We start from the raw sequence: 115,343 nt of genomic DNA on the forward strand, positions 1-115,343 counted from the left end.
GCTCACGCAGCGGGCGTTGGCCCGGGTAGTAGAGGTCTACCCGGGTACCCGGCCAGGTACGCGCAATGTTGGCCGCGCTGCTGACGGCCGCGGCGCCACCGCCCACAACGGCCACCGTCTTCGCCCCGGCCAGGCGGCGGTGATCCGCGGCCAGCTCCTGGGCGATGTCGCCGGCGGACTGCAGTGTGGGCCGGCGCCAGAAACCGTTGCTGACCCCGGTGGCGATGATCAGCGCATCGTAGGGCTCGGTGCGAGTGGAACCCTCGGCGGTGGCGACAGTCAGCACTCTGGCGTCGAGATCGACGCCGGACACCGCACCGTGCACGGTGCGCACCGCATCCAGGCGAGGCAGTCGGTCGAACGGCAGCCAGTAGTCGCGCGCCCATTCGCGCGGGCGGGACAGCCGCAGCCCCAACTCTTGCCCACTGACCAGTGCGGGCTTCACCGATATTCCGACGACATCGGCATGTTTGGCCAGCCGGATCGCGGTGAGAATTCCGCTGTCACCCAGCCCTGCTATGACCACCCGTGGTCGCGTCATCGGCACGACTCAGCCCTGAGCGGCCTTCTTTCGTTCGATGTCGGCCAGGGCGGCGGCCAGCTCGGCCCGCTCGGCTGCCGAGGTCTCCCAGGCCAGCTTGCGGTTCTTCACGACCTTGGCCGGTGCCCCCACCGCGATCGAGTAATCGGGGATGACGCCCTTGACCACCGCGTGCGCGCCCAGGACGCAGCCGCGCCCGACACTGGTGTCACGCAGGATGGTCACCTTGGCCGCGATCCAGGTGTCCGGGCCGATCCGCACCGGGCTCTTGACGATCCCCTGGTCCTTGATCGGCACGTCGATGTTGTCCATCCGGTGGTCGAAGTCGCACACGTAGCACCAGTCGGCCATCAGCACCGAGTCCCCCAGCTCGATGTCGAGGTAGGTGTTGATGACGTTGTCGCGTCCCAGCACCACCTTGTCACCGAATCGCAGCGACCCTTCGTGTGCACGGATGGTGTTCTTGTCGCCGATGTGCACCCAACGGCCGATCTCCATGTAGGACATCTCCGGGGTGGACTGGATCTCCACGCCCTTGCCCAGAAACACCATGCCGCGAGTGATGATGTGCGGGTTGGCCAGTTTGAACTTCAGCAGCCGCCAGTAGCGCACCAGGTACCACGGTGTGTAAGCCCGATTGGCCAGCACCCAGCGCAACGAGGCCAGCGTGAGGAACTTGGCCTGGCGCGGGTCCCGCAACCGCGAACCCCGCCAGCGTTTGTGGATCGGAGCACCCCACATCGTCGTCATGGCCGGAAAGCCTACGCGAGCGCGTTCTCGCCACGCGCTACCCTCACCTGGACTCGTTCACACGCCCGGCCGAGGATTGGGGAGTGCCACTGTGTTGCGGCGACGTGGTGTCCTGGCCGGAATCGCAACGGTGACATTGGCGGCGGTGATCGGCGGCTGCGCCAACACCGATTCGTGGGTGGACGCGGCGCCCGCGCCCGGCTGGCCCGCACAGTACGGCGACGCCGCCAACAGCAGCCATACCGACACCGCCGGAGCCACCGACCTGCAGTTGGACTGGATCCGTTCGGTCAAGGGCGAACTGGGAGCGCAACCCGCCCTGGGCGTCCACGGGTGGATGATGCTCAACGCCCAGACCGAAGACGGTTGTTCGTTGATGCAATGGGAGAACGCCGACCGAGGCAGGCAACGTTGGTGCACCCGGCTGCATCAGGGCGGCGGGTTCTTTGGCCCGCTGATCGACGGCTTCGACAACGTCTATATCGGGCAGCCCGGCGCCATGCTGTCGTTTCCGCCCACCCAGTGGATCCGCTGGCGGGCCCCGGTGATCGGAATGCCCTCAACACCCCGGATCCTCGACGATGGCCTGCTGCTGGTCGTGACACACCTGGGCCAGGTGCTGGTGTTCGACGCGCATCGCGGCACCGTCGTGGGAACCCCGTTGGACCTGGTCGACGGGCTTGATCCGACAGATTTCCGGCGAGGGCTGTCCGACTGCGCCGAGGCCCGACCAGAGTGCCCCGTCGCGGCCGCTCCGGCCTTCTCCCCGCAGAGCGACATGGTGGTGGTCAGCCTGTGGCAGCCGGGCGCCAAGGAGTCGGAGCTGATGGGTCTGCGTTACCACCGTGGCGGCGTCCCGCTGCTCTCCCAGGTGTGGAGCAGCGATGCCGTAGCGGCCGGGGTGTTGGCCAGCCCGGTGCTGTCCGCCGACGGCTCGACGGTCTACGTCAATGGACGCGACCAACGTCTTTGGGCGATCAATAGCGCTGATGGCAAAGCGAAGTGGTCCGTGCCGCTGAAGTTCTTGGCACAGACACCTCCAGCGGTGACGCCCGGCGGGTTGATCGTCTCCGGCGGGGGCCCCGACACCGAACTGGTCGCCTTTGCCGATCGCGGTGACTACGCCGAGCAGGTGTGGCGTCGTGAGGACGCGGCGCCGCTGTCGTCATCGAGCCTCGCCGGCAAGGTGGGCTACACGGTGGTCGCGGGTACCAGTCTGGGGCCTGCGGGTTTGTCGCTGCTGGTGTTCGACCCGGCCGACGGACACACGTTCAACAGCTATCCGCTGCCCGAGGCCCGCGGGTTCCCGGTCGGGGTATCAGTGGGCCATGACCGCCGGGTGGCTGTCGCCACCAGCGCCGGCCAAGTCTTCAGCTTCGCCCCGGCCTAGGGTTCACAGGGCCAGCGGCGGGAGCGCCGTGCGCGGCACCTTCACCGAGGTTGCGCCCGAGCTCATCGGTAATAGTTCACCGGGTGCGAAGTAGAAGATCACCTCGTCGTTGGTGATCGCGAAGTTCTGATAGTGCGCCGGGTCCATCCCCGAACCCGACGAGATCAGAATCGCCGGCACTCCGGTCTGGCGTTCGAGGTCGCGCTGCACGACCGGGAAAATGGCCTCCAGCGGCTTGCTGTTGGGCGCGAACAGCGTCTCGAAGGTGATCGGCTTGCGAGTAGCCAGATCGTAGTTGAAGGACTGATACCAGGTAGACGGCTGCGGGCCACCAAGGTCCTGGAAGATCTTGAGCACGACGCTCTGGGTGCCTTTAGGCGCCTGCCCCGAACGGTGCTGCTCCGATGTGGCGTCCATTTCGTAGGGCATATCCCGCGAGCCGGGAGACTTGGCCACGGTCAAGAACCCGTCGCGGTTCTGCACCAGATACTCGGTCAGGGTCGCCTGGTCCGGGTAGTCCACCGGAAACCGCATGTCCAGGGTGTAGCTGGCGTTCGACGAGTGGACGTGACACTGACCGGAGTCCAGGGTGCCGCCCAGTTCGGCACAGGGCGAAATCGCACCCGCCGAGGGCATGCCGGCCGAACCCAGCCAGCTGCTGATTGCACCGCCCGCCACCAGAGCGGCCACCAGAATGCGCATTGTCGGTTTGTCTCGCTTTGTCTCGACTTGCCGCGGCAAGCAGGAATGGCACCAAGATGACAGCTTACCGGGCCGGTCAGCGCGACGGGCGACAGATGAATGCAATCGCCCTCGCCGCGGCCCCCGTCCCGATCCGGGTGATCACCACCGACAGCGCTGCCGCCCCCCGTAGCCGTAACCGGCGGCGCAACGCGTCAGGATCGGCCTGCACATCACGAACGCCCCGAACCAGGATTTCCAGGGTGCCGCAGTCGCGTGCGACCAGCACCTGACGAAGGCGCTTCTCGCTGTAGGGCAACATCTCAAGCACCTCGAATCCGCGCACTCCCTCGGGCAGGTCGTCGCCGGAGAGGTAGGCGATATCGGGGTCGAGCTGCCACAGTCCGTGCCGGGCACCGTAGTGACGGACCAGGCCGGCCCGCACCACGGCGCCGTCCGGATCGATGATCCAACGCCCCGCCGGGCGGACATCGCAATCGGGCGGATCGGCATCGGTGATCTGCTCATTGCGGTCCAAGATCGTTGCCCGACGGCGTACGCCGGGTTCGGTCAGGCCAGGCGACCACAGACAGGCCTCCCGTACCGATGCACGCCAGGAGGTGACTTCGATCTCGCCGTGGAAGCCGAGCAGCCCGACCTTCTCGAAATCTATTCCGGGAGCGACTTTGACGACCAGATCACGGTCCCGGTAAGCGTCGAGCAAGCCGTCCAGCGCGGGCTGATAGTCGGCCGGGTCGAAACGGCGCCGTCCCCCACCTCGCCGGCCCGGATCGGCCAGTACCACGGTGTCACGGCTCACCGGTGCCAGCGCGTCGGCCTGGACGACAGCGGCACCCTCGACATTGCGTCGCGCCATCGCCAGCCGCACCGGGTCCAGGTCGCTGCCCAGCACCCGGGCGTGCAGCTCGACCAACGCGGCCAGCTCGGTGCCGACCGAACAGGTCACGTCGTGCACCGCGGAGCCCGACGCCGCGTCGGCGATCCGGCGGGCCCGGTGGCGCGCCACCGATGCGGCACTGGCCTGCTGCAGCGCCTCGTCGGTGAACAGCCACTGCGCCGTGTCGGGAAACTCGGCGAGCTTGGCATCGGCACGGCGCCGCAGCAGGACCGTCTCGACCAACGCGGCAGTCCGGTCGCCGAATCGGACACGCAGTGCGGCGATATCGGCGATCCGGGTAGCGTCGGCGAACGCGAAGTCGGCGACCTCGGCCAGAGCGGCGGTGCCGGTCGCCGAACTCAGGTAGCCGACGTCTCCCAGGGTGAAGCGGAAACCACCGGTCAGGAGGGTTTGACCCCGGTGATCATCACGTTGTAGAACCAGCCCTTGGGCACAATGCGGCTCAGCACGTTGGCGTCCACCCAGCTCAGAGTGGTCCAGCTGCGGAAGGCGAATCGCGCCCACTTCCAGCCCAGCTTGCCCGGCGGCACGGTGGACTCGAAGGTGCGCACCGGCCAGCCCAACATGGCGGCGGTGAATTCCTCGCTTGCGGTACGCACCTCGACCGCCCCGGCGTTGGTCGCCATCTTCTCCAGGTCAGCCGGTTCGAAGGTGTGCAGGTCGACGATCCACTCCAGGGCAGCGGCCCGCGAGTTCTCGTCGAGCTCCTCCTGCGGCCGACGCCAGGAGCCCATACCGGGCAGCTTCATCGCGGCGACCGTGGTCTTCCAGGTCAGGTCGGCCAGCCGGCGGGCATAGAAATTGCCCACGGTGGTGGGCTCACCGGCGAAGATGAACCGCCCGCCGGGCTTGAGCACCCGGACCACCTCGCGCAGCGACAGTTCGACGTCGGGAATGTGGTGCAGCACCGCGTGCCCGACCACCAGATCGAAGGTGTTGTCCTCGTATGGGATGCCTTCGGCGTCGGCGACCCGGCCGTCGACGTCCAGGCCGAGGGCTTGACCGTTGCGGGTGGCGACCTTGACCATCCCGGGTGACAGGTCGGTGACCGAGCCGCGTCGGGCGACCCCGGACTGCATCAGATTGAGCAGGAAGAACCCGGTTCCGCAACCCAGCTCCAGCGCCCGGTCATAAGGCAGATTGTCGCGGTCGGCGGCGGGCACGATGACGTCGAAGCGGCCCCGGGCGTAGTCGATACAGCGCTCGTCGTAGGAGATCGACCACTTCTCGTCGTACTGCTCGGCCTCCCAGTCGTGGTAGAGCACCTGGGCAAGCTTGCTGTCGTGCCGCGCGGCCTCCACCTGTTCTGCGGTGGCGTGCGGGTTCGGCGTCGGGTCCGTACTGGTCATGGTAGGTCAGCCTAATAGGTGGTATCGGCACGGTGAAGCCGGGCGCAGCGGTACAGACGCCACGCCCGGCTTCCACCCGCAACTCAGATCGCCAGGGACGTCAACAGGTCGCCCAGCACATCTGTGGCCCCCGCGCTCCCGACGTCGGTCAGGGAGCCGACGATGGTGTCGAACACCGCCTGCGGGAACTCCACGAGCGCGGAGAACACATCACTGAAGCCGGTCTGCAGCGCGGCGAGGATTTCGGAGGGATCGCCGCCCAGGATGGCCTCCCAGACGTGCCAGCTCGCCATCTGCGGCACGGTGATCAGGTCACGGACGTCGACGAACAGCCCGGTGAGCAGCCCCGGGTTCTCCGCGACCTCGGTGCCGTTCCAGCTGACCAGCGTCCAGCCGTCGGTCGGGTTGCCCTCCACCACAACCTGGCCGGTGTTGGGCAGCCCGCGGTCGCCGGCCAGCGTCTCCAGGAACAAACCCCAGTCGGGGTTCCTGACGTTCATCATGGTCCACGCCATGATCGCCGCACCGTGGGAAAACGCCACGTCGGTCCCAGTGCTGTCGGGGTTTGCCTCACTGTTGTCGTAGATGGTCTGGATGGCGCCGCTGTAGTTGTCCTGGAATGCCATCCCGTTGGGGTTGACGCTCGAACCCAGCATGGGCACCCAGTACGCCCCGGTCATCCAGGCGATGGTCGGAAGGAGATAGAGCAGGCCCGGGATCGTGCCGCTCTGCCCTTCGAGCCATCCGGCGTTGATCTCACCGAGCCCGGACAGGATCTGGCTGGGGTCGAGCAGCGGGGTCGGGCCCCCCGGGATCTCGTTGTAGTCGCTGTCGCCCTGCAGCAAGTGGATCAGCGGCCACGCCGTCTGCTGGGCCCGCAGGAACTCCGATGCGTAGATGGCATTGATGTCGTTGTCGCCGCCGTTGTACAGCTGCTCACCGACGGTGATCGCCTGTTGCTCGCCGAGCTCGGTGAGCGGAGCACCCGGCGGCGTCGTCCCGAGATAGCTGGTGACGTTCTCCGTCGACTCCCCGTGCCGGATCAGGTCCAGCACGATGTCTGCTGCGGTCAGCTGAATCTCGAACGCACGGGCGGCGGGCCCATGGGTCTCGGGTAGGACCACGGCGACTGGGGAGAGTGCGACGGCACTGGCGCCGACGAGAGTCAATCCGGCGGTGATCCACGGGCGGGTGTGGTGCATGGCGTTCCCCTTCAGCAAGTAGGTTCCGTTACGCTCCGACGCGTAGCGCAATACTTAGCTGAAAGTAAACCGTTGTTTTTCCTATGTCAATGCTTAATTCGCAGGGCCCCGGGTACGTGCGGGGCCCCGCCCGGCGCGCTAGCCGATGAGCGCGCCGGTGATGGTGTCGAAGACAGCCTGCGGGAACGCGGTGATAGCCCCGAGCACCTGGTCGAAACCGGTCTGCAGTGCAGCGGCGATCTCGGCCTGGTCGCCACCCTGCAACGCCTCCAGGATGTGCCACGTCGCGATCTGCGGCGCAACGTTCAAGTCCCGCCAGTCAACGAACAGCCCGGTCAACAGGTCCGGGGTCGCCGACACTTCCTGGCCGCCCCAGCTGACCAGCGTCCACCCGTCGGTGGGGTTGCCCTCGATGACGACCTGACCGGTGTTGTCCAGCGGGGTGTGAGTGTCGAGCAGTTGACTCAAGACCAACCCGAAGTCGGGGTTCTGGACGTTCATCAACGTCCAGATCGAGATCGTCCCGGCGTGCGCGAACGCGGCATTGGTGAGCGAGCTCTCCGGGTCGGAGAGGGTGTTGTTGTAGATGGCGTCAATCGCCTCGGTGACGCGGTCGTTGAACGCCACCCCGTTCGGGTCGATCGTGGAGCCCAACATGGGCACCCAGTAGAAACCCAGCGCCCACAGGAAAGTCGGCAAAGCGTAGGCGATCTGGGTAAGCAGGTTGAGTTCCTGGCCCTCGAACCATCCGGCGTTGATCTCGTTGAGCCCGCCGAGGATCGTCAGCGGTGTGTCCGGCGCTTCTGCGGCGGTCAGCCACCCGTGGGCCGTGTCCTGGGCGCGGAGGAACTCAGAGGCGTAGATCCCCGCGTAGAAGTCGGGGGCGGCAAGGTGCTGCGGGTTGTCAGGGTCGGCGAGGAAGGCGGCCTGTTCCCAGCCCCGGTCGGTGAGGGGAGCGCCCGGCGGGATGGTGCCCAGGATCCCCTCGAAGTTGTCGACCGACTGGCCGTGGCGAATCATGTCGATGGTGATGTCCTGGGCGGCCAGCAGGATGCCGACCGACACCGCTGCAGCCTGCGGCACCACGACCGGAGAAGCCGCAATGGCACCCGCGCCCAGCAGCGCGACGGCGGCGGTGGTCAAGGGACGGAGGGCAACTGACTGCATGGTGTGTTCCTAACGCCGGCATCGTGGCGGCCTTCGCCGCTGATGACTGGACGTTAGCTGATAAAAACGTGAAAGGAAACCGATACTCCGCCAAGCCGGGTCGGCGTGGCGGCTACTGCGCCGGCGCCGGCGCCGAAGATTCGACGCCCGCGCCGAACAGTTCGCCGTAACGCCGTTGATCGGCAATGGCCCGCTCGGCCGGCGGGACTGTCTCGAGGGAATCGATCGAGGCCTTGACCGCGGCCAGCGCCGATGCCGGGGTGTCAACAAAGCGTCGCGCCCAGCTGACCGCGGCGTCGTAGACCCCGTCGGGGGCGACCATGTCGTCGATCAGGCCCAGAGCGAGTGCCTCTTCGGCATCGAAGAACCGGCCACTGTAGGCCAGCTCCTTGGCCCGGCTGGCGCCGATGGTCCGGGCCAGGCGCGCCAGCCCACTGCCGTCGGGAGCGAGGCCGGCCAGGATCTCGGTGGCACCGAACTTGACGTTGTCACCACTGACGCGCCAGTCCGCCGCCAGCGCCAGCGCCAGACCGCTGCCCAGCGCGTACCCGGTGAGAGCCGCCACCGTCGGCTTTCCGATCGCCGCGACAGCGGCGACGGCCTCGTGGCGCACCCGGGCGAACACCTGCGCCTCGGTGGCGATCAGAGTGCGCAGTTCAGGCACGTCGTCGCCGGCGCAGAAGATCTCATGCCCACCGTAGAGCACCACTGCGGCGACGTCGTCGCGCTCCGATACCTCGGCCGCCGCCGCGGTGATCTCCCGGTAGACCTGCCGGGTCATGGCATTGGTCGGCGGCCGAGAGACCAACAGCGTGGCGATCCGGGGCTCCTCGGCGGCGCTGCGCACCGATATGAATTCACTCATCAGGGCCAACGCTTCCCGCGAGCGGCGTTGTAGCGCTCGGAGTTGAAGAACTCGATCTCCCAGTTGTCGCCGCGGCGAGCCAGGTTCGGTTGCACCACCACGATCTGACGTTCCACCGCCATCACTGCCTCCACACTGCGGCCGATGAGCGAGTCGAGCTGCGTCCAGGTCGGCGGCAACAGGAAGCTCTTGCCGGCTGCGAAGTCCTCGATCGCAGCCTCGGGAGTCAGCCAACCGGCACGGTCGGACTCGGTGTTCTCGCCGTCTGCGCGTTGTCCGACCGGGAGCGCGCCCACAAAGAAGTAGGTGTCATAACGGCGGGTGCGCTCGGCTTCCGGGGTCACCCAGTTCGCCCAGGGCCGGAGCAGTTCGGCGTGCAGGATCAGGTTCTCGGCCCGCAGGAAATCGGCGAACGACAGCTCCCCGGCCGCCAGCGCGTGCCGCGAGTCGGCATACACCGCGGCATCCGAGACGACCCGGTCGGATTCATCGGCGGGGCCGGCGAACAGCACCCCGGATTCCTCGAAGGTCTCCCGCGCGGCCGCACAGACCAATGCTGCGGCGAGATCGACATCAACGCCGAAACGCTGCGCCCACCAGGCAGGTGTCGGGCCGTGCCAGGCGATATCGGTGCTGCGGTCACGGTCGTCCACCCCGCCACCGGGAAACACCATCACTCCCGCAGCGAACTCCATCGCGGCGTGGCGGCGCATCAAGAACACGTCGAGTCCGGCCCGCCCCGGGGCAGCAGCATCCGCACGCACCAACATGACGGTCGCGGCGGGCCGGGCCGGCAGTGGTGATTGCTGGGGGTCGTTCATCCGCGCCTCCGGTGAGCTGCTCGGGTACGGGTCCGTCGGGCGAAATAGCGGCCGTCGATGACGTCCACCGCGATCGACTGGCCGAAAGTGGCCGACAGGTTCTCGGCCGTGAGCACATCCTCAAGCAGGCCTGCGGCCACCGCCCGGCCCTCGGCCAGCAGCAGGCAGTGGCTGAAGCCGATCGGGATCTCCTCGACATGGTGGGTCACCAGCACGATCGCGGGTGCGTCGGGGTCGGCGGCCAGATCACCCAGCCGCGCCACGAGCTCTTCACGTCCGCCCAGGTCCAGGCCCGCCGCCGGTTCGTCGAGCAACAGCAGCTCGGGATCGGTCATCAGCGCCCGGGCGATCAGAACCCGCTTACGTTCGCCCTCGCTCAACGTGCCGTAGGTCCGGTCGGCCAGGTGTTCGGCGCCCAGGCTTTCCAACATATCGACTGCGCGATCATGGTCGACGGCGTCGTAGCGTTCCCGCCACCGTCCCAGCACTGCGTAGCCGGCAGAGATCACCAGGTCACTCACCGTCTCCCCGCCGGGAATCCGCTGCGCCAGGGACGACGAACTCAAGCCGACCCGCGCCCGCAGCTCGGTGGTGTCGACTCGGCCCAGCTGTTCACCCAACACGTAGGCCACGCCGGCAGTCGGGTGCTCGGTCGCGGCCGCGATCCGCAGCAATGAGGTCTTGCCCGCGCCGTTCGGCCCGATGATGACCCAACGTTCGTCGAGTTCGACGGACCAGTCCAGTGGCCCCACCAGAGTGCGCCCGTCGCGGCACAGGGAAACGCCCTCGAAGTGGATCAACAGATCCTGATCAGCCCCGGTTGCGGGAGCGAAACGTCCGGTATCGGGCACGGCCCTATCGTGCCGCATCGCGGCTGCGCGACGACCGACCGGGTGCTGGTAGCCGGGAAGTTCTCCGCGGTGATTTTCTCCCAGCTCATTCCCAATTGCGCTGTTGTAATGTCTGCCACGGTCGCCTCACACCATTCCTTTTGTCTTACCTCAGGGAGATTTGATGTCCCGGATGCTCAGCGCGTTCGCTATCGGTGTCGTCAGCTCCGGTCTGCTGGTCTGCCCCACCCCTGCCGATGCCGCAGTTCAGGCCCTCCAGCAGGTCCAGCTCACCGACGCCGCCGCGCCACTGGGCGGTGGGACTGCGCTGATCATGGGCGGCAGCGGCATGCCAACTCCGGGCCCCGGCTATGCGGATCTGGTCAACGAGCTCTATCTCGCACCGCTGGGTTTCACCGGCGCCACCCAGATCCTCACCACCCCCGAAACGCTGTATCCCTTTCTGGGCGCCTTCACCGGGACCTTCGACAGCTCGGTGGAGCAGGGCACCCAGATCCTGGAGGCCGCGATCCTCGACCAGATCGCCGGCGGTGGGGTCGACGCCGACAATCCCGTCGTCGTGTTCGGGTGGTCGCAGAGCGCGGTGCTGTCGTCGCTGATCATGCAACGACTCGCCGATGAGGACGTGCCCAGCGACTACGTGCGTTTCGTGTTGATCGGCAACGAGAGCCTGCCCAACGGCGGAATGCTGTCGCGCTTCGACCTTCCGACCGGCACGTACCCCGAATTGCCAAGCATCGGAATGACATTCAGCGGCGCAGCGCCGTCCGACCTGTACCCCACCACCGTCTACACCAACGAGTACGACGGCTTCGCCAACTTTCCGCAGTATCCGATCAACTTCTTGTCCACGATCAACGCGGTGATGGGCATCATCTTCGCGCACACGACCTACCTGGGGCTCAGCCCCGAGGACATCGCCAACGCGGTGCTGCTTCCCACGTCGAGCCCGGATCTGCTGACCGACTATTACATGATCCCCGCCAGCACGTTGCCGCTGCTGGCTCCGCTACAGCTGCTTCCCTACATCGGAAACCCGCTGGTCGATCTGCTGGATCCGGCACTGCGAGTGCTGGTGAATCTGGGATACGGCAACATCGAGCACGGCTGGAGCCCGGGATTCGCCGACACCCCCACCGGCATCGGAGTCCTGCCGGACCTCGATGTCCTCCAACAGGTTCCGGGAGCCCTCTTCGAGGCGGTGCAGAAGGGCATCACCGACTCCTTCACCACCCTGATGGATCCGGACAACTACGTGTATTCACTGCCGGAATGGGCCGAGCAGCTGATGAGCCTGGGAGGGGTCCTGGACGGCGGTGAGACGTCCGCCGGGGTCACGGTGCCCACCACTTGGGATGACCTCTTGGGAACGTTCCCGCCGCATACAGGTTATCCGCCGTTGGACATGCTCAGCGCCTTGCTCTTCACACTGCCCGAGTACAGCTACAACATCTTCATGTCCGAGATGGCCGACGGCGACCTCTTCGACGCCATCGGTATCCCGCTCGCCGCTACCGCTGGGCTCCTGCCGTTGGCCTTGATCGGGGCGTTGCTCTAGCGCGCTAGGCCCAAGGCGGCGACCCGCAGCGCCCGGCTCCGCCGCGCTCGCGATCGCCGCTAAACCGGCGGGATCTCGACCCGGCGCAGTACACCGTCGTGCGCGTCAGCGGCCTCGATCTCTGCACGGGTGACGCCGAGCAGGAACAACACCGTGTCCAGGTAGGGGTAACTCAGCGACGCATCAGCGACTTCGCGCAGCGCCGGCTTGGCATTGAACGCCACCCCCAGCCCGGCCGCGGACAGCATGTCGATGTCGTTGGCGCCGTCCCCGACTGCCACCGTCTGTTCCAGGGGCACGCCCGCCGCAGCGGCGAACTCCCGCAGCGACTCAGCCTTGCCGGCCCGGTCCACCACCGGACCGGTCACCCGGCCGGTAAGTCGGCCGTCGACGATCTCCAGCTCGTTGGCCGCCACGAAGTCCAGCTGCAGCTCCGCAGCCAGCGGCTCGATCACCTGCTTGAAGCCGCCGGACACCACCCCGCACTTGAAACCAAGCCGCCGGAGGGTGCGCACCGTAGTACGCGCCCCGGCAGTCAGCTCGATCTGCTCGGCCACCTCGTCGACGACACTGGCGGGCAGGCCGGCCAACGTCGCCACGCGGTGGTGCAGTGACTCGGCGAAGTCGAGTTCACCCCGCATAGCAGCCTCGGTGATCGCCGCGACCGCGTCCCCGGCGCCGGCCCGCTCAGCCAGCATCTCGATGACCTCACCCTGAATGAGCGTGGAGTCGACATCGAAAACAATCAGGCGCTTGGTCCGGCGCGACAGACTTGCGTCTTGGAAGGCCACGTCGACCTGCTGGTGCGCGGCGACGGTGCTCAGTGCCGACTGCAAGCGGCCCGCCGCGCCGTCCGGCACTGAGATCCGCAGTTCCAGGCCGGTCACCGGATAGTCGGAGACGCCGCGGATCATGTCGATGTTGGCGCCGATCTCAGCGATCTCGTGCGCCAGTGCTCCCAACGCCGTGGCCGCCACCGGCCGGCCCAGCACCACGATCCGATGGGTCGACGGTGCGGCGATGATCGGCGCGTCGTCACTGCGTTCGATCGTGACGTCCAACCCCACGCCGCGGATGGCGGCAGTGACTTCGTCACCCAGCGCAGGACCGTCAGCGACCTCCGCCGATACCGAGACCAGCACACCAAGGGTGAGCCGGCCGCGCACCACCACCTGTTCGACGTTGAGCAGCTCGACCTGATGACGCGAAAGCGCCTCGAACAGAGCCGAAGTGACGCCAGGCTGATCCACACCGGTGACGGTGATCAGCACCGGCACCTTGGTCGCGCTCACCCGCGGCGGGCGCCCGGTCCGACCGGACGCCGCCTCTCCCCCAACGGACTCATCAAGCGTGCGCGGATTCGTGCAGCTCTTCGTGATCGCGCCCGACGTGAGCCTCGGCGCGCAGCCGATCAACCATGTGCGGGTAGTGCAGCTCGAAAGCAGGACGCTCCGAACGGATCCGGGGCAGCTCGGTGAAGTTGTGCCGAGGCGGCGGGCAGCTGGTCGCCCACTCCAGCGAGTTGCCGTAGCCCCACGGGTCATCGACGGTGACCACTTCGCCATAGCGCCAGCTCTTGAAGACGTTCCAGGTGAAGACGATCATCGACGAACCCAGGATGAACGCTCCGACGGTGGACACGATGTTGAAGGCTGTGAAGCCGTCGGTGGGCAGGTAGTCGGCGTAACGACGCGGCATACCCATGTTGCCCAGCCAGTGCTGGATCAGGAAGGTGGTGTGGAACCCGATGAAGGTCAACCAGAAGTGGAACTTCCCGAGCCGCTCGTCAAGCAGCCGGCCGGTCATCTTGGGGAACCAGAAGTAGATGCCGGAGAAGGTCGCGAACACGATGGTGCCGAACAGCACGTAGTGGAAGTGCGCGATCAGGAAGTAGCTGTCGCTGACGTGGAAGTCCAGCGGCGGGCTGGCCAGCATCACGCCGGTCAGGCCACCGGCCAGGAAGGTGACGATGAAGCCCAGCGCGAAGAGCATCGGGGTTTCGAACGTCAGCTGGCCCCGCCACATGGTGCCGATCCAGTTGAAGAACTTCAGACCGGTCGGGATGGCGATCATCAGGGTCATCAGCGAGAAGAACGGCAGCAGCACCGCTCCGGTGGCGAACATGTGGTGCGCCCACACTGCGACAGACAGCGCAGCGATGCTCAGCGTCGCGTACACCAGGGTGACGTAGCCGAAGATCGGCTTGCGGGAGAAGACCGGGAAGACTTCGCTGACGATGCCGAAGAACGGCAGCGCGATGATGTACACCTCGGGGTGGCCGAAGAACCAGAACAGGTGCTGCCACAGCAGTACACCGCCGTTGGCGGAGTCATATACGTGCCCACCCAGGTGCCGGTCGACGGCGAGGCCGAACAGTGCCGCGGTCAGCAGCGGGAACACGATCAGGACCAGGATCGAGGTCACCAGGATGTTCCAGGTGAAGATCGGCAGCCGGAACATGGTCATGCCGGGCGCCCGCATGCAGACCACGGTGGTGATCATGTTCACCGCACCGAGGATGGTCCCCAGACCACCGACGGCCAGACCCACGATCCACAGGTCACCACCGGCACCGGGCGAGTGCACTGCGTCGCTCAGCGGGGTGTAGGCGGTCCAGCCGAAGTCAGCGGCACCACCGGGGGTGATGAAGCCGGCCAGGGCAATGGTCGCGCCGAACAGGAACAACCAGAACGAGAAGGCATTGAGGCGCGGGAAGGCCACGTCCGGGGCACCGATCTGCAACGGCAGGATCAGGTTCGCGAACCCGAACACGATCGGGGTGGCGTAGAACAGCAACATCACCGTGCCGTGCATGGTGAACAGCTGGTTGAACTGCTCGTTGGACAAGAACTGCAGGCCCGGCACCGCCAGCTCGGTACGCATCAGCAGCGCAAGCAGGCCGCCGATCAGGAAAAAGCCCATACAGGCGACGACATACATGATGCCGAGCAGCTTGTGATCGGTGGTGGTGATCACCTTGTAGATCAGGCTGCCCTTGGGACCCATTCGCTGAGGGAACGGCCGTCCGGGGTCGAGCTCGATGCGTGGGGGTGCTTCGGCGGTCAAGATTCCTCCAAACATGGGCAACCCGGGAAACTTGGTCGAATCCTAACCCCGCGCGTCGGCCCCTCGGTATAGGCCTCCTACAAACCGTCGTATTCGGCTTCTCGAGGGGCGTGGCGCACTGGGTGTTAACGTCACCGCGTGACCAGGGCGGACCGGCGGGCAATGTCAGCGGCGGCACTGGCCGTGATCTTGCTCACGGCCGCCGGTTGCGCGGGCGAAAAGCCGGAAACCTCCCCCACCTCGATGTCCACCACAACGACGATGGTTGCCGGAGCGGGTGTTCTGGGCAATGACCGGCGGCCAGACGAGGCGTGCGCGGCAGAGCCCGCGCACCCCGACCCCGGCCCCCCGATGCGCTGGGTCCACAACGCCGCGGACGTGGAGCCCTCCGGCGTCGAGGTCCCCGAGCAGCCCGAGCGAATCGTGGTGCTCGCCGGCGACCAGCTCGACACGCTGTGCGCACTGGGCCTGCAGTCCCGCGTGGTCGGCGCCGCGCTGCCTGACGGCGCGGAGAATCAGCCCTCGTATCTGGGGGCCGTACTGCACGGTGTTCCGGGAGTGGGCTCGCGCAGCAACCCCGACACCGACGCCATCGACGAGTTGCACCCGGACCTGATCCTGGGCGCCCAGGGACTGACTCCGGGGTACGCGGAGCTGGCGTCGATCGCTCCCACCGTATTCACCGGCGCGCCAGGCGCGGCCTGGGAGGACAACGTGCGCGATGTCGGCGCCGCGACGGCGCGCACCGGCGCCGCCGACCAGGTGCTGGAGAGCTTCAGCGCGGATGCGGCCGAAACCCGTGAGGTCAGCGACGCAACCCACTTCCAGGTGTCGGTCGTCGTGCTCACCGATACCAGCCTGCGGGTGTACGGGGCTTCCGGCTTCGCCGCCAGCGTGCTCAAGGCGGTCGGCGTGGACCGGCCACCGTTGCAGCGGTTCACCGATCAGCCCTTCATCGAGATCGGCGCGAGCGAGGCCGATCTGGCTGGCCGCGCGGACTTCTCGGCGGCCGACGGCGACATCGTCTATGTGTCCTTTGCCTCACCGGCAGCCAAGGCCCGCGCGGCGACGGTGTTCGACAGTGTCGCCTGGCGGCGACTGGCGGCCAATCGCGACAGCCGGGTCTTCGTGGTCAACAACGAGATCTGGCAGGCCGGGCAGGGCCCGATCGCCGCGCGCGGAGTGGTCGAAGACCTGCGCTGGGTGAACGCGCCGATCAACTAGACAGGGCCCTTATCGCGGCCCCGGTCGGTGTCATCGGTGAGCAGGCTCACCGCGTCATGGCAAAGAACTTTGCTAAACTATCTTTTTTGATTCCCGCACAGATCCGAAGAGGGCTATTCGACGATGAGCACCGTTTCCGCCTATGCCGCGACCGCGGCCGACGCACCGCTGAGCAAGACCACCATCACCCGTCGGGACCCCGGTCCGCATGATGTCGCTTTCGACATCGCGTTCGCCGGTATCTGTCATTCCGACATCCACACCGTCAAGGGTGAGTGGGGCCGTCCGCGTTATCCGGTGGTGCCCGGCCACGAGATCGCCGGCGTGGTGACCGCGGTTGGATCCGAAGTGACCAGGTTCAAAGTCGGCGACCACGTCGGTGTCGGCTGCTTCGTCGACTCCTGCCGCACGTGTGCCAGTTGCCAAGCCGGGCTGGAGCAGTACTGCACCGGCAGCGGAATGGTCGGCACCTACAACGCCGTGGGACGCGACGGCCAGCCGACCTATGGCGGCTACAGCGGCGCGATCGTCGTCGATGAGAGCTACGTGCTGCGCATCCCGGACGCCATCCCCCTCGACGCCGCCGCGCCGCTGCTGTGCGCCGGCATCACGCTGTATTCGCCGCTGCGGCACTGGAACGCCGGCCCCGGCAAGCGAATCGCGGTGATCGGACTGGGCGGATTGGGCCACATGGGCGTCAAGCTCGGCGTCGCAATGGGCGCCGAGGTCACGGTGCTGTCGCAGTCGCTGAAGAAGATGGAAGACGGCTTGCGCCTCGGCGCACAGCACTACTACGCCACCTCAGACCGCGACACCTTCAAGAAGCTGCGGATGAACTTCGACGTCATCCTGAACACCGTCTCGGCCAACCTGGACCTGGGCGCTTACCTGAATCTGCTGACGGTCGACGGCACCCTGGTGGAGCTGGGCATGCCCGAGCACGACATGGCGGTGCCGCCGTTCCCACTGGCGGGCATGCGGCGCAGCCTCTCGGGATCGATGATCGGCGGCATCGCCGAGACACAGGAGATGTTGGACTTCTGCGCCGAGCACGATGTGCGGCCCGAGATCGAGGTCATCGCACCGGACTACATCAACACCGCCTACGAACGGGTCCTGGCCTCCGACGTGCGCTACCGCTTCGTCATCGACACCGAGTCGTTGCGGAGCGCTTAACACCGGGCGCCCACCGAACGTGCACTCAGACCGAAAAATTCGTGAAATACCCGGTCTCAGTGCACGTTCGGCGAACCTGGGCCGCGGTGTTCAGACGTAGCGGTTGCGCCCCGCCAGTGCGCCCGCCAGGGTCTGCACCAGGTAGACGGCCAACATCATGAGCCACGGCACGGTCCACCCGCCGCTCACATGGTGCAGCAGGCCGAACAGGAACGGACCGATTCCGGCGAGCAGGTAGCCGAAGCCCTGCGCCATGCCCGACAAGCTCGCGGTGTCCGCAGCGTCGCGGGCTCGCAGGGCAATCACGGTGAGCGCCAACGAGAAAACGCTCATCCCCAGACCCACCAGCACACTCCACAGCAGGGGCGCGGCCGCCGGCGCGATCAGCAGACCGAGCATTCCGGCAATGCCGAGGACACCCAGCCCCACAATCCAGCCGCTTTGGCTTTCGCGGCGCGCGGCCAGCGGCGACACGATCAGACTGATCGGCACCGCGATCAGCGAGATCAGCCCCAACAGCAGGCCGGCGTGCGTTTCGCTGGTTCCATTGTCGATGAGCACCTCGGGCAGCCAGCCCATCACCACGTAGGCGAGAAACGACTGCGTGCCAAAGAACAGGGTGACCGTCCAGGCCAGTTTGCTGCGCAGCAGCGACCTGCCCTTGACCATCGCCGACGGGCTGGCCCCATCGGCCCGCTCGAAGCCACGCGCACCGACCACCCACGCCGCCAGAGCCAGCAATGCCAGCGCACTCCACGCCCCCAGGGCGGATCGCCAGCCGCCCAGGGCGCCGTCGAGCATGGGGGTGACTGCGGAGCCCAGCGCCCCTCCCCCTTGCAGCGCCGCGGTGTAGATCCCGGTCATCAATCCGACCTGCGCCGGAAAAGACCCTCTGATGATCACCGGGATCAGCACGTTGATCAGCGCGATTCCGGCCGTCGCCACCAGGGTTCCGCCGAGTACCACCACAGGCCCGTCGCATACCCGGATGAGCAGTCCCGCGATGAGCGTGAGCAGCGCCGCCGAGACCGTGCGACCCAATCCGATCCGACGGGACAACCAGGGCGCGGCCAGGCCGGCTCCGGCGAAACACAGCCCCGGCAACGTGGTCAGAACACCGGCCCAGGTGTCCGAGGTGCCCAATGCTGCCCGGATCTCCGGGAGAAGCGGCCCGACGCTGGTGATGGCGGGCCGCAGATTCAGTGCGGTCAACACCACCGCGACGGTCAGCAGTGCGCCTCCGGCCACCTTGGTCGCGGGCCGGAATTCAGCGGCGCCCTCGAGCTCCAGTTCGAGGCCATGCTCGTAATCGCCGCGCGTTTCGGTGCGGGGTGTGCGGGTCACCTAACGTAGGATCGCATACATCCGATGATTGGATGAAGGGAGCATGCTGTGCCGTTGGTCACCACCCGACGCGCCGGTCTGGTAGATCAGGTGATCGATCAGCTGCGCGCCTCGGTCACCGGTGGCGAATGGCCGGTCGACTCACGTATCCCGCCTGAACCCGAGCTCGCCGAGGCGCTCGGCGTCGGCCGCAATACCGTCCGTGAGGCGGTGCGCGCGCTAGCCCACAGCGGCATCTTGGAGGTTCGCCAGGGCGACGGAACCTACGTACGCACAACCAGCGAGGTCTCCGGTGCCGTACGCCGACTGTGCGGCCCCGAGCTGCGCGACGTACTGCAGGTGCGACGCTGCTTGGAGGTGGAGGGGGCGCGCTTGGCCGCAGCCGCCCGGACCGAGGAGGATCTGCTCGAGCTGCGCTCGCTGTTGGACCGCCGCGACGGCTATCAGCAGCAGGGCCGGCATGAGGACTTCGTCCGCGCCGACACCGACTTTCATCTGGCGGTAGTCCGTTGCTCGCACAATCCGGTGTTGACCGAGCTGTACTGCGGGCTCACCGAAGTACTGATGGCCAGTGTCGCCACCACCAGCACAAAACCGGTGGAGGCCGACCAGATCCGGCATCGGGGTCTAGTCGAGGCGATCGCCGCGGCGGACGTCGAGGGGGCCGGGCGCGAGGCGGGTGGATTCCTCGACGAACTGTTGGACCAGCTGCCGGCGCGTTGAGGCGCTTAGTTGCGCCGCAGTCCGAGCACGCGCAGCAGCTCCGGGCGCCGCAGGATGAGCCCGATCCAGGTCAGCACTCCGATACCCACCGCCATCGCGATCGGGACGACCGGCAGCTGGTCGGCATGCAGGTTGATCGTCACAGCCCCGCCAAGGTATGCGGTCAGACCCAGCGCCCCCAGCACCGCGGTGCGCGGGATCAGAAAGACAACCAGGCACACCAGCAGGACCCAGCCGATCACCGCGGTCTTGTCCGGGGAGAAACCGAGTCCTTCGACGGCTTCGCGGGCAAACGACGCGCCCAGAATCTTCGGGATGGCATCAAAGGCGAAAAAGAGCCCCAGCAGCCCCGTGATCACGGCCCCGGCGATCCACGCCCGGGAATGGCGCGACGCGGTCTGGTCGACGTTTGTACTCATCATGACCTCCCTGAACTCGACGGTGATGGTGCCGCGATAGGCCATCGCGGCGGACGAACCGAACTGACCGCCACAGTAGGCTTTTGCCCGCCGATCCAGGAGGAATAGCCCGCCGTGATCGTCGCCGACCACCCTTTCGGCGCAGCAGCAGCGGAATATCGTGACTTGCCAACAGATTGCGGTCGTCCGCGGCAGTCGCCACAGTTATCGCGCAGCAACCGCACTCCCGGAGTTGCGCCAGCGCAGAGCCTCCAAGGCCACCGCGACGTGCACGATGGCGACTTCGAGTGGTTGTGGCAACAGCTCATCTGCGCGAGCGAGTCTGCGGTCCACAGTGTTTCGATGTGTGAATAGACGTTCGGCCGTTCGTGCGGCATTGCACTTCTCCTGAATGAAGGTGAGGACCGTCCGCTGCAACTCTGGGTCTGCTGACTCGAAATCGCCCAGTGTGCGTTTGATGAATCGGTCGACCTGATCAGGATCGGCGGTAATCAGCGAGATGAGCTGGGCATCGGTGAAACTGGCTATCCGCTGGGTTGATCCGAGCCGCGTCATTACCCGCTGAGTCGTGATGGCGTCGAGATGGGTGCGCCGGAAGCCGGCGATTCCCGCGGCAGTCGAACCGATCGCGATACGAACACCGGGCAGTTGACTCATCGCTGCGGTCACCCCGAGCAGGTCTACGTCGTCGTCTCCTTGCAACCACACCCATCGGGTATCAGCGCTGGCCAATACCGACAACGACCGACGCTCATGCCAGGCGTGTATCAACAATTCCCTAGCCCGATCGAGATCGGAGAGCTCGATGTTCGACTCGTCGCCCCAGATCACCGCTGCAGTGTGGTTTTGCTCAAGGTTGTAGCCGAGCCGCTTGCCGGCGAGCTGGGAAGTGATGGGCGCGCCGTCGAGGATCAGTGCGACTGTCTCCCGACGCTCGGCGTGCGTTCCGCGAGTGAGTTCGTCGCGTTCGATCTGCATCTGGCGATGGACCTCGGAAATCGTCGCGCTCAAGAACGCATTGATCGAGCGTTCGGACACGTCAAACAGTTCCCGTATTTCCTCAGGGTCGGACGTCAAGCGAAAAACGATGCGCATCCACAACCGCACCGCGACCCGCTCCGCCATCCGGTAGGTCTCCACAACCGCCACGTTGTCCAAGCCCTGACGAACCAGATAACGGGCGAGCGCGAGTGTCTCCGCGCCGAGATTGGCCTGCACCGGCTCGCCGGGGTGGCTGATATTGGCCGCCGCCCAGTGCAGCTGGTTAGACCGGTTGCTTCTAGCAATCACCTCTGCTGCAAGCGGATCCCCGGCCATTGCCTGCATGTAGTCCGGCGACAGCGTCATCATGTTCACGTCGTCAACCCACTTCTGCTGGGTCTCGACCGCCAGCTTTGCGGCCTCCCGCATCAGCTCGCGCACCCGTGCCGATGGCGGTCCCTGGCTCACCGAGACAGCCTATCGAATCAGGTGAATTATTCACCAGCTTGACCTGCTGCTGGGTGCATTTAGCACCTTGCTGGTCCAGCTTATGGCCGACATACTTCAACCACCAGAAGGCTTCCTTGGTTGACATTTACTCGGCTGACTACAGTTACTCAGGAGACACACATGTCGCACGTTCGACTCACGCAGCGCACACCTGGCGCCCTGGCCGGTGACCGGGAGGCCCTGGGCAAAAGCGGTGAACCGTGCTCGCCTGCGGCGCTCGATCAGAGCGCCGCTGCGGCCCTGGGATCTAGCCGACCTCGGCGCCGCGGACACCGGTTTGCTCGAGCGGTCGGCGTAGCGACAACCGCGACGGTTGGCGCGTTGGCGACGACAGCGGTGGTCCCCCAGGCTGCGGCCGGTCCGGCCCTGGCTACTCCCGTGCGACTGCTGTCGGATTCGCTGCAGAGCGCGGTCAACGAAATACTGAACGCACAGCAGCAAGTCGCGACCAGTGTCGGCGCGCTGCCATGGGTGACTCCCTATGACGTAGCGCATCAACTGGGGCCATATACGCAAATGGTGGCCAACACCATGCTCGCCAGCATCCTGAACATGGAAAACGCGAGCCGCGGCTTCGACTCGAATGGCCAGATAGCTCCGACCCCGTGGGGTGCCCCCGCCGCCGACCCGCTGCAGATGCAGAACTTCGCGAGTGCCGACAACATCTACTTCGGGCTTGCCACCGGAGATAAGACCTGGATCGTCACCGTCTACCCCGGCCAAGGCACCCAGGACATGCTTTTCTCGCCGATGGTCGGCGACGGGGTCACGACCAGTTACCTCACGGCCAGAACCGATGATTTCGCCGGATTCACACCCAATGCCGATGGCAGCTACACCATCATTCTTAGTCCCACGGAGCACGCCGGGAACTGGGTCGATACCCAAGGCTCCGTGTCAACGCTGATCCGTGACACCGTTGGCGACTGGGGGTTGATGCACAACACCATGCGCGTCCAGGAAGTCGGTGCTTCCGGATACACCATGCCGGTGTTGTCGACTGACAACATCACGTCGATTCTGCAGACCATTGGCGCCAACTACGTTTACCAGAACGCGACACCCACCTACATTGGGCTGGCGAATGCGATGGCGCAGATCCCGTTCAACACCGTGACAACGCCTGCGCCGTCTCAGCCGGGAGTCATTGGGCCGGCGGTCGTCGGCCAGATCAACAGCATGGGCCGCTTCCAGCTTGAACCCGATCAGGCCCTCATCCTCAAAGTGCCCGACGTTGCCGGTCGCTACAGCAGCGCCGAGATCGGCTCCGCACTGAATAACGTCGGCTCGCAGCCAGGATGGGCGACCAGCGTCGCCCAGATCAACGACGCCCAGGCGTTCCGCAGTTCCGATGGTTTCACCTACTACGTGATCAGCGCGAAAGACCCTGGTGTCGCGAACTGGCTTGACACCAATGGAGCTTCCAACGGGGACATTGCCTTGCGATGGCAGGGCGCGGAGGTCAGCTCCATTGCCCGGCCGACGTTCGAAGTGGTGTCCCTCGACGACGTCAAGAACTACCTGCCGGATGACACTCCCACCGTCACCCTCGCCGAACGCGCTGTTGAAATCCAAAACCACCTGTTGGAATACGGCTACAAAATCAACCAGTACCACGACAGCGGTTGGGTGACACAGAACCTCGAGATCGATCAGATCAAAGCGGCGATCGGCACCGAGCAGTTCGATTTGATCTTCGGCACTCAACTAAACGTGCCCTCGGTACTGGATCGGATGCTGGACCCGACGCTGATGGCCGACCCGACCACCGTCTTTCGCAACCTGCTGACCACCAATCCCGCAGATACGCTGTCGGCACTCGTGCAGAACATGCCCACGCTGCTGCAGGACATCCAGATGCCCGCGGTTTTGGCAGCGCTGAGATTGGCCATGCTGGTGGGACAGGATTCAGGCTTTTCAGGCCTGACAACCGGACTGGGGACGTGGCTGGAGTCGACGTTTGCCGACCCGGCCACCAGCATCACCGCCGGTCTGTTGAACGCGCGCGACGACCTGAGTGTGGTGCTCATGAATGCGGACAAATATGACCCGCTGTCATTTGGTGACCTGTCGCTGGTATCGGATCGGCTGTCCGATCTGCACGAGTCTGTGTGGAACATGCTGGCCGCGGGATTAGCTCACTCCTTGGGCCTTGGCGATACCAGCGCAGTGTTCGATTTTGGCAGTGGCACCGCACTGGCCGGCCTGGATCTCTGGTGAGATCCGGCGTGCCGTGGCCGAAACCGGTCCTGACCGGGCGGTGACGACGAGTTTTGCCGCACGAATAGCCGGCATCGAGCCTGGCTCCGCAGATCGACTCGCACCCAACGGCCGGATCTTGCGAAGCGCCTAACCCGTTGCAGCGCTGGCCGGCTCGTGGGCGCGCAGAAACACCGCGGTGTAGACGAACAGGATCACCGCGGTGGCCACCATCAGCGCTTAGGGCCGTGGTGCTCACCTTCATCGCGGCGGTGTACTGCGTCGACAGCGGGCCGATAGGGTCCACGCCCAGAAGCAGATCACCGAGACCCAGGTGGCCAGCAGCAGATTGACGAGCTGCTGTGCCCTGGTTTCCTGTTTGGCAGTGCTCGTCACGGGATGATCCAACCACTGCAGAGCGGTCGTGGACCGGGAAACTCGAAACAGTGGCTTGGCCGCACAAAAGGGTAAGCCAATCTGCTTGATCAGCCAATGCGAACCCCCACGCAATATTCGCGGTGAAGTCATCACGGCGGGTCTCCAACCGTTAGCATTGTTCCGGTGCGGATGTTTGATACGAGTGGCCGACCCATCGTTTGGATTGTTTGGAGTGTTGGCATCGGCGTGGCGATCATCGCCATCGTGTCGATTGCTATCGCGGCAGAAAACGCGACTGCGACAGATAAAGACTCGTATAAGGCCGGATGGGAGACCGGTGCTAGTTGGGCTCGGAATACACTCATTGTCGCAGGTGCAGTAGGAATTCCGGATGCCGAAATTATTGGAACATGCCCCGGCCTCGCGCGTTACGCCGAGAATGCTCAGATGTATTACCACGCCAGCGGGAATATGGCTGGTGCAAAAATTCGTCACGCAGATTTTATTGCCGGCTGCGTCGCCGGCGCACGAAGGATCGTCGGCCGATGAGCGGGACCTCCACATCAGACCCAAAGATGGCCGGACACCTGAGCGCATGCGCTTCAGTTAATACAGCCGCGTCCGGCTAAGGGTACCTTGACCTATAGGCCGAGTAGATCGAACTATATTGCGGGCAATAATTGTCGATCGCATACCCGATGGCGGCCTGCATTTGCTTGTTGTTGAGTCGACCGTAGCGGTCACCGCCCTGTTGCGACAGCAGTATCGAATTTGCCGCCCAGATGCCGTGCGGTGTCGGTTCTCGTCCGACGTCGTTACAGATCCGCAGGTGGTATTTCTCGCCGAATTCCGAAGAATTGTCGGCGCGGCCGGGAGACGCAAGTGCCACGGCGGACCCCACCAGTGAGATTCCAACGAAAATTCCTGCCAACGCCGACTTCATACCATGTCCCGTCGTGTCGATTAGCGTCATAGTGCTTGCCACAAACACGGTGGCGGTTCTACTGTCCGGGTGGATAAAACCAGTTTGTCGGCCCACAGGATTCTCGGTAATCCACCGGGTGTCGGCCATAGCAATCACGTGCCTGGTGGGGCCACGGCTCACCATGGAACCCACCACCGAGACACTGCTCAAAGCCGTTCATGGTGCTCGGGTCGCAGGATGGAGCGGCCCCCGCATATGCGGATAAATCTGCTTCCATCCCTGCGAACAAGATCACTATTGCAGCCACCGCGAGAGCGCGAGACGTTCTCAACACGATGCTTGACTGCGCCGGCGCGACCGTCACCAGGCCCCACCCCCCTTCCCACCATTGCCTGGGCTGAGACCGTCGTGAGCGGTGCCGCTTTGGCCCGCACCGCCGGGAGTTGAGCCCGAAACGCCGCCATCGCCGCCGTTGCCGCCATCGCCGCCCACGACGACGCGGTTACCATCATCATCCGCGGCGCCCGACCCGCCGTCGCCACCGTTACCGCCCACACCACCCGTGCCGGTTGTGCTGGCGCCCCCAGCGCCGCCGTCACCACCATCGCTGAAATTGGGGACAAACTGGGTCATGTCGGGGCCGCTGTAGGGAATAGCCGCGCCCAGGCTGGCGCCGCCCGTACCTCCGTTGCCTCCATTGCCACCGTTGCCGGCGTAGCTACTCCCGCCTGTGCCCCCATCGCCAGCTGCACCCCCGATCACGGTGCCAGCCGCACCGTTCCCGCCATGACCACCGTTGCCGCCGTTGCCTTCCGACCCGCTAGCTCCACCGTTTCCGCCGTAGCCGCCGTCGCCACCGAAAGTGAATACGTGACGGCCCGCTGGGCCGGTGGCCGCGGCACCACCGTTACCGCCGTCGCCAGCGGGACCGGTTGCGCTGTCGCCGCCGTTGCCACCGATGCCGCCATCACCGCCGCGACCCAGGATCTGGCCCGGCGGACTCAGATATCCACCACTGACATCCCTGTAACCGGTCGCGGTTGCACCCGCACCGCCGTCTCCCCCACGACCGCCGGCCCCGGAGCTGCTGGCGCCGCCAGCGCCACCCGCACCGCCCGAACCGGCAACATAGGTGGCGCTACCTCCGGAACCTCCGGCGCCACCTGCTCCAGCGGTGCCGCTGTCGCTTTGGCCACCGACACCGCCTCGCCCACCGGCTCCGCCCATGGTCAGCACGGCGTCGGTGGAGGCACCGGCGCCGCCTACACCACCCGCGCCGCCGGTGCCACCGTTTCCCGTCTCTGAGGATCCACCGGAACCACCTGCGCCACCTACACCACCGGTACCAGCGTTGCCGGTGGCAGCACCCCCAGCGCCGCCATTGCCGCCAGCGCCTCCGGCTGCTTCGCCTTGAGCGTCGTAGCCTGCGCCACCATTGCCTCCTGCGCCGCCTTTACCCCAGACTCCACTCGACGCACCACCCGCACCGCCGTTGCCCGCGGCACCTCCCGCGACAGCGTCAGCGCCTTTGCCGCCGGCCCCGCCGGCAACGCCGTCGCTGATTGCCGCGCCACCAGCCCCACCATCACCGGCGGAACCGGCCTCACCGTCGTGTCCGAGTAAGCCGCCTTTACCCACGGTCGCGCCGGCGGCACCACCTTGACCACCTGCGCCGCCCTTGCTCGCACCGCCCAACGACCCGAGGCAAACTGGCACCGGAGAGCTATCACAGGAGTCTTCTATCCGAACGTGGTCACCGATCGTGGCCCCGCCTGCACCTCCCACACCTCCGGCTCCACCGCTGCCGCTGTCACCTCCGACGCCCGTGATCGACCGTGCATCACCACCCGCACCACCGATACCACCGGCACCACCAGTACCGCCGCTACCGCCGGCGCCACCGCTGTCCAACGGTTGTATCGGATCAAGCGGATCCACTGCGGCGGTCAAACCTTTAGCACCTGCACCGCCTGCACCACCAGCACCGCCTACGCCACCGGATCCACCGCTGCCCCCGTTGCCGGCCAGACTGCCCCCGGCGCCGCCATCACCCCCATGACCTCCAGTGCCACCAACCGAACCATCCGCACCGTCGAGACCCCAAACCTCACCCTCACCGGAGTCCGATGGAAAAGCGGGAACGTCGGCCGTCCCGGCCCGACCCCCTGCACCGGCCGCGCCGTTACCACCGGCTCCGCCGTCGCCGCCGTTGCCTACTGAACCGCCATCGCCGCCAGCTCCGCCATCACCGCCCGACGCTCCAGCGACGGTCGCATTGAACCCATCGCCGCCGCGTCCCCCGTTGCCACCGCCAGTAGCTGCCGCACCCGCCGCTCCAGCTACACGCCCGGTCCCGCCGGCGCCCGCGACGCCCGCGTCGCCACCGCGCCCACCAGCACCGCCATCGACGTGCGCGGCTTTGCCAGCAGCACCGGCACCTCCGGTGCCGCCGACGCCGGCGTCACCACCGGTGCCGCCAAGGCCCTTGAGCGCGCCGCCCGCGCCGCCTGCTCCACCGTTGCCGCCGGTGCCACCGGCCTGCCCAGCTTGCCCACCGCTGACGCCAGCGGCCCCAGCCGCGCCATTACCGCCAGCACCACCGTGGCCGCCGTTACCGACCGAACCGGCGTCGCCGCCTGCTCCACCATTGCCTCCGACCGCGCCGGCAACGGTGGCGTCGTAACCAGCCCCACCGTTGCCACCGTTGCCGCCTCTAATGTCGTACCCGGGAAAGGGGACACCGGGACCGCTGGCGCCGGACACGAGGACGTCGTCACCAGCCTTTCCCGCCGCGCCTCCGGCGCCGCCGGCCGCTCCGCCAGCCCCCTCGATGCCTGCGTCACCGCCGCGTCCACCGGTGCCACCGTCAATATGGGTGGCATCACCGGCACCGCCGTCACCACCATTACCCGCGAGCCCGGCGTCGCCGCCGTCGCCGCCGTCACCGGCGGCCGCCGTCAACCCGGCTGCACCGATCAGGCCGCTCGCCCCGCCGACTCCGGCTTTGCCGCCGATGCCACCGACACCACCGTTGCCGCCGTCACCGGCATTTCCACCGATGCCGCCGGCTACCGACGCGTCCTGGCCATCGCCACCCTTACCACCGGCACCTCCGGTGCCGCCGTGACCGCCGACGCCACCGTTGCCGCCCGAACCCACCAGCCAGGCACCGCGACCACCGGCTCCACCGGTACCACCGACACCGCCCGCTGTTCCGTCGCGGCCATCGACACCCGTGCCCCCGGACTCACCGGCGATACCTGAGCCGCCGAGGCCACCGGCGCCGCCCGCTCCGCCATTGCCGAAGAAGATGCCTAAACCGTCACCGCCGAGGCCACCAGTGCCGCCGGCGCCGCCATTGAGGTACCAAACGCCATCCCCGCCAGCGCCCCCGTTACCGCCGATGCCCATCAGCCAGCCGCCGGCACCGCCATCACCGCCGGAGTTGCCCTCAAAACTTGCGCCACCAGCTCCACCATTGCCAGTCATGCCCAGCGCTGAACCGCCCGCACCGCCGATCCCGTATTCACTGGTGCCCCCATCACCACCGTCGCCGAACCACAATCCGCCGTTGCCACCGGCTGCCTCGTCCAACGAACCACCACTGATTCCGTCAGCACCGTTTCCGATCAAGTCCTGACCAAACAGCAACTGCGGCAAGGGGTTGATCAGGTTGTCGTTGACCCACGCGCCGAAGTCGCTGGTAATCCAGCCCTGCTGCAACGCATGAACCGGCAGATATATCCACGAATTAACCAGATCCGCCAAGAAGTCCGGGTTCGTCGCATCGGCCATCGACTCCGCTGGCCCAAGGGCTTCCACGCCCGACAGATCAAACCAGTCGAAGTCCTCGGCCTGCGCAGCCGGCACCCCGGCTACCACCGCCACCGGGGCCACCCCGAATGCCAGGAACGCACCGACAGCACCCACGGCACCCGTTGCGCGTGAACCAGCTTTACCAGCCCTGCCAGAGTAAGCCTGCCCGTTACGACTAGTCATCGGAATGGCCTTTCCTCGAGAAACCTTGTCGGCAGCTGTGGCTACGCTCGGAATGTCACTAACAGCCCGGGAAATGTATCACTAGTAGGGCAGACAAGCGGGGGTCTCGTCCGGTTAGTGGTACAGGTGCCCACGCGCCCCGGACAGACCGACCCCGAGCGGGCTGCTGCATGGGCGCAGCGACGCATCGACGTCGGCTTCCGAATCCGCACGCTGCGAACCGAACTCGGGATCACCCAAGAGGCCCTGGCGCTGAAGTCGGGGGTTACCCGCAATGTCTTGATCGATGTAGAGCACGGCCGACGCAGCCTGCTCTACGAGCGGCTATTCGACCTGGCAGATGCGCTTGGCGTGCCCGTCACAGAACTCATGCAAAACCCGTAGGACCGGCTCACCGAGCCGGTCCTACAAGGCCATGCCGTAATCGCCGAACGACGCCGGCAGCAGCGAGGCAGTGCCTCCCTAACTCAGAACTCCCAGTCCTCGTCTTCGGTGACGACGGCCTTACCGATCACGTAGGAGGATCCCGAACCCGAGAAGAAGTCGTGGTTCTCGTCGGCGTTGGGCGACAGCGCCGACAGAATCGCCGGATTCACGTCGGTCTCCTCGCGCGGGAACAGCGCCTCGTAGCCGAGGTTCATCAACGCCTTGTTGGCGTTGTAACGCAGGAACTTCTTGACGTCCTCGGTCAGGCCGACGTCGTCGTAGAGGTCCTGGGTGTATTCGACCTCGTTCTCGTAGAGCTCATAGAGCAGGTCGTAGGTGTACTCCTTGAGCTCACCCTGCTTGGCCTCGTCCACGAGAGCCAGGCCCCGCTGATACTTGTAGCCGATGTAGTAGCCGTGCACCGCCTCGTCGCGAATGATCAACCGGATCATGTCGGCGGTGTTGGTCAGCTTGGCCCGGCTCGACCAGTACATCGGCAGGTAGAAGCCGGAGTAGAACAGGAAGCTCTCCAGCAGCGTGGAGGCCACCTTGCGCTTGAGCGGCTCGTCACCGCGGTAGTACTGCATGACGATCTCGGCCTTGCGCTGCAGGTTGGGGTTCTCCTCCGACCAGCGGAACGCGTCGTCGATCTCGCTGGTCGAACACAGCGTGGAGAAGATCTGGCTGTAGCTCTTGGCGTGCACCGACTCCATGAACGCGATGTTGGTGTAGACCGCCTGCTCGTGGGGCGTCAGGGAGTCGGGGATCAGACTGACCGCGCCGACCGTGCCCTGGATGGTGTCCAGCAGGGTCAGACCGGTGAAGACCCGCATGGTGAGCTGCTTCTCGTGGTCGGTCAGAGTCCCCCACGACGGCAGATCGTTGGAGACCGGAACCTTCTCGGGCAACCAGAAATTGCCGGTCAGGCGGTCCCAGACCTCGGCGTCCTTGTCGTCTTGTACCCGGTTCCAGTTGATCGCCGACGTCCGGTCGATCAGCTTCACATTTTCGGACACCAGAACCCCATTTCACCAGCCGAAATCTAGGCTTTCGACACTACCCCTGGGGTGCGACAACGGGCGGGAACACAACTTCTTGTGTTGTCGTGTCGCTTCTCCGATCAGCGAACGACAGCCCGTCACCCCCCAGACGCAGCTGAGATTACCGTCCACTTGGCCTGATATTCCGGCGGCATCGGCGATACGCTCACCCTGACCATCGACTGTCGAGGCGGTTCCCACGTTGACACCCCTACGTCGCATCCACACGGCGCTCGCCGCGGCCCTGCTGGCCGTCTCGACCCTGACCGGGGCCGCCAGCGTCGCGCCACCGGATCCCGTCAGCGTCTCGCCGATGACGGCGCCGCAACTGATCCACCTTGAGACGATCACGCTCGTCAACGCCGAGACCAGTGACGTCGCCACCCAGGTGTTCGGCGTGGCGGACTCCAACCTCTACACCCTGAACCAATCCGACCTCGTTGCCCAGCTCAGCGCGATCCGTGACCTCGGGGTCACCGACCTGCGCCTGGGCGTGCCCTGGATCTACATCCAGCCGACCGCCACCACCTACGACTGGGCCCAGATGGACAGCGTGATCAACACCGCGCATGGCATGGGGTTCTCCATTACCGCTGCGATCACGGGGAATCCGGTCTGGGGCGGCACACCGATCGCGGGGGCACCGGACCCGACCGCATATGCCGCGTTCGCCGCCGAGGTGGCCCAGCGCTATAGCGGCGAGATCTCGACCTACGAGATCTGGAACGAACCCAACGGGGTGATCTTCTACTCCCCGGTCAGCGCCGAGACGTACACCACCGTGCTGCAAGCCGCCTATACCGCGATCAAAGCGGTGGACCCCGACGTGACCGTGCTGGCGGGTGCGCTGGGCGCGACCACGACCATCGCCGGGCTCAGCGTGAGCCCACAAGAGTTCCTGGCGCAGATGTATGCCAGTGGGGCGCAAGGCTATTTCGACGCGGTGAGCTATCACCCCTATCACTACACGCTGCCGTTCTCCGCCGGCCTGGGCCTGACCAACTCGCCCTGGGAACAGGTCCAGGCGCTCAACGCCATCATGGCCGCCAACGGTGACGGCGATCTGAAGATCTGGGCTACCGAGTATGGCAACGCCACTACCCCGGTCTTCGGTGTGAGCGAGACCGTCCAGGCCAATTTCCTCGAGGATTTCCTCGTCGCCTGGTCCAAGCTCCCGTTCGCCGGACCAGCCTTTATCTACAGCGGCCAGGACGTCGCGACCGGAATGCTCAACCACGAGGCGAATTTCGGTCTGTTCACCGACGACGGCACACCAAAGTCAGCTGCCGAGGTGTTGGCCGCCCTGATCGCGGCCAGGGACAGCGGCGCCCTACCTGACTACAGCGCGCCGCTGCTGCCCGAGGCCGAAGTGGTTTACCTGCAGCTGGCCTCGATCGCCTCCGGCCTGATCAACCAGGCCCTGATCATCCCTAACGCGATCTTTGAGGCGTTCTACCACGTGTTGCCCGAGCCCTTGCAGCAGGTTTTCACCGCGGTGTCGGACTTCATCACTGCGGCCACGACCGACTTCCTGGAGGCCACCAAACCGCTGGCCCTGGATGCCATCACCGTTTTGCTGGATCTCGGGTTCTAAGAGCGGATCGCTGATCAGGCGACCGGTTGATGCCGGACCGCCTCGTGTATCGGCTGATCGGGGTCCATCACGATGCCGAGATTCTCGGCGGTACCGGCCACGACACTGATCATGATCGTCGTCAGGTAGTCCACGAACGTGTCGCGCGGCATGCGCCGCGGGCTGTCCAATTCCGGACCCAGCCACCAGTCGGTTGCCGAGGTCGCGCTGCCGAAGGCCGCGAAGGCGGCCAGCTCCAGCGCCCCGCGGTTGAGATCGAGGTCTTGCAGTTCGTGATTGATCATCTCGGCCATCGCCAGGGTGATGGTGCGGCCTTCGTTGAGTGCCCGCATCCTCGACTCGGACTGTGCGCGTGCCCGCCCCTGAATGAAGAACCGCAGCACATTGGGATGCTCGTCGACCAGCGTCACGTACTCTTCGACGCTGCGCCGAACGATGTCGCGCAGCGAGTTGGTGGCGACATCGATAGAGGCGAAGATCGCCGTCCAGAGATCGTCACGCAGCCGAGCCCCGACCGCCTCAAACAGGTCATCCTTGTCGGCGAAGTGCCGGTAGATCTTGGGCTTGGCGGTACCCGCTTCCTCGGCGATCTCGCGCACACTGACCTCGGGTCCGAGCCGGTCAATGGACCGGAAGGCGGCGTCGACGATCTCCCTGCGGACCTTCTTGCGGTGTTCGCGCCAACGCTCACTGCGCGCATCGACCTTCTGCCCCCCGTTTTCGGCCGGCTTGGGTCTCGTCGTTCCGCGCACGTCAAGCACCTTACAGCGTTGCCGCCGCTGACCTGGGCAGACCGGCCGTCGGCTACCATCGCCGCTGTGGTGCAGCGATTCGACCTTGCGGTAGTCGGCGGAGGTCCAGCGGGGTCAGCGGCCGCCTGGCAAGCCAGGCAGGCCGGCGCAAGTGTCGTGGTCGTGGACAAGGCAGAGTTCCCGCGGGACAAGCCCTGCGGGGACGGCCTGACCGCGCGCGCCGTGAGCTACCTGCAACGGATGGGACTCGCCGAGCAGGTTTCCCAGTTCCACCGAGTCAATCGGGTGAAGGTGTTCAGCCCGAGCGAGTGGGAGCTGTCGTTCCCCCGCCGGCCCGGAATGCCCGATCACGGTTATGTGGCGCGCCGCCCGGAGCTGGACACGTTGCTGCTCAAGCACGCCGAGGCGGCCGGCGCCGAGATCCGGCAGTCCGCCGAAGCCGCGGGCCCGTTGCTCGACGACACCGGCCGGGTGACCGGCGTGCTGCTCAAGGGTGGCGAGAAGGTGCTGGCCGACGCGGTGATCGCCGCCGACGGCGCCTACTCCCCGATCAAGCGGGCGCTCAAGCTCGACTCGGACTACAACGGCTACTCCGCGATCGCGATCCGCGCCGAGATGCCGGCCGTGCGGCCCGACGTGGATTCACTCGACATCTACCTGAAGCTGCTGTTTCAAGGCGACCAACTGCCCGGCTACGGCTGGGTGTTCCCGCTGGGCGACGGCCGGATAAACATCGGCTTGGGCTACGTCAACAGCTACAAGAACTGGCAGGCCATCAACGCCACGCATTTCCTGGGCGAGTTCCTCGAGACGTTGCCGCGGGAGTGGGAGCTGCCCTCGATCACCGAACTCAAGCAGTCCAAGACGGTGCGCGCCTGGCGCCTGCCGATGGGATTCACCGCGTGGCCGCCGTGGCGACCCGGGGTGCTGTTCACCGGCGACTCCTTAGGTGCGGGCAGGCCGACGTCGGGCGCGGGGATCTCCAAGGCTCTGGAATCCGGGCTGGCCGCCGGTGAGTGCGCCGTAGCGGCGCTGGCCAACGGCGGCCCGGATGACTTCACCAATTACGCCCAGCGCATGGAAGCGGCCTGGGGCCAGGAGTACCGGCGTGGCCGGTTCTTTCACAAGCTGGCCGGCAATCCGACAGTGGCCAAGACCGGCCTCAAACTGCTGGACAACGCCCGCTTTCGCAACATGCTGCTGACCCGGCTCTACAAAGGTCAGGAAGGCCCCGCGCACCGGTTCTGAGTCAACCGTCCCTGCGTAATCCCCGCTGCCCACTTGAGTGTGCGGTTCTCTTGGCGACGCGCCGACGCCGCCATGCACACCGCACAGTCGGCGCGGCCCGTCCAACGCGATACGTCCGGCCATAATTATTTGTTCGGCTAGCCGAACTCCCGTTACGGTGTGAGTGCACCTGCGTCCATCCGCACGAGGAGAACCGCGCCATGCCCGTATATCGACTTGCAGATCCCACCACCGAGTTCGGCTATCTGCACCCTGCGATCCGCGACGCTCACGCCCATGGCGCGACGCGTCCGGCGGGCTAGCCCGTGACCGCCGACCCGATCGAGGCGATCAACTGGAACGAGATAGCCGACCAGCGCGACCTCGACGTGTGGAACCGGCTGACCGCGAACTTCTGGCTCCCGGAGAAGGTTCCACTGTCCAACGACCTACCCAGTTGGCACACCCTGACCGACGAGCAGCAGACCCTGACCATTCGGGTCTTCACCGGCCTGACGCTGCTCGACACCATGCAGGGCACCGTCGGCTGTATCGAGATGCTCGCCGACTCCGCCACTCCGCACGAGGAGGCGGTCTACACCAACATGGCGTTCATGGAGTCGGTGCACGCCAAGAGCTACAGCTCGATCTTCTCCACCCTGTGCTCGACTCCCGAGATCACCGCGGCCTTTGCCTGGTCGCGGGAGAACACCTTCTTACAGCGCAAAGCCCACATCGTGCGCGACTTCTACCGGGGCGACGACCCGCTGAAGAAGAAGATCAGTTCGGTGATGCTGGAGTCGTTCATGTTCTACAGCGGCTTCTATCTGCCGCTGCATTGGGCATCGCGTTCGATCCTGACCAACACCGCCGACATCATCCGGCTGATCATCCGCGACGAGGCGGTGCACGGCTTCTACGTCGGCTACAAGTTCCAGCAGGGAATGCAGGCCGCTACCGCGCAGCGCCGCACCGAGCTGGCCGACTTCGCCTACTCGATGCTCACTGAGCTCTACGACAATGAAATTGACTATGCCCGAGACCTTTACGACCCGCTCGGAATGACCGAACCGGTCCTTCCCTACATGCGCTACAACGCCAACAAAGCCCTGGCCAACCTCGGCCTCGCGCCGTTGTTCCCGGCCGATGACACGCGGGTGCCCGCCGAGATCATGTCTGCCCTGGACCCCGGGGCCGCGGAGAACCACGACTTCTTCTCCGGTTCGGGCAGCTCCTATGTGATCGGTTCCCAGCAGCCCACCACCGACGACGATTGGGATTTCTGACTGCGGTCTGCCTCAGCGCCGCCCGCGCCCTGCTCCGCCCGGCTTGCGGGCCACCTTGCCTGCCGCGGCGCGGGCGGCTTGTTTGGCGAGGGTCTTCTCTCGCGCGCTGCGCTTGGGCGCCGGCTGCGTCTGGCCGCGTGACGACCCTGCCTTGCGGCCGCGCACAATGCCGACGAACTCTTCGACCAGCGGCGACTGGGTTCCCGCGGCGAAGGCCAGCGCCACCGGGCAGGGGGGCGCCGTGGTGATCGGGCGGTAGGTGAGGTCCTTGCGGTGGTGCAGCCGCGCCAGCGACTGCGGAACGATGAGTGCACCCATTCCGGCGGCGACGAGCTCTATTGCCTCCGCGGTGTTTTCGGGGCGGTATTCGACGCGGGCTCCGGGCGCGTCCCCCCAGGCGACAACGTCGTCGAGTGGGAGCAGGACCGGCTCTTCCTCGAGGTCGGCGATGGCGATCTCATCGACTGCGCTAAAGACGTGGTCCTTGGGTACCACGGCCACCGTCGTCTCCTCATACAGCGGAATCACCGACAGCCCGGATACGTCCGGCGGTGGCCGCAGCAACGCGACATCGACGGTGCCCGCCCGTACTGCGTCAGCCGCGTCTGCGGCGTCGACGGTGTGCAGCCCCAACGGCACGTCCGGATGCCGCTCCGCCCAGACCCGGGCCCACTTCGCCGGTGTCGCACCGGGGACATAGCCAAGGGTGAGGGAAGGCGGATTCACCGCATCAGGCTACCGATAGGCTGGTGCCATGAGCAGGCCGAACGCACAGTCCATGAAACCCGCGACGGCGGCCAAGAAACTGGACGTGTATCTGCCCGCGACTCCTCCGCAGTTCCAGGAGAACGCGATCACCCGAGCCGAGCTCGCCGCACTGCAGGAAGACCCGCCCCAGTGGCTTAAGGACCTGCGCAAGAACGGACCGCACCCCAAAAACCTGGTGGCGGCCAAGCTCGGTATCTCGATCTCCGGTCTTACTCGAGGCGACGTCGACAAGGCGATGACGACAGAGCAGATCGATCAGCTCTTGGCCGACAAGCCGGCGTGGCTGATCGCCGAACGCGAGAGCTACCAGGAAGTCCTGCGTGAGCAGCGGCGCATCAAAGCGCTGCATGCCGACCAGGCCCGCGAGAGCTGATTCGCGTACCAACCCGCAGCGGGCACTGGAAATCGGCTGTCTACGTTGCCAATTCGATGATCCAGAAGTCGGATTGACGATCAACGACCTTCCCGACACCGGGCGCACTGATCTTGTTTCGGGTAACGTCGGGACCGACCAGTTGCTTACCAGGAAGGGATGACATGCACGGCAAGCGCCGCGTCACACATCGTCTGACTCTGGTTGCCACGGTGGTCGCCGCCCTGGCGATCGCGCCCGCCGCGGTGACGCCGATCGCACATGCGGAGATCTGCCCCGGGATTCTGGGCCCCGTCTTCGTGCCCGGGCCCTGCGGCCCTGGCCTCTTGGGTGCGCTGGTGAATGACGCTGTCATCGGCGCCACCGCCGGCGCCGTCGGCGGCGCTATCGACGCGCCGCACGCCACGCGTGAGGACATCGCCGCGCAGCAGAGCGCCGGCCTGCCGCCCTGCTACACCCCCTCCGGTCAGCCGTTTTACACCGCTGCCGGCGAACCGTGCCCTGCGGGCATGGAACATCCGCCGGCCGCCAAACCGGCACCTGCGCCCTAGCCTGCACCGGCCGCGTTGGCCGGCCTGACGAAGAGCTGCCCGACTCAGGGCAGGTTGAGCTGCCAGGACACTCCGAACCGATCGTTGACCCAGGCGAATGCGGTGGAGAAACCGTATTCGCCGAGCGGCATCAAGGTGGCTCCGCCCTCCCCCAGAGCGGCCACCAGCCGCTCCAACTCCGCGCGGTCGGCGACGTCGATGAACAGTGAGCTCGACGGCGTGAAGTCAAAGCCGTGGTCGACTGCACTGTCGCTGACCAGCACACGCAGCCCGGCCAGGTCGAGCTCGGCCAGCATGATGCCGGACGCAGGTTCGGGGTGAGGGACCGACGAGACCACCGATGCGCCCGGGATCGCGGCCAGGTACAGCTCGATCGCGGCGGCAGCGGTGCCGCCTTGGAACATGAGGAATGGCCTGATGCGGGTCACACCGCTCACCTTATCCACACCGGCAAGGTGAGGCCCTCAACAAAGAAGCAGGCCAGGGGATTTCCCCTGGCCTGCAACTGTCTGGAAATGTCCTACAGCATGCAGGACACGCAGCCCTCGACCTCGGTGCCTTCCAGCGCCATCTGCCGCAGGCGGATGTAGTACAGCGTCTTGATGCCCTTGCGCCACGCGTAGATCTGCGCCCTGTTCACGTCGCGAGTGGTCGCGGTGTCCTTGAAGAACAGCGTCAGACTCAGCCCCTGATCCACATGCTGGGTGGCCGCGGCGTAGGTGTCGATGATCTTCTCGTAGCCGATCTCGTAGGCGTCCTGGTAGTACTCCAGGTTGTCGTTGTTCATGTAGGGCGCCGGGTAGTAGACGCGCCCGATCTTGCCTTCTTTGCGGATCTCGACCCGCGCCACGATCGGGTGGATCGACGACGTCGAGTGGTTGATGTAGGAGATCGATCCGGTGGGCGGCACGGCCTGCAGGTTCTGGTTGTAGATCCCGTGGGTCATCACCGACTCCTTGAGCCGGCGCCAGTCGTCCTGGCCCGGGATCCGGATGCCCGCGTCGGCGAAAAGCTCAGCCACCCGTGCGGTCTTGGGCTCCCACACCTGCTCGGTGTACTTGTCGAAGAACTCTCCGCTGGCGTACTTGGACTGCTCAAAGCCCGCGAACGACTTACCCCGCTCCAAGGCAAGACGGTTGGAGGCCCGCAGTGCGTGGTAGAGCACGGTGTAGAAGTAGATGTTGGTGAAGTCGATGCCCTCTTCGGAACCGTAGAAGACGCGCTCCCGGGCCAGGTAGCCGTGCAGATTCATCTGCCCCAGACCGATGGCGTGCGACTCGTTGTTGCCCTGTTCGATCGAGGGAACCGACCAGATGTGCGTCTGATCCGATACCGCGGTCAGCGCCCGGATGGCGACCTCAATGGTCTGACCGAAGTCGGGCGAATCCATCGCCTTGGCGATGTTGAGCGAGCCGAGGTTGCAGGAGATGTCCTTGCCCACCTTGGAATAGGACAGGTCGTCGTTGAACTCCGACGGGGTCGAAACCTGCAGGATCTCCGAGCACAGGTTGGAGTGGGTGATCTTGCCGGCAATCGGGTTGGCCCGGTTCACCGTGTCTTCGAACATGACGTACGGGTAGCCGGATTCGAACTGGAGCTCGGCCAGGGTCTGGAAGAACTCCCGCGCCTTGATCTTGGTCTTGCGGATCGCCGCGTTATCCACCATCTCGTAGTACTTCTCGCTGACGGAGATGTCGGCGAACGGAACCCCGTAGACCTTCTCGACGTCGTAAGGCGAGAACAGGTACATGTCCTCGTTCTTCTTGGCCAGTTCGAAGGTGATGTCGGGGATCACCACGCCCAGGCTCAGTGTCTTGATCCGGATCTTCTCGTCGGCGTTCTCCCGCTTGGTGTCCAAGAAGCGGTAGATGTCGGGGTGGTGCGCATGCAGGTACACCGCGCCGGCGCCCTGGCGTGCCCCCAGCTGGTTGGCGTAGGAGAACGAGTCCTCCAGCAGCTTCATGATCGGGATGACCCCGGAAGACTGGTTCTCGATGTTCTTGATCGGGGCGCCGTGCTCGCGAATGTTGGTCAGCAGCAACGCCACTCCCCCGCCGCGCTTGGAGAGCTGCAGGGCGGAGTTGATCGAGCGCCCGATGGACTCCATGTTGTCCTCGATACGCAACAGGAAGCAGCTGACGGCTTCGCCGCGTTGCTTCTTGCCGGAGTTCAGGAAGGTCGGGGTGGCTGGCTGGAACCGGCCGTCGATGATCTCGTCGACCAGCTGTTCGGCCAGCTTGGTGTCCCCGGCGGCCAGGGTCAGCGCAACCATGCAGACGCGGTCCTCGAACCGCTCCAGGTAGCGCTTACCGTCGAAGGTCTTGAGGGTGTAGGAGGTGTAGTACTTGAACGCCCCCAAGAAGGTCGGAAACCGAAACTTCTTGGCGTAGGCCCGATCCAGCAGCGACTTCACAAAGTTCCGCGAGTACTGGTCGAGGACTTCGCGCTCGTAGTACTCCTTTTGAATCAGGTAGTCGAGCTTCTCGTCCTGATTGTGGAAGAACACCGTGTTCTGGTTGACGTGCTCCAAGAAGTACTGACGGGCGGCCAGCACATCCATGTCGAACTGGATATTGCCGTCGGCGTCATACAGATTGAGCATCGCGTTAAGCGCGTGGAAGTCGAGTTCACCCACCGGCATACTGCGGGGGGTTGCGGTTACCTGCTCTGCAGTTGCAGCGGTAGGTGACATGCCTCGTCCTTCCAGAAATCGGATAATCCCGCGCGGACGGCTTGCACGTCCTCGTCGGTTCCCATTAATTCGAATCGATACAGGTAGGGCACCCCGCACTTGCGGGCCACCACATTGCCGGCGTAGCAAAACTCCGCGCCGAAGTTGGTGTTGCCGGCAGCGATCACGCCGCGCAACAGCCGCCGATTGTGTTCGTTGTTCAAAAAGGCGATGACCTGCTTGGGTACGTAGCCGCCTTCATGGACATCCGGCAGCTGACGTCCCCCGCCGTAGGTCGGCAATACGAGCACGTAGGGGTGATCGACCTCGATGCGCCCGTGCAACGGAATCCGGATGGCCGGCAGATCCAGCTTCTGCACGAAGCGGTGGGTGTTTTCTGACACCGAGGAGAAGTACACCAGGCTGCATCCAGAATCCGCAGACACGGCGACCCCCTTCAGCTCTCAGTCAGACTCCACCCGTACCCGACCCGTGCGCCCGGCTACGCGCTGAGCGCGACCTGCGCCAGTGCCTTGATGCGGTCCGGCCGGAAACCCGACCAGTGCTCGTTGCCGGCGACCACGACAGGCGCCTGCAGGTAACCCAGAGCCATCACGTAGTCGCGGGCTTCAGGGTCCAACGAGATGTCGACCTTCTCGTAAGCGATGCCCTCTTTGTCCAGCGCCTTGTAGGTGGCGTTGCACTGCACGCATGCGGGCTTGGTGTAGACAGTGATGCTCATGGCGGCAGGCTCCTCAGCGAATCGTCGACATCGAACGGATGACGGGTGGGGCACTACGTTCAGCGGGCCGCCAGAACTTCAGTCTTTCCAGCTCACGCGCCGTGGCAGAGCACCAAATAGGTGCCGGTTTGCCGCGGCCCGAACAACTGGAAGATCCCGGGCCTGTCGGTCCCCCGAACACTACACCTAGTGGTCATCCCTCGGAACCAATACTAGATGTTCTGAACGACATTGTTGAAATTCGCTGGTCGTAAGCCTGCGAACGCATCCGCATCGGCGTGTCGCATCTCACAATCCGGCAACTGACTCGTCATAACCGCAGGTCTACCACTCGACACCGACAAGTGGCCGCGGCAGTCGACCGCCGACGGCCGGTCAGCAAAGCTTTCCGGACCCCGGCTCAGTGCATCACGGCAGGTACCGACTCCGACCGATTCGCCTCATCGGCTGGAGCCGGACGCCTGTTGTTCCGCTGAAGGCGGCCGCCCACGATGCTCAGCAACACCGGGACCAGCGAGACTGCGATGACCGCCAGCAGAACCAGGTCGAGGTGAGCCCGGACGACTCCGATGCCACCCAGCAGATACCCCAGCAAAGGAACGCCTGCACCCCAGGCCATCGACCCGGCGATGCTGTAGGCGGTGAAGGTTCGGTGGCGCATTCCGGACGCCCCGGCCAGCACCGGTGTCAGGGTCCGAGCCACCGCCACAAATCGGGCTAGAAAGACCGTGGCCTTGCCGTGGGTGGCGAAGTAGCGCTGGGCCCGCTCGACCTGGTGGCGGCCGAGCCGTCGGGCCGCCCGCGTCTCCAGTACCGCCAGCCCCGCCGTGGCCCCGAGCAGATAGCCGCACTGGTCGCCGACGATCGCGGCGATCGGCACGGTCAACACCAGCAGCCACACCGGAACCGCCGGGTGAACTTGAGCGGCCAGCACACCCGCGGTGAACAGCAGCGAGTCGCCGGGCAGGAAGAAGCCCACCAGAAGCCCGGTCTCGACGAACACCACTGCCAGCACGCCCAACAGCCCGAACGTGGCGATCAAGGTGTCTGGATTAGTAGCAACTCCGGTCATGGCGCCAGCTTGTCCGCCAGGCGCTGTGGGACCGCTGAGAAGGCAGCTAGCCCGGTGGTCGAGCTCTGCTGTACTGGTGTAGTGCGGATACTGCTGGTCGAAGACGAGGCTCGGCTGGCGCAGACCGTACGTCGCGGACTGGTCGCCGAGGGCTTTGTCGTCGACGTCGAGCACGACGGCGCAGACGGGCTGGCCGCCGCCATCACCGGCGACTATGACGTAGTGGTGTTGGACATCATGTTGCCCAGCCTCAGCGGCTACCAGGTGGTCCGCGAGCTGCGGGCGCAGCAGGTGTGGACGCCGGTACTCATGCTGTCAGCCAAGGACGGCGAGTACGACATGGCCGATGCCTTCGACATCGGCGCCGACGACTACCTGACCAAGCCGTTCTCGTTCGTCGTCCTGGTGGCGCGACTGCGCGCGCTGCTGCGGCGCGGCGCCCCGGCGCGTCCGACCGTGCTCACTGTGGGCACCCTGTCGCTCGATCCGGCTCGCCGCCGGGTGACCCGCGGCGACACGGTGCTCGAGTTGACGCCGCGCGAGTTCGGGCTGCTGCAGTTCTTGATGCGGCACCCCGGTGATGTCGTCACCAAACCCGAGATCTTGCGGTCGGTGTGGGATTCGAACTACACCGGCGATGAGAACGTCGTCGAGGTCTACGTTGGGTATCTGCGCCGCAAGGTCGACGTGCCGTTCGGACTCGCCACTATCGAGACGGTGCGCGGCGCAGGCTACCGCCTGCGCTCCGACCTGGATTCTTGATCCGGGCGGCCTGACCGCGGCAGCGCAACGGTGAATACCGCCCCACCACCGGCGGCATCGTCCACGGTCACGGTTCCCCGGTGGGCGCGCACCACCTCCGCGACGATCGCCAGGCCGAGCCCGGTTCCGCCCGACGCCCGGGCACGGGCCGCGTCGAGCCTGACGAATCGCTCGAAGATCCGGCTCCGGTCACCCACCGGGATCCCAGGACCGTCGTCGGCGATCGTGATCACGACGCCGTCCGAGGCCGGACTACAGCTCAGCGTCACCGTGCTGCGGGCATACCGTGCCGCGTTGTCGACCAGGTTGCGAATCACCCGAGTCAGCGCAGCGCGATCGCCGGTGACTCGGCAGGCCGCGATATCGGTCACGACGCTGACCGACCCACCGCCGGCGAGTCGATTCGCCTCGGCCTCCAGCAGGTCGTCGACATCGACGTCCTCCCCGCGCAGTCCCAGCGCCCCTTCGTCGGAGCGAGCCAGCAGCAGCAGATCTTGGAGAAGTTGACTCATCCGCTGTGATTCCGGGAGCAGCGATTCGTCGATCAGGGCCCGGTCCATCAGTTCGGGCCGGGCACTGGCCAATTCCAGTGCGGTGGTGATCGTGGCCAGCGGGCTGCGCAGTTCGTGCGACACGTCGCTGACCAGACGCAGCTGAGCTGCCCTGCCGTGCTCCAGGCGAGACAGCATGGCGTTCATCGTCGTCGCGAGCTCGGCGATCTCGTCATGGGTTCGGGGAACGGGCACCCGCTCGGTCAGGTCAGCACTCGAGATCGACGCCACCCGGGTACGGATCGCCTCCACCGGCCGCAGTGCGGCACCGACCAGGCGAAACGTTGCCGCCGCCACCAACACGATCAGAATCGGCGCGCCGACGCCCAGCAGCACACCCACCACGGTCACGATCTCCTCGACCGGTTCGCGGTCCACCCCCACCAGAACGGTGACCGGACCTTCCTCGGCGCCGGCACCACGCGCCGATACCCAGTACTCCTCGCCGGTGGCGGATTCGACCCGGCCCACATACCGCGCTTGCCCGTCGGCAAGGGTTACCGCCGCCAGTGGCGATCGGGGCGCACCGTTGGAGGCGGCCCGGATCACGCCCGACGCCCCGACAACCTGCACCACGGCGATGTGCCCATCGGTGGCCAGTAACGCCGACTCCATGTCATCGAAATCGCCCGATCGCAGCTGGGCCGCGATGTGTTCGGCACGAAGTCCCGCCGCGGTCTCGGCGGTCGATTCCAGCGACCGGTACAACACCAACAGGAGCAGCCCGCCCGCGATCGCAAGGCAGAGCGTCATCACCACCGCGGCGGCCAGCGCCGATCGAGTCCGAACACCGCTGTACAGCGAGCGAGCCCGCTTGATGACGGCCCGCGTCCGGTGCGTGTTGCCTCTCACCCGGCCTCCCGGTTCATCGCCTGTCGACACAGCATGCCCGCCATCGTGGCCCGCCGCCGCTGTGCTGGCACTGAGGCCGCAGACAGCGCACGACGCCCAGCACGTCGGAGGCACCCGCTAACCTGCCGGGCATGCTGTCGACTCTGGCGGTTCGCGGGTACCGCTCACTGCGCGACGTGGTGCTCCCACTGCGTCGACTCACCGTCGTCACGGGTGCCAATGGCACCGGCAAGACCTCGCTGTACCGGTCGCTGCGCCTGCTCGCCGACTGCGGCCGCGGCGAGGTGATCGGATCACTGGCCCGCGAAGGTGGCCTGGAGTCGGTGCTGTGGGCCGGCCCCGAGCAGCTCGGCGAAGCGCGTCGCAGCGGCGCGGCCCAGGGCAGCGTGCGCACCCGAGTGGTCTCGCTGGAGATGGGTTTCGCCTCCGACGACTTCGGCTACCTGGTCGATTTGGGTCTGCCGCAGGATCCTGCGCAGTCGTCGGCGTTCGCCCACGATCCGGAGATCAAACGCGAGATCGTGTTCGCCGGCCCGGTACCGCGGCGCGGTGCCACCTTGGTGAGCCGCACCCGGGCTTTCGCGCAGTCCAGCACGGACTCCGGTGTCGAGGAACTGTCGCGGACACTGCCGACCTATCGCAGCGTGCTCGCCGAATTCGCCCACCCCGGCGCGCACCCAGAGCTCGCCGCGGTACGCGACCGGCTGCGGGACTGGCGCTTTTACGACGGCTTCCGAGTGGACGCCGGCGCACCGGTGCGACGGCCCCAGGTCGGCACTCGTACGCCGGTCCTGGCCGGTGATGGCGCCGACCTGGCCGCAACCGTGCAGACCATCATCGAGTCAGGTGACGAGGAGCTGGACCGTGCGATCGCAGGTGCGTTCGACGGGGCGACGCTGTCGATCAGCTCCCACGACGGCATGTTCGACCTGCAGCTGCGCCAGCGAGGCATGCTGCGGCCCTTGCGGGCCGCCGAACTGTCCGATGGCACCCTGCGCTTCCTGCAGTGGGCCGCCGCCCTGCTGAGCCCGCAGCCGCCGTCGCTGATGGTGCTCAACGAGCCGGAGACGTCGCTGCATCCCGACCTGGTGTCGCCCCTGGCCGGGCTCATCCGTGCCGCTGCCACCCGAACGCAGATCGTGGTGGTCACCCACGCGCGCACCATGCCGGAACTGCTCGCCGCCGTACCGATCGCCGAGGCCGACCGTCACGACACCGCAGAAATCGAGGTCTACAAAGACTTCGGCGAGACCCGGGTCGCCGGACTGGGCCTGCTGACCACCCCGCCCTGGGACTGGGGCAGGCGCTGAGCCGCAGGACGGTTCAGGAGCTGCGCAACGATTCCCGCGAAGGCCGCAAAGCGCGGCTGAACAGCACGTTGGCCTGACGCATCGCCACACTGTAGGGCAGCCATGCCAGCCGCTTGAACGCATACAGCGCCCTGATGTCGCCGGAGGTATAGACCAGGTAGCGGTTGCGCGCCACCCCCGCCAGGATCTTGTCCGCCGCCTTCTCCGACGACACCGCATGGCCGGCGAAACGCCCCACCCATTTCTCCACCTGCGGATCCTCGCGGTCCACGCCGGCGATCTCGACCGTGTGGACCAGCCCGGTCTTGACCGCGCCGGGTACCACCACCGAGACGCCGATGCGGTGGCGCGCCAGGTCGAACCTCAGCACCTCCGACACGCCACGCAGGCCGAACTTGCTGGCGGAATAGGCGGCGTGCCAGGGCAATGCGACGATCCCGGCCGCCGAGGAGACGTTGACCAGGTTTCCGCCGCGGCCGGCGGCCACCATCTGCGGCAGGAAGGACTCGATGACGTGGATGGGGCCCATCAGGTTGATGTCGACCATTTTTCGCCACTGCTCGTGACTCAACCGATCTACGGTGCCCCACGCCGACACCCCGGCAATGTTCATCACGACGTCCATCGGCTCATGCCGGGCATGAATGTCGGCGGCGAAGGCGGCGACGTCGTCGTAGTCGGCGATATCGACCACCCGGTGCTCGGGTACCAACGCGCCCAGAGCGCGTGCATCGGCGACGGTCTGCGCCAAACCCTCAGCATTGCGATCGGTCAGGTACAGCTCGGCGCCATGCTCAGCCAGGCGCAGCGCGGTGGCCCGCCCGATCCCGCTCGCCGCTCCGGTGATGAAACACCGCTTGCCCCGGTAGTACTGCGCTACGCGTGTCATGGATGCAGACGATACCGGCGGTACCGCGCACCGATCATTCAATCCCCCGCTGGGCCGCCCATGGCGCTAGCCCCTACGGCCGCCCCACAGCGCATTACGCCACAGCGCCTCGAGCACCCCCACGCCGCGGCCCACATCGCCGTCGGGGCCCACGAAGGCGCTGTCGCCGGACAGCATGTAGGCGGTGGTGGCCCCCAGGGTGCGCACCAGCGCCGGGAGGTCGTCGTTGATGGGATGCGCGGTACCCGCGGCGATCTCCTCTTTGACCACGGCGACGATCTGCTCGATCACCGCGTCGATCTGGGCGTCGAGCAACTCCCGGATCTCGGCATCGCTGTTGCGGGCAAGGTTGCAGGCCGACATCACCGGGTCGTTGTGGGCATAGACCGCGGCTGCACTGCCCACCATGCGTTGTGCGAACTCCGCAGGCGATTCGTCGGCACTCCGCGGCGCGAAGTAGTGCGTCAGTTCTTCGAGCTCATGCGTCGCCTCTGCCAGGATGTGCGCCAGCACGGCGTATTTGGAGTCGAAGTAGAAATAGAACCCGGACCGCGCCACGCCTGCCCGGTCGCTGATGGTGCTGACCGACAGTTCGGCGAAGGGCTTTTCCTGCAGCAGCTCGCGCACCGCCTGCACGATCGCCTGACGTTGCTTGTCGCCCCGTCGCATGGGCAGATCGTCGGGAGACCGCCCGGCCGCGCCGTTCTCGGTATTCACCTTTGCACCTTGCACCACGCCGAGCCGTATTCAAACTTGACAGGCGTCAAATTTGATCCAAGTATTAGTGCCCAAGTGACGGTTACCACAACCTGTCCGGGCCGCTAAGGAGCGTTCGTGACCACCATCAGCACCCCACGTTACCTGCTGGACCAGGCCAAACGTCGGTTCACTCCCACCATGAACACCATCCCGGGCATGGGTTTGATCGAAAAGCGGCTGATGAACGTCGACTGGCCGCAGCACACTCTGGCAGAGCCGCCCGCGGGCAGCGACCTCAAACCCATCATGGGCGACTCCGGCCTGCCGCTGCTGGGCCACATCGTCGAGATGTTCCGCCTGGGTCCGGATTTCCCGCTGCACCTGTACAACACCCGGGGACCGATCACCTTTGCCGACTCGCCGATCCTGCCGTCGATCGTCGCGCTCGGCCCCGAGGCCACCCAGACGATCTTCGTCAATAAGAACAAGGACTTCTCGCAGAAGGGCTGGCTCCCGGTGATCGGGCCGTTCTTCAACCGCGGCCTGATGATGCTGGAGTTCGACGAGCACATGGCCCACCGGCGCATCATGCAGTCCGCCTTCACCCGGCCCCGGCTGGCCAGCTACGTCGAGGACATCGACCGGGTGGCCACGGCGATCGTGGCCGACTGGCCCACCGACGACGGCCGATTCCTGGTGTACCCGGCTATGAAGGAGCTGACCCTCGACGTCGCCTCGGTGGTGTTCATGGGCCACGAGCCCGGCAGTGACCACCAGCTGGTCACCAAGGTCAACCGCGCCTTCGAGCAGACCACCCGTGCCGGCGGCGCCATCATCCGCACCGGCGTGCCGCCGTTCAAGTGGTGGCAGGGTCTGCAGGGCCGCAAACTGCTCGAGGACTACTTCACCGAGCGGGTCAAGGAGCGCCGCAAGGTCGAGGGAACCGACATGCTCACCGTGCTCTGTCACACCTCCGACGAGGACGGCAACAGCTTCTCCGACGCCGACATCGTCAACCACATGATCTTCTTGATGATGGCCGCCCACGACACCACCACCTCGACGGTGACCACGATGATCTACCACCTGGCCGCGCACCAGGATTGGCAGGATCGCGCCCGCGACGAGTCGCAACGTCTCGGCGACAGCCCCCTGGACATCGAGTCACTGGAAAAGCTGGAGACCCTCGACCTGGTCATGGACGAGTCGCTGCGGCTGGTGACCCCACTGCCGTTCAATATGCGGCAGGCGGTGCGCGACACCGACCTGTTGGGTCACTTCGTGCCGGCCGGCACCAACATCGTCACCTGGCCGGGAATGAACCATTGGCTTCCCGAGCTCTACACCAACCCGCGGCAGTTCGACCCGGAGCGATTCCTGGAGCCGCGGTCGGAGCACAAGCAGCACCGTTACGCGTGGGCGCCCTTCGGCGGCGGCGCGCACAAGTGCATCGGGATGGTGTTCGGCCGCCTCGAGATCAAGACGGTGCTACACCGGTTGCTGCGCCAGTACCGGATCGAGCTGGCGCACCCCGGCTACCAGCCGCGCTGGGACTACGGCGGCATGCCCATTCCGATGGATGGCATGCCGATCACCTTGCGCCGGCTCTGAAGTTCGCTCGCTGAGCAATCCACCGCTAGCGGGAAGTGCCCCGGGCAGCCGCGGAATCGCACAGATTGCCACTTCGGCGTGCGATTCCGCGTCTGCTCGCGCGGTGGCGAAGCCGTGCGCCACGCCGCCCTGGACCCAACCTTGACAGTCGTCAAGTTTGATCCAAGGATGGACGATCAAGTGACGGGCGCCACAGCCCGTCGGGCGCCGTCGAAGGAGCGTCGTGACGACGATCAACACGCCGCGGTACCTGATGGATCAGGCCAAGCGCCGGTTCACCCCGTCGTTCAACAACTTTCCGGGTTTGGGGGCTCTGGAAAAGCGATTGCTGAACAAGGAGTTCCCCGAGAAGAGACTCGCTGAGCCACCTCCGGGCAGCGGCCTCAAACCGGTACTCGGCGACGCCGGCCTACCGGTCCTGGGCCACATGATCGAGATGCTGCGCGGCGGCCCGGACTACCTGCTGCACCTGTATCAGACACAGGGGCCGCTGGTGTTCGGCGATTCGCCCGTCTTACCCGCCGTCGCAGCGCTGGGTCCCGATGCGACGCAGGTCATCTACTCCAATCGCAATAAGGACTACTCGCAGCAGGGCTGGGTCCCGGTGATCGGGCCGTTCTTCAACCGGGGTCTGATGCTGCTGGATTTCGAGGAACACATGTTCCATCGCCGGATCATGCAGGAGGCGTTCGTACGGCCCCGTCTTGTCGGCTACGTCGAGCAGATCGACCTGGTCGCCTCCCGGACGATCGCCGACGACTGGGTCACCGATGACCCGCGCTTCCTGCTCTACCCCGCGATGAAGGAACTCACCCTCGACATCGCGGCGCTGGTGTTCATGGGCCACGAACCCGGCACCGACCATGAGCTGGTGACCAAGGTCAATAAGGCGTTCACCACCACCACCCGGGCCGGCAACGCGGTGATCCGCACCAGCGTGCCGCCTTTCACCTGGTGGCGTGGCCTCAAGGCGCGTGAACTGCTGGAGGCCTACTTCACCGCCCGGGTCCGGGAGCACCGCGAGAGCCAGGGCAACGACCTCCTCACCGCGCTGTGCCACGCCGAGGACGAGGACGGCAACAGCTTCTCCGACACCGACATCGTCAACCACATGATCTTTCTGATGATGGCGGCCCACGACACGTCGACGTCGACGGCCACCTCCATGGCCTACAACCTCGCGGGCAATCCGGAGTGGCAGCAACGTTGCCGTGACGAATCGGATCGCCTGGGTGACGGGCCGCTCGACATCGAAGCCCTGGAGAAGCTGGAATCACTCGACCTGGTGATGGACGAGTCGATCCGCCTGGTGACACCGGTGCAGTGGGCGATGCGTCAGACTGTCCGCGACACCGAGCTACTGGGCCACTACATCCCGCAGGGCACCAATGTCATCGCCTACCCCGGGGTGAACCACCGTCTTCCCGAATTGTGGACGGATCCCATGAAATTCGACCCGGAACGGTTCACCGAACCGCGCAATGAGCACAAGCGGCATCGCTATGCGTTCAATCCGTTCGGCGGCGGCGCACATAAGTGCATCGGCATGACATTCGGACGCCTCGAGGTCAAGGCGATCCTGCACCGGCTGCTCCAGCGGTACCGGCTGGAGCTGCCGCGCCCGGGCTATCAGACACGCTGGGATTACGGGGGCATGCCCGTTCCGGCGGACGGCATGCCGATCGTCTTGCGCCGGATCTAGTTTCAGCCGCTGCTGTTCACGCGTCGAGCAGGCGCCGCCGACCCCGAAGTCAGTAGCCGGTTGACGCACGTGACAACCGCGTCCACGGTGGAGCTTGCCGCCTCGGCAGCAAAGCCCACCGCCCACGCCGTCTCACGGCCGTTGGAGCCGTGGATAAACGTAGCCGTCTCGGTGCCACAGTCGAGCTGATGGAATCCAAGTATTTCCAGCGTGATTCCCCGCTCGTAGAGCATCTCCGTGAGCGCGGCCAACGGGCCGTGCGCCGCCGCAGTACAGGTGCCAGCCCGGTCCCCGATGGCGATCGTCGCCTGGTAAGTCCGCCCCTGGAGCCCCAGCCGCGCCGCGGGTCGGTCGGCGTCCAGGCATCGCCACCGGCCCAGCCGCAGCGGCCCAGCGCAGCGCCCGTAGGTGGCCACGAACCCTTCTCGGGTGAGACGGGCGGCCGGGCCGCGCAGTTCACGCGGGAGTCGGGTGTCGAATTGGTCGGCGAAAGATGTCTTTGTTGTCATGGTGCGGTCTTTTCTGCTCGAGTCGAGCGACCGACGGGTAATAGCTTCCGACCCACAGCGGGGGGCCGGTCTGGATCAGACCCCGCTGTGGGTGCTGGCTACTACATCGAGATAACGCATGATGTCTCCGAGGCTAGTGGCGTGCCGGTGGGGCCGCAAGGCATTTATCAACCGGCATCGGTATCGATATCAATTCAAGATGCGGCGAGCAACATTGGTCGACACCAGGTCAAGCAGCTCGTCGCCGCGGCCGGCCAGGATGGTGCGGATCGCATAAAGCGAGAATCCCTTGGCCTGTTCGGCGGTGATCGCCGGTGGGATCGACAGTTCCTGACGGGCGGTGACGACATCGACGACGGCCGGGCCGTCGTAGGCGAACGCCTCCGCCAATGCCCCCTCCAGGTCGCCCGGCTGTTCCACCCGACATCCGAACATCCCCAGTGCCCTTGCCACGGCGCCGAAGTCCGGATTGTCCAGCTCAGTTCCGAAGTTGACGATCCCGGCCGCCTTCATCTCCAGTTCGACGAAGTTCAGCGATGAATTGTTGAACACAATGACCTTGACCGGCAGGCGATTCTGCGTCAGCGTGAGCAACTCTCCGAACAGCATCGCCAGCCCGCCGTCGCCGGCCAGCGCCACGACCTGCCTCCCCCGGTCGGCGGACTGTGCGCCGATCGCATGCGGCAGTGCGCAGGCCATGGTGCCGTGGTTGAACGATCCGATCAGCCGCCGATGGCCGTTCATCGTCAGGTAGCGCGCCGCCCAGACCACCGGAGAACCGACGTCGACGGTGAACACCGCGTCGCGTGCCGCTAATCGATCAACCACCGCAGCAACATATTCCGGACGGATCGGCGTGCGGTCGCGATCATTGGACGCCAGCGCGTCCAGGCGCTTGCGGCTCTTGCGGTAGTGCTTGAGCGACTTTTCCAGGTGGGTGCGGTCGTTCTTGAGCGCCAGCATCGGCTGCAGCTCGGCCACGGTGTCGGCCACCGTACCGAGCAGCCCGAGATCGATCGGGGTACGTCGCCCCAGGTTTCGCCCCCGGATGTCGACTTGGATGATCTGCGCGCGGTCGGGATAGAACTGTTGATAGGGAAAGTCGGTACCCAGCATCAGCAGCACGTCGGCTTCCCTGATCGCCTTGTAGCCGGAGGCGAAGCCGAGCAAGCCGGTCATGCCGACGTCAAAGGGATTGTCGTATTCGATGTATTCCTTGCCGCGCAGGGCGTGCACGATCGGTGCCGCCAAGGTGCGGGCCAATTCGACGACCTGGTCATGGGCACCGGCGGTGCCCGCACCGGCCAGAATCGTGACGTTGGCGGCAGCGTTGAGCATGGCCGCCGCCGCCCGCAGGCCGCGCTCGTCGGGGTGGCACACCGCCCCGGTGCGCAGCACCGGACGGGTTCCCCAGGCCGTCTCGTCCAAGCGGTGGCTGAAGATCTCTCCCGGCACCACCACCACGGCGACGCCGTTCTCCTCGACCGCGGCACGCATCGCCAACTCCAGGATGCGCGGCGCCTGCTCCGGTGTGCTGACCAATTCGCAGTAGACGCTGCATTCCCGAAACAGGTTCTGCGGGTGGGTTTCCTGGAAGTAGTCGGATCCGACCTCAGCCAGCGGAATGTGGGCGGCGATCGCCAGTACGGGAACCCGGCTGCGCTGCGCGTCGAACAGGCCGTTGATCAGGTGCAGGTTGCCGGGGCCGCAGCTGCCCGCACACACCGCCAGCCCACCCAGCAGCGCCGCCTCAGCGGCGGCCGCGAAGGCGGCCGTCTCCTCGTGCCGAACCTGCTCCCAACTGAAGTTCTCGGCCCGCCGAATCGCATCGGTGAACCCGTTGAGACTGTCACCGGGCAACCCGAAGACGCGGCGTACGCCGCTGCGTTGGAGGGCGGCAATGACGTGGTCGGCAACGGTTGCCATGTCGCGTCCTCCTCACCACGAGCGGAGAGTGTCACCCAGCGCTGCCGGGGGTGATACCCGCGGCACGCACCGATCGAAACGCTACTTGATCAGCGGGTCGCGGGGCATTCCCAGAATCCGCTCGGCGATCTGGTTGCGGGTCACCTCCGAGGTGCCGCCGGCGATCGCGATACCGCGCGCCCCCATCACCATCCGCCCCGCCATTGCTCCCGGCCCGTCATCCAGCGCGACGTCGGCACCCAGCAGGTCCGCCCCGATGGCCGCGCCGTCACCCATGTGCTCGGCGAGCTTGAGCTTGGTGACGTTGCCCTCCGGTCCGGGGCCGGCGCCGGCGATACTGCGCGCCACACGGCGAAGATTCAGCAGCCTCAACGCGTGCTCGTCTGCGACGAATCGCCCGACCCGCACCGCGGCGTCGGCCACCGACTGCCGATGCTGCTGAGCCAACGCGATCAGCTTCTGGTCCACGCCGGCGGTGTAGGAACCACCGCCGCCGATGCTGACCCGCTCATTGCCCAGGGTGGCCCGGGCCACCTTCCAGCCCTCATTGACCTCGCCGACGACGTCCTCATCGGGCACGAAGACATCGTTGAAGAACACTTCGTTGAACTCAGACCCGCCGGTGATCTGACGCAGCGGACGCACCTGCACGCCGGGCGCCTGCATGTCGATGATCACCATGGTGATACCGGCGTGCTTGGGGACGTCGAAGTCAGTACGTACCGTGGCCAGGCCGCGCCGGCACAGATGCGCACCGGAGGTCCAGACTTTCTGGCCGTTGATCTTCCAGCCACCCTCGACCCGAGTCGCCTTGGTCTTGACTGCCGCGGCATCCGAGCCGGCGTCGGGCTCGGAGAACAGCTGGCACCAGATCTCCTCCTGACGCAGCGCTTTCTCCACGAATCGCTGGATCTGCCAGTCGGTGCCCTGCTGGATCAGCGTCAGGATCACCCAGCCGGTGATCGAGTAGTCCGGCCGCTGGACTCCCGCGGCGGTGAACTCCTGCTCGATCACCAATTGCTCCACCGCGTCGGCGGCCCGGCCCCATGGCTTGGGCCAGTGCGGCATCACGTAGCCGGTCGTGATGAGCCTGTCCAACTGGTCCTCGGCGCTCAAGGCGGCGATCGCGCGCGCATCGGCCTGGATCTGGGTGCGCAACTCCTCGGCCTCGGGAGGCAGGTCCAAGCTGTTGGCCCGCGTGATGCCGGCCGCGGCGCTCTCGAATACGGCCAGCGCCGGTGCGTCGCCACCGAACAAGGCCTTGACCGTCAGGGCACGGCGTAGCTGCAAGTGGGCATCGTGTTCCCAGGTGTAGCCGATGCCTCCGTGCACCTGGATGTTGAGTTCGGCATTGCGCACGTAGGCCGGGAACGCCAGCGTGGCGGCAACCGCCGCGGCCAGCCGGAAGGCGTACTCGTCCTCGCCGTCGGCACGGGCGGCGTCCCACACCGCCGCTGTTGCCGACTCGGCGCCGACCAGCATGTTGGCGCAGTGGTGCTTGATGGCCTGGAACGTCGCGATCGTCCGACCGAACTGTTCGCGCACCTTGGCGTACGCGACGGCCGAATCAGTGCAGTCGGCGGCGCCGCCGACGGCTTCGGCGGCCAGCAGCACCCGGGCGCGTGCCAGAGCCGACTCGCGTGCCCCAGCCAGGACGTCGTCGGCGCTGACCCCGACACCGGTCAGCGTCACCCGGCCGGACCTGCGGGTCGGGTCCAGGTTGCCCGGGACGTCGATGTTGATCCCGGCGCGGTCCCGCTCGAGTACCAACACGTCCTCGCCCGCGGCCACCAGCAGCACGTCGGCCAGGCCCGCGCCCAGGACCACCCCGGCGTCACCGGAGGCCACGCCACCGTCGAGGACCACGTCGCCACCCAGCCCGATCCCCGCGGTGATGGAACCGTCGATCAGTCCGGGAAGCAGCCGACTCTGCTGCGCAGGCGTGCCGGCCGCGGCGATCACCGCCGAGGCGATGACGGTCGGCACGAAGGGTCCCGGAGCCACCGCCCGCCCCAGCTCCTCGATGACGACCACCAACTCGGGCAGCCCGAAGCCCGAGCCCCCGAACTCCTCGCCGATATGCAGGCCCAGCCAGCCCAGTGCGGCCAGTTCACCCCAAAACGGCGGCTGAGCCTCTTCGGCGGCGTCCAACAGCGCACGCGCTGCGGCGCGGGCCTTCTGCGCGGTCAAGAATCCGCGGGCCACCTCGGCCAGTTCGCGGTGGTCGTCGGTTACTGCGATGCCCATGGGGGATCTCCTGACTGTCGTTTACTTGGGGGCGAACCGCTGCCCGGCGTCGAGCCGCAGGCACTGCCCATTGAGCATCGGGTTGTCCACGACCGCGGCAACCAGTTTGGCGAATTCTTCGGGCCGGCCGAGGCGTTTGGGAAATGCCGCGTCTTTGGTCAGCGCGCTGGCGAACTCCTCCGGGATGCCCTTGGTCAGGCCGGTGGCGAACAGACTGGGCGCGATCGCCAGCACCCGGATGCCCACCGACCCGAGGTCACGGGCCATGGTCAGCGCCATCCCGGCGATTCCCGCTTTGGCGGCGGTGTAGGCCACCTGACCGATCTGGCCCTCGAAAGCGGCGATCGAGGAGGTATTGATGATCACGCCCCGCTCGTCATCCTCGGGTTCGTTGTGGCTCATGTGCGCCGCCGCGAGCCGGTTGATGTTGAAGGTCGCGATCAGATTCAGGTCGACCACCGCACGGAACGACTCCAGATCATGCGGGCCGGACTTGGACAGGGTGCGCTTGGCGATACCACCGCCCGCGGTGGTGACGATAACGTGCAGGCCCCCCAAGCCGGCGACCGCAGCAGCGAGGGTCTTCTCGGTGGCGTCGAAGTCGGTGATGTCCACCGGGTGAAACGCGCCGCCGACGCCCTCGGCGACCTGCTTGCCCTCCGAGCCCTGTCGGTCAAGCACGGCGACATCGGCCCCACCGGCGGCCAACAGCTCCGCGCTGGCGCGGCCCATTCCCGAGGCGCCGCCGACAACGACGACTTTCTTGCCGTTGATGTCCATGCCCGCCCCTGACGCCCGTTGCCCGAATTCTCCTAGTTGAGAATCTAGGACAAGTTATCGTTCCGCTCGGAAACCGCTGCCCCTCGGGCATCACAGAAGGCCCCAAGGAGGCAACCGTGGCCGCACCGACGGCGCCGCAGGTAGTGGAGCGACACGACGGTCCGGTGACGTACCTGCATACCGATCCCGACTTGCCCGCGGTCGCGGTGATCGACCGCTCGCCCATCTCGGCACGCCACAAGCTGGTTTTCGGCGCGTTGGGCGTCGTGGGTGCGGTGGCGTGGGCATCGATTGCGTTCGCCCGCGGCGAGACGGTCAATGCGGTGTGGTTTGTGGTCGCCGCCGCGTGCACCTACTTGATCGGATTCCGTTTCTACGCAAGGCTTATCGAACGCAAGATCGTGTGCCCCCGCGACGAGCACGCCACTCCTGCGGAGATCTTCGAGGACGGCACCGACTATCTGCCGACCGACCGGCGAGTGCTCTTCGGCCACCACTTCGCGGCGATCGCCGGGGCCGGACCGCTGGTGGGACCGGTGCTTGCCACGCAGATGGGCTATCTGCCGGGCATCATCTGGATCGTGATCGGCGCGGTGGTCGCCGGCTGCGTGCAGGACTATCTGGTGCTGTGGTGTTCGGTGCGGCGACGCGGCCGCTCCCTGGGGCAGATGGCTCGCGAGGAGCTCGGCACGGTGGGCGGCGCGGCAGCGATCGTCGGGGTGCTGGTGATCATGGTGATCCTGATCGCGGTGCTGGCGCTGATCGTGGTTCGGGCGCTGGCAGTCAGCCCCTGGGGGGTGTTCTCGATCGCGATGACCATCCCGATCGCCGTCTTCATGGGTGTTTACCTGCGGTTCCTGCGGCCGGGCCGCGTCTCCGAGGTATCGCTTATCGGGATCGTCGCGTTGCTGGGCGCTGTCGCATCGGGCAAGTGGGTCGCCGAAACATCCTGGGGTGCTGCGTGGTTCACGCTGTCCCCGGTGACGTTGTCCTGGTGCATCATCGGTTACGGCTTCGCCGCGTCGGTGCTGCCGGTGTGGTTGCTGCTGGCGCCGCGTGACTACCTGTCGACGTTCATGAAAGTCGGCACCATCATGCTGCTGGCCGTGGGCATCCTGATCGCGCGGCCCCTGATGGCAGCGCCGGCCGTCTCGGAGTTCGCCCGCACCGGTGAGGGGCCGGTCTTCGCCGGGTCACTGTTCCCGTTCCTGTTCATCACCATCGCGTGCGGTGCGCTGTCGGGCTTCCATTCGCTGATCGCTTCGGGCACCACCCCGAAACTGCTCGAAAAAGAGAGCCAGATGCGGCTGATCGGCTACGGCGGCATGCTCACCGAGTCGTTCGTGGCGGTGATGGCACTGATCACCGCGTCGATTCTGGACCAGCACCTGTACTTCACGCTCAATGCTCCGGTCGCATCAACCGGCGGAACCGCCTCCAGCGCCGCCGCCTACGTCAACGGACTGGGGCTGAGCGGCTCACCGGTGACCGGTGAGCAGATCAGCGAGGCCGCCACCGCTGTCGGCGAACAGTCGATCGTCTCGCGCACCGGTGGGGCGCCGACTCTGGCGTTGGGCATGGCCGACGTGCTGGGACAGGTGTTCGGCGGGCCGGGCCTCAAGGCCTTCTGGTACCACTTCGCGATCATGTTCGAAGCCCTGTTCATCCTGACCACTGTCGACGCAGGTACGCGAGTCGCCCGGTTCATGCTCTCGGATGCCTTGAGCAACCTGGGCGGACCGCTGCGGCGGTTGGCCAATCCGAGCTGGCGGATCGGCGCCTGGGCGTGCAGCATGGCCGTGGTGGCCGGTTGGGGGTCGATCCTGCTGATGGGGGTCACCGATCCGCTCGGCGGGATCAACACCCTCTTCCCGCTGTTCGGCATCGCCAATCAGCTGCTGGCGGCGATCGCGCTGACTGTGGTGACCGTGATCGTGATCAAGCGTGGCCGGGGCGGCGCCGGCCTGAAATGGGCGCTGATTCCTGGCATTCCGTTGCTGTGGGATCTGACGGTCACCATGACGGCGTCGTGGCAGAAGATCTTCTCCGGTGATCCACGGGTGGGTTACTGGACGCAACATTTCGCCTACCGGGCTGCTGAACGCGCCGGGGAGACGTCATTCGGCTCGGCCACCAACCCGGCTGCGCTGCACGATGTCGTCCGCAACACCTTCATTCAGGGCACTCTGTCGATCGTGTTCGTCGCTGTGGTGGCGGTGGTGGTCGTCGCCGGAATTCTGGTGTCGTTACGCGCAATACGGGGTGCACCCTCCATCTCCGAGCCGCCGCCGGTGCCATCGCGGCGCTTTGCGCCATCCGGGTTGATTCCCACGCCGGCCGAACGAAAGGTGCAGGCGCAATGGGACGCCCTGTCGACGGTCTAGTCCGGGGTTTCCGGCACGTCGGCTGGTATTGGGCCACCCTGCTGGGCGACAACCACTACCGCCGCTATCTGGAGTTCCGCCGCCGCGCCCACCCCGGCGAGCCGGTGCTGTCCGAGCGTGAGTATTGGCGGCGGCGGCACGGCGCCGACCCCGGGGCACGCTGCTGCTGACACCGTAGGCCGCGGCCCGTGTCCAAACCTTAATGAAGCCTTGACCTTCTCGTGGGCATGTGCGCGACGGTTCCGGGCACGAATCTCCCTACCATCAACGGCAATAACCCAAGTGAGAAGATCGGGAAGGTATGCCGACGATGTGGACTTCGGTGCGTTCTGCAATGGTGGTGATCGGGGTCGCGGTCACCACGCTCGTGACGCCGCCCGGAACGAGTTCGGCGGCGGCCAGCCAACCGCCGGGCGCCGGCATCGCCTCGATTCAGCCGGCGCCGGGCGCCGTGGTCGGCGTGGCGCATCCGGTGGTGGTGACGTTCTCCTCGCCGGTGTTGGACCGCAGCGCCGCCGAGCGCGCAATCGCGGTGCGGTCCACCCCGCCGATGACCGGCACCTTTGACTGGGTCGACGACACCGAAGTGCAGTGGGTTCCCGACCACTACTGGCCGTCGCACAGCACCGTGGCACTGTCGGTGGGCAAGCTGTCGGTCGACTTCAGCACGGGCCCCAAAGTGGTTGGTGTGGCCAGCATCTCGTCGCACACTTTCACTGTGACCGTCGACGGTGAGGAAGCCGGACCGCTGCCCACGCCGCACCACCGTCCGCACTGGGGCGAAGACGGCGTCATGCCCGCGACCATGGGCAAGGCCGAGTACGAGACTCCGACCGGCAACTACACCGTGCTAGGCAAGGACCGCAAGGTCCTCATGGACTCCAGCAGCGTCGGTATCCCGATCGACTCCCCCGACGGCTATCGGTTCGAGGTCGAGCAAGCGGTCCGGATCACTCGGCGCGGGCTCTACGTGCACTCCGCACCCTGGGCGCTGCACTCGTTGGGAATGGAGAACGTCAGCCACGGCTGCATCGGGCTGAGTCCCACTGACGCGGAGTGGTACTTCGACCGGGTCAACATCGGCGACCCGGTGATCATCAACGAGTGACGAGGAGCTTGGCGGTGAGCCGCCGCGACGTCGACTACGGCGTCGCGGCGCTGCCGAACTCCACCTGCATGGCATCGATCCCGTTGATCCAGGGCAGCACCGAACGCGATGCGCGGTCAAGCTGGTGGATGTCGGGAATGATGTCGGCCAGCGCACCGAAGATCAGGTTGATCTGCATACGGGCGAGGTTCGCGCCGATGCAGTAGTGCGCTCCCGGCGCCCCGAAACCCAAGTGCGGATTGGGGCTTCTCAAGATGTTGAACGTGAAGGGGTCTTCGAAAACCTCGTCGTCGTAGTTGGCCGAACCGTAGAACATTCCGACTCGTTGCCCCTTGCCGATCTGCACGCCGCCGAGCTCAACGTCGCGTAACGCAGTGCGCTGGAAGGAGATGATCGGGGTGGCCCAGCGCACTACCTCCTCGGCCATGGTCGTGGGACGTTCGGCGACGTACAACCGCCATTGGTCGGGATGGTCGAAGAACGCCAGCATTCCCTGTGAGGTGGCGTTGCGAGTGGTCTCGTTGCCGGCCACCATCAGCATCATCACGTAGTAGCCGAATTCCATTGCGGTGAGCTCTTCGCCGTCGATGGTCGCGGTCACCAGGGCAGTCGCGATGTCGTCACGCGGGTGAGCCTTGCGGTCCTCGGCCATCTGATAGGCGTAGCCGAGAAGTTCGGCCGCGGCCAGCGTTCCGTCGGCGCCGGCCTCCGCTTCGCCGTTGCCGCCGCCCACCAGGCGATTGCTCCAGTCGAAGACCTGTTGACGCTCGTCGGCGGGGACGCCGATCAGCTCGCAGATCGTCGCCAACGGCAGTTGCGACGCCACCTCGGTCACGAAGTCACCGCTGTTGTGTGCAGCGGCGTTGGTGACGATCTCTCGAGCTTGACGGTCGAGTGAATCCCGCATTCCGGCAACCACTCGCGGTGTGAATCCCCGGGAGACTATCCGCCGCAGTTTGGCGTGTTTAGGCCCGTCGAGAAACAGCATGATGTTGTCGCGGCTGGCGTCGTGCAGCTCTTGGTTCTCCGTCGTGTTGGTCCGAATCAGTGAGGTGTTCTCGTGCGAGGAGAACACCTCGTCCTGCAGCGACACCGCCCGTACATCGGCGTGCCTCGTCACCACCCAATAGCCCTCGTCGGGGTAACCGGAGGCACCGAAAGGCTGGGAATTCCACCAGATCGGCTCGGTCTTGCGCAACAGTGCGAACTCTTCATGCGGGATCCGCTCGCCGATCAGTGCGGGATCGGTGAAGTCGAATCCCTCCGGCAGTAGGTGCTGCGTCTCGGTCATCGTGCTCCCTCTCGCTCTACCAGTGGTTGCCACGCCAGACCAGCACCGGCGCTGTTGACGTAACCGCCCGACGGGGCGGCGAAGTGCGATCCGAGCAGCAGTGCCCGCTCGTCGGCGACCCGGCGCAACAGTGCATGCCGACTTGCGCGAGCGGCCGGCACGTCGGCGTCCGGCAGCGCACTGATCTCGGGCGCGCCGATTTGAAGCGGGTGATGCACCACGTCGCCGCTGATGTAGGCAACGGCACCGGCGGACTCGACGCGCACCGATACGTGGCCCGGTGTATGACCAGCGGTGGGGACCAGCTGGACGCTCTCGGTGACGTGGTGATCCGGTGCGACGAATCGGAGCCTGCCGTTGCGCGCCAACGGTTCAACGCATTCCGGTGCCGCTCGGTCCTCCCCCGTGATCTCCGACCAGTGCGCGTACTCAGCCGCGGTGACCAGATACTCGGCATGGGGAAACGTCGGCACCCAGTCGCCCGCGTGCTCAACGGTGTTGCGACCGGCGTGATCGCGATGCAGATGCGTGCATACCACCACGCTGACGTCCTCGGGCGTGAAGCCGGTGGCGGCCAACGAATCGTCGAAACGGTCCGGCATGTTCCGGGACCGCAGAAAGCTCTCGGCGAAGCAGGTGTCGACCAGCACGCGGACCGGCCGGGACTCGATCAGATAGGACTGGATCGCCATCAGGATGTTGCCTGATCGGTCGCAGTAGTCCGGCAGCTCTGCATAACACTGGGGCGCCCCGGCGAACAGCCGAGCCGGTGGGATCGGGATGACTGCTTGCAGGACGGCATGGATGTCAACGTCGCCGACGGTCCAGTGCTGCACCCCATGGTCCCCTTCTCGCAGGGCGATCGTATGCCACGAATCATCTGGAAGTGACTGATTCGCGTAACGGGTTCAGCGGCGATCGGTCTGGCAGACTCGACGCGTGGCAGCACCCACCGTCCGCTTTCGCCGGCTCGCCGAACAGGTCGCCGACGAGCTGCGCCGGCGCATTCTCGCCGGCGAGCTCCCCGATGAACACGTTCTCCCCAAGGAGGACGAACTCCTGGTCGAGTTCGCGATCAGCAAGCCGTCGTTGCGCGAGGCGATGCGGATACTCGAAGCCGAGGGACTGCTGACCGTTCGGCGTGGAAAACTCGGTGGAGCCGTGATCCATCGCCCCACTCCAGCAAACGTTGCCTACACCATGGGCCTGGTCCTGGGTTCCCAACGGGTCAGCCTCGCCGACGTCGGGACTGCATTGTTGCAGGTCGAGCCGGCGTGTGCCGCCCTGTGTGCGCAGCGGCCGGACCGCAAGAGCACGGTGGTGCCCATTCTGCGCCGCCTGCATGAGGAATCGGTGGCCGCGGTCGACGATCTGCAGAAGGTCACCTCGGCCAGCCGCCGCTATCATGAGGCACTCGTCACCCAGTGCGGCAACACGACCATGCTGGTCATGGCCGGCGCACTCGAGGCCCTGTGGTCGGCACACGAGCAAAGCTGGTCGAGCCGGGTGACCGACCATTCCGCGGTGCCCATCCCGGAACGGCGCGCCGTCTTGGAGGACCACCGTCAGGTCATCGACGCCATCGACGTCGGAGACGCCCAGCGGGCCCGTGACCTTGCCGCTGCGCACCTGGTGCACGCCCAGCACTACCCCGGCCGCGTGGGGATCGTGGACCCCGCCATGGTCCGGCCCCGGGGGCTGCCCCTCTCCGGCAGCAGCGAGCTGTAGCGACGGTGCGATCGGGCGTTGACGAGCAGTCTTATTTCCATATGATTTGTTCATGACGGAGTCGGTCGGCGTCGGGTGCGCCCGCGCCGGTGGCGCGGCGGTCTGGTCGCCGTCGGTGGTCCCGCCGATCGGCGTCGAACTGAGCAACAGCCAGGCACTGGCCATCGCGTTTCGTCACCTCGCCGACATCGGGTTCGCCGAGAACATGGCCGGCCACATCACCTGGCAGTCCGACGGCCAGACCGAGATGCTGGTCAATCCCTGGGGCCTGTGGTGGGCAGAGCTGACCGCCTCGGACATCTGCACAGTCGACCAGGACGCTCGGGTGGTGGCGGGCCGCTGGGATGTGACCCCGGCGATTCACATCCACACCGAGCTGCACCGCGCCCGCCCCGACGCGCGGGTGGTGGTCCACAACCATCCCTACTACGTGAGCCTGCTTGCGTCCTTGCAGATGCTGCCCGAGCTGGTCCATCAGACCGGTTCACTGTTTCTCGACGATCTGTGCTTGGTCGACATCTACCAGGGCGAGGTGGATACCGCCTCGCGGGCAAGGGAATTGGTCGGGCATATCGGCGGTGCACAGGTGGCGATCCTGGCGTCGCACGGGGTGATCGCCACCGGGCGCACCCTCGCCGAGGCCGTCTACCGGTCGGCGACCATCGAGCGGGTGTGCAAACTCGCCTACCACGTCATGCTGACCGGCCGGACTCCCGAGCCCATGAAGCGTTCCGATATGGCCGGGATGCGGGCATCGTTGATCGAACGCGCCGCCGACGTCTACTGGGCGGGTGCGGCGCGCATGACCATCAAGGCCGACCGGCATGTGCTCGACTGACATTGAGGTGCACGGGTGAAATCGATCGACGAACTCAGCGCTGACCTAGGCTTCACCACCGCGAAGTCCGGCGCCGAGCGCACCGTGACCTTTCTGCCCGAACCCGCTCGCGCGCCTAGGCGTTACACCGTGATCTCGGTGGACGACCACATCGTCGAGCCCCCGGACACCTTCCTGGGCCGGGTGCCGCACCGGTTTGCCGACCGGGCGCCTCGAGTGATCGAGACCGGCAGCGGCGGTCAGACCTGGATATATGACGGCCAGTCCCTACCCAATGTCGGGTTCAACGCCGTGGTGGGCCGTCCGGTGGCCGAGTATGGGTTCGAGCCGACCCGATTCGACGAGATGCGCCGCGGCGCCTGGGATATCCACGCCCGTATCCACGACATGGACCTCAACGGTGTTTATGCGTCACTGAACTTCCCGTCGTTCCTCCCCGGCTTCGCCGGTCAGCGACTGCAACTGACGACCGGTGACCGCGAACTGGCGCTGGCCTCGGTACGGGCATGGAACGACTGGCACCACGAGGTCTGGGCCGGCTCCTATCCCGACCGAATCATCGCCTGTCAGCTGCCCTGGCTGCTGGATCCGGACCTGGGCGCGGCAATGATCTACGAGAATGCCGAACGAGGCTTTCGCGCAGTCACTTTCAGTGAGAATCCAGCCCAGCTGGGCCTGCCGTCCATCCACTCCGGGCATTGGGATCCGATGATCGCCGCCTGCGCAGACACGGGGACGGTGGTGAACCTGCACATCGGTTCGTCGGGTACCTCACCGTCGACTACCGATGACGCCCCGCCCGATGTCGCCGGCGTACTGTTCTTCTCCTACGCCATCTCTGCAGCGGTCGACTGGCTGTATTCCGGATTACCCAGCCGCTTCCCGGAGTTGAAGATCTGCCTCTCCGAAGGCGGGATCGGCTGGGTGGCGGGTCTGCTGGACCGGCTCGATCACATGTTGAGCTATCACGACATGTACGGCACCTGGCAGGCCCTGGGCGAGACGCTCACTCCGGCAGAGGTGTTGCAACGCAACTTCTGGTTCTGTGCGGTCGAGGACCAGTCGTCGTTCTGCCAGCACGAACGCATCGGCACCGACCACATCATGTTGGAAGCCGACTACCCGCACTGCGATTCGACGTGGCCCAACACCCAGCGGGTGATCCACGAAGAGATCGGCGACTTGCCCCCGGAGGTGATCCGGAAGTTGACTTGGGAGAACGCCTCTCGCCTGTATCACCATCCGGTTCCCGAAGCCGTCCAGCGTGACCCGGATGCGTTCTGAGGGTGGCCGCCGCCACGCCGCCGCTGCGCATCGCGGTGCTCGACGACTACCAGGGCCTCGCCGCGAAGGCGGACTGGTCACCCATCCCCCGGGCAATCGACTTACTCCCCATCCGGGAGCACCTCGACCCCGGTGACGCCCTCGTCGCCCGCCTGGCCGGCTGCGAGGTGGTGGTGGCGATGCGGGAACGCACGCCTATCGACGCCGAACTGCTGGCCCGACTGCCGGCGTTGAAGCTGCTGGTCACCACCGGCCCGTTCAACGCGGCCATCGACGTGGCCGCCGCCCACCGGCTCGGAATCACGGTGTGCGGAACGGGGGGCGCCATCACGCCGACCGTCGAACTGACCTGGGCGTTGATCCATGCCCTGCAACGTCATCTGATCGTCGAGGACGCCGCACTGCGCAGTGGCCGATGGCAGCAGACTGTCGGCTCAGACCTCGCCGGAGCGACACTGGGCCTCGTGGGGCTGGGCCGGATTGGCCAGCGGGTCGCCGCGGTGGGCCACGCCTACGGGATGCGGGTGACGGCCTGGAGCCCCCACCTCACCCCGGAGCGAGCCGCCCAGGCTCAGGCGGAGCTGCTCGACCGACGCGCCCTGTTCGAGACCGCTGACGTCGTCTCGATTCACCTCGTGCTGTCGGCGGCCACCAGGGGCCTGGTGGGCCGCGCGGAACTGCGCGCGATGAAGTCCAGCGCGATCCTGGTCAACACCTCCCGCGGCGGGCTGATCGATGAGGCCGAGCTGATCGATGCGCTGCGCACACGTCGCATCCGTGGCGCCGGGCTCGACGTCTACGACCAGGAGCCGCTACCGGCCGGTCACCCGCTGACCATGTTGGGCAATACCGTGCTGACCCCGCACCTGGGCTATGTCACCGAGAACTGCATGGACATCTTCTATCGCGACATCGTCGATGACATCGTCGGCTACTGCGCAGGTAATCCACCGCGGCTGGTGAAACCGTGAGTTCTCCGTCTGCGCGAATTCCTCTAACAGTTTCTAGTAACAGATCCATCGCGTAGTAATAACGTTTTCACAAACCATTTCTTCCGGACGAATTCGGCGCTGCCATAACATAGCGAAAAGGTCCGCGAACTGATGTTCGCGGACCTTTTCCGTGCGTGTTATTTAGTTCCGCCGGCCAAGCCGATCGGAGCACTGATGGCATCGGTCGCCAATCCGGCGATGGGGCTGGCCGCGGCGGCTCCAGCCGGCCCCGGCGCCACCAGCGGCACGGGCGGAGGCAGTCCGGGCACCACCGGGATCGGGGCGATCGGAATCGGGGGAACCGGCCCGGGAAGCCCCATGGGCACAGGTCCTGCGAGGGTGGTCACGTCTGCCGCGCACGGGACCGCGCCGGCCGCACCGACGACACCGGGCGCACCGGCCGGTGCCTCACCGGCCGTCTGAGCGATCACGCCGCCCGCACACACCGGTCCCCCAATGGGCAGTGGCGCGGTGGGGAAAGCCCCCGCCGGACCACCGACAATTAATGCGCCCGCATAAAAGCCGATACCGGCGAATATCGCTGTAACGAGTCTCCCGAGGCTCTTCACGTAAACTCCGATGATTAGTATCCTGCCCCCCCGGACACGCAATCTGATGACTGCAAAAAGAACCGTATCACAGGCTTGTAAGTAACCACGCCGGCCAATTGACTCGGTACAGTAACGATGCGGATCGAAGTTCGTGATCCTGCGTTCACCTGACGGACCAGCCAGAATGGCGCGCGACCAGCGCCGAGTGAACATCAATACTCATCAAAATGAGTGGAGCTAAGGGGACTCGAACCCCTGACCCCCACACTGCCAGTGTGGTGCGCTACCAGCTGCGCCATAGCCCCGCGTTGTCGTGCTCATCGAAGCTACACCACAGCCACACCAAGGTTCAAAACAGCTGCACAGTTGGCCTGATTTCAGGCCGGATGCTGGGTCTGATGCCGGCCGTAAGGGACGGCGTCCAGCAGCGTCACCGTCACACTGGCCCCGCTGGGCACTGGGTAGCTGCGCTGCTCCCCTGGGCGCGCCCCGGTGATCGCCATGCCCAGCGGCGACTGCGGCGAGTAGACCTCCAACCCGCTCTGATCGTCATCACGCACCCCGAGCAGAAAGGTCTCGGTGTCCCCGTCGCCGTAGCGGACGGTGAGCACCATGCCAGGCTCGGCGACCCCGTCGTCCGGGGGGTCTTGTCCCACCACCGCCACCGCCAGCAGGTCGTGGATCTGGTGGATCCGTGCCTGGCGGGCCTGCTGTTCGTCGACCTCTTCTCCCGCCGAAACATCCTGCGGTGCAGACAGTTCCGCTAGCTCCGCCAGCAGCTTCTCTTTGGCCTGAGCGGTCATCCACACACCGTGCGTATCAGTCATTGACAGTTCTCCTTTACAACAGCATTTGATTGCCGAACCCACCGACCCGACGGGTCAGCGCAGTGGATCGAGGTCACGCAGCGCAGCGGACTGTTTGCCGGTGGTGATCTGCTCGGCCAACAGGCGGCCCGTAACCGGACCGTGCGTCATTCCCCACATGCCGTGCCCACCGGCGACGTAGACGGTGCGCGGACACACTTCCCCCACCAGGGGGCGCCCGTCTGGGCTGACCGGGCGTGGACCTACCCACTCGTCGGTGCGCTCTTCCCAGCGCACACCGTCAAGCAGGGGCCGGGTCGCGGCAACGATCGCCTCGATGCGGGCCGGGTTGATCGGCCCGTCGGCATGACCGAACTCCATGGTGCCGGCGACCCGCAACCGGGCGTTCAACGGCGTGCAGGCCACCCGCGCATCGGGCAGGTAGATCGGCCCGGTCACCGGGCCGTCCACGGGTACCGAGAAGGAGTAGCCACGTCCAGCCCGCACCGGCACACGAACCCAGCGCGCCACCAGCCGTGACAGCCAGGCACCGCTGGCGATCACCGCCGCATCCGCCCTCAGCGTGGTGCCGTCGCGCCCGGTCACGGCCACGCGATCACCCGTCGGCCCCACGTCGGTGACGTCGACAATGTGCAGGGCCGCGCCGCGCTGCGCGACCGCGCGGCCGAGTGCGGTCACGAAACGGCCGGGATCGAGGAAGCGCTGGCCGTCGATCTGCACTCCGGCGGCCACCGCCGGGGACGCCAACGGCACCCGCTCGGCCAGGGCCGCGCCCGTGAGTTCGGTTCCGAACACCGGCTGGCCGGCCTCGGAGAACCGGCGCAACTCCTCGAGCAGTCGCTCGGCGTCGGCCGAGGTTCGAAAGATCGCGGTGATCGGGGCGTCGGTGATCGGGGCATCCACGCCGTTGGCGAGCAGGACGTCATAAGCCTCAAGGGATTCCGCGCTCAGCGGGGCGTTTGCCCGCACCGCACGCCGCCACACCGAGGGACGACTGTTGGCGGCGAAACGCGCCAGGAACGCCCACAGTGTCGGGCCGGAGGCCAGCGGCACCTGCAGCGGCGCGGTCGGGCTCAGCAGTGAGCGCAGGCCGAAGCGCAGGTTCGCGGCCTCGTTGAGCGGTATTGCCAGGGCCGGGGAGATCCAGCCGGCGTTGCCCCACGAGGAGCCCGCCGCGATCCCGACACGGTCGACCACGGTGACCTCGACACCGCGTTCCTGCAGAAACCAGGCAGTGGACAACCCGACGATGCCGGCGCCCACCACGATCACCGATCGTGGCGCGCCGTCGATCCGGTTGCTCGCACCCATCACTCCATGATGCGACCGTCATGGAGCGTCCGGTTTAACCGAATCTCACAACAGCGCTATCAGTGTTTGTCGAGTTCCGACATGTCGCCGGCTGCCAGTTCAATCATCGCCGCGAAGCGGGTTCGCGGATCCTCCAGACCCAGCGGCGTGACCTCCGCCATCTTGCGCAACCGGTAGCGGATCGTGTTCTCGTGCACGCCCAGCTGCTCGGCGGCCCGCGCGAGGTCGCCCTGCGCGTCCAGCCAGGCCCGCAGCGTGGCCACATACGGTGTGTTGTGTGCGACGTCGTGGCGACGCAGCTCGCCGACCGGTCCTCGGGTGGGCACCCGGCCGGCCCGGGCGGCGGTGTGCAGCCGGCGCAGCACGATCTCGCCCCAGGACTCGTCGTAGGCGGGCGGAATGCTGCCGGGTGGTTCGGCTTCGTGCAGGGCCAGGCACTCCTCGGCCTCGCGACGCGCCACGGCCAGCTCAGTGGCAGTGGCGGTCGCACTGATACCGGCCAGCACACTGGCATGCGGCGACAGCGCACCCACCAGACCCCGCAGCCACTGTCGTGCGGTTTCGGCGTCCTCGGCCGGCAGCAAGGTGTAGACGGTGTTGGCGGCCAGCGCACTTCGGCCTGGCCGCGACCAGCCGAAGCCGGTGGTGACCGCCTCAAAGGCCAACAGCAGCCCCGCGTGCGGCTGCGTGGCTATCCGGGTATGTACGGCTATCACCCGCAGCGGCGCCTGCGGCAGCCCCAGCCTGGCAACCAGGGCGACGGCGTCCGAAGCGTCAGTTTGATGATCTAAAAGTCTGGTGACCCAATCCGATTCGACTTGACGCTCCAAGTCCGCGCTGGCGCGTGACCGCAACACATGCAACGCCACTGTGCGAGCACCGTCTGCCAGGGCGGTCAGCCGCGCCCCGCTCAACGGGGCCGGGCAGGCCACCCATACCGCCCCCAACAGTTCCCGGCCGGCGCGCACCGCCACCACCATCCGGCCGGTCAACCCGTGCTCAGGATCGGCGGCAACGAACAGCGGCTCGTCGTGAAGATCCAGATGCGCGAGTACTCCGCGATTTTCGAACAACTCCCGAAGCGGCTCGGACTCCTGCCGATTCAAGATCGTCGCCGAGCGCGCCGGATCGGCGTTGCGCTGGCCGCGCGAGTAGGCCAACACCCGCCCCAGCTGATCCTCAATGGTGACTGCGCCGGCGACCGCTTCGGCCAGGCTGTCCGCCACGGCGAACAGATCCGTAGGTCCACGCCCCGATTCGGTTTCGCGACCTTCGAGCACCAGCCCGTAGACCACCGCAGCCAGCTCGCTCCAGGACACTGCGGCGTCCACCACCAGTACCGCCAGTGCCTCACCCTCGCCGACAAACGAGGCCTTGTCGTCGACGTCTCGCACCAGCACGGCGACAGCCTTGGCGGCCACCGCCCAGCGCACGGCCTCTTTTACTGAGCGCGCTCCGACCGCCAACAAAACGTCGCCGACGACGACACGCTCACCGGCAACCTCGTGCATCACGACACTGCTCAGGGGTGTCGTCCTCGGGATGGAACAGAACCTCAGGCGAACCCCGTAGCTCCCCACCACGTTGACCAGCCGGTCCAGTGTCACCATCAACCGAGCCTAGCCACGCCGTATCGGCGGTCCCGCCGATCGGGCTGCTCGTCCGGGTCTCCGGAGCCCACACCCAGGTCAGCGCCGCCACCAAGAGCACCGCGCCGCTGACCGCAAAACCCCACTCGAAGGACATCCGCTCAGCGATCAGTCCCACTGCCAGCGAACCCACGATCGACCCGAAGTCGGCCATCATCTGATACGTCGCCACCGCCGTACCGGCCCGGGCCTGATTCCCGACGAGGTCGGAGATCACCGCCTGCTGCGGCGATCCATAGATCCCCGAAGCCACCCCCGTCAGGTACGCCACCACCAGGAACACCGCCAACGATGCGCTCGCCCCGAGCAGGACCGTGGTGAGACCGGAAGCCCCAAGGCCCACGATCAGCAGCCCCTTGCGGCCGATCCGGTCGGAGAGCTGACCGCTGGGCAGCACCGCACAGACATTGCCGATCCCGACCATCGCCAGCGTCAGACCCGCGAAAGAGGGGCCACGGCCCAGGACCTCGGTGACGAACAACGGCAGCAACGCGACCCGCAGGCCGAACACCGACCATCCGGTGGCGAAGTTCGACAGCAGCGCCGAGCGGTAGGCACGGTGGCCCAGCGCTGCGCGCACCGACACCGTGGGCCCGGTGGATTCGGCCACCTCAGCCAGGTGCGAGTTGCGCAGGCTGATGAAGACGCCGGCCGCAGTCACCAACAGGACGGATCCGTAGAACAGGAAGGGCGCGTTCAAGCCGAAACCCGCCGTCAGGCTGCCCAGCACCGGACCGCCCACCGTGCCGAGCAGGAAAGCGGTGGCGAACAGGCCGGCCACTCGGCCGCGCGCGTCTTCGGGACTGATCCGGATCATCAGGCCTACTGCGGCGATGAAGAACATCGTGGACCCGACACCACCGAGCGCGCGAAAGAACAACAGCTGCCCGTAGGTCTGGACGAAGGCGCACGCGGTCGTGGACACCGAGACGATCAACAGACCGGCGACATAGACCCAGCGCTCCCCCAGCCGCTGAACCATCAGGCCACTGACCGGCGCGAAGATCAATCGCGTCAGCGCGAAGGCCGTGATCAGGAACGTGGTCGCAGAGATGCTCACCCCGAAATGGCGGGCGTAGACCGGCAGGACCGGCGAGACCAACCCGTACCCGAGCGCGATCAACACGTTCGCGATCAGCAGTACCCAGATCTCCCGCTGCAGCCGCGGTCGAGCGGCCGGGGAATCGGAGGTCACCCGATAACTTTAGACAGCCTCGCTAATCGCTGAATCGGGAGGCTTGCTCCGCACCCAATCACTGACGGGCCAGCAACTTGGCCAATACCGCTGCGTGACTGCCGTCCACCTCCCGGCTCGCCGTCACCAACGTCACGGTCTTCTTACCGCGGGCCAGCGCACGCAGGCCGGCGAACCCGGCGGCGGCGTTCACGGTCTGAAGTTCGTCCTCATAGCGGGTGACGAACTCGTCGAAACGCTCCGGCTGATGGTTGTACCAATGGCGCAGTTCGTTCGACGGCGCTGCGTCTTTGTACCAGTGCCCCACCCGGGGGTCGTCCTTGCGGAAGCCCCGCGGCCAGAGCCGATCGACGAGGATCCGTTCACCGTCCTCAGACCGGGGTTCGTCGTAGACACGGGCGATCCGGAAGGTGGTTGTGGGACTCATACCCCAGGTTATCGCCGGTCCCCGGCGCGTGTCAGCCGTCGTTCCCGCCTCCGGCAACAACCCCGAAGTTAGCTTAGGCAATGCTATCTTGAGGTTATTTATCAGTGCCGATCGTAGAAATTGGTGTCTGGCGTGAACGGTGGTTGGATCGCATCTCCTCCAGAGGTGCATTCAGCGCTGTTGAGCAGCGGTCCCGGTCCCGCTGCCCTGCTCGCCGCGGCGGGCGCCTGGTCAGCGCTGAGCTTCGAATACTCGGCTGCGGCCACCGAACTGTTCGCCGTGCTGAGCGACGTGCGGTCAGCGGCCTGGCGAGGACCCAGCGCGGACAGGTACGCCTCTGCGCACGCCTCCTACCTACAGTGGCTGACGCGCGCCAGCATCGACAGCGCCCGCGCCGGCGCCCAGCACGAGGTCGCCGCGGCCGCCTACAGCACCGCCGTGGCCGCCATGCCCCACCTGGCAGAACTGGCACTCAATCACACTGCCCACGCGGTGTTGACCGCCACGAATTTCTTTGGCATCAACACCATCCCGATCACCCTCAACGAGGCTGACTATGCCCGCATGTGGGTGCAGGCGGCCACCGTGATGGCGACCTACGAGGCGATCTCCGGTGCTGCCCTGGCCTCGCTACCCGACTCGGACCCGGCACCGCCGATCCTGGCCGCCGACACCGGAGCCGGTGGCGACGACGAGCCGACGGATCCGATCGAAGAGGCGAACCGCTGGTTCTGGTTCATCTTCTGGAACATCGTGTCCTGGTCAACGTTCCTGTTCATCGTGACGATCCCGGTTCGGATACCGATCGTGCTGCCGCTGCTGATCAACGCCATCAACGACTTCATCGCAAGGATGCAGCTGCCGGCGGAGCCCGTCATCGAGGAACCGGCGCCAGAACCCGCCCCCGTACCGCAGATGATCCTGGCCCGACCGGCCCACCAGCCGTTCGCCGTCGCCATGGGTGTCGGGGGCGGTATCACCGGTCCTGCGGGGACCTCCGCTGGCCCGGCCGGTGCCACGACCACCGGTCCGGCCATACCGGTGAGCGGCGCCGAAGCGTTCGCCTACCTGGTGACCGGGGGCCACGCCGAAGGCTTCGGGCCCACCCTGACCGGACGCGACCAGTCCAGGGCGCCAGCCGCCGGCGCCTCGGCCGCCGCCGCGGCGCGCTCACCGGCAGCGCGCGCGCCCCTGCGGGCCCGGCGACGGCGTCGGGCGCAGATGAGGGAGTACGCCGACGCCACCATGACGCTCAGTGCCGTGGCCACCGGATCCCCCGACCCGACGACGACACCCGCCCACTCGGAATCCGGCTCGGGCACGCTGGGATTCACCGGGACGGCGCAACGAAGCGACACCGGTGCAGCAGGCCTGGCCCGGGTGCACGGCACCGGCGCGGCGACGCCGCTCTTGCCCGAGACCTGGGATCGCAACCCCGACGAGGGCTCAGCGCCCTAGCCGTTGTACGGCCGCGAACCGAAGCGCCGCCGTCCGCGCGCCGCGAACGCCCGCATGGCCCCCAGCGCGATCCCCATGCGGCGTCTCGACGACGGGTACCACAGCAGTTCGGACTTCTGGGTGGGCAGCCGCGGGGAGGTAATAGCCTGCTGCCGGCAGTATTTGATGATTCCGGAGGCACCGCCGGCTCGGTAACCGACGCCTGACTCTTTCCAGCCACCCATCGGCAGCCCCGGGCAGAAGACATTGACCAGAGCATCGTTGACGTTCACCGCGCCGACTTCCAGCCTGCGTGCCAGCCGTTCGCCGCGACGCTTGTCGGCGGTCCATACCGTCGCCGACAATCCGTACGGCGAGTCGTTGGCCAGCCGGATGGCCTCGTTCTCGTCGGCGACCTTGATCACCGGCAGTGTCGGCCCGAACGTCTCTTCGGTCATGCACGTCATAGACGAATCGACATCGGTTATCACGGTCGGGGCGAAGTAGGTTCCCACCCCAGTCGCCGAGCCGCCGGTGACCACCCTGGCTCCCGCGGCCCTCGCCTCATCAACATGCCGCGCGACGATGTCGCGCTGCGCCTCGGTCGCCATGGCACCGGTGTCACCGTCTTGGCCCTGCTGCACCTCGCCGACTCGCGCCGCCAGCTTGGCGACGAACTGGTCGTAGACCGGCGCCTCGACATACACGCGCTCCACTGACACACAGACCTGGCCGGAGTTGAACAGCCCGCCCCAGGCAATGCCGTTGGCAGCGCGGTCAAGGTCGGCGTCGGCCAAGACGATCGCCGGGTCCTTTCCGCCGAGCTCCAGTCCGTAGGGAATCAGTCGCTGGGCACACGCCACGGCGACTTTGCGTCCGGTGGCGGTCGAACCGGTGAACTGCAGGAAGTCGGCGTGCTCGATCAGCGCCTGGCCGGTCTCGCCGTAGCCGGTGGTCAGGCCCAGCACGGGCGGGGCACCGATCTCAGTCCATCCACGCACAAACTCCACCGCCGACAGCGGGGTCACCTCCGAGGGTTTGAGCAAGACGGCAGCGCCGGCTGCCAACGCAGGCGGAACGTCGAGGCCGGGCATCGCGAAGGGGAAGTTCCACGGCGTGATGACGCCGACCAATGGATATGGCCGATAGGCGGTGGTGAATCGCTTCACCCGATAGAGCGGGCTGTGCGCCTTGGGATGACGGTCGGCCAGGAACTCCTTGGCATGGTTGGCCCAGTAGGCGATGGCGTCTGCCGTGGCGACGGCTTCGATGCTGGCGTCGCCGCGCGATTTGCCGGTCTCGGAGACCAATACCTCGGTGATGTGGTCGGCGTGGTCCAATATCCAGTCCTGCCACGCCAACAGCCACCGCTTACGCCCGTTGGGCCCAAGAGCCTCCCATTCCGGCTGCGCCGAAACCAGCTGGGCCGCTTTGGCTCCCACCGTGGCGGGGTCATCGATCGGCACGCTGCCCGACACCGCGCCAGTCGCGGGGTTGCACACGGTGATCGTCGACTCGGCCCTGGACTGCACTGCGGTCATGATGCGCTCCCGGTCTCGTGCCTGCGGGGTGGCGGACATCCCGGCACCGATGACCGCCACCGTGGCTTCATAGGGCGACGGTACGCCCGCAGGAGCGCGCGCTGAGCCGAATTCAGTGGGCCGGGATTGCTGAGGCCGACGGCGCAGGCTGCCGCATTGCCAGAAGGTCCAGTGCGATGTCGACGAGCAGGTCTTCTTGGCCTCCCACCAGGCCGCGGCAACCGGCCTCTTCCAGCAGCGATCGAGCATCGAGGCCGTAGCGGGCCGCTACCACTTCGGCGTGCCGCAGGAAGCTCGAGTACACCCCCGCGTACCCGAGCGTCAGCGTCTCGCGATCCACCCGAACGGGACGGTCCTGTAGGGGACGGATCATGTCGTCGGCGGCATCCTCGAGGGCATGCAGGTCACAGCCGTGGTTCCACCCCATGCGGCTCGCCGCGGCGACGAACACCTCCAGGGGCGCGTTGCCCGCGCCTGCCCCCATTCCGGCCAGGGACGCATCGACACGAACCGCACCGCTCTCGACCGCAACGACAGAGTTCGCCACGCCCAGGGACAGATTGTGATGGGCATGGATGCCGATCTCCGTTGCTGGATCGAGCACCTGCCGCAGTCCATCAACCCGTTCGGTGACGTCGCGCATCAGCATGGCCCCGCCGGAGTCGACGACGTAGACGCAGCGCGCACCGTAGCTCTCCATGAGCTTGGCCTGCGACGCCAGGACCTTCGGCTGCGCCATGTGGCTCATCATCAGGAATCCCACTGGGTCCATGCCGAGTTCTGCTGCGGCGCTGAGGTGTCCGGCGGAGATATCGGCCTCGGTGCAGTGGGTCGCGACCCGCACGACGGTGGCACCTGCCCGGTGGGCGTCTTTGAGGTCACGAACGGTCCCGATTCCCGGCAGCAGCAGGGTCGCGATGCGGGCCCGGGTGACGGCGGTGGCCGCGGCCTCGATCCACTCCAGGTCCGTGTGGGCACCGAAGCCGTAGTTGCACGTCGAGCCGGCCAGCCCGTCGCCATGAGCGACTTCGATGGAGTCCACCCCGGCCCGGTCGAGCGCGGTGGCGATCGCAGTGACCTGGCCGATCGTGTACTGGTGCCTGACCGCATGCATACCGTCACGCAGGGTGACATCGCTGATGTAGATCGACGTCATCGGGCGGCCTGCGCGCTGCGGTGCGCGTGCATGACGATCCGCTCGGCGCTGGCCTTCGCGGCGGAGGTCATGATGTCGAGGTTTCCGGCGTAGGCCGGGAGGTAGTGCGCCGCGCCGGCCACCTCGAGCAGGACCGTCACCCGGGTTCCGATGAACTCTCCGGCGCCGGGAATGAATACGGGGGCGTCGGCGGTGATGGGATCGAACTGCACCTGCTGCTTGAGCCGGTAGCCGGGCACGTACGCCTGCACGGCTTTCACCATGTTCAGGATCGAGGTCTCGATGGTGCCGTGGTCGACATCGCCCTTTACCAGGCAATACACCGTGTTTCGCATCATTGTCGGGGGATCGGCCGGGTTCAGGAGCAGGATCGCCCGGCTGCGCTGGGCGCCACCGACGGTCCGCAAGGCCGCGGCGGTCGTCTCGGTGAAGTCGTCGATGTTGGCACGGGTCGCGGGTCCGGCGGACTGTGCGGAGATGGCTGCGACGGTCTCTGCATAGAAGACGGCGCCGACCTGGCTGACCGCGGCGACGATCGGCACCGTGGCCTGTCCCCCGCAGGTCACCATGTTCAGATTCGGCGCATCGAGGTGCTCGGCCAGGTTGACGACAGGCACGCAGTACGGGCCGATCCCCGACGGGGTCAGGTCGACGACCCGGCGACCGGAGCCCCGCAGTGCGGCCCAGTGGTGCCGGTGGGCGGTGGCCGAGGTGGCGTCGAAGACGAGCCCGATGTCATCGAACTCCGGCATCGCCAGCAGTCCGTCGATGCCCTTGGCGGTGATCGGCACGCCGAGCAGAAGCGCCCGGGCGAGGCCGTCGGAGTCGGGGTCGATTCCGGCCAAGGCTCCCACGGTCAGGGGACCGTCGTCGCCGATGATCTTGAGCATCAAGTCGGTTCCGATGTTGCCGGATCCGATGATGGCCACCGGTGTCCGAGGTTGCCTGCCCATGGTTGTCCTTCAGACGAAGTGCAGCGACACCGAGCCGAGGCCGCTGATGGTGGCAGCCGCGTGATCGCCGGCGTCGACGAATGCGGCCGCGGTGAAGGATCCCGACATCACGAGCTGACCGGCTTGAATGTGGGCGCCGAACGGCGCCAGCGAGTTGGCCAGCCACGCCACGGCGGCCGCCGGGTCACCGAGTACGGCCGATCCCAGGCCGCTCTCCACTTCGTGACCGTTGAGCCACAACGACGCTCGTAGGCCGGACAGATCCAGGTTGTCGGTGAACTCGATCCAGTCACCGAGTACCACCGCGCCCGAACTGGCGTTGTCGGCAACGGTGTCACACAACGTCAACTGCCATTGCGCGATCCGGCTGTCGACGACTTCGAGGGCGACCGCCACCGCCTGGGTGGCCGCGCGGACCTGGTCGATGTCGACGTCTGGACCACGCAGTGGCTTCGCGAGAAGGAATGCGATCTCGGGTTCAACACGCGGTGAACAGAATCTCGCCCGGGCCGCGTCGGCGCCGTCGGAGAGCACCATGTCGTCGAGGATGCAGCCGAAGTCCGGCTCGTCGACACCGAGCAGCGTCTGCATCGGTGCAGAGGTCAAGCCGATCTTGTGGCCGACCAGGGTGCGCCCGCGGGCGAGTCTGCGGGCCGTGTTGGCCTGCTGGATCGCGTAGGCATCGGCGAGCCCGAGAGTCGGGAAGCGTTGGGTCAGCGGCGGTATCGGCGACGCGCCGTCCTCGGCCGAGGCCAGCAGATCAGCGCACTCGGCGATCATGGCGCGGGCGGTCGTCATCTCTGATCGTTGTCCTCGATCATGCGCAGCGCAGTGTCATAGAGCACCCTGCCGTGCAGGGCGAACAGGGAGATGAGGTCCACACTGTCCCCACCGATCTCCTTGGCGATGAACAACCCGTCGGCGCCGGCGATGGCATAGGCCGCCAGCTGATCCACCTGCGCCGCAGTCAGACCGAGATCCATCTCGGCGATGCTGGCGGTGAGGGCGTCGGCAGCCTGCTGGCGCACCTTGACGAACATCGCCCTGGCTCGTGGCTCGACGGGTCGGCGCTCGAGCGCCAGCATGAGCCCCAGGCGCAGGAAGTCCGGGGAATCCGAGAGTGCCTTAGCCGTGCCGATGGCCACCTCGACGAGCCGGTCGCGGGCGACGACATCGGGCGGGAGCTGCCAGACCTGGAGCCAGTTGGCGAAACTGCGTTCGATGACCGCGGCCATCAGGTCGTCCTTGTCCTTGAAGTGCCAGTAGATGGAACTGGCCGGCAGCCCGCACTTAGAGCTCACCGCGCCGATGCTGGTGCCCTCGTAGCCGCGTTCGGCGGCGATCTCCGTGGCGGCATCGAGAATCCGGGTGCGGGACAACTCCCCATCGGCTCGGCGCTGACGGCGCCGCGACTGTTCGCCTGCCATGACCCTTCCCATCCCTTGACGCTGTAGTGATCACTACAGTACCGTAGCGGTCACTACAGAACAAGTTCGCGGTCGACGAAGACCACCAGGATGCGAGAAACCATGAGCGATCAGGCGATTTATGACGTCGCGATAGTCGGCTACGGCCCAGTGGGCGCCACCGCTGCCAACTTCTTGGGCCAGGCCGGGCTGAGGGTCGTGGTGATCGAGCGAGATCCCGACGTCTATTTCCGCGCCCGGGCGATCTCCACCGACGAAGAGGTCCTGCGCATCTGGCAGCAGGTCGGCTTGGCCGACCGCCTCACCGCCGACATGCAACCTGGCGCCGGCGCCACCTTCGTCGACGCCCACGGCGTGCCGTTCGTCAAACTTCTTCCCACCGATCGCGGCAACGGCCACCCGCCCCAGCAGTTCATCTACCAACCGGCGGTCGACCACACGTTGCGAGACGGGGTGCAGCGATTCCCCAACGTGACCGTGCTGCTTGAGCACGAGTGCGGCCAAGTCCGCCAGCATCCCGCCCATGCCGAGCTCTCGCTCACCGATCTGCGTACCGGCATCCCGACAGCCATCCGAGCGTCATATGTGATCGCCTCCGACGGCGGTTCCAGTTCCATCCGGGGCCAACTGGGAATCGGCTTCGGCGGTCGTACCTTCTCCGAACGTTGGATCGTCATCGACACCAAGGTGATCCACGAATGGCCTGGGCACGACCGCCTGCGTTTCCACTGCAATCCGAAACGCCCCACCGTCGACTGCCCAACCCCGCTCGGCCATCACCGCTGGGAGTTTCCCGTGCGTGACGAGGAGGACGAGAAATCCTTCCTCAACGAGGACGCCATCTGGACGGTGCTGCACGCCCAAGGAATCACCAGGGGCGACGTCGAGATTCTTGGATTCGCCTGCTACAGCCATCATGTCCGCTTCGCCGACCAGTGGCGGGCGGGCCGAATCTTCCTCGCCGGCGACGCCGCACACGCCATGCCGCCCTGGATCGGTCAGGGCATGTGCGCCGGAGTCCGAGACGTCAGCAACCTGTGCTGGAAGCTGGCGGCGGTACTGAGCGGCTCACTACCGGAGTCGGTGCTCAACAGCTATCAGGCCGAACGTCTGCCGCACGTCAAGGAAGTCACCGGGCGGGCAGCCAAGACCGGGAAGTTGATCATCGAACGAAACCCTGTGCGCGCCACACTTCGCAACCACTTCTTCCGCACGCTGAGCAGGGTCCCCTACTTCACCACGTGGCTGCGTGATCACCGTTGGCTCCCCGACGCACGCTACCGCTCAGGCCTGTTGGCCAGCAACGGAAATCCCGCGGTCGGCTGGTTGATCCCCCAACCTTGGATGCTCGACGAACACGGGGCCCGGACCCGCCTGGATGACGCCATCGGGACAGGCTGGGCGGTGCTGCACACCGGCGAGGTGTCGCCGCAGGACTGGCGATCGGCCGGAGTACCCGTGATCCGCATCAGCCCGCCGGGCTCCGCTCCCGCCAACGGCTGCCTGGTGGATTGCGATGGCGCCCTGCACCGTTGGCTGACGGCCAAGAAGGCATCCGCGGTCGCGGTGCGCCCGGACAAGTTCATCTATGCCGCGACCGCATCCGGGCGGCCGTTGCCCGAGCCCCCGGCGGGGTTTCGCTCCCACCCCCTACCCGCGAAGGATCACGCATGAGCAGCACCATTCCCTCCGAAGGCGCCGCCTTGACCGCGGCCGCCCAGTCCAGCGTCCGAGTCGACACGGCAGAAATCTTCGTCACCGACACCGGCGGTGATCGACCCGCGGTCGTCATGCTTCACGGTGGCGGACCGGGCGCTAACGGGGTATCCAACTACTCCCGCAACATCGACGCACTCGCGCAACGCTTCCGGGTGATCATCCCCGACATGCCCGGTTACGGACGCTCCACCAAGCACGTCGATCACACCGACCCGTTCGGATTCCTCGCCGAAGCCATCCACGGACTGCTGGACGCGCTGGATCTGCGCACAGCGCATCTGGTCGGCAATTCCTACGGCGGCGCCGCGGCCCTGCGGCTGGCGTTGGACCATCCCAGCCGGGTCGGCAAGCTCGTCCTGATGGGACCGGGCGGAATCGGGACGACCCGCGGCCTGCCCACCAAGGGACTCAAGAGTCTGCTGGCCTACTACGGTGCCGGCGGACCCAGCAAGGACAAACTCGCCCACTTCATTCGGACCTATCTGGTCTACGACGGGACAACCGTGCCTGACGAGTTGATCGATCTGCGCTACCAGGCCTCGCTGGACCCGGAGGTGGTGGCCGACCCGCCCCTGAGGCGGCCCTCCAACCCACGCACGCTGTGGCGGATGGATCTGACCCGGGACCGGCGGCTCAGGCAGCTGCGCACACCGACGCTGATTCTGTGGGGCCGCGACGACAAGGTCAATCGCCCGTCGGGCGGTCCACTGCTGCTGAACCTGATGCCCAACGCCGAGTTGGTCATGACCTCCCACACCGGACACTGGATGCAATGGGAAAAAGCTGAACTGTTCAACGACCTGGTGTCGGAGTTCCTGTCGGCCACCTCAACCTGGGCACACCGATGACCGGCCGAGCCGACATCTTCGGAAAGGTCCACCTCGGATATCTCGTGGTTGAGACCGAGAAGTTCAGCGACTGGCGACGTTTCGGGGGCGAAGCGATCGGCATGCACGTCGATGACGCGCTACCGGATACCGTGCGATTCCGGCTGGACGACAACGCGTGCCGATTCCTGCTCCAACGCGGCCCGGCCGAAGACGCGACCGCGCTGGGGTGGCAGGTCGACGACCATGCCACCTTCGACATCATCGCGTCCCGGGTGAGGGACCACGGCGTTCCGTTGAGCGAGGGCTCCGCCGAGGAGGCCGCCCTGCGGGGCGTGGAACGGTTCGTCCGATTCCCGGGGCCGAACGGGCTCGTTCAGGAGATCTACGTCGTCGCGCAGCCGGCGGCCCAACCGCTACGCCTGGGGACACGCGGCGGCTTCGTCACCGGCACGGACGGGATGGGGCACGTAGCCATCGCGACCAAGAAGCCTCATCAGATGCGCGGCTACTACGACACCGTCTTCGATGCGCGGTTGACGGACTACATCGACGAGACCATCAACGGCTTGAAGTTCAAGATCCGCTTCCTGCGGGTCAACGAGCGTCATCACAGCGTGGCAATCGCCGCAGTCAATCGCCTGCCGCTCAATCCCATTCGCACCGCAATCCAGCACTGCAACGTCCAAGTCGCCGATCTCGACGACATGACCGCCGCCTACCAACGGGTCAAGCAGCTGGGCTTCGACATGGCGCTGTCGGTGGGACAACACACCAACGACAAGGAACTGTCGTTCTACGCCGTCACCCCGTCGGGATTCGAGTTCGAACTCGGCTGGAACCCGATCGTCGTCGACGAGTCCACTTGGGAACCGACCACCCATCAAGGCATCAGCATCTGGGGCCACACATCAGAGGGCCAGACCGTCATCGACATACTGGAGCGCTTCAAGACCGGTCTGCAATCCACCCTGCGCCGCGAAGAGACGGTGCCCGCGCTTGCCGGCGCCGGCATTGCCGACGGCTGAATCGGGTCCACGGTGCCCATGGCCAGCTCTGGTATCAGCACGCCAGGTATCCCCCGTCGACGGGCAGCACCGCGCCGGTGATGAACGATGCGTCGTCGGAGGCAAGGAACACGATGGCGCTGGCGACTTCGGCCGGTTCACCGATCCGGCCTTCAGGCAAGCAGGGCGCCATCAGCAGATGGGGCTGAGCCAGCGATCAACCAGACGAACAGGTGCTCGATCAATGACCCCGAGGCCACCCGAAGTTGATCGCCGGCTCAGGTCGAGAAGCACCCCCTGCGGCACGTCGCGAACGGAGCCTGCCAGGTCACAAGCTTTGGCCAGGCTTGCCCGGGTTACCCGACCCACCCGGCTCACCGCCTAGGTTGAAGCCGCCAGATCCGGGGAAGCCACCGGATCCGGGGGTCGCACCTTCCAGACCATTACCCCCGTCGCCGCCGTCGCCGCCTTGGCCGGGGTGGCCATCGTTTCTTGGGAAGCCACCCTGCCCGCCGCTACCGCCAGCACCGCCGCGGCCACCCTGATTTCCGGCACCGTGGCCTGGCCCTCCTACACCACCGGTCCCGCCGTCGCCTCCACTGCCAGCTCCTCGCCCACCGTTCGGATTGGCGACTATGGAGCCGTCACGATCGTCGCGGAAGAATATTTGGCCTCCATCGCCTCCGTCTCCGCCCTTCCCACCAGTTCCGCCGTTAGTGCCATTACCGGACTGGGAGGTGGTCCCGTTCCCACCGTTCCCGCCACGGCCACCATCGCCAGAACCTGTCGTACCGCTGCGGTCGGTACCGCCGATGCCGCCGTTGCCACCATTACCGCCGGGGCGGCTGCCATCACTTGGGGCGCTGCCTCCGTCCCCGCCATTACCGCCGCTGCCGCCATGCCCGAAGACCTGCGCGGGCAGCCTGCTGTTACCAGATAGATGAGTGCCCGGGCCGCCGCTGCCTAGCCCGCCGTCGCCGCCGTTGCCTCCGCTACCGCCCCGCATACCACTTCCAGGTGCTCCATCGCCACCATTGCCGCCAGCACCTCCGGCGCCACCGATAGTGCCGTTGCCTTCGCCGCCCAGACCGCCGTTACCACCGTTGCCGCCTTGCTGGCCGCTTGAGGCAGACGCGTTCCATCCATCACCGCCTCGACCACCGGCGCCACCGATTCCCTTGTAGAGACCTGCTGCGCCGCCGCCACCGACCGTGGGCCGCCCAGCGTCTCCGCCCTGACCACCGTTGCCGCCGTCCGGATGTTCGGCTGTGCCATCTGCGCCCACGCCCCCTTGACCGCCCGCACCGCTATCCCCGTTGTCTCCAGCCATGCCGTATTGACCGTAGGTGGCTGGGCTCAGGCCTAGAAGTCCAAACAGGCCGGAACTGCCACTGGAACCGCCCGCGCCCCCAGCGCCCCCAGCACCTCCGTCGCCGCCCGTTCCACCTCGGCCGCCGTTACCGTCACCGCCGTTGGCGAAACTTCCAGCTGCCCCCGCGACTCCCGTGCCCCCGCTACCAGCGTTGCCGCCTAGGCCGCCATTGCCACCCAGACCCGCATTGCCAAAGAAGATTCCACTTGCGCCGCCCGTGCCACCGTAGCCACCGTAGCCACCGTTGCCACCGCGTTGCCCGAGACCGCCGTCGGCACCGTTGCCTCCCGCTCCGCCGGAGCCTGCGGCGCCACCTTCGCCGAATAGGAAGCCACCTTGACCACCGCTACCTCCTACCCCGCCGTCTCCGCCGTTGAGGTGTAGTTCCGTGCCGTCGCCACCGTTCCCGCCATTGCCGCCGTTGCCGCCATTGCCAAAGAGGAAACCACCAGCGCCACCAGCCCCGCCCGCGCCGCCGCTGCCGCCGAATTGGCCGTCGCCACCGTTGGTGCCGTGGCCACCATTGCCAAAGAGGAACGCAGCGTTGCCGCCGACGCCAGGGGCGCCGTCGATCGGGCTTGAGCCCTCGGCGGCCGACATGATGGTCGGCGAATCGGAACCGGTCGCCGCAGCGGACCCAGCATTGCCGCCGTTGCCGAAAAGCCATCCGGCGTTGCCGCCGCTGCCGCTGTAGCCGTAGCCGTGCCCACCATCGCCGAAGAGCAGACCAGCGTTCCCGCCATCAGGGTTGGCCGCTGTTCCCTCAGCACCGTTGCCGATCAGGTACTGCCCAGACACCGAGTTGACGAAGCTAGCGAACTGCTGGCCATCTGAACCACTGATCCACGTGTTGATAGTGGTGTGAAGGGGGTCATAAAAATACTCGTTGAACAGTGCTGCGCCGAAGCTGGGGTCACCCAGATTCACAAGTAGGGCGTCCCAGTTGTCTTGCAGAATCAGGGTGTCCCATGCTGCGCCCAGAGCTTCTGAGTCGGCCCACGTCGAAGACTCGAACAGCGTGGCGACCGTATCGATGATCACGTCATCGACGTCGGCCTGCGCGGCGGGCGCGGTGATCACCGAGGCCACTCCGAACGCCAGGAAGGCGCTCAGCGCGCCCCCGTGCCCCGCTCCGACGCGCCGCAACTTGACGCTGCGCGAAAAGTGACGTTGTCCACCGACGCTGCGGCGACCGCTCATATACAGGTCCTTTATCCAGCTGGATCCAAAGCCCCAGACACTTCCACCATGACCGGGCTCGTTGTCAGCTAATAGTGAACAGTTAGCCACGGTTCTACAAGGAATATCACAGTTTTATGGACTTGTCTCCACAGGAACGAGCCGGAGTCGACGTTCAAAGGCCCAGCGGGCAGTGCGCGGTCCAACGCACCAAGTCGTGATGAAGACACCCAATTCTCGACAAAGTTGCCGCCAGAAGAACAAAACAGGCCAGGGCTTTTAGCCTCTGGCCTGCTTTGATTCTGGTGGAGCTGCCGGGAATCGAACCCGGGTCCTACGGCATTCCCTCAAGACTTCTCCGTGCGCAGTTCGCTATGTCTCTACTTGGATCTCCCGGTCACGCGAACAAGCCGAGATGACGATCCCAGTCGCTGTTGGTGTCCCGATACATCCCGCGACCGGACGTATAGGTGGATCCCTCTAGTCGATGCCAGGGTCCGGGCCGAGGGAGCTCCCGGTCTGACAGGCCCGCCTCGCTTAGGCAGCGAGGGCGAAGTCGCTCTGAAGAGCGACCTTAGCCGGCGTAAGTGCCTTGGCGCTTACTTGTTTACAGCGACGCTTAACGGTGGTCTCCTGCCTGCACCGGCACGCTTCCCTTGATTCGACACACGCAGTCGAAACCTTTCAGCCCCCTGTCCTGGGTGTTTGCCCACCGGCTTTCGGCGGACACTTCATGGTACGCGGTTCCAACGACTTATCGGCGCCGGTTCATTCCCCCGGCGACGGTCACATGCCCTTGGCGCGACGCCCCAGTGCCCGGGTCACTTCGCGTTGCGCGTCACGCTTGGCCAGATCCTGGCGCTTGTCGTGGGCTTGCTTGCCGCGCGCCAGCGCCAATTCGACCTTGACCTTGCCCTCGAAGAAGTACACCGACAGCGGGACCAGGGTGAGGTTGCCGTCGCGAATCTTGCCGATCAGCATGTCGATCTGGCGCCGGTGCAACAGCAACTTGCGAGTGCGCCGCGGCTCGTGGTTGGTCCAGGTGCCGTGGTGGTATTCGGGGATGTGCATGTTGCGCAGCCACACCTCCCCGTCGTCGACGGTGGCGAATGCGTCGACCAGCGAGGCTTGACCGGCGCGCAGACTCTTCACCTCGGTGCCCACCAGCGACACCCCGGCCTCGTAGACGTCGAGAATCGAGTAGTTGTGCCGTGCTTTGCGATTCGACGCGACGATCTGCTTATCGGGCTTCTTGCCCTTGCCCTTGTCCGAGGCCTTCTTAGCCATCACTACCGCCGGACATAAAGCCGAAGCGTCACGTAGGAGGTGGCTGCGGCCATCGCCGCGCCCAGCACCAGCAGGATCGGCGAGATGTAGAGGATGTCGGCGTAGTCGATCCGTGCGATCAGATGCGCTTGATAGAACTGGCTGAGCGCGTTATCGAGGAACAAGGCCCGCACGACCATCAATCCAACGATCGCGATGATCACACCCACCGTCGCAGCCAGCACCGCCTCCACCAGGAACGGCAGCTGCGTGTACCAGCGGCTGGCACCCACCAGGCGCATGATCGAGACCTCGGTCCGCCGGGTGTAAGCGGCGACTTGAACCATGTTGGCGATCAACAGCACCGCCCCGACCGCCTGCACCAGCGCGACCGCGAAAGCTGCGCTGCTGAGCCCGTCGAGCACGGCGAACAGTCGGTCGATCAGCTTCTTCTGGTTGAGCACGCTGAGCACGCCGGGCTGGCCCTGCATTGCGGCGTCGAAATCCTTGCTCTGCTCGGGGTTGTCCAGCTTGACGATGAACGACGCCGGGAAGGAGTCCTTGCTCGCGACATCCTTGAACTCGGGGAATTTCCGGATAGCGTCGGCGTAGGCATCCTCGGAATTGAGGTAGCGGACCGACTTCACGTCGTTGCGGGTCTCGATCTGCTCCCGCAGCGCTTTACAGGCCGGCTGATCGCAGTTCGGGTCATCGGCGGCGATGTCGGGGTTGAGGAACACCTGCGACTCCACCCGGTCCAGGTAGATGCTGCGGGACTGGTCAGCCAGACGCACCACCAGCAATCCGCCACCGAACAGGCCGATCGAGATGGCCGTGGTGAGAATCATCGCCACCGTCATGGTGACGTTGCGGCGCAGCCCGGTCAGGACCTCGTTGAACAGGAAACCAAAGCGCACGTCAGCGGTCCATTCCGTAGACACCGCGCTGCTCGTCGCGCACCAACCGCCCGAGCGACAGCTCGACGACGCGCTGGCGCATCGAGTCGACGATGTGGTGGTCGTGGGTCGCCATGAGCACCGTGGTTCCGGTGCGGTTGATCCGCTCCAGCAGATCCATGATGTCCTCACTAGTGTCCGGGTCGAGGTTGCCGGTGGGCTCATCGGCGATCAGCACCAGTGGCCGGTTGACGAAAGCCCGGGCGATCGCGACACGCTGCTGCTCACCACCGGACAGCTCACCGGGCAGCCGGTTCGCCTTGCCTGACAGCCCGACCATCTCCAGAACCTCAGGGACGACCCGGTTGATCATCTCCGGCTTCTTGCCGATCACCTCCAGCGCGAAGGCCACGTTCTCGAACACCGTCTTCTGCTGCAACAGCCGGAAATCCTGGAACACGCACCCCAGTACCTGGCGCAGGCTGGGGATATGGCGGCCGGCGAGCTTGTTGACGTGGAACTTCGACACCTGAATGTCACCCGAGGTGGGTGTCTCCTCGGCCAGCAGCAACCGCATGAACGTGGACTTGCCTGAGCCGGATGGACCGATCAGGAAGACGAACTCGCCTTTGTCGATCTTGACGCTGACATTGTCGAGCGCCGGACGGGCCGACGACTTGTACTGCTTGGTGACATGGTCGAGCGTGATCATCACGGCACGAAGTTTAGCCCGGTGGTGCGACGGGCCCGGGCGGAGCCGACGGCGTCGGCGCGCCGGACGCAGCCGAGGGTGCGGGCTGCCCCGGCACGGGCGGCACCTCGGCGGGCGGGGGGACCTGCCCCGGCTCCGGGGGTGGGACCGGGCTGGGCGGCGGGCACAGAGGTGGGCAGAACGGGAATCCCGGCACCGGCGACGGCGGCGGCGGTTCGCCAACCGGCGGCTCCTCGGGCGGGGGCGTCTCGACCGTGGTGGGTGTGGGCGTGACGGTCTCGGTGATGGTCACCGGTGGTTGCTGGAGCCTGGTGCGCGGCACCCAGGTATAGGCCGGGTCGGGGATGAAACCCGGCGGCACCACCTGTGGGGCGGGTGGCGGCTTCGGTTCCTCACGGTAGGTGCCGTAGACCCACCACACCGCGCCGAAAGCGATGATCAGCACCACCGTGGAGGTGCGGACCCGGCCGCCGAACAGGTGCGACGGCCATTTCCATCGGGACTCACCGGCCCGGGCCGGCGGCTCGTCGGGCTTTCCTACGCGCAGTTTCATGGCGTCTGCACCGGCTTCACCTCGCCAGCGGCAGCGACACCGACCGAGGCCAGCGCCTGCACCACCTGGATCCGCAACCGTCGTCCCACTTCGAACTGTTTGCCGGGCAGCGTCCGCGCCACCATCCGCAGGTTGACGACGCCGACCTCCAGGCTCTCCACGCCCATCATCGAGGGCTGGTCCAGCAACAGATCCCGCAGCGGCGCATCGGCCTCGCGGGCGTGCTCACACACTTGGTGCAGCACTTCGTTGACCCGAGTCAGGTCGGCGCTGCTAGGCACGGGAATGTCGACTACGGCACGCGCCCAGTCCTTGGACAAGTTCAGCGAGCGGACGATGTTGCCGTTGGGGACGGTGAACACCTCGCCGTTGGGGGTCCGTAGCTTGGTCACCCGCAGCGTCACCTCCTCGACGGTGCCCAGCGCCTCCGTCGGCGCCCCGGTCATCGACAGCTGCACCAGATCACCGAAGCCGTATTGCTTTTCGGTGATGATGAAGAATCCGCTGAGGAGGTCTTGCACCAGCTTCTGCGCTCCGAAGCCGATCGCGCCACCTATGACGGCTGCAGGTCCCACCAACGATCCGATCGGGATGTCGAGGATGGTGGTGATCTGCACGCCGACCACGACGCACAGCAGCACCACCGACACCCAGGAGATCACCGAGGCGACGGCCTGACGGTGCTTGGACGCCTCCGAACGCACCAGCGCGTCACTGGTGGCAAAACCGTGTTCCAGCCGGCGGGTCACCCGCTGTGCCGTCCAGGTGATGAAGCGCGAGGCCAGCACCGCCCCGATGAGCAGCAGGACGATCCGCAGTCCCTTGGTGATGACCCATTCACCGATCTCACCGCGCCACAACTCGCTCCAGCGCTGCCCCGGAGAAAAGGCCAAGGTCATGAGGGTCAGTCCTCTTCCGGCCTGTTGCGCCAGCGGATGCCGGCCTCCAGGAAGCCGTCGATGTCGCCGTCGAGGACCGCGGCCGGGTTGCCGACCTCGTACTCGGTGCGCAGGTCCTTGACCATCTGGTAAGGGTGCAGCACGTAGGAGCGCATCTGGTTGCCCCACGAGCTGCCCCCGTCGCCCTTGAGTGCGTCCATCTCGGCGCGTTCTTCGGACCGCTTACGCTCCATGAGCTTGGCCTGCAGCACCCGCATCGCCGAAACCTTGTTCTGCAACTGCGATTTCTCGTTCTGACAGGTGACCACGATCCCGCTGGGGATGTGCGTCAGGCGCACCGCGGAGTCGGTGGTGTTCACCGACTGACCGCCGGGGCCGCTGGAGCGGTAGACGTCGACGCGGACGTCGCCCTCGGGAATGTCGATGTGGTCGGTGGTCTCCACCACCGGCAACACCTCGACTTCGGCGAACGAGGTCTGCCGACGCCCCTGGTTGTCGAACGGGCTGATCCGTACCAGCCGGTGGGTGCCTTGTTCCACCGACAGGGTGCCGTAGGCGAAAGGTGCGTGCACCGCGAACGTCGCGCTTTTGATCCCGGCTTCTTCGGCGTAGGAGGTGTCGAACACCTCGACGCCGTAGTTGTGCTGCTCGGCCCAGCGGATGTACATCCGCATCAGCATCTCGGCCCAGTCGGCGGCGTCCACGCCGCCCGCGCCGGAGCGGATCGTGACCAGCGCCTCACGTTCGTCGTACTCACCCGAGAGCAGGGTGCGGACCTCCAAGGCGTCGATGTCTTCGCGCAGCTTGGCCAGTTCGGCGTCGGCTTCGGCCAGCGCGTCGGCGCCCGCCGAACCTTCTTCCTCAGCCGCCATCTCATAGAGCACCGGGAGATCGTCGACGCGTTGGCGCAGCCCCTCCACCCGGCGCAACTCGGCCTGGGCGTGTGACAGCTCGCTGGTCACCTTCTGGGCGCGCGTCTGGTCATCCCACAGATTCGGGTCGGACGCGTCGCGCTCGAGGTCGGCAATACGGCTGCGCAGTCCGTCGACGTCCAGCACCCGCTCCACCGTGGTCAAGGTGGTGTCAAGGGCGGCAATGTCGGGCTGGCGGTCAGGTTCCACGTTTGTCGAGGTTACCGGCGACCCTTGGGGTGCGACCTCTAGCATCGGGGTTACGCGGGTGCATGCGCGACTTCCGAGCAGAAAGAAGGTTCGAGGATGCGGCCCTATCACGTCGCGATCGTCGGCTCCGGCCCATCGGGTTACTTTGCCGCGGCATCCCTGCTGAAGCTGGCCGCGGGCGGTGAGATCGACGTGCGCATCGACATGCTGGAGATGCTGCCGACGCCGTGGGGCCTGGTGCGCTCAGGAGTGGCGCCCGATCACCCGAAGATCAAGTCGATCAGCGCACAGTTTGAGAAGACCGCGGCCGATCCGCGATTCCGGTTCTACGGCAACGTGACCGTCGGCGAGCATGTGACGCCGGCGGAGCTGGCCGAGCGCTACGACGTGGTGATCTACGCGATCGGAGCACAGTCGAATCGGCAATTGGGCATCCCCGGGGAGGATCTGCCCGGCAGCGTCGCCGCGGTGGACTTCGTCGGCTGGTACAACGCGCATCCGCATTTCGCCGACCACGCACCCGACCTGAGCTGCAGTCGCGCCATCGTGGTGGGCAACGGCAATGTGGCCCTGGACGTGGCCCGCATTCTGGTCAGTCAGCCCGACGAGCTGCGCCGCACCGACATCGCTGACCACGCCCTGGACGCATTGGGACCGCGCGGCATCGAAGAGGTGGTGATCGTCGGTAGGCGCGGCCCACTACAGGCCACCTTCAGCAGCCCCGAACTGCGCGAGCTCGGCGACCTCAAGGGGCTCGACGACGTGGATGTGGTGATCGAGGCCGCGGAGTTCGCCGGGATCACCGACGAGGACATCGAGGCGGCCCCCAAGCATCCCAAGCAGAACGTCAAGGTGTTGCGCACCTACGTCGGGCGCCCGCTGCGCCCGGGTCATCGCCGGATCGTGTTCCGATTCGCCACCTCACCGATTGAGATCCGCGGCGAGGGCCGGGTCGAGGAGATCGTGCTGGGCCGCAACGAGTTGGTCACCGATGATCAGGGTTGGGTCAGCGCACGCGACACCGGTGAGCGCGAAGTGTTGCCCACCCAGCTGGTGGTGCGCTCGGTCGGTTACCGCGGGGTTCCCATCCCGGGTCTGCCGTTCGACGAGCGCAGCGGCACGATCCCGCACACCGCCGGACGCATCGAGGGCGCCGACAACGAATACGTGGTCGGCTGGATCAAGCGGGGGCCTTCGGGTGTCATCGGTTCCAACAAGAGCGACTCGCAGGCCACTGTCGATACCCTCGCCGCCGATCTGGCCGCCCGGGTGGCCGAAACGGGTTTGCCCGACCGCGACGCCGACCACGAGGTGCAGCTGCACCGCTGGCTCCTGTCTCGCCAACCGCATCTGGTCACCGCCGAACATTGGCAGCTGATCGACGCCCACGAGCGTTCCCTCGGTGAGCCGCATGGCCGGCCCCGGGTCAAGCTGGCCAGCGTCGAGGAGATGTTGCGGGTCGGGCACGGGCCGAGTGCGCAGGAATCCTGCCCCGACTGCGATGCGGTGGAACTGAGGTCGCACGTGGTTCCGCTGCCGGAGTCGCAGCCGCAGTAATCGCCGAGCTCACTCCCCCGGTGGCGTGGACGGTGGCGCGATCGGGCTCCAGTTGTCGGGGTTGCGCGGCGAATACCGCACCGGCAGCAGCTCGCCGACGCTGGGCCACGTGTTCACGTCGACCGCGAAGCGCCGGTAGACGTCATGTTCGGCGATCGAGGGACCGTGCAGAACGCCACTGATCGTGACGAACTGGGCACCGGTGGCCTCCGGGCGCGGACTGACGCCGGTGATCAGGACGGTGCCCTCGAGGGCTTCCCGGCCTGGCCCCGAACGCACGAACCGCGGCGCCAGAAAAACGCCCATCACAGCCAGCAGTAACAGCAGCGCTCCGATCTCCCACATGCGGCCATGGTAGGACTTTCGCCATGGCGCAGATCAACGACAATCTCGATGACGACCTCTCCCTCGCCCTGGCCTTGGCCGACCGGGCGGACGAAATCAGCCTGGCGCGGTTCGGTGCACTGGACCTGCGGGTCGACACCAAGCCCGACCTCACCCCGGTGACCGATGCCGACCAGGCCGTCGAAACCGCGCTGCGTGAGGTGCTGGCAGCCGAGCGTCCGCAGGACCAGATTCTGGGCGAGGAGTTCGGTGGCACTGCCGCTTTCAGCGGGCGTCAATGGATCATCGACCCGATCGATGGCACCAAGAATTTCGTGCGCGGGGTGCCGGTGTGGGCCACGCTGATCTCCCTGCTGCACGACGGTGTGCCGATCCTCGGGGTGATCAGCGCCCCGGCGCTGCACCGGCGCTGGTGGGCGACGAGCGGTCAGGGCGCGTTCGGGTCGGTCGCCGGGGCACCGGCGCGACGACTGTCGGTGTCGGCGGTGACCGATCTGGATTCGTCGAGCCTGACGTTCGCCGGGCTGAACTACTGGGAGGCCCGCGGCCTGCGGGAGCAGTTCCTGAATCTGACCGCGTCGGTCTGGCGGGCCCGGTCCTACGGCGATTTCTGGGCCTACTGCCTGGTCGCCGAGGGTGCGGTGGACGCGGCGATCGAGCCGGCGGTGTCGGTCTGGGACCTGGCTGCCGTCGACATCGTGGTGCGCGAGGCCGGTGGAGTGTTCACCGACCTGTCCGGCAATCCGGGGCCGCATGGCAACTGCGCCGTCGCCGCCAACCCCGCCCTACACCGGCAGGTCATGGCGGCGCTGACCGCGGACTGAACTGCCAGTCCGCGGGGGCGGTGCGGGGCTATGTCTGACGTCGACGCCTGAGGACTACGTCACACCTTACTTACGAGTCATCTTACTTCGGAGTAAGGTGTCCTCATCGATACTTCCCTCGAGTGAGGCTCTGACATGACTGATATCGCCCCCGCCACCAACGGCTCAAAGGTCCGGCTGAACAGCCGCGCCAGCGGCGTCGGGTCGGTTCCGCACAAGCGCACCCCGATGGCGGCAGCCCTGTCGCTGGTCATGCCACTAGCCAGGCGGGACTTTCTGGACCGCTACCGCCTTCGCGAGCCACTGAACCGGGGGCTCAACCATGGCGTGAAGACGGTGTTTTCGGCCGCCGGAGCCTCGACCCGCCAATTCAAGAAGGTCCAGGGCCTGGGCAAGGCACCGGCTCGGCTCAGCGCCCCCAGCGAAGGCGGTGCAGGCGCCAAAGGCGCTGATTACTTCGACCTAACCCCCGATGACGATCAGCAGATGATCATCGACACTGTCGAGGAGTTCGCGGCCGAGCTGCTGCGGCCGGCGGCCCACGACGCCGACGAGGCCCTCGACTACCCGCGCGAGCTGCTCGGCAAAGCAGCCGAATTGGGCATCACGGCGATCAACATCCCCGAGGAGTTCGACGGGATCGCCGCCCACCGCTCGGCGGTCACCAACGTGCTGGTGGCCGAGGCGCTGGCCTACGGCGACATGGGCCTGGCGCTGCCGATCCTGGCCCCCGGCGGGGTGGCTTCGGCGTTGACCCACTGGGGCAGCGCCGACCAGCAGGCCACCTACCTGCCGGAGTTCGCCGGGGAGAAGGTTCCGCAGGCCTGTGTCGCGATCGTCGAGCCGCATGCGCTGTTCGATCCGACCAACCTCAAGACCACCGCGGTGCGCACCCCCAGCGGCTACCGGCTCGACGGCGTGAAGTCCTTGGTTCCAGCTGCCGCTGACGCCGAACTGTTCATCGTGGCCGCCCAGCTCAACGGCAAGCCCGCGCTGTTCATCGTCGAATCCTCGGCGCCCGGCCTGACCGTCAAGGCCGACCCCAGCATGGGTCTTCGCGCCGCCGCACTGGGCCAGATCGAGCTGAACAAGGTGTCGGTGCCCCTCACCGCCCGCCTCGGCGAGGAGGGAGCCGAGGACTCCGACTACTCGCAGGCCATCGCGCTGTCCCGGCTGGGCTGGGCCGCGCTGGCTGTGGGCACCAGCCACGCAGTGTTGGACCACGTGATGCCCTACATCAAGGAGCGCGAGGCGTTCGGCGAGCCGATCGCCAACCGCCAGTCGGTGGCGTTCATGTGCGCCAATATCGCCATCGAGCTCGACGGGCTGCGCCTGCTGACCTGGCGCGGTGCGTCACGGTGCGAGCAGGGTCTGCCGTTCATCAGAGAAGCCGCGCTGGCCAAGCGGATCGCCACCGACAAGGGCATGCAGATCGGCCTGGACGGGGTGCAGCTGCTCGGCGGCCACGGCTACACCAAGGAGCATCCGGTGGAGCGCTGGTACCGGGATCTTCGGGCGCTCGGCATCGCCGAGGGCGTTCTGGTCATCTGAGCCCTCCCCAGCCACCCAACCCATCTGCTGCGAAAACGAAAGTCTGATCATGGCAATCAATCTGGAACTGCCCCGCAAAATGCGCGAAGTCATCGAGATGTCCCACGCCGGCGCGGCGGAGATATTGCGCCCCATTTCGCGCAAATACGATGCGCGCGAACACGCCTATCCGGTCGAGCTGGACACTCTTGAGTCGCTGTTCGACGGCGTCTCTGGAACCGGCGACAACGCGATGGCCGGCGCCGAGGCATTCCGCGCTTCCGGGGAGCAGACCGGGAACCGCAACGCGTCCAACATGGCGGCGATGCTGCAGGTACTCGAGATGAGTTGGGGCGACGTCGCATTGATGTTGTCGGTGCCCTATCAGGGCCTCGGCAATGCGGCCATCTCCGGTGTCGCCACCGACGAGCAGCTCGCGCGTCTGGGCAAGGTGTGGGCCGCCATGGCGATCACCGAACCGAGCTTCGGCTCGGACTCCGCGGCGGTCAGCACGACGGCCACCCTCGACGGCGACGAGTATGTGATCAACGGCGAGAAGATCTTCGTCACCGCCGGATCGCGCTGCACCCACATCGTGGTGTGGGCGACGCTGGACAAGGCCCTGGGACGGGCGGCGATCAAGTCCTTCATCGTGCCGCGTGAGCATCCCGGCGTGACGGTCGAACGCCTGGAGCACAAGCTGGGCATCAAGGCCTCCGACACCGCGGTGATCCGCTTCGACAACGCCCGCATCCCCAAGGACAACCTGCTGGGCAGCCCGGAGATCAACACCGAGAAGAGCTTCTCGGGGGTCATGGAAACCTTCGACAACACCCGGCCGATCGTGGCTGCGATGGCGGTCGGGGTCGCGCGCGCCGCGCTGGAGGAGCTGCGCAAGCTGCTCACCGCGGCGGGCATCGAGATCTGCTACGACAAGCCGGCGCACGCCCAGAGCGCACCGGCCGCGGAGTTCCTGCGTATGGAAGCCGACTGGGAGTCGGCGAACCTGCTGACGCTGCGCTCGGCATGGCAGGCCGACAACCGCATCCCCAACTCCAAAGAGGCGTCGATGGGCAAGGCCAAGGCCGGCCGGGTCGCCACCGACATCACCCTCAAGGCCGTCGAGATGGCCGGCACTCTGGGCTACTCCGAGCAGACTCTGTTGGAGAAGTGGAGCCGCGACTCGAAGATCCTCGACATCTTCGAAGGCACCCAACAGATCCAGCTGCTGGTGGTGGCCCGCCGACTGCTGGGCCTGACGTCGGCCCAGCTGAAGTAGCCGGCCACTCCCGGTCAGCAGGCTCAAGAATCGCACCCGCGGGCTCCCCGCGCGGTGCGATTCTTGCGTTGGGACACGCGTGTGGCACCCCTTGCCTCGATCGAAAACAAAAAGTAATGTTGCTTTTACTTTTGACGCCGATCCCTGGGGAGTCGCTGATGGAATCCTTCGTCCACCTGCGCAAAGGCACCACACCGCGCCGCATCCACGCTGACCTCGACGGCCTCAAAGACGACGAGCTGGGCCGCGGCGGCTTCACCGGGCGCACCGCGAACATGTACCGACGCCACGACCCCACCGCCTACCGCGCCGAAGGCCCGCTGCGGCCGGTCGACGTCCTGGCCGGGCTCCTGGCGCCGACCGACGCCGTCGACCCCGCGGGCGACCCGCTGCTGTTGTTCAGCAACGCCGACTGCCGCATCTGGCTGTCCCGCCGCTCCGCAGAGATGCCGCACTACGTCCGCTACGTCGACGGCGACCTGCTCTGCTTCGTTCACACCGGGTCCGGAAAGCTGGAGACCGAATTCGGCCCACTGGACTACCGCGCCGGCGACTGGCTCTACCTGCCCAAGGCGACCACGTGGCGTCAGCTCCCCGCAGCCGAGTCCACCTGGTTGATCATCGAAGCGACCGAAGAATTCCGGGTGCCCCCGGCGGGGCCGCTTGGCCGGCACTTCCCGTTCGACCCCTCTCTGGTGGTCATTCCCGAACCCGTCGCCATCGACGACGACGGCCGCGACCAGTACGAAGTTCGGCTCATTCACGACGGCGGACCGACAACGCTGTACTACCAACACAATCCGATGGACGTCGAGGGCTGGCGCGGCGACAACTTCGCGTTCTCGTTCAACATCGCCGACTACAACGTGGTGACGTCGGAGAGCGTGCACCTGCCGCCGACAGTGCACCTGTTCATGCAGGCCACCGGCGTATACGTGATGAATTTCCTGCCCAAGCCCGCCGAAACCGTGCCAGGCACCGAACGCACGCCCTGGTATCACCGCAACGTCGACTTCGACGAGATCGCGTTCTTCCACGGCGGATCGCTCTACGGGATTCCCATGCCCCCGGGCCTGATCAGCCACGCACCCCAGGGCGTGCACCACGGCGCACCGGAGAAAGCCCGCGAGCGCTCGCGACGTAAGTTCGACGATTACGAGCGGGTCGACTGGGAGGTCATCGCCATCGACACCCGGCACCGCCTCATCGCCTCACCGGAAGTTCTCGCCGCCGACCTAGGACAACACGCATGAGCGCCAAACACGACTACGACCGCATCCCCTACCTGATTGCCTACCAGAACAATTCGGGTGTCCGCGACGTCTACGGCGGGGTCGCCGAGCTGGTTGTGTTGGAAAGCTACCTGCTGCGCCCGACGTCCGCCCCCAGCGACACCGTGCTGGTGTTCATGCACCCGATCGGCGGCGGCGCCTACCTGCCGATGGTCAATGCCCTGGCCCGGGCCGGGCACCACGTCATCTACTGCAACAGCCGATTCCGTGGCACCGACTCCGCGCTGCTGATGGAGAAGGTGGTCGAAGACCTCGGCGAGTGCATCAAGGACGCCAAGAACCGCCTGGGCTATCGCAAAGTGGTGCTGGCCGGCTGGAGCGGCGGCGGTTCGCTGTCCCTGTTCTACCAACAGCAGGCGCAGCACCCGACGGTGACGGCCAGCCCCTCCGGCGATGGCCCTGACCTCACGAAACTGAACCTGATCCCGGCCGACGGCGTGATGTTGCTCGCCGCCCACATCAGCCGCCACGGCACGTTGACCGAATGGCTGGACGCCTCGATCCTCGACGAGTCCGACCCGACTAAGCGTGACCCGGAGCTGGACCTCTACAACCCTGACAACCCCAACCAGCCGCCCTACAGCGCGGAGTTCCTCGACCGGTACCGGGCCGCCCAGATCGCGCGGAACCGCAAGATCACCGCCTGGGTCAAGGCCAAGCTGGCCGAGTTCAAGGATTCCGGGCTGACCGATCAGGAGTTCGGCTTCGTCGTCCACGGCACCATGGCCGACCCGCGCTGGCTGGACCCGACAGTCGACCCCAACGACCGCACCCCCGGCAGCTGCTACCTGGGCGAGCCCGCGGTGGTGAATATGAGCCCGGTCGGGTTGGCCCGGTTCTGCACCCTGCGCAGCTGGCTGTCGCAGTGGAGCTACGACGACGCCCACGGCGACGGACTGGTCTGCGGAGCAGATGTCGCGGTGCCCACCCTGGTGATCGGCAACACCGCCGACGACGCCTGCACACCCAGCCACACCCGCCGTCTGTTCGAGGCGATCGGCACCGGCGACAAGGCGATGCATGAAATCCCCGGCGCCAACCACTATTACGCCGGGACCGATCAGCGCGACGCGCTGCGACAGGCCGTGACGATCGTCAGTGATTGGCTGGCCCAGCATGATTTCGTAGGCTCGTCGGAATGAACACCACTGGTGCGCTGGACGGCATCCGCGTTCTGGAGCTAGGCACGCTGATCTCCGGACCGTTCGCGGGGCGACTGCTCGGCGATATGGGTGCCGAAGTCATCAAGATCGAACTGCCCGGTAGACCCGACCCGCTGCGCACCTGGGGCCAGGCCGAACTGGACGGCCACCACTTCTTCTGGACCGTGCACGCCCGCAACAAGAAGGCCGTCACCCTCGACCTGCGTACCGCTCAAGGCCGCGCCCTGTTCCTCGAACTCGTCGAGAAATCCGACATCGTCGTGGAGAACTTCCGTCCCGGCACTCTGGAGCGCTGGGGGTTGGGTTTCGATGTGCTGCATCAGCACAACAAGGGCCTCATCCTGGTCCGGGTCTCGGGCTACGGCCAAACAGGGCCAGACGCCCACAAGGCCGGCTATGCCTCGGTGGCCGAAGCCGCCAGCGGGCTGCGGCATATGAACGGCTTTCCGGGCGGGCCGCCGCCGCGGCTGGCACTGTCCCTCGGCGACAGCCTCGCGGGCATGTTCGCCGCCCAGGGTGCACTCGCCGCCCTGTATCGCCGCACAGTCACCGGCGTGGGGCAGGTGGTCGATGTCGCGCTGACCGAATCCTGCTTGGCCATCCAGGAATCGACCATCCCCGACTATGACGTCGGCGGCGTGGTCCGCGGGCCCTCGGGCACCCGGCTGGAAGGCATTGCCCCATCGAACATCTACCAGTCCGCCGACGGCAGCTGGGTGGTGATCGCCGCCAATCAGGACAGCGTGTTCGCCCGGCTGTGCCAGGCCATGGGTCGACCCGAGCTGACGACCGACCCGCGCTTCGCCGATCACGGCGCGCGCGGCCGCAATCAGGACGAGCTCGACGCGATCATCGGCCAATGGGCGGCCCAGCGTGCACCCGATGCCATCATCGCGACCCTGAGCGAAGCTGGGGTGATCTCCGGGCCCATCAACACCGTCGCTGAGGTGGTCAAAGACCCGCAACTGTGGGCGCGCGGCATGCTCGCCGAGCACTGGGACGAAGGCGCCGAACGCACCGTGCTGGGACCCGGTGTCATGCCGGTGCTCTCGGAGAGCCCCGGCACCATCCGCAACGCCGGATCGGCCCGGCCGGGCCAACACAACGACGAGGTCTACGCCGACCTGCTCGGCAAGACCAGCGCGGAGTTGGACGCCCTACGCAGGGAGGGAGTGCTGTGAGCACGCTGCCTAGCCGCGTCGCGATCCGCGAGGTCGCGCTGCGTGACGGCCTGCAGATCGAAGCGCCGATCCCGTTGAGCGCCAAACTCGAACTGTTGGCCGCCATTGCCGCCACCGGCGTTCGCGAGGTCGAGGTCACCTCGTTCGTCTCCCCGACCAAGGTCCCCGCTCTCGCCGATGCCGCCGAGTTGGCCGCCGAACTGTGGCGCTACCCCGATCTGGAGTTCTCCGCGCTGGTCGCAAGCCCCGGGGGTGCGGTCCGGGCGGTGACAGCCGGATTCAAGTCCATCGAGTACGTAGTGTGCGCCTCGGATGCCTTCAGCACCGCCAACGTGGGGCGCCCGACCGCACAGGCCGTCGCGGCCATCACCGATATCGCCGGTATCGCCCACGATGCCGGCGCATCGGTGGAGGTCATCATCGCCACCGCATGGGACTGCCCGTTCGAGGGCCCCACAGACCCCGCACGCGTCACCGAAATAGCCTCCTCAGCAAGCGCTTTGGGGGTCGACAGGCTGGCCATCGCCGACACTATCGGTACCGCCACACCGCGGCGGGTCACCGATCTGATCGCTGCGGTACAGCCGATCATCGGCGGCATCCCGCTGGGAGCACACTTTCACAACACTCGCGGAGCCGGTTTGGCCTGCGCCTACGCGGCAGTGCAGGCGGGAATCACCCGGCTCGACTCCTCGGCCGGCGGCCTGGGCGGCTGCCCGTTCGCTCCCGGTGCCACCGGAAACATCGCCACCGAGGACTTGGTGTACCTGTTGGGCGACTGCGGCATCGATACCGGAATCGATCTGGATGCCGCCATCGCCGCCGCCGGCGTGGCCAGCACTGTCGTCGGCCACGGGCTGCCGAGCGCACTGCTGGCCGCCGGAGACCGGAAGCGGGACTGAGCGCCTCGATGTCTACCCAGCGGGAGCTCAGCTCGAAGGGCCGCGTGACGCGCGGCGCCATCGAGCAGGCCGCCCGAGAGCTGTTTGCCGAACGCGGTTTTCATGGCACCACACTGGCCGACATCACGTCGGCGGCCGGCAAATCCACCGCGGTGCTGTACCGCTACTTTCACGACAAGGAAGACCTGCTGGCCGCGTTGGCAGAGTCGTTTCTGACCCAGGTGGTGGAGCCGTCGGGTCTCAAGATGCGACTGCCGGAGTCCCCGGAAGACACCGAGTTCTTCGCGTCGGTGGCGAGCGCCTACTGGTCCATGTTCAAGCCGAATATCGGCGTCATGATCGCAGTCGCGCAGCTGGCGGCCACCAGCGAGCGGTTCGCCGCCCTGCAGAACGAGTTCCGCCGGTTCGGCATGGAGATCGTCGCCGCCTCGGTGCGGCACGCCCAAGAGCAGGGCTACGGTGTCGACCTGAACCCCGACCACATCGCGGCCGCCATTGCACTGCTGTTCGAAAACTTCACCGTTGTGTTCGTCGGGCCCTCGGGGCCGGGCTGGCAGATCAGTGACAGTGACGCGGTCGCGACACTGGCGACGATCTGGAGAAAGACCCTGTACGGCCGTTGACCGCTGAGAACTGTTAGGAGCCGCCATGGATTTCACACTTCCGGACCACCTTCCCGGCCTGCTTGCCGAGATGGACGAGTTCATCGAGCGCGAGATCGCTCCGCTGCAGGCCGAGCACATGCAGTATTTCGACCACCGACGCGAGTTCGCCCGCACCGATGTGGAGAACGACGGCACACCTCGGCGCGAGTGGGAGGAGCTACTCGATGAGATGCGCCGCCGCGCCGACGCCGCCGGCTGGCTGCGATACGGATTGCCGGCTTCCCTGGGTGGCCGCGACGGCACCAACGTCGACATGGCGGTGATCCGGGAACACCTGGCGCACAAGGGCTTGGGTCTGCACAACGACCTGCAGGATGAGTCGTCGATCGTCGGGAACTTCCCCCAGGTGATCATGATGGAGCGGTTCGGCACCGACGAACAGCGCCGCGAGTTCTCCCAAGCCATGATCACCGGTGAGCGTTCGATGGCCTTCGGCCTGACCGAACCGGACCACGGTTCGGACGCCACCTGGTTGGAGACTCGCGCTGAGCTCGACGGCGATACCTGGGTGATCAACGGCGCCAAGCGGTTCAACACCGGCGTTCATCGGGCCACCCATGACCTGGTGTTCGCCCGCACCTCCGGCGAGGCCGGTTCGGCACGCGGCATCACCGCCTTCCTGGTTCCCACCGACACACCGGGATTCAGCGTTCCGTTCTACTGGTGGACCTTCAATATGCCTACCGACCATGGCGAGGTCGAACTGCGTAATGTCCGGGTGCCCGCCACCGCGGTGCTCGGTGAGGTCGACGGCGGCCTTGAGGTGGCACAGACATTCCTGCACGAGAATCGGATCCGCCAGGCAGCCTCCAGCCTGGGCGCAGCCCAGTACTGCATCGACCGGGCCGCAGAGTACGCCCGGCAACGCATCGTGTTCGGCAAGCCGCTGTCGGTCAATCAGGCGGTGCAGTGGCCACTTGCCGAACTGCAGACCGAAGCCCAGATGGTGCGCCTACTGGTGAACTATGCGGCCTGGCACCTGGACCGCGACCACCACCTGGAGGTCTCCGACAAGGTGTCGATGGCCAACTACCGTGCTAACCGACTGGTGTGCGAGGCCGCCGACCGCGCCATCCAGATTCACGGCGGCATCGGCTACACCCGCCACGAACAGTTCGAGCACATCTACCGGCACCACCGCCGCTACCGGATCACCGAGGGCGCCGAGGAGATCCAGATCCGCAGGATCGCACAGCGCCTATTCGGGTTCGACCGCCGGCGATGACCGCCCAGCAGCTGGCAGACCGGCTGGCCGACGTGCTGGCACCGGTCTTGGGCCCCGTGGCGGTCGAGGATCTCCGCGCCTTGACTGGCGGGGCCAGTCGTGTGACCTGGGCGTTCGATGCCGTGATCGGCTCCGAGGCGCGCCGCTCGTTGATTCTGCGGACCGGCCCGCTCGAGGAGCTCTATGCCAGCATGGAGCTCGAGGCCCACGCGCAACGCGTCGCGGGCAAGTCCGGCGCTCCGGTACCGAACGTGCTGATCGCCGATAACTCCCCTGCGGCACTGGGGAATCCGTATCTGATCTGCGATCTGATCGAGGGCGAGACGGTGGTGCGCCGCATCGAGCGCCAGCTCGATGATGCCGGGCGCGCGCGCCTGTTGAGCCAGTGCGCCCAGGCGCTGGGCGCCATCCATCGAGCCGACCCCGGTACCGGCACGCTCAGCGCCGACGACCAGCTGTCCGCATGTCGGGCCCAGCTCGATGCCCTGCCCGACACAACCGCCCCCTTCGAGTGGGCCCTGCGCAAGCTGGCCGCGAACCGGCCAGCGCCCGCACCCATCCAGCTGGTGCACGGCGACTTCCGGATGGGCAACCTCATGGTCTCCGGCGCCGGCGACCTGGCCGCCGTACTGGACTGGGAGCTGGTACACCTCGGCGACGGTGTCGAGGACCTCGCCTGGTTCTGCCTGCGCGCCTGGCGGTTCGGTGCGCCGCCAGAACGCGCCGCCGGCGGACTCGGCGATGTCGATTCACTCTTGACCGCCTATGCGCAGGCCACCGGCATCCAGGTAGACCCCGGCCGCTTCGACTGGTGGTTGCTGTTGGGCACGCTGCGGTGGGGCATCATCTGCCGCTACCAGGCGCAGCGTCACCTCAGCGGCCAAACCCGCTCGGTCGAACTGGCCACCATCGGCCGGCGGGTATCCGAAACCGAGTGGGACCTGCTGAGACTGCTCGACGGGGTCCGGCCGTGAGCGCCGGAGAGCGCCGGCCCACCGCTGCCGAACTCGTCGCGGCGGTGACCGAGTTTCTGGACACGGCGCTGGTGAACCGTGCCGGCGACGCTGCCACCGACGGCCAGGTCCGCTTCCACGCCCGGGTGGCCGCCAACGCGCTGCGTATCGTCGAGCGAGAGCTCAACGACACCACCAGCACCGTGGTCCTGGACGCGCTGACCGGTCTGGGCTTCACCGACGAAGCGCAGCTGGCTGCTGCGATCCGAGCCGGTGACTTCGATGACCGACCCGAAGCGCTCACCGCCTGCCTGTACACGCTGGTGAGGCATCGACTCGACATCGACCATCCGGGATATGCCCAATAGCCCGTAGAGTGACTGCGCGACAACCACTTCGACAGTGCTACCCAAAACCCGATGTATGGGGGGGTGCGCGCAGTAGCATCTGCATCGTGTCCGACTCCACCGCTGCGCTGCGAATCCTTGTCTACAGTGACGACGCCGCGACCCGCGCCCAGGTGATCGCCGCGCTGGGCAAGCGGCTGCACCCGGACCTACCGGAACTGAGCTATGTCGAGGTCGCAACCGAACCGGTGGTGATCCGTCAGATGGACGCCGGTGGGATCGACCTGGCCATCCTGGATGGCGAGGCCACTCCGGCGGGCGGGATGGGCATCTGCAAACAGCTCAAGGACGAGATCACCCCCTGCCCTCCGATCCTGGTGCTGACCGGCCGCGCCGACGACGCGTGGCTCGCCAAGTGGTCGCACGCCGACGCCGCGGTCTCCCACCCGTTGGACCCGATGGCATTGAGCCACGCCGTCCTCGGCCTGCTCCGCACACCGACGCCACGTTAGCGCGGCAGTCCCAGCTTCCCCTCTCCTACGTCGAGCCTCGCTGAACTGCCCAACCCACACGGCAGTCCCAGCTTCCCCTCTCCTACGTCGAGCCTCGCTGAACTGCCCAACCCACACGGCAGTCCCAGCTTCCCCTCTCCTACGTCGAGCCTCGCTGAACTGCCGGGGTTAGGGCAGCCTCAGCTGCGAATTCCCCTGTCCCCGTTACCGCTACAGGTGATGCCCGTCACAGTTGTCGGCAATTTCGAATTCTTCCCAACCGCCTGGTTGCCTCGGGCTAGGCTGTGCCTGAAGTCACATCGGCGCCCGGAAGGGAACTACGTCACTGAGCATGAACCTGTACCTGCCGATCCTGGTCCTCGCCGCGCTCGCCGCCGGTTTCGCCGTATTCTCCGTGGTCGCCACCACGCTGGTGGGTCCGTCCCGCTACAACCGGTCGAAACTGGAGGCCTACGAGTGTGGCATCGAGCCCACTGACCAGCCGGTCAGCGGGCCACACGCCCCGTCCGGACAGCGCTTCCCGGTGAAGTACTACCTGACCGCGATGCTGTTCATCGTCTTCGACATCGAGATCGTTTTTCTCTACCCCTGGGCCGTTGCTTTCGACGGACTCGGGGTGTTCGCGCTCATCGAAATGGTGTTGTTCGCCGTCATCGTGTTCGTCGCCTACGCCTACGTCTGGCGACGCGGCGGTCTGAACTGGGATTGATTGGGATTAGGCGGGCTTAGGAAATGGGATTAGAAGAGCAACTCCCCAGCGGTCTCCTGCTGTCCACCGTGGAAGACTTAGCCGGGTACTTCCGCACCGGCTCGCTGTGGCCGGCAACTTTCGGCTTGGCCTGCTGCGCCATCGAGATGATGTCGACGATGGCACCCGACTACGACCTGTCCCGGTTCGGCATGGAGGTATTCCGGGCCTCCCCACGCCAGGCCGACCTGATGATCGTGGCGGGCCGGGTCAGCCAGAAGATGGCACCGGTACTGCGCCAGATCTACGACCAGATGGTGGAACCCAAATGGGTTCTGTCCATGGGCGTCTGCGCGTCGTCGGGGGGCATGTTCAACAACTACGCGATCGTGCAAGGGGTTGACCATATCGTCCCGGTCGACATCTACCTCCCCGGGTGTCCCCCCAGGCCGGAGATGCTGATGTACGCAATCCTGAAGCTGCACGAGAAAATTCGTTCGATGCCCCTGGGCGTCAACCGGGAGCAGGCGATCACCGCGACCGAGCAGGCCGCCCTTTCAGCACCGTCGACCTGGGAGCTGAAGGGGTTGCTGCGGTGAACGAGACAGACGATGCGGGCGCAGGTGCGTCCGACGACGTGATCAAGGTCCGCCACGGACTGTTTGGCGCCACGGGAACCGGCGACACGTCCGGCTACGGGCGTCTGGTGACCGAGGCCGCCCTTCCCGGCGAGACCCCGCGGCCCTACGGCGGCTATTTCGACGAACTTGTCGACACCCTTGCCGAGGCCATGCAGCGCACCGGCATCGTATTCACCGACGCCGTAGAGAAAGTCGTGGTGTACCGCGACGAGCTGACCCTCTACATCCACCGCGCTGCGCTACCCAAGGTGGCCCAATTGCTGCGCGATGAGCCGGCGCTGCGTTTCGAGCTCAGCCTGGGAGTCTCCGGCGTGCACTACCCCGCCGACACCGACCGCGAATTGCATGCGGTCTACCCGCTGCGATCCATCACCCACAACCGCCGTGTCCGGTTGGAAGTCGCTGCACCCGATGCGGATCCGCACATTCCCTCGCTGTTCGCGGTGTACCCGACCACCGACTGGCACGAGCGAGAGACCTACGACTTCTTCGGGATCATCTTCGACGGACATCCGTCGCTGACCCGGATCGAGATGCCCGACGACTGGCACGGCCACCCGCAGCGCAAGGACTACCCACTGGGTGGCATCCCGGTGGAATACAAGGGCGCGCAGATTCCGCCGCCAGACCAGCGGAGGGCGTACAAGTAATGAGCACCGACACGCCGCGCACCGTTCTCAATGTCGGTGGGCAGGAATGGGATCAGGTGGTGGAGGCCGCCAAGGCGGCCGACCCCGGCGAGCGCATCGTCGTCAACATGGGCCCCCAGCACCCGTCGACGCACGGCGTGCTGCGACTGATCCTGGAACTCGAGGGCGAGACGGTGACCGAAGCCCGTTGCGGCATCGGGTATCTGCACACCGGTATCGAGAAGAATCTGGAAAGCCGCTACTGGACTCAAGGCGTCACCTTTGTGACCCGGATGGACTACCTGTCGCCGTTCTTCAACGAGACCGCCTACTGCCTGGGCGTGGAGAAGCTGCTCGGGATCACCGAGGACATTCCCGAACGCGCCAGCGTCATTCGGGTTCTGATGATGGAACTCAACCGGATGTCCTCGCACCTGGTCGCGCTTGCGACCGGCGGCATGGAGCTCGGTGCGCTCACGGTGATGCTGTTCGGTTTCCGGGAACGTGAGCTGGTGCTCGACATCTTCGAGGCGATCACCGGCCTACGGATGAACCATCAGTACATTCGGCCCGGCGGGGTGTCGGTGGATCTGCCCGATGAGGCGGTCCCGATGATTCGCGACTTTCTCAAGCTGATGCCCAAGCGGCTCAAGGACATCGAGGACCTGCTGACCGAGAACTACATCTGGAAGGCCCGCACCCGAGGGGTCGGCTACCTGGATCTGACCGGCTGCATGGCGCTGGGCATCACCGGTCCGGTGCTGCGCTCGACAGGCCTGCCCTATGACGTGCGACGCGCCGAACCGTACTGCGGGTACCAGGACTACGAGTTCGAGGTGATCACCGATGACGGCTGTGATGCCTACGGCCGCTACCTGATCCGCATCGCAGAGATCAAGGAGTCCCTGAAAATCGTCGAACAGTGTGTGGAGAAGCTAGCCAAGCTGCAGGGAGAGCCGGTCATGGTCTCCGATCGCAAGATCGCGTGGCCGGCCGATCTGACCATCGGCCCCGACGGGCAGGGCAACTCGCGCGAGCACATCGGCTGGATCATGGGCCACTCGATGGAGGGACTGATCCACCACTTCAAACGGGTCACCGAGGACCTCTGGGTTCCGCCGGGGCAGGTGTTCGTCTCGGTCGAGTCGCCCCGCGGCGAACTGGGGGTGCACATGGTCAGTGACGGCGGCACCCGCCCCTACCGGGTGCACTACCGGGACCCGTCATTCACCAACCTGCAGGCGGTGGCCGCCATGAGTGAAGGCGGGCTGATCGCCGACGTCATCGCCGCGGTCGCCAGCATCGACCCGGTCATGGGCGGAGTGGACCGATGAGCGCAGCAGGCGGCGAGATCGACAAGGTCGGCGTGAACAAGACCGGACGCGGCCGGTTGATGCCGCCCACCGCCGGCACCGACGGCACCCGGGTCTTCCTGCAGCTGGGCAGGCAGCCCGAAGAACCCAATCAGTTCAACCATCCCGGCGCACCCAACGCCTACCCCCCCGAGGTGCAAGCCGCGCTGGAGGCCGACGCCAAAGAGATCATCGGCCGCTACCCGCAACCACGCTCAGCGGTCCTGCCGCTGCTGCATCTGGTGCAGGCCCAAGACACCTACGTCACCCCGGCCGGACTGACATTCGTCGCGGAGCTGCTCGGCCTGACCACCGCGGACGTGGCCGGGGTGGCCTCGTTCTACTCGATGTACCGGCGTGATCCCACCGGCACCTACCTGGTCGGGGTCTGCACCAACACGCTGTGCGCGGTGATGGGCGGCGACGCGATCTACGAGGGCCTCAAAGACCATCTGGGCGTCGGCAACGATCAGACCACGGCGGACGGATCGATCACGCTGCAACACATCGAGTGCAACGCCGCCTGCGACTACGCGCCGGTGGTGATGGTCAACTGGGAATTCTTCGACAATCAGACCCCGGAATCGGCGCGCGAGCTGGTCGACAGGTTGCGCGACGGCGCCGAAGTACGTCCCACCCGCGGGATGCCGCTGTGCAGTTTCGCGGCGACCGAACGAATTCTCGCGGGCTTCCCCGATGAGCGCGCCGACGACGGCCAAGGCGGTGCCGGTGCCGCGACCCTGGCCGGTCTGCAGGTGGCGCGCGAACGTGGAATGAGCGCGCCGGAGCCGGGCAGCAAAACCAGTGGGGGCGAGAAATGACACTTGCCGAGGGCACGCCGCTGACCCCGGTCTTGAGCAGCTACTGGGACGAGCCGGAGTCGTGGACGCTGGCGACCTACCGCCGCCACGATGGCTACGCCGGCATGAAGCGCGCGTTGACGATGACACCCGACGAGGTCATCGAACTGGTCAAAGACTCCGGATTGCGTGGCCGGGGCGGCGCCGGATTCTCCACCGGCACCAAATGGTCGTTCGTCCCGCAGGGCACCGAGGGCGCGGGCGCCAAGCCCCACTACCTACTGGTCAATGCCGACGAGTCCGAGCCCGGCACCTGCAAGGACATGCCGCTGCTGATGGCGACACCGCATGTGCTCATCGAGGGCATGATCGTGTGCTGCTATGCGATCCGTGCCCGCCACGCCTTCATCTACGTCCGCGGAGAGGTACTGCCGGTGGTGCGTCGGCTGCAGGCGGCGGTCGCCGAGGCCTACGCCGCGGGGCTGTTGGGCAACGACATCGGCGGCAGCGGCTTCGACCTGGACATCACGGTGCATGCCGGGGCCGGTGCCTATATCTGCGGCGAGGAGACCGCGCTGATCGAATCGCTGGAGGGCTACCGGGGGCAGCCCCGCCTGCGCCCTCCGTTCCCCGCGGTGGCCGGCCTCTACGCGTCGCCGACGGTGGTCAACAACGTCGAGTCGATCGCCAGCGTGCCCTCCATCCTGCGCAACGGGCCGGAGTGGTTCCGCTCCATGGGAACCGAGAAGTCTCGCGGGTTCACCCTGTATTCGCTGTCTGGGCACGTCAACAGGCCCGGCCAGTACGAGGCGCCGCTCGGTATCACGCTGCGCGAACTGCTCGGCTACGCCGGCGGGATTCGCGACGGACACCGCCTGAAGTTCTGGACACCGGGTGGGTCGTCAACCCCGATCCTGACCGAGGAACACCTCGACGTGCCGCTGGACTACGAAGGCATGGCGTCGGTCGGTTCAATGTTGGGCACCAAAGCATTACAGATCTTTGATGAGACCACCTGCGTGGTGCGTGCGGCTGGTCGCTGGTCGGAGTTCTACAAGCACGAGTCCTGCGGCAAGTGCACGCCGTGCCGCGAGGGTACCTATTGGTTGGTGCCCATCTATGAACGCCTGGAGGCAGGGCGCGGCACCCCCGAAGATCTCGACACCCTGTTGGACATCGCCGATGTGCTGTTCGGGAAATCGTTCTGCGCCTTGGGCGATGGCGCGGCCATGCCGGTGAAGTCCTCAATCCAGTACTTCCGTGACGAATACATCGCCCACCTTGAGGGGGGCTGCCCGTTCGACCCGAAAGCGAGCATGCACGTGGCAGGCGGAGCAGCAGGGGGTGTGGCGTGACTCAGACATCTGCGCCGCAGGCCCAGGAGTCGGTGACACTGACCATCGACGACCAGCAGATCACCGTGCCCAAGGGCACCCTGATCATTCGCGCCGCCGAGCAGCTGGGCATCGAGGTCCCACGGTTCTGCGACCATCCGTTGCTGGACCCGGTGGCCTGGTGCCGCCAATGCATGGTCGAGGTCGAAGGCCAGCGCAAGCCGCAACCGTCATGCGCGGTGGCGGCCACCGACGGCATGGTGGTGCGCACCCAGCACACCTCTCCCGAAGCCGATCAGGCGCAGCACATGGTGATGGAGCTGCTGCTGATCAACCATCCGCTGGACTGCCCGACCTGCGACAAAGGCGGCGAGTGCCCCCTGCAGAACCAGGCAATGGCCCACGGCCGCAACGAAACCCGCTTCGAAGAGACCAAACGCCACTACCCCAAGCCGATCAACATCTCTTCGCAGGTTCTCCTCGACCGGGATCGCTGCATCCTGTGCGCACGCTGCACCCGGTTCGCCAACGAGATCGCCGGCGACAAGTTCATCGAAATGATGGACCGCGGCGCGCTGCAGCAGGTCGGCATCTATACCGACACACCGTTCGACTCCTATTTCTCGGGCAACACCGTGCAGATCTGCCCGGTGGGCGCCCTCACCGGCGCCTCCTACCGGTTCCGGGCCCGCCCGTTCGACTTGGTGTCCACCCCGACAGTCTGCGAACACTGTGCAGGCGGCTGCGCCGAACGCACCGACCACCGACGGGGCAAGGTCCTGCGCCGGATGGCCGGCGAAGACCCGGACGTCAACGAGGAATGGAACTGCGACAAAGGCCGTTGGGCGTTCACCTATGCCACCCAGGGCGACCGGATCAGCACCCCGCTGGTGCGCGACGACAGCGGAGCGCTGGTACCGACCTCCTGGCCGCACGCGGCGGCGGTGGCGGCACGAGGGCTGGCCGCGGCACGCGGACGCGCCGGTGTCCTGGTCGGCGGCCGGGTATCGGCCGAAGACGCCTACGGCTACGCCAAATTCGCCCGGATGGCGCTCAACAGCGATGACATCGACTTCCGGTCACGCCCGCACTCCGCAGAAGAGGCCGCGTTCCTGGCCGCCCAGGTAGCGGGGCGCAGCATCGAGGTCAGCTATGCCGACCTGCAGGCCGCCCCAGTCGTATTGCTGGCCGGCCTGGAACCCGAAGAAGAGGCACCGATGGTCTTCCTGCGGCTGCGCAAAGCGGCCCGCAAGTACGCCACCAAGGTGTTCAGCCTGGCCCCCTTCGCCGACCGCGGGCTGGCCAAGATGGCGGGCACCGTACTGCCAACGATTCCCGGCGGGGAGGCAACCGCACTGGACGGCCTGCACAACGGCGCCGTCGGACAGGCGCTTCGCCAGCCCGGCGCGGTCGTCCTGGTCGGCGAGCGGTTGGCGGGATCTCCTGGCGCACTCTCGGCAGCGATCCGGCTCGCCGAAGCCACCGGGGCGAAACTGGCCTGGGTGCCACGGCGCGCTGGGGAACGCGGCGCCTTGGACAGCGGAGCGCTGGCGGGCTTGCTACCCGGAGGGCGTCCGCTCGCCGATCCGGCGGCGCGGGCCGAGGTCGCGCAGGCATGGGGTCTGGCAGGCCCCGACGACCTGCCGTCGCAGGCGGGACGCGACACCGATGCCATCCTGGCGGCCGCAGCCGACGGGACCCTGGGAGCACTGCTTGTCGGCGGGGTGGAACCGGCCGACCTGGCTGACCCGGAGGCGGCACTGGCGGCCCTGGACGCGGTCGAATTCCTGGTCAGCCTCGAGCTGCGGCACAGCGCAGTCACCGAACGCGCGGACGTGGTGTTGCCGGTAGCGGCCGCCTCCGAGAAGTCCGGCACCTACGTCAACTGGGAGGGCCGCCACCGCCGGTTCGGTGTCGCACTGCCGGACACCGGTTCCCTGCCCGACCAGCGGGTGCTCAACGTGATCGCCGAGGAGATGGGCATCGCCCTGGGCATGCCCACGGTGGAGGCGGCCCGCGACGAGCTGGTGGCATTGGGCGCTTGGTCAGGTGAGCGGATCGCCGGACCCGCCGTGGCAGCCGGCACGCCACCGCAAGCCGGTGCAGGCGAGGCGGTGCTGGCCGGCTGGCGCATGCTGCTCGACGAGGGGCTGATGCAGGCCGGCGAGCCCAACCTTGCCGGCACTGCCCGCACGCCGGTGGTGCGCCTGTCGGCATCGACGGCCGCCGAGATCGGCGTGGCGGAGTCGGATTCGGTCACGGTCAGCACCGATCGCGGCCAGATCACCCTGCCGCTGGCCATCACCGAGATGCCGGACAACGTGGTGTGGCTGCCGCTGAACTCGGCAGGCTCGGCAGTACACCGGGACCTGGGGGTCAGCCCCGGCGCGACAGTACAGATTGGACGCACACCATGAGCGATCCTTTGTGGTTGATGCTGGTCAAGGTGCTGGGCATCTTCTTGTTTCTGCTCTTGACGGTTGTCCTGGCCATTGTCATCGAGCGAAAAGTCGTGGGCCGCATGCAGATGCGTCCCGGCCCCAACCGGGTAGGTCCCAAGGGCTGGCTGCAGAGCCTGGCCGATGCCATCAAGCTGGCCCTCAAGGAGGACATCACCCCGTTCAACGTCGACCGGGCGATTTACACACTGGCCCCGATCATCTCGACGGTGCCGGCCATCACCGCATTCGCGGTGATCCCGCTGGGCCCCGAAGTCAGCATCTTCGGCCACCGCACCGCATTGCAGCTGGCGGACCTGCCGATCGCGGTGCTGTTCGTTCTGGCGATGTCCTCCATCGGGGTGTACGGGATCATCCTGGCCGGGTGGTCGTCCGGCTCGGTCTACCCATTACTCGGCGGAATCCGCTCGACCGCCCAGGTGATCTCCTACGAAGTCGCGATGGGCCTGGCGTTCGCATCGGTGTTCCTCTACGCCGGCACGATGGCGACCTCGGGCATCGTGGCAGCCCAGGATCGAGTGTGGTTCACCTTCCTGCTGATGCCTGCGTTCATGGTCTACCTGACCGCGATGGTCGGTGAGACCAACCGGGCACCCTTCGACCTGCCCGAAGCCGAGGGCGAACTGGTCGGCGGCTTCCACACGGAATACTCCTCATTGAAGTTCGCCCTGTTCTTCCTCGCCGAATACATCAACATGACCACGGTTTCGGCCGTGGCGGTCACGCTGTTCCTCGGTGGATGGCACGCGCCATTCCCGTTCAACATGTGGGACGGGGCCAACACAGGCTGGTGGCCTCTGTTGTGGTTCACGCTCAAGCTCTGGGGCTTCATCTTCGTCTACATCTGGTTGCGGGGCACCCTGCCCCGGCTGCGGTACGACCAGTTCATGGCGTTGGGCTGGAAGATCCTCATCCCGGTGGCGCTGGCCTGGGTGCTGATCGCCGCGGGAATGCGCAGCCTGCGCAACGGCGGCTACGAGCATTGGCAGCCGGCGCTGGCCGCGATCAGCACCGTGACCACGGTCGTGGTGCTGGTGGCACTACATCGGCGATTCAGCGCGCTGAGTACACGGCACACCCGCCTCGACGAATCCACTGCGGTGGCCCCCGCCGTGGCAACCGAGGGTTCGTTCCCGACACCACCGCTGCCGCAACGCGGTTCACCGCGGATCAAGGAGGACGTCAATGGCTAGTTTGCGAGACGCACTGGCCGGGTTCGGCGTCACCTGGAAGACGATGTTCAAACGGCCGATCAACGACGGCTACCCCGAACGCAAGAAGCCGACGGCGCCGCGCTACCACGGCCGCCACCAACTCAACCGGCACCCGGACGGGCTGGAGAAGTGCATCGGCTGCGAATTGTGTGCGTGGGCCTGTCCGGCAGACGCCATCTATGTGGAGGCCGCCGACAACACCGACCAGGAACGCTTCTCCCCCGGCGAACGCTACGGCCGGGTGTACCAGATCAACTATCTGCGGTGCATCGGCTGCGGACTGTGCATCGAGGCCTGCCCCACCCGGGCTCTGACCATGACCAACAACTACGAGATGGCCGCCGACAACCGCGCCGAGCTGATCTGGGAACGCGACCAGCTGCTGGCCCCGCTGGAAGCCGACATGATCGCGCCGCCGCACGCGATGCCGCCCGGCGCCACCGAGAAGGACTACTACTTGGGCAGGGTGAGCCCGGCCGGCCTCGACGAAGACCCGGACCTGTTCGTCATGCTCGACCGAGTGAAGCAGGGCAAGGCCTGATGGGCACCACACTGCTGGCCGCCGACATCGTCGTGCGCACCTCCACCGGGGAGGCGGTGACGTTCTGGGCGCTGGGCGTGATCGCCGTGATTGGCGCCATCGGCGTGGTCACCGCCGCCAAGGCGGTGTACTCGGCCCTGTTTCTGGCGATGACGATGTTGATCCTGGCGGTGTTCTACTTCGTTCAGGACGCGATGTTCCTCGGCGTGGTGCAGATCGTCGTCTACACCGGCGCGGTGATGATGCTGTTCCTGTTCGTGATGATGCTGATCGGTGTGGACTCCGCCGAATCACTGGTGGAAACCCTGCACGGCCAGCGGGCCGCCGCCACCCTGGCCGGGATCGCGTTCGGGATACTGCTGATCGCCGGGATCGGCGGTGCCACGATGCACCTGCGCCGCATCGGCACGCCCCCTGCCGCCGGCACCGGCGCGGCGGACCTGAGCCAACACAACGTCGAGGGCCTGGCCGCGCTGATCTTCACCCGCTACCTGTGGGCGTTCGAGCTCACCAGCGCACTGCTGATCACCGCCGTGCTCGCCGCCATGGTGCTGACCCACCGCGAGAGGTTGCAGCCGCGGATGACGCAGCGGGAGCTGTCGATTCAGCGCTTCCAATCCGGTCGACGGCCGACGCCGCTGCCCACCCCCGGCGTCTACGCCCGCCACAACGCCGTCGACATCGCCGCGCGCCTGCCCGACGGGACCTACTCGCCGCTGTCGGTGTCGGACACCTTGACCCACCGCTGGGTCGGCGCGACGGGCAACGCGGCACACTCCGACACCGAAATTGCCGCCAACGGGGAGGACTCGGGCCAGTGAATCCGGAGAACTACCTCTACCTGTCGGCGATGCTGTTCACCATCGGAGCCACCGGGGTGTTGTTGCGGCGCAATGCCCTGGTGATGTTCATGTGTGTCGAACTGATGCTCAACGCCGCCAACCTGGCATTCGTCACCTTCGCCCGGCTGCACTCCCAGCTCGACGGCCAGATGGTGGCGTTTTTCACCATGGTCGTCGCCGCCTGCGAGGTGGTGATCGGCTTGGCCATCATCATGACGATCTTCCGGGCCCGGCGATCCGCCTCGGTCGACGACGCGAACCTACTGCGCGGCTAGGAGTTGGGGAGCCTATGACGAACGTGAGCCAGTTGAGCTGGCTGCTGGTGGCCCTGCCCACGGCCGGAGCGCTGATCCTGTTACTCGGCGGGCGCAGAACCGACCGGTGGGGGCACCTGCTGGCCTGCGTCACCGTGCTCTCCTCATTCGGGATCGGGCTGGTGCTGCTGGCCGAGATGCTGGGCCGGGACGGCGAAGACCGAGCGATCCACACGCACCTGTTCAGCTGGGTGCCGGTGGGCGCCCTGCAGGTCGACTTCGGCATGCTGGTCGATCAACTGTCGATCTGCTTCGTGCTGCTGATCAGTGGCGTCGGCTCGCTGATCCACATCTACTCGACCGGCTACATGAAGCACGACCCCGATCGCAGGCGCTTCTTCGCCTACCTGAACCTGTTCGTCGCGGCGATGCTGCTGCTGGTCGTTGCCGACAACTACCTGGGCCTATATGTGGGCTGGGAAGGCGTCGGTCTGGCGTCCTACCTGCTGATCGGCTTCTGGTACGCCAAGCCGGTGGCTGCCGCGGCCGGCAAGAAGGCGTTCGTGTCCAACCGGGTCGGCGACATCGGGCTGTCGCTGGCCATGTTCGTGATGTTCGCCGGTTTCGGCACGTTGTCCTTCGAGGGACTATTCGGTGCGGTCGAAGATGCCGGACCCAGCGGGCTGACCACCGCAATCGGCCTGCTGCTGCTGGTCGGCGCGTGCGCCAAGTCCGCGCAGGTTCCGCTGCAGGCCTGGTTGTTCGACGCGATGGAAGGCCCCACCCCGGTCTCGGCCCTGATCCACGCCGCCACCATGGTGACCGCCGGGGTGTACCTGATCGTGCGGTCTGGGCCGGTGTTCGACCTGTCGCCGGACGCCCGGCTGGCGGTGGTGGTCGTGGGAGCCCTCACCCTGCTGTTCGGTGCGATCATCGGCTGCGCCAACGACGACATCAAGCGCGCGCTGGCGGCCTCCACGGTGAGCCAGATCGGCTACATGGTGCTGGCCGCGGGATTGGGCCCGGCCGGCTATGCGGTGGCGATCATGCACCTGCTAACCCACGGTTTCTTCAAGGCCGGACTGTTCCTGGGCTCCGGCTCGGTGATGCACGGAATGAACGACGAGCAGGACATGCGCCGCTACGGGGCGCTGCGCAGCTTCATGCCGGTCACCTTCGCCACCTTCGGTCTGTGCTACCTGGCGATCATCGGGGTGCCGCCGTTCGCGGGGTATTGGTCCAAGGACGCCATCATCGAGGCCGCGTTGGCCTCCGGCGGCACGCGCGGCTGGGTGCTGGGGGCCGTGACGATCCTGGGCGCCGGGATCACCGCGTTCTACATGACCCGGGTGATGCTCATGACGTTCGGCGGAGAGCGCCGCTGGGCTGCCGACGAGAGCGAGGTCACCGCGGAGCGGCCACTGCAGCATCCGCACGAGTCCCCGCGAGTGATGACCTGGCCGATGATCGTTCTTGCACTGGGCGCGGTGTTCGCCGGGGCGGCACTGGCCATCGGCGGGCGCTTGGAACATTGGCTGGAGCCGGTGGTCAACTCCGTGACGGCGGTTGCCGACCATGACGCCTCCCACGCCATCCCCGCGTGGCTGACCGGGGCTATCACCCTGGGCGTCGTCGCGCTCGGAGTTGCGTTGGCCTACAACATGTATGGCCGCAAGCCGATACCGGTCAACGCGCCCACCGACGTCTCCGCACTGACAGTCGCGGCCCGCAAGTATCTCTACGGCGATGCCTTCAACGAGGAGGTGCTCATGCGTCCGGGTAACCG

At 66.4% G+C, this 115,343-nt stretch carries 108 protein-coding genes, 1 tRNA gene, 1 other RNA gene and 2 pseudogenes (2 of these 112 cut by a window edge); 55 read left to right on the forward strand and 57 right to left on the reverse strand.

The window, feature by feature from the left end:
• Window positions 1-541: the beginning of an FAD-dependent oxidoreductase gene (locus tag G6N09_RS02305; RefSeq protein ID WP_083024384.1), read on the reverse strand. 602 nt of this gene lie to the left of the window's left edge; 541 of the gene's 1,143 nt are visible here — the first part of the coding sequence; its start codon is at window positions 539-541; the stop codon falls past the left edge of the window.
• A 9-nt stretch (window positions 542-550) separates the two neighbouring features.
• Window positions 551-1,291, reverse strand: coding sequence for an acyltransferase (locus tag G6N09_RS02310; RefSeq protein WP_083024385.1), 741 nt, complete (start codon window positions 1,289-1,291; stop codon window positions 551-553).
• Window positions 1,292-1,421: 130 nt separating this feature from the next.
• On the opposite strand from G6N09_RS02310, the gene G6N09_RS02315 reads away from it, so the two are divergent.
• Window positions 1,422-2,681: an outer membrane protein assembly factor BamB gene (locus tag G6N09_RS02315; RefSeq protein ID WP_234806967.1), complete on the forward strand. Its 1,260-nt coding sequence runs from the start codon at window positions 1,422-1,424 to the stop codon at window positions 2,679-2,681.
• A 3-nt stretch (window positions 2,682-2,684) separates the two neighbouring features.
• Here the strand turns inward: G6N09_RS02315 and G6N09_RS02320 are convergent, their stop codons facing one another.
• The 8 genes from G6N09_RS02320 to G6N09_RS02355 form a co-directional block, all read right to left on the reverse strand.
• Entirely contained in the window at window positions 2,685-3,383 is a 699-nt protein-coding gene (locus tag G6N09_RS02320) for an esterase (RefSeq protein WP_083024389.1), read from the reverse strand.
• A 76-nt stretch (window positions 3,384-3,459) separates the two neighbouring features.
• The gene (locus G6N09_RS02325) at window positions 3,460-4,665 is read right to left on the reverse strand and encodes a THUMP-like domain-containing protein (RefSeq protein WP_163752870.1); all 1,206 of its coding nucleotides are present in this window, start codon (window positions 4,663-4,665) and stop codon (window positions 3,460-3,462) included.
• Window positions 4,662-5,630 (reverse strand): class I SAM-dependent methyltransferase, encoded by a 969-nt coding sequence (locus G6N09_RS02330; RefSeq protein WP_083024392.1) that lies wholly within the window; start codon window positions 5,628-5,630, stop codon window positions 4,662-4,664. The genes G6N09_RS02325 and G6N09_RS02330 overlap by 4 nt, the downstream gene beginning before the upstream one ends.
• 83 nt (window positions 5,631-5,713) lie before the next feature.
• Entirely contained in the window at window positions 5,714-6,832 is a 1,119-nt protein-coding gene (locus tag G6N09_RS02335) for a histidine phosphatase family protein (protein ID WP_083024574.1), read from the reverse strand.
• Between the two features lie 138 nt (window positions 6,833-6,970).
• The gene (locus G6N09_RS02340) at window positions 6,971-7,999 is read right to left on the reverse strand and encodes a histidine phosphatase family protein (protein ID WP_083024394.1); all 1,029 of its coding nucleotides are present in this window, start codon (window positions 7,997-7,999) and stop codon (window positions 6,971-6,973) included.
• Between the two features lie 112 nt (window positions 8,000-8,111).
• Window positions 8,112-8,864 carry an enoyl-CoA hydratase gene (locus G6N09_RS02345; RefSeq protein ID WP_083024396.1) on the reverse strand — a complete coding sequence of 251 codons (753 nt, stop codon included), beginning with the start codon at window positions 8,862-8,864 and terminating at the stop codon, window positions 8,112-8,114.
• Complete coding sequence (locus tag G6N09_RS02350; RefSeq protein WP_083024398.1) at window positions 8,864-9,685, reverse strand: NUDIX hydrolase; 822 nt, start codon at window positions 9,683-9,685, stop codon at window positions 8,864-8,866. The genes G6N09_RS02345 and G6N09_RS02350 overlap by 1 nt, the downstream gene beginning before the upstream one ends.
• Window positions 9,682-10,554, reverse strand: a complete 873-nt coding sequence (locus tag G6N09_RS02355) for an ABC transporter ATP-binding protein (RefSeq protein ID WP_083024400.1) — start codon at window positions 10,552-10,554, stop codon at window positions 9,682-9,684. Before G6N09_RS02355 ends, G6N09_RS02350 begins: the two co-directional genes overlap by 4 nt.
• Window positions 10,555-10,699: 145 nt before the next feature.
• Between G6N09_RS02355 and G6N09_RS02360 the strand changes: the two genes are divergently transcribed.
• Window positions 10,700-12,094: a PE-PPE domain-containing protein gene (locus G6N09_RS02360; RefSeq protein ID WP_083024403.1), complete on the forward strand. Its 1,395-nt coding sequence runs from the start codon at window positions 10,700-10,702 to the stop codon at window positions 12,092-12,094.
• Window positions 12,095-12,153: 59 nt separating this feature from the next.
• Here G6N09_RS02360 and serB read toward each other — a convergent pair whose 3' ends face one another.
• Both serB and ctaD read right to left on the reverse strand, forming a co-directional pair.
• On the reverse strand, window positions 12,154-13,386 hold the full coding sequence (gene serB, locus G6N09_RS02365) for a phosphoserine phosphatase SerB (RefSeq protein ID WP_083024405.1): 1,233 nt from the start codon (window positions 13,384-13,386) through the stop codon (window positions 12,154-12,156).
• A gap of 52 nt (window positions 13,387-13,438) precedes the next feature.
• Window positions 13,439-15,160, reverse strand: a complete 1,722-nt coding sequence (gene ctaD, locus G6N09_RS02370) for an aa3-type cytochrome oxidase subunit I (protein WP_083024576.1) — start codon at window positions 15,158-15,160, stop codon at window positions 13,439-13,441.
• A gap of 162 nt (window positions 15,161-15,322) precedes the next feature.
• Between ctaD and G6N09_RS02375 the strand changes: the two genes are divergently transcribed.
• Entirely contained in the window at window positions 15,323-16,384 is a 1,062-nt protein-coding gene (locus G6N09_RS02375; protein WP_083024408.1) for an ABC transporter substrate-binding protein, read from the forward strand.
• Window positions 16,385-16,507: 123 nt separating this feature from the next.
• Window positions 16,508-17,560 carry an NAD(P)-dependent alcohol dehydrogenase gene (locus G6N09_RS02380; protein ID WP_083024410.1) on the forward strand — a complete coding sequence of 351 codons (1,053 nt, stop codon included), beginning with the start codon at window positions 16,508-16,510 and terminating at the stop codon, window positions 17,558-17,560.
• Window positions 17,561-17,650: 90 nt separating this feature from the next.
• On the opposite strand, the gene G6N09_RS02385 is transcribed toward G6N09_RS02380, so the two are convergent.
• Window positions 17,651-18,904 (reverse strand): CynX/NimT family MFS transporter, encoded by a 1,254-nt coding sequence (locus G6N09_RS02385; RefSeq protein WP_109558870.1) that lies wholly within the window; start codon window positions 18,902-18,904, stop codon window positions 17,651-17,653.
• A gap of 48 nt (window positions 18,905-18,952) precedes the next feature.
• Between G6N09_RS02385 and G6N09_RS02390 the strand changes: the two genes are divergently transcribed.
• A complete protein-coding gene (locus G6N09_RS02390; RefSeq protein ID WP_083024412.1) occupies window positions 18,953-19,627 on the forward strand; it encodes a FadR/GntR family transcriptional regulator in 675 nt (224 codons plus the stop codon).
• A gap of 5 nt (window positions 19,628-19,632) precedes the next feature.
• On the opposite strand, the gene G6N09_RS02395 is transcribed toward G6N09_RS02390, so the two are convergent.
• Both G6N09_RS02395 and G6N09_RS02400 read right to left on the reverse strand, forming a co-directional pair.
• Complete coding sequence (locus tag G6N09_RS02395) at window positions 19,633-20,178, reverse strand: DoxX family protein (RefSeq protein WP_234806955.1); 546 nt, start codon at window positions 20,176-20,178, stop codon at window positions 19,633-19,635.
• A 72-nt stretch (window positions 20,179-20,250) separates the two neighbouring features.
• On the reverse strand, window positions 20,251-21,456 hold the full coding sequence (locus tag G6N09_RS02400; RefSeq protein WP_163752872.1) for a PucR family transcriptional regulator: 1,206 nt from the start codon (window positions 21,454-21,456) through the stop codon (window positions 20,251-20,253).
• 459 nt (window positions 21,457-21,915) lie between these two features.
• On the opposite strand from G6N09_RS02400, the gene G6N09_RS02405 reads away from it, so the two are divergent.
• A complete protein-coding gene (locus G6N09_RS02405; RefSeq protein ID WP_163752628.1) occupies window positions 21,916-23,757 on the forward strand; it encodes a DUF1214 domain-containing protein in 1,842 nt (613 codons plus the stop codon).
• Window positions 23,758-24,297: 540 nt separating this feature from the next.
• A complete protein-coding gene (locus G6N09_RS02410) occupies window positions 24,298-24,663 on the forward strand; it encodes a hypothetical protein (RefSeq protein ID WP_133053079.1) in 366 nt (121 codons plus the stop codon).
• 76 nt (window positions 24,664-24,739) lie between these two features.
• Here G6N09_RS02410 and G6N09_RS02415 read toward each other — a convergent pair whose 3' ends face one another.
• Both G6N09_RS02415 and G6N09_RS02420 read right to left on the reverse strand, forming a co-directional pair.
• Window positions 24,740-25,186, reverse strand: a complete 447-nt coding sequence (locus G6N09_RS02415; protein WP_133053080.1) for a hypothetical protein — start codon at window positions 25,184-25,186, stop codon at window positions 24,740-24,742.
• A 213-nt stretch (window positions 25,187-25,399) separates the two neighbouring features.
• On the reverse strand, window positions 25,400-28,969 hold the full coding sequence (locus G6N09_RS02420; RefSeq protein ID WP_163752568.1) for a PE family protein: 3,570 nt from the start codon (window positions 28,967-28,969) through the stop codon (window positions 25,400-25,402).
• 195 nt (window positions 28,970-29,164) lie between these two features.
• On the opposite strand from G6N09_RS02420, the gene G6N09_RS02425 reads away from it, so the two are divergent.
• The gene (locus G6N09_RS02425) at window positions 29,165-29,422 is read left to right on the forward strand and encodes a helix-turn-helix domain-containing protein (RefSeq protein ID WP_083024583.1); all 258 of its coding nucleotides are present in this window, start codon (window positions 29,165-29,167) and stop codon (window positions 29,420-29,422) included.
• An 83-nt stretch (window positions 29,423-29,505) separates the two neighbouring features.
• Here the strand turns inward: G6N09_RS02425 and nrdF (G6N09_RS02430) are convergent, their stop codons facing one another.
• The gene (nrdF, locus tag G6N09_RS02430; RefSeq protein ID WP_109558875.1) at window positions 29,506-30,480 is read right to left on the reverse strand and encodes a class 1b ribonucleoside-diphosphate reductase subunit beta; all 975 of its coding nucleotides are present in this window, start codon (window positions 30,478-30,480) and stop codon (window positions 29,506-29,508) included.
• A gap of 226 nt (window positions 30,481-30,706) precedes the next feature.
• Here nrdF (G6N09_RS02430) and G6N09_RS02435 point away from each other — a divergent pair, with 226 nt between their 5' ends.
• Window positions 30,707-32,098 carry a cellulase family glycosylhydrolase gene (locus G6N09_RS02435; protein WP_083024424.1) on the forward strand — a complete coding sequence of 464 codons (1,392 nt, stop codon included), beginning with the start codon at window positions 30,707-30,709 and terminating at the stop codon, window positions 32,096-32,098.
• Between the two features lie 14 nt (window positions 32,099-32,112).
• On the opposite strand, the gene G6N09_RS02440 is transcribed toward G6N09_RS02435, so the two are convergent.
• The gene (locus tag G6N09_RS02440) at window positions 32,113-32,850 is read right to left on the reverse strand and encodes a TetR/AcrR family transcriptional regulator (RefSeq protein WP_083024585.1); all 738 of its coding nucleotides are present in this window, start codon (window positions 32,848-32,850) and stop codon (window positions 32,113-32,115) included.
• A gap of 66 nt (window positions 32,851-32,916) precedes the next feature.
• On the opposite strand from G6N09_RS02440, the gene G6N09_RS02445 reads away from it, so the two are divergent.
• Together G6N09_RS02445 and nrdF (G6N09_RS02450) are read left to right on the forward strand one after the other, a co-directional pair.
• Window positions 32,917-34,098 carry an NAD(P)/FAD-dependent oxidoreductase gene (locus tag G6N09_RS02445; protein ID WP_083024587.1) on the forward strand — a complete coding sequence of 394 codons (1,182 nt, stop codon included), beginning with the start codon at window positions 32,917-32,919 and terminating at the stop codon, window positions 34,096-34,098.
• A 305-nt stretch (window positions 34,099-34,403) separates the two neighbouring features.
• A complete protein-coding gene (gene nrdF / locus G6N09_RS02450; protein WP_083024427.1) occupies window positions 34,404-35,363 on the forward strand; it encodes a class 1b ribonucleoside-diphosphate reductase subunit beta in 960 nt (319 codons plus the stop codon).
• A 12-nt stretch (window positions 35,364-35,375) separates the two neighbouring features.
• Here the strand turns inward: nrdF (G6N09_RS02450) and G6N09_RS02455 are convergent, their stop codons facing one another.
• Window positions 35,376-36,089 carry a LysR family substrate-binding domain-containing protein gene (locus G6N09_RS02455; RefSeq protein ID WP_083024429.1) on the reverse strand — a complete coding sequence of 238 codons (714 nt, stop codon included), beginning with the start codon at window positions 36,087-36,089 and terminating at the stop codon, window positions 35,376-35,378.
• Between the two features lie 28 nt (window positions 36,090-36,117).
• Here G6N09_RS02455 and G6N09_RS02460 point away from each other — a divergent pair, with 28 nt between their 5' ends.
• Together G6N09_RS02460 and G6N09_RS02465 are read left to right on the forward strand one after the other, a co-directional pair.
• On the forward strand, window positions 36,118-36,504 hold the full coding sequence (locus G6N09_RS02460; RefSeq protein ID WP_083024431.1) for a DUF5997 family protein: 387 nt from the start codon (window positions 36,118-36,120) through the stop codon (window positions 36,502-36,504).
• 164 nt (window positions 36,505-36,668) lie between these two features.
• Complete coding sequence (locus tag G6N09_RS02465; protein ID WP_083024434.1) at window positions 36,669-37,055, forward strand: hypothetical protein; 387 nt, start codon at window positions 36,669-36,671, stop codon at window positions 37,053-37,055.
• Between the two features lie 44 nt (window positions 37,056-37,099).
• Here G6N09_RS02465 and G6N09_RS02470 read toward each other — a convergent pair whose 3' ends face one another.
• From G6N09_RS02470 to G6N09_RS02490, 5 genes are all read right to left on the reverse strand, one after another.
• Window positions 37,100-37,483, reverse strand: a complete 384-nt coding sequence (locus G6N09_RS02470) for a VOC family protein (protein ID WP_083024590.1) — start codon at window positions 37,481-37,483, stop codon at window positions 37,100-37,102.
• A gap of 92 nt (window positions 37,484-37,575) precedes the next feature.
• Window positions 37,576-39,747, reverse strand: coding sequence for a class 1b ribonucleoside-diphosphate reductase subunit alpha (gene nrdE, locus G6N09_RS02475; protein WP_083024436.1), 2,172 nt, complete (start codon window positions 39,745-39,747; stop codon window positions 37,576-37,578).
• Window positions 39,714-40,172 (reverse strand): class Ib ribonucleoside-diphosphate reductase assembly flavoprotein NrdI, encoded by a 459-nt coding sequence (nrdI, locus tag G6N09_RS02480; protein WP_083024439.1) that lies wholly within the window; start codon window positions 40,170-40,172, stop codon window positions 39,714-39,716. The genes nrdE and nrdI overlap by 34 nt, the downstream gene beginning before the upstream one ends.
• Window positions 40,173-40,228: 56 nt before the next feature.
• On the reverse strand, window positions 40,229-40,468 hold the full coding sequence (locus G6N09_RS02485; RefSeq protein WP_083024441.1) for a redoxin NrdH: 240 nt from the start codon (window positions 40,466-40,468) through the stop codon (window positions 40,229-40,231).
• 400 nt (window positions 40,469-40,868) lie between these two features.
• Window positions 40,869-41,540, reverse strand: a complete 672-nt coding sequence (locus G6N09_RS02490) for a DedA family protein (RefSeq protein ID WP_083024444.1) — start codon at window positions 41,538-41,540, stop codon at window positions 40,869-40,871.
• Window positions 41,541-41,621: 81 nt separating this feature from the next.
• Between G6N09_RS02490 and G6N09_RS02495 the strand changes: the two genes are divergently transcribed.
• Complete coding sequence (locus G6N09_RS02495; RefSeq protein WP_083024446.1) at window positions 41,622-42,302, forward strand: response regulator transcription factor; 681 nt, start codon at window positions 41,622-41,624, stop codon at window positions 42,300-42,302.
• Here G6N09_RS02495 and G6N09_RS02500 read toward each other — a convergent pair.
• On the reverse strand, window positions 42,272-43,606 hold the full coding sequence (locus tag G6N09_RS02500) for a sensor histidine kinase (RefSeq protein ID WP_083024592.1): 1,335 nt from the start codon (window positions 43,604-43,606) through the stop codon (window positions 42,272-42,274). The two genes, G6N09_RS02495 and G6N09_RS02500, sit on opposite strands and share 31 nt — an antisense overlap.
• A 230-nt stretch (window positions 43,607-43,836) precedes the next feature.
• Between G6N09_RS02500 and G6N09_RS02505 the strand changes: the two genes are divergently transcribed.
• Window positions 43,837-45,015 (forward strand): AAA family ATPase, encoded by a 1,179-nt coding sequence (locus G6N09_RS02505; RefSeq protein ID WP_083024448.1) that lies wholly within the window; start codon window positions 43,837-43,839, stop codon window positions 45,013-45,015.
• 13 nt (window positions 45,016-45,028) lie between these two features.
• Here the strand turns inward: G6N09_RS02505 and G6N09_RS02510 are convergent, their stop codons facing one another.
• Entirely contained in the window at window positions 45,029-45,904 is an 876-nt protein-coding gene (locus G6N09_RS02510) for an SDR family oxidoreductase (RefSeq protein ID WP_083024451.1), read from the reverse strand.
• 66 nt (window positions 45,905-45,970) lie between these two features.
• Window positions 45,971-46,573 (reverse strand): TetR/AcrR family transcriptional regulator, encoded by a 603-nt coding sequence (locus G6N09_RS02515; protein ID WP_083024594.1) that lies wholly within the window; start codon window positions 46,571-46,573, stop codon window positions 45,971-45,973.
• A 165-nt stretch (window positions 46,574-46,738) separates the two neighbouring features.
• Here G6N09_RS02515 and G6N09_RS02520 point away from each other — a divergent pair, with 165 nt between their 5' ends.
• Entirely contained in the window at window positions 46,739-48,214 is a 1,476-nt protein-coding gene (locus G6N09_RS02520) for a cytochrome P450 (RefSeq protein WP_234806957.1), read from the forward strand.
• Window positions 48,215-48,437: 223 nt separating this feature from the next.
• The gene (locus G6N09_RS02525; protein WP_083024453.1) at window positions 48,438-49,916 is read left to right on the forward strand and encodes a cytochrome P450; all 1,479 of its coding nucleotides are present in this window, start codon (window positions 48,438-48,440) and stop codon (window positions 49,914-49,916) included.
• 2 nt (window positions 49,917-49,918) lie between these two features.
• Here G6N09_RS02525 and G6N09_RS02530 read toward each other — a convergent pair whose 3' ends face one another.
• The 4 genes from G6N09_RS02530 to G6N09_RS02545 all read right to left on the reverse strand — a co-directional run bounded on the left by G6N09_RS02530 (window position 49,919) and on the right by G6N09_RS02545 (window position 55,378).
• The gene (locus G6N09_RS02530) at window positions 49,919-50,425 is read right to left on the reverse strand and encodes a 2-isopropylmalate synthase (RefSeq protein ID WP_083024455.1); all 507 of its coding nucleotides are present in this window, start codon (window positions 50,423-50,425) and stop codon (window positions 49,919-49,921) included.
• Window positions 50,426-50,614: 189 nt separating this feature from the next.
• On the reverse strand, window positions 50,615-52,351 hold the full coding sequence (poxB, locus tag G6N09_RS02535) for a ubiquinone-dependent pyruvate dehydrogenase (RefSeq protein ID WP_083024458.1): 1,737 nt from the start codon (window positions 52,349-52,351) through the stop codon (window positions 50,615-50,617).
• 81 nt (window positions 52,352-52,432) lie between these two features.
• Window positions 52,433-54,598 (reverse strand): acyl-CoA dehydrogenase family protein, encoded by a 2,166-nt coding sequence (locus G6N09_RS02540; protein ID WP_083024459.1) that lies wholly within the window; start codon window positions 54,596-54,598, stop codon window positions 52,433-52,435.
• A 21-nt stretch (window positions 54,599-54,619) separates the two neighbouring features.
• A complete protein-coding gene (locus G6N09_RS02545; protein WP_083024461.1) occupies window positions 54,620-55,378 on the reverse strand; it encodes an SDR family NAD(P)-dependent oxidoreductase in 759 nt (252 codons plus the stop codon).
• A gap of 116 nt (window positions 55,379-55,494) precedes the next feature.
• Here G6N09_RS02545 and G6N09_RS02550 point away from each other — a divergent pair, with 116 nt between their 5' ends.
• The 3 genes from G6N09_RS02550 to G6N09_RS02560 all read left to right on the forward strand — a co-directional run bounded on the left by G6N09_RS02550 (window position 55,495) and on the right by G6N09_RS02560 (window position 58,870).
• Window positions 55,495-57,762, forward strand: coding sequence for a carbon starvation CstA family protein (locus G6N09_RS02550; protein WP_083024464.1), 2,268 nt, complete (start codon window positions 55,495-55,497; stop codon window positions 57,760-57,762).
• Window positions 57,738-57,932, forward strand: coding sequence for a YbdD/YjiX family protein (locus G6N09_RS02555; RefSeq protein WP_083024466.1), 195 nt, complete (start codon window positions 57,738-57,740; stop codon window positions 57,930-57,932). Before G6N09_RS02550 ends, G6N09_RS02555 begins: the two co-directional genes overlap by 25 nt.
• 140 nt (window positions 57,933-58,072) lie before the next feature.
• Window positions 58,073-58,870, forward strand: a complete 798-nt coding sequence (locus G6N09_RS02560; protein ID WP_109558883.1) for a L,D-transpeptidase — start codon at window positions 58,073-58,075, stop codon at window positions 58,868-58,870.
• A gap of 34 nt (window positions 58,871-58,904) precedes the next feature.
• On the opposite strand, the gene G6N09_RS02565 is transcribed toward G6N09_RS02560, so the two are convergent.
• Both G6N09_RS02565 and G6N09_RS02570 read right to left on the reverse strand, forming a co-directional pair.
• Complete coding sequence (locus G6N09_RS02565; RefSeq protein WP_083024470.1) at window positions 58,905-60,161, reverse strand: cytochrome P450; 1,257 nt, start codon at window positions 60,159-60,161, stop codon at window positions 58,905-58,907.
• Window positions 60,158-60,997 carry an MBL fold metallo-hydrolase gene (locus G6N09_RS02570; RefSeq protein ID WP_083024472.1) on the reverse strand — a complete coding sequence of 280 codons (840 nt, stop codon included), beginning with the start codon at window positions 60,995-60,997 and terminating at the stop codon, window positions 60,158-60,160. Before G6N09_RS02570 ends, G6N09_RS02565 begins: the two co-directional genes overlap by 4 nt.
• A 103-nt stretch (window positions 60,998-61,100) precedes the next feature.
• Between G6N09_RS02570 and G6N09_RS02575 the strand changes: the two genes are divergently transcribed.
• From G6N09_RS02575 to G6N09_RS02590, 4 genes are read left to right on the forward strand one after another with little or no spacing between them, the layout of a single operon-like run.
• Window positions 61,101-61,889 carry a FadR/GntR family transcriptional regulator gene (locus G6N09_RS02575; RefSeq protein WP_083024474.1) on the forward strand — a complete coding sequence of 263 codons (789 nt, stop codon included), beginning with the start codon at window positions 61,101-61,103 and terminating at the stop codon, window positions 61,887-61,889.
• Between the two features lie 52 nt (window positions 61,890-61,941).
• Window positions 61,942-62,727 (forward strand): class II aldolase/adducin family protein, encoded by a 786-nt coding sequence (locus G6N09_RS02580; protein WP_083024476.1) that lies wholly within the window; start codon window positions 61,942-61,944, stop codon window positions 62,725-62,727.
• A 15-nt stretch (window positions 62,728-62,742) separates the two neighbouring features.
• On the forward strand, window positions 62,743-64,011 hold the full coding sequence (locus tag G6N09_RS02585) for an amidohydrolase family protein (RefSeq protein WP_083024478.1): 1,269 nt from the start codon (window positions 62,743-62,745) through the stop codon (window positions 64,009-64,011).
• 2 nt (window positions 64,012-64,013) lie between these two features.
• On the forward strand, window positions 64,014-64,982 hold the full coding sequence (locus G6N09_RS02590) for a D-2-hydroxyacid dehydrogenase family protein (protein ID WP_197745891.1): 969 nt from the start codon (window positions 64,014-64,016) through the stop codon (window positions 64,980-64,982).
• A gap of 158 nt (window positions 64,983-65,140) precedes the next feature.
• Here the strand turns inward: G6N09_RS02590 and G6N09_RS02595 are convergent, their stop codons facing one another.
• From G6N09_RS02595 to G6N09_RS02625, 7 genes are all read right to left on the reverse strand, one after another.
• Window positions 65,141-65,434 carry a hypothetical protein gene (locus G6N09_RS02595; RefSeq protein WP_083024480.1) on the reverse strand — a complete coding sequence of 98 codons (294 nt, stop codon included), beginning with the start codon at window positions 65,432-65,434 and terminating at the stop codon, window positions 65,141-65,143.
• Between the two features lie 352 nt (window positions 65,435-65,786).
• Window positions 65,787-65,859 (reverse strand) — tRNA-Ala (locus G6N09_RS02600).
• Between the two features lie 72 nt (window positions 65,860-65,931).
• Entirely contained in the window at window positions 65,932-66,381 is a 450-nt protein-coding gene (locus G6N09_RS02605) for a GreA/GreB family elongation factor (RefSeq protein ID WP_083024483.1), read from the reverse strand.
• Window positions 66,382-66,435: 54 nt separating this feature from the next.
• Window positions 66,436-67,692, reverse strand: coding sequence for an NAD(P)/FAD-dependent oxidoreductase (locus G6N09_RS02610; protein ID WP_083024601.1), 1,257 nt, complete (start codon window positions 67,690-67,692; stop codon window positions 66,436-66,438).
• A 59-nt stretch (window positions 67,693-67,751) separates the two neighbouring features.
• Window positions 67,752-69,302 (reverse strand): PucR family transcriptional regulator, encoded by a 1,551-nt coding sequence (locus G6N09_RS02615; RefSeq protein ID WP_083024485.1) that lies wholly within the window; start codon window positions 69,300-69,302, stop codon window positions 67,752-67,754.
• Entirely contained in the window at window positions 69,184-70,536 is a 1,353-nt protein-coding gene (locus G6N09_RS02620; protein WP_163752631.1) for an MFS transporter, read from the reverse strand. Before G6N09_RS02620 ends, G6N09_RS02615 begins: the two co-directional genes overlap by 119 nt.
• 58 nt (window positions 70,537-70,594) lie before the next feature.
• Window positions 70,595-70,963: a DUF488 domain-containing protein gene (locus G6N09_RS02625; RefSeq protein WP_083024488.1), complete on the reverse strand. Its 369-nt coding sequence runs from the start codon at window positions 70,961-70,963 to the stop codon at window positions 70,595-70,597.
• A gap of 132 nt (window positions 70,964-71,095) precedes the next feature.
• Here G6N09_RS02625 and G6N09_RS02630 point away from each other — a divergent pair, with 132 nt between their 5' ends.
• Window positions 71,096-72,421: a PPE domain-containing protein gene (locus tag G6N09_RS02630; protein WP_109558876.1), complete on the forward strand. Its 1,326-nt coding sequence runs from the start codon at window positions 71,096-71,098 to the stop codon at window positions 72,419-72,421.
• On the opposite strand, the gene G6N09_RS02635 is transcribed toward G6N09_RS02630, so the two are convergent.
• From G6N09_RS02635 to G6N09_RS02655, 5 genes are all read right to left on the reverse strand, one after another.
• The gene (locus G6N09_RS02635; protein WP_083024606.1) at window positions 72,418-73,941 is read right to left on the reverse strand and encodes an aldehyde dehydrogenase family protein; all 1,524 of its coding nucleotides are present in this window, start codon (window positions 73,939-73,941) and stop codon (window positions 72,418-72,420) included. The two genes, G6N09_RS02630 and G6N09_RS02635, sit on opposite strands and share 4 nt — an antisense overlap.
• A gap of 112 nt (window positions 73,942-74,053) precedes the next feature.
• Window positions 74,054-75,097, reverse strand: coding sequence for a 4-hydroxy-2-oxovalerate aldolase (gene dmpG, locus G6N09_RS02640; RefSeq protein WP_083024490.1), 1,044 nt, complete (start codon window positions 75,095-75,097; stop codon window positions 74,054-74,056).
• On the reverse strand, window positions 75,094-76,050 hold the full coding sequence (locus tag G6N09_RS02645) for an acetaldehyde dehydrogenase (acetylating) (protein ID WP_083024492.1): 957 nt from the start codon (window positions 76,048-76,050) through the stop codon (window positions 75,094-75,096). Before G6N09_RS02645 ends, dmpG begins: the two co-directional genes overlap by 4 nt.
• A gap of 9 nt (window positions 76,051-76,059) precedes the next feature.
• Window positions 76,060-76,848, reverse strand: a complete 789-nt coding sequence (locus G6N09_RS02650) for a 2-keto-4-pentenoate hydratase (RefSeq protein WP_083024495.1) — start codon at window positions 76,846-76,848, stop codon at window positions 76,060-76,062.
• A complete protein-coding gene (locus G6N09_RS02655) occupies window positions 76,845-77,489 on the reverse strand; it encodes a TetR/AcrR family transcriptional regulator (RefSeq protein ID WP_407662635.1) in 645 nt (214 codons plus the stop codon). Before G6N09_RS02655 ends, G6N09_RS02650 begins: the two co-directional genes overlap by 4 nt.
• A 90-nt stretch (window positions 77,490-77,579) precedes the next feature.
• Here G6N09_RS02655 and G6N09_RS02660 point away from each other — a divergent pair, with 90 nt between their 5' ends.
• The 3 genes from G6N09_RS02660 to G6N09_RS02670 are packed head-to-tail and all read left to right on the forward strand — an operon-like array spanning window position 77,580 to window position 81,051.
• On the forward strand, window positions 77,580-79,151 hold the full coding sequence (locus G6N09_RS02660; protein WP_083024500.1) for a bifunctional 3-(3-hydroxy-phenyl)propionate/3-hydroxycinnamic acid hydroxylase: 1,572 nt from the start codon (window positions 77,580-77,582) through the stop codon (window positions 79,149-79,151).
• The gene (locus tag G6N09_RS02665) at window positions 79,148-80,044 is read left to right on the forward strand and encodes an alpha/beta fold hydrolase (protein ID WP_083024502.1); all 897 of its coding nucleotides are present in this window, start codon (window positions 79,148-79,150) and stop codon (window positions 80,042-80,044) included. Before G6N09_RS02660 ends, G6N09_RS02665 begins: the two co-directional genes overlap by 4 nt.
• Window positions 80,041-81,051 (forward strand): VOC family protein, encoded by a 1,011-nt coding sequence (locus tag G6N09_RS02670; RefSeq protein ID WP_083024505.1) that lies wholly within the window; start codon window positions 80,041-80,043, stop codon window positions 81,049-81,051. Before G6N09_RS02665 ends, G6N09_RS02670 begins: the two co-directional genes overlap by 4 nt.
• 34 nt (window positions 81,052-81,085) lie before the next feature.
• Here the strand turns inward: G6N09_RS02670 and G6N09_RS02675 are convergent.
• Window positions 81,086-81,208: pseudogene (locus G6N09_RS02675) on the reverse strand (SDR family oxidoreductase); the annotation flags it as partial.
• A gap of 300 nt (window positions 81,209-81,508) precedes the next feature.
• On the opposite strand from G6N09_RS02675, the gene G6N09_RS20205 reads away from it, so the two are divergent.
• Complete coding sequence (locus G6N09_RS20205) at window positions 81,509-81,970, forward strand: hypothetical protein (RefSeq protein WP_109558877.1); 462 nt, start codon at window positions 81,509-81,511, stop codon at window positions 81,968-81,970.
• 23 nt (window positions 81,971-81,993) lie between these two features.
• Here the strand turns inward: G6N09_RS20205 and G6N09_RS02685 are convergent, their stop codons facing one another.
• Together G6N09_RS02685 and G6N09_RS19695 are read right to left on the reverse strand one after the other, a co-directional pair.
• The gene (locus tag G6N09_RS02685) at window positions 81,994-82,305 is read right to left on the reverse strand and encodes a hypothetical protein (protein ID WP_163752633.1); all 312 of its coding nucleotides are present in this window, start codon (window positions 82,303-82,305) and stop codon (window positions 81,994-81,996) included.
• A 255-nt stretch (window positions 82,306-82,560) separates the two neighbouring features.
• Window positions 82,561-82,746: a hypothetical protein gene (locus G6N09_RS19695; RefSeq protein WP_109558879.1), complete on the reverse strand. Its 186-nt coding sequence runs from the start codon at window positions 82,744-82,746 to the stop codon at window positions 82,561-82,563.
• Window positions 82,747-82,946: 200 nt separating this feature from the next.
• On the opposite strand from G6N09_RS19695, the gene G6N09_RS19700 reads away from it, so the two are divergent.
• Window positions 82,947-83,096, forward strand: a complete 150-nt coding sequence (locus tag G6N09_RS19700) for a hypothetical protein (protein ID WP_163752635.1) — start codon at window positions 82,947-82,949, stop codon at window positions 83,094-83,096.
• Between the two features lie 788 nt (window positions 83,097-83,884).
• Here G6N09_RS19700 and ssrA read toward each other — a convergent pair.
• The 7 genes from ssrA to prfB form a co-directional block, all read right to left on the reverse strand.
• Window positions 83,885-84,273, reverse strand: a transfer-messenger RNA (tmRNA) gene (gene ssrA, locus G6N09_RS02700).
• 94 nt (window positions 84,274-84,367) lie between these two features.
• Window positions 84,368-84,871 carry an SsrA-binding protein SmpB gene (gene smpB / locus G6N09_RS02705; protein ID WP_407662636.1) on the reverse strand — a complete coding sequence of 168 codons (504 nt, stop codon included), beginning with the start codon at window positions 84,869-84,871 and terminating at the stop codon, window positions 84,368-84,370.
• Window positions 84,871-85,764 (reverse strand): permease-like cell division protein FtsX, encoded by an 894-nt coding sequence (gene ftsX / locus G6N09_RS02710; RefSeq protein ID WP_083024509.1) that lies wholly within the window; start codon window positions 85,762-85,764, stop codon window positions 84,871-84,873. The genes smpB and ftsX overlap by 1 nt, the downstream gene beginning before the upstream one ends.
• A 1-nt stretch (window position 85,765) precedes the next feature.
• Window positions 85,766-86,455: a cell division ATP-binding protein FtsE gene (gene ftsE / locus G6N09_RS02715; RefSeq protein ID WP_083024511.1), complete on the reverse strand. Its 690-nt coding sequence runs from the start codon at window positions 86,453-86,455 to the stop codon at window positions 85,766-85,768.
• 13 nt (window positions 86,456-86,468) lie between these two features.
• Window positions 86,469-87,008 carry an Rv3103c family proline-rich protein gene (locus G6N09_RS02720; protein ID WP_244959513.1) on the reverse strand — a complete coding sequence of 180 codons (540 nt, stop codon included), beginning with the start codon at window positions 87,006-87,008 and terminating at the stop codon, window positions 86,469-86,471.
• Window positions 87,005-87,907: a mechanosensitive ion channel family protein gene (locus tag G6N09_RS02725; RefSeq protein WP_083027784.1), complete on the reverse strand. Its 903-nt coding sequence runs from the start codon at window positions 87,905-87,907 to the stop codon at window positions 87,005-87,007. The genes G6N09_RS02720 and G6N09_RS02725 overlap by 4 nt, the downstream gene beginning before the upstream one ends.
• Before the next feature lie 5 nt (window positions 87,908-87,912).
• Window positions 87,913-89,028, reverse strand: a complete 1,116-nt coding sequence (gene prfB / locus G6N09_RS02730; RefSeq protein ID WP_083027785.1) for a peptide chain release factor 2 — start codon at window positions 89,026-89,028, stop codon at window positions 87,913-87,915.
• Between the two features lie 96 nt (window positions 89,029-89,124).
• On the opposite strand from prfB, the pseudogene G6N09_RS02735 reads away from it, so the two are divergent.
• Window positions 89,125-90,498: pseudogene (locus G6N09_RS02735) on the forward strand (FAD-dependent oxidoreductase); the annotation flags it as partial.
• A gap of 96 nt (window positions 90,499-90,594) precedes the next feature.
• Here the strand turns inward: G6N09_RS02735 and G6N09_RS02740 are convergent.
• Window positions 90,595-90,930, reverse strand: a complete 336-nt coding sequence (locus G6N09_RS02740; RefSeq protein ID WP_083027787.1) for a hypothetical protein — start codon at window positions 90,928-90,930, stop codon at window positions 90,595-90,597.
• Between the two features lie 23 nt (window positions 90,931-90,953).
• Between G6N09_RS02740 and hisN the strand changes: the two genes are divergently transcribed.
• The 24 genes from hisN to nuoL form a co-directional block, all read left to right on the forward strand.
• Entirely contained in the window at window positions 90,954-91,754 is an 801-nt protein-coding gene (hisN, locus tag G6N09_RS02745) for a histidinol-phosphatase (protein WP_083027788.1), read from the forward strand.
• 135 nt (window positions 91,755-91,889) lie between these two features.
• Window positions 91,890-93,305: an acyl-CoA dehydrogenase family protein gene (locus tag G6N09_RS02750; RefSeq protein ID WP_083027789.1), complete on the forward strand. Its 1,416-nt coding sequence runs from the start codon at window positions 91,890-91,892 to the stop codon at window positions 93,303-93,305.
• A gap of 49 nt (window positions 93,306-93,354) precedes the next feature.
• Window positions 93,355-94,563, forward strand: coding sequence for an acyl-CoA dehydrogenase family protein (locus tag G6N09_RS02755; RefSeq protein WP_083027790.1), 1,209 nt, complete (start codon window positions 93,355-93,357; stop codon window positions 94,561-94,563).
• Between the two features lie 158 nt (window positions 94,564-94,721).
• Window positions 94,722-95,816 (forward strand): homogentisate 1,2-dioxygenase, encoded by a 1,095-nt coding sequence (locus G6N09_RS02760; RefSeq protein ID WP_083027791.1) that lies wholly within the window; start codon window positions 94,722-94,724, stop codon window positions 95,814-95,816.
• Window positions 95,813-96,997, forward strand: a complete 1,185-nt coding sequence (locus G6N09_RS02765; protein WP_083027792.1) for an alpha/beta hydrolase family protein — start codon at window positions 95,813-95,815, stop codon at window positions 96,995-96,997. Before G6N09_RS02760 ends, G6N09_RS02765 begins: the two co-directional genes overlap by 4 nt.
• A complete protein-coding gene (locus G6N09_RS02770; protein ID WP_083027793.1) occupies window positions 96,994-98,199 on the forward strand; it encodes a CaiB/BaiF CoA transferase family protein in 1,206 nt (401 codons plus the stop codon). The genes G6N09_RS02765 and G6N09_RS02770 overlap by 4 nt, the downstream gene beginning before the upstream one ends.
• On the forward strand, window positions 98,196-99,101 hold the full coding sequence (locus tag G6N09_RS02775; protein WP_083027794.1) for a hydroxymethylglutaryl-CoA lyase: 906 nt from the start codon (window positions 98,196-98,198) through the stop codon (window positions 99,099-99,101). Before G6N09_RS02770 ends, G6N09_RS02775 begins: the two co-directional genes overlap by 4 nt.
• 8 nt (window positions 99,102-99,109) lie before the next feature.
• Entirely contained in the window at window positions 99,110-99,724 is a 615-nt protein-coding gene (locus G6N09_RS02780; protein WP_083027795.1) for a TetR/AcrR family transcriptional regulator, read from the forward strand.
• Window positions 99,725-99,749: 25 nt separating this feature from the next.
• Window positions 99,750-100,991, forward strand: coding sequence for an acyl-CoA dehydrogenase family protein (locus G6N09_RS02785; RefSeq protein ID WP_083027796.1), 1,242 nt, complete (start codon window positions 99,750-99,752; stop codon window positions 100,989-100,991).
• Window positions 100,988-101,965 carry a phosphotransferase family protein gene (locus G6N09_RS19780; RefSeq protein WP_109559026.1) on the forward strand — a complete coding sequence of 326 codons (978 nt, stop codon included), beginning with the start codon at window positions 100,988-100,990 and terminating at the stop codon, window positions 101,963-101,965. The genes G6N09_RS02785 and G6N09_RS19780 overlap by 4 nt, the downstream gene beginning before the upstream one ends.
• On the forward strand, window positions 101,962-102,312 hold the full coding sequence (locus G6N09_RS19785; RefSeq protein ID WP_109559027.1) for a DUF6285 domain-containing protein: 351 nt from the start codon (window positions 101,962-101,964) through the stop codon (window positions 102,310-102,312). Before G6N09_RS19780 ends, G6N09_RS19785 begins: the two co-directional genes overlap by 4 nt.
• An 86-nt stretch (window positions 102,313-102,398) precedes the next feature.
• Window positions 102,399-102,803: an Rv3143 family two-component system response regulator gene (locus tag G6N09_RS02795; protein WP_083027797.1), complete on the forward strand. Its 405-nt coding sequence runs from the start codon at window positions 102,399-102,401 to the stop codon at window positions 102,801-102,803.
• 331 nt (window positions 102,804-103,134) lie between these two features.
• The gene (locus tag G6N09_RS02800; RefSeq protein ID WP_083027798.1) at window positions 103,135-103,512 is read left to right on the forward strand and encodes an NADH-quinone oxidoreductase subunit A; all 378 of its coding nucleotides are present in this window, start codon (window positions 103,135-103,137) and stop codon (window positions 103,510-103,512) included.
• A gap of 23 nt (window positions 103,513-103,535) precedes the next feature.
• Entirely contained in the window at window positions 103,536-104,090 is a 555-nt protein-coding gene (locus G6N09_RS02805) for a NuoB/complex I 20 kDa subunit family protein (protein WP_083027799.1), read from the forward strand.
• On the forward strand, window positions 104,087-104,782 hold the full coding sequence (locus tag G6N09_RS02810) for an NADH-quinone oxidoreductase subunit C (protein ID WP_083027800.1): 696 nt from the start codon (window positions 104,087-104,089) through the stop codon (window positions 104,780-104,782). Before G6N09_RS02805 ends, G6N09_RS02810 begins: the two co-directional genes overlap by 4 nt.
• The gene (locus G6N09_RS02815) at window positions 104,782-106,095 is read left to right on the forward strand and encodes an NADH-quinone oxidoreductase subunit D (protein ID WP_083027801.1); all 1,314 of its coding nucleotides are present in this window, start codon (window positions 104,782-104,784) and stop codon (window positions 106,093-106,095) included. The genes G6N09_RS02810 and G6N09_RS02815 overlap by 1 nt, the downstream gene beginning before the upstream one ends.
• A gap of 59 nt (window positions 106,096-106,154) precedes the next feature.
• Window positions 106,155-106,934, forward strand: a complete 780-nt coding sequence (gene nuoE / locus G6N09_RS02820) for an NADH-quinone oxidoreductase subunit NuoE (RefSeq protein ID WP_083027827.1) — start codon at window positions 106,155-106,157, stop codon at window positions 106,932-106,934.
• Window positions 106,931-108,268, forward strand: a complete 1,338-nt coding sequence (gene nuoF, locus G6N09_RS02825) for an NADH-quinone oxidoreductase subunit NuoF (protein WP_083027802.1) — start codon at window positions 106,931-106,933, stop codon at window positions 108,266-108,268. The genes nuoE and nuoF overlap by 4 nt, the downstream gene beginning before the upstream one ends.
• A complete protein-coding gene (locus G6N09_RS02830; protein WP_083027803.1) occupies window positions 108,265-110,664 on the forward strand; it encodes an NADH-quinone oxidoreductase subunit G in 2,400 nt (799 codons plus the stop codon). Before nuoF ends, G6N09_RS02830 begins: the two co-directional genes overlap by 4 nt.
• Entirely contained in the window at window positions 110,661-111,899 is a 1,239-nt protein-coding gene (gene nuoH / locus G6N09_RS02835) for an NADH-quinone oxidoreductase subunit NuoH (RefSeq protein ID WP_083027804.1), read from the forward strand. Before G6N09_RS02830 ends, nuoH begins: the two co-directional genes overlap by 4 nt.
• Window positions 111,892-112,461 carry an NADH-quinone oxidoreductase subunit NuoI gene (gene nuoI / locus G6N09_RS02840; protein WP_083027805.1) on the forward strand — a complete coding sequence of 190 codons (570 nt, stop codon included), beginning with the start codon at window positions 111,892-111,894 and terminating at the stop codon, window positions 112,459-112,461. Before nuoH ends, nuoI begins: the two co-directional genes overlap by 8 nt.
• Entirely contained in the window at window positions 112,461-113,282 is an 822-nt protein-coding gene (locus G6N09_RS02845) for an NADH-quinone oxidoreductase subunit J (protein WP_083027806.1), read from the forward strand. The genes nuoI and G6N09_RS02845 overlap by 1 nt, the downstream gene beginning before the upstream one ends.
• A complete protein-coding gene (nuoK, locus tag G6N09_RS02850; protein ID WP_024442457.1) occupies window positions 113,279-113,578 on the forward strand; it encodes an NADH-quinone oxidoreductase subunit NuoK in 300 nt (99 codons plus the stop codon). Before G6N09_RS02845 ends, nuoK begins: the two co-directional genes overlap by 4 nt.
• A 14-nt stretch (window positions 113,579-113,592) precedes the next feature.
• Window positions 113,593-115,343: the 5' portion of an NADH-quinone oxidoreductase subunit L gene (nuoL, locus tag G6N09_RS02855; RefSeq protein ID WP_083027807.1), read on the forward strand. 190 nt of this gene lie beyond the right edge of the window; the window shows 1,751 of its 1,941 coding nt (coding positions 1-1,751); the start codon lies at window positions 113,593-113,595; the stop codon falls past the right edge of the window.

The sequence above is a fragment of the Mycolicibacter minnesotensis genome, assembly GCF_010731755.1.
In the GTDB taxonomy this organism is placed as follows: Bacteria; Actinomycetota; Actinomycetes; order Mycobacteriales; family Mycobacteriaceae; genus Mycobacterium; species Mycobacterium minnesotense.

Bases quoted from the DNA above. Each gene is read 5' to 3' on its own strand.
- G6N09_RS02345 (WP_083024396.1), bottom strand. From the start codon at position 8,864: ATGAGTGAATTCATATCGGTGCGCAGCGCCGCCGAGGAGCCCCGGATC.
- G6N09_RS02500 (WP_083024592.1), bottom strand. From the start codon at position 43,606: ATGACGCTCTGCCTTGCGATCGCGGGCGGGCTGCTCCTGTTGGTGTTG.
- G6N09_RS02610 (WP_083024601.1), bottom strand. From the start codon at position 67,692: ATGGGTGCGAGCAACCGGATCGACGGCGCGCCACGATCGGTGATCGTG.
- G6N09_RS02720 (WP_244959513.1), bottom strand. From the start codon at position 87,008: ATGAAACTGCGCGTAGGAAAGCCCGACGAGCCGCCGGCCCGGGCCGGT.
- G6N09_RS02335 (WP_083024574.1), bottom strand. From the start codon at position 6,832: ATGCACCACACCCGCCCGTGGATCACCGCCGGATTGACTCTCGTCGGC.
- G6N09_RS02375 (WP_083024408.1), top strand. From the start codon at position 15,323: ATGTCAGCGGCGGCACTGGCCGTGATCTTGCTCACGGCCGCCGGTTGC.
- G6N09_RS02750 (WP_083027789.1), top strand. From the start codon at position 91,890: ATGACTGATATCGCCCCCGCCACCAACGGCTCAAAGGTCCGGCTGAAC.
- G6N09_RS02380 (WP_083024410.1), top strand. From the start codon at position 16,508: ATGAGCACCGTTTCCGCCTATGCCGCGACCGCGGCCGACGCACCGCTG.
- nuoF (WP_083027802.1), top strand. From the start codon at position 106,931: ATGACACTTGCCGAGGGCACGCCGCTGACCCCGGTCTTGAGCAGCTAC.
- hisN (WP_083027788.1), top strand. From the start codon at position 90,954: ATGGCGCAGATCAACGACAATCTCGATGACGACCTCTCCCTCGCCCTG.
- G6N09_RS19780 (WP_109559026.1), top strand. From the start codon at position 100,988: ATGACCGCCCAGCAGCTGGCAGACCGGCTGGCCGACGTGCTGGCACCG.
- G6N09_RS02725 (WP_083027784.1), bottom strand. From the start codon at position 87,907: ATGACCTTGGCCTTTTCTCCGGGGCAGCGCTGGAGCGAGTTGTGGCGC.
- G6N09_RS02815 (WP_083027801.1), top strand. From the start codon at position 104,782: ATGAGCACCGACACGCCGCGCACCGTTCTCAATGTCGGTGGGCAGGAA.
- G6N09_RS02545 (WP_083024461.1), bottom strand. From the start codon at position 55,378: ATGGACATCAACGGCAAGAAAGTCGTCGTTGTCGGCGGCGCCTCGGGA.
- G6N09_RS02555 (WP_083024466.1), top strand. From the start codon at position 57,738: ATGGGACGCCCTGTCGACGGTCTAGTCCGGGGTTTCCGGCACGTCGGC.
- G6N09_RS02685 (WP_163752633.1), bottom strand. From the start codon at position 82,305: ATGGCACAGCCGAACATCCGGACGGCGGCAACGGTGGTCAGGGCGGAG.
- G6N09_RS02360 (WP_083024403.1), top strand. From the start codon at position 10,700: ATGTCCCGGATGCTCAGCGCGTTCGCTATCGGTGTCGTCAGCTCCGGT.
- G6N09_RS02565 (WP_083024470.1), bottom strand. From the start codon at position 60,161: ATGACCGAGACGCAGCACCTACTGCCGGAGGGATTCGACTTCACCGAT.
- G6N09_RS02665 (WP_083024502.1), top strand. From the start codon at position 79,148: ATGAGCAGCACCATTCCCTCCGAAGGCGCCGCCTTGACCGCGGCCGCC.
- G6N09_RS02780 (WP_083027795.1), top strand. From the start codon at position 99,110: ATGTCTACCCAGCGGGAGCTCAGCTCGAAGGGCCGCGTGACGCGCGGC.
- G6N09_RS02670 (WP_083024505.1), top strand. From the start codon at position 80,041: ATGACCGGCCGAGCCGACATCTTCGGAAAGGTCCACCTCGGATATCTC.
- G6N09_RS02615 (WP_083024485.1), bottom strand. From the start codon at position 69,302: ATGGTGACACTGGACCGGCTGGTCAACGTGGTGGGGAGCTACGGGGTT.
- ftsE (WP_083024511.1), bottom strand. From the start codon at position 86,455: ATGATCACGCTCGACCATGTCACCAAGCAGTACAAGTCGTCGGCCCGT.
- G6N09_RS02655 (WP_407662635.1), bottom strand. From the start codon at position 77,489: ATGGGAAGGGTCATGGCAGGCGAACAGTCGCGGCGCCGTCAGCGCCGA.
- G6N09_RS02350 (WP_083024398.1), bottom strand. From the start codon at position 9,685: ATGAACGACCCCCAGCAATCACCACTGCCGGCCCGGCCCGCCGCGACC.
- G6N09_RS02515 (WP_083024594.1), bottom strand. From the start codon at position 46,573: ATGCGACGGGGCGACAAGCAACGTCAGGCGATCGTGCAGGCGGTGCGC.
- G6N09_RS02660 (WP_083024500.1), top strand. From the start codon at position 77,580: ATGAGCGATCAGGCGATTTATGACGTCGCGATAGTCGGCTACGGCCCA.
- G6N09_RS02800 (WP_083027798.1), top strand. From the start codon at position 103,135: ATGAACCTGTACCTGCCGATCCTGGTCCTCGCCGCGCTCGCCGCCGGT.
- G6N09_RS02320 (WP_083024389.1), bottom strand. From the start codon at position 3,383: ATGCGCATTCTGGTGGCCGCTCTGGTGGCGGGCGGTGCAATCAGCAGC.
- G6N09_RS02465 (WP_083024434.1), top strand. From the start codon at position 36,669: ATGCACGGCAAGCGCCGCGTCACACATCGTCTGACTCTGGTTGCCACG.
- G6N09_RS02605 (WP_083024483.1), bottom strand. From the start codon at position 66,381: ATGACTGATACGCACGGTGTGTGGATGACCGCTCAGGCCAAAGAGAAG.
- G6N09_RS02415 (WP_133053080.1), bottom strand. From the start codon at position 25,186: ATGGCCGACACCCGGTGGATTACCGAGAATCCTGTGGGCCGACAAACT.
- G6N09_RS02740 (WP_083027787.1), bottom strand. From the start codon at position 90,930: ATGTGGGAGATCGGAGCGCTGCTGTTACTGCTGGCTGTGATGGGCGTT.
- G6N09_RS02340 (WP_083024394.1), bottom strand. From the start codon at position 7,999: ATGCAGTCAGTTGCCCTCCGTCCCTTGACCACCGCCGCCGTCGCGCTG.
- G6N09_RS02770 (WP_083027793.1), top strand. From the start codon at position 96,994: ATGAACACCACTGGTGCGCTGGACGGCATCCGCGTTCTGGAGCTAGGC.
- G6N09_RS02560 (WP_109558883.1), top strand. From the start codon at position 58,073: ATGTGGACTTCGGTGCGTTCTGCAATGGTGGTGATCGGGGTCGCGGTC.
- G6N09_RS02635 (WP_083024606.1), bottom strand. From the start codon at position 73,941: ATGACCGCAGTGCAGTCCAGGGCCGAGTCGACGATCACCGTGTGCAAC.
- G6N09_RS02805 (WP_083027799.1), top strand. From the start codon at position 103,536: ATGGGATTAGAAGAGCAACTCCCCAGCGGTCTCCTGCTGTCCACCGTG.
- G6N09_RS02625 (WP_083024488.1), bottom strand. From the start codon at position 70,963: ATGAGTCCCACAACCACCTTCCGGATCGCCCGTGTCTACGACGAACCC.
- G6N09_RS02650 (WP_083024495.1), bottom strand. From the start codon at position 76,848: ATGACGACCGCCCGCGCCATGATCGCCGAGTGCGCTGATCTGCTGGCC.
- G6N09_RS02580 (WP_083024476.1), top strand. From the start codon at position 61,942: ATGACGGAGTCGGTCGGCGTCGGGTGCGCCCGCGCCGGTGGCGCGGCG.
- nrdE (WP_083024436.1), bottom strand. From the start codon at position 39,747: ATGTCACCTACCGCTGCAACTGCAGAGCAGGTAACCGCAACCCCCCGC.
- G6N09_RS02460 (WP_083024431.1), top strand. From the start codon at position 36,118: ATGAGCAGGCCGAACGCACAGTCCATGAAACCCGCGACGGCGGCCAAG.
- G6N09_RS02310 (WP_083024385.1), bottom strand. From the start codon at position 1,291: ATGACGACGATGTGGGGTGCTCCGATCCACAAACGCTGGCGGGGTTCG.
- G6N09_RS02485 (WP_083024441.1), bottom strand. From the start codon at position 40,468: ATGAGCATCACTGTCTACACCAAGCCCGCATGCGTGCAGTGCAACGCC.
- G6N09_RS02400 (WP_163752872.1), bottom strand. From the start codon at position 21,456: ATGCGGGAGGCCGCAAAGCTGGCGGTCGAGACCCAGCAGAAGTGGGTT.
- G6N09_RS02755 (WP_083027790.1), top strand. From the start codon at position 93,355: ATGGCAATCAATCTGGAACTGCCCCGCAAAATGCGCGAAGTCATCGAG.
- G6N09_RS02490 (WP_083024444.1), bottom strand. From the start codon at position 41,540: ATGACCGGAGTTGCTACTAATCCAGACACCTTGATCGCCACGTTCGGG.
- G6N09_RS02760 (WP_083027791.1), top strand. From the start codon at position 94,722: ATGGAATCCTTCGTCCACCTGCGCAAAGGCACCACACCGCGCCGCATC.
- nuoI (WP_083027805.1), top strand. From the start codon at position 111,892: ATGGCTAGTTTGCGAGACGCACTGGCCGGGTTCGGCGTCACCTGGAAG.
- poxB (WP_083024458.1), bottom strand. From the start codon at position 52,351: ATGGCAACCGTTGCCGACCACGTCATTGCCGCCCTCCAACGCAGCGGC.
- G6N09_RS02330 (WP_083024392.1), bottom strand. From the start codon at position 5,630: ATGACCAGTACGGACCCGACGCCGAACCCGCACGCCACCGCAGAACAG.
- G6N09_RS02530 (WP_083024455.1), bottom strand. From the start codon at position 50,425: ATGACAACAAAGACATCTTTCGCCGACCAATTCGACACCCGACTCCCG.
- G6N09_RS02645 (WP_083024492.1), bottom strand. From the start codon at position 76,050: ATGGGCAGGCAACCTCGGACACCGGTGGCCATCATCGGATCCGGCAAC.
- dmpG (WP_083024490.1), bottom strand. From the start codon at position 75,097: ATGACGTCGATCTACATCAGCGATGTCACCCTGCGTGACGGTATGCAT.
- G6N09_RS02845 (WP_083027806.1), top strand. From the start codon at position 112,461: ATGGGCACCACACTGCTGGCCGCCGACATCGTCGTGCGCACCTCCACC.
- G6N09_RS02355 (WP_083024400.1), bottom strand. From the start codon at position 10,554: ATGCGGCACGATAGGGCCGTGCCCGATACCGGACGTTTCGCTCCCGCA.
- G6N09_RS02765 (WP_083027792.1), top strand. From the start codon at position 95,813: ATGAGCGCCAAACACGACTACGACCGCATCCCCTACCTGATTGCCTAC.
- G6N09_RS02540 (WP_083024459.1), bottom strand. From the start codon at position 54,598: ATGGGCATCGCAGTAACCGACGACCACCGCGAACTGGCCGAGGTGGCC.
- G6N09_RS02505 (WP_083024448.1), top strand. From the start codon at position 43,837: ATGCTGTCGACTCTGGCGGTTCGCGGGTACCGCTCACTGCGCGACGTG.
- nuoH (WP_083027804.1), top strand. From the start codon at position 110,661: ATGAGCGATCCTTTGTGGTTGATGCTGGTCAAGGTGCTGGGCATCTTC.
- nuoE (WP_083027827.1), top strand. From the start codon at position 106,155: ATGCCGCCCACCGCCGGCACCGACGGCACCCGGGTCTTCCTGCAGCTG.
- G6N09_RS02785 (WP_083027796.1), top strand. From the start codon at position 99,750: ATGGATTTCACACTTCCGGACCACCTTCCCGGCCTGCTTGCCGAGATG.
- G6N09_RS02510 (WP_083024451.1), bottom strand. From the start codon at position 45,904: ATGACACGCGTAGCGCAGTACTACCGGGGCAAGCGGTGTTTCATCACC.